104 protein-coding genes and 1 pseudogene (1 of these 105 cut by a window edge) are annotated in these 112,315 nt (G+C 71.2%); 39 read left to right on the forward strand and 66 right to left on the reverse strand.

Annotated features, from left to right (window positions below; translation table 11 throughout):
• The first annotated feature begins 13 nt into the window (after window positions 1–13).
• Both purB and mug read left to right on the forward strand, forming a co-directional pair.
• A complete protein-coding gene (gene purB / locus CW359_RS23340; protein WP_105972193.1) occupies window positions 14–1,456 on the forward strand; it encodes an adenylosuccinate lyase in 1,443 nt (480 codons plus the stop codon).
• Window positions 1,453–2,004 carry a G/U mismatch-specific DNA glycosylase gene (mug, locus tag CW359_RS23345; protein ID WP_105972194.1) on the forward strand — a complete coding sequence of 184 codons (552 nt, stop codon included), beginning with the start codon at window positions 1,453–1,455 and terminating at the stop codon, window positions 2,002–2,004. The genes purB and mug overlap by 4 nt, the downstream gene beginning before the upstream one ends.
• 45 nt (window positions 2,005–2,049) lie before the next feature.
• Here mug and CW359_RS23350 read toward each other — a convergent pair whose 3' ends face one another.
• Both CW359_RS23350 and CW359_RS23355 read right to left on the reverse strand, forming a co-directional pair.
• Window positions 2,050–2,778 carry an ABC transporter permease gene (locus tag CW359_RS23350; protein ID WP_105972048.1) on the reverse strand — a complete coding sequence of 243 codons (729 nt, stop codon included), beginning with the start codon at window positions 2,776–2,778 and terminating at the stop codon, window positions 2,050–2,052.
• A gap of 2 nt (window positions 2,779–2,780) precedes the next feature.
• Complete coding sequence (locus CW359_RS23355; protein ID WP_105972049.1) at window positions 2,781–3,716, reverse strand: ABC transporter ATP-binding protein; 936 nt, start codon at window positions 3,714–3,716, stop codon at window positions 2,781–2,783.
• A gap of 108 nt (window positions 3,717–3,824) precedes the next feature.
• Between CW359_RS23355 and CW359_RS23360 the strand changes: the two genes are divergently transcribed.
• From CW359_RS23360 to CW359_RS23370, 3 genes are all read left to right on the forward strand, one after another.
• A complete protein-coding gene (locus CW359_RS23360) occupies window positions 3,825–5,060 on the forward strand; it encodes a sensor histidine kinase (RefSeq protein WP_105972050.1) in 1,236 nt (411 codons plus the stop codon).
• 4 nt (window positions 5,061–5,064) lie between these two features.
• Complete coding sequence (locus tag CW359_RS23365; RefSeq protein WP_105972051.1) at window positions 5,065–5,730, forward strand: response regulator transcription factor; 666 nt, start codon at window positions 5,065–5,067, stop codon at window positions 5,728–5,730.
• A 240-nt stretch (window positions 5,731–5,970) separates the two neighbouring features.
• On the forward strand, window positions 5,971–7,128 hold the full coding sequence (locus CW359_RS23370; protein ID WP_105972052.1) for an ROK family transcriptional regulator: 1,158 nt from the start codon (window positions 5,971–5,973) through the stop codon (window positions 7,126–7,128).
• A 105-nt stretch (window positions 7,129–7,233) separates the two neighbouring features.
• Here the strand turns inward: CW359_RS23370 and CW359_RS23375 are convergent, their stop codons facing one another.
• Both CW359_RS23375 and CW359_RS23380 read right to left on the reverse strand, forming a co-directional pair.
• On the reverse strand, window positions 7,234–7,995 hold the full coding sequence (locus CW359_RS23375; protein ID WP_105972053.1) for a GntR family transcriptional regulator: 762 nt from the start codon (window positions 7,993–7,995) through the stop codon (window positions 7,234–7,236).
• A gap of 111 nt (window positions 7,996–8,106) precedes the next feature.
• On the reverse strand, window positions 8,107–9,009 hold the full coding sequence (locus tag CW359_RS23380; protein WP_105972054.1) for an RNA polymerase sigma-70 factor: 903 nt from the start codon (window positions 9,007–9,009) through the stop codon (window positions 8,107–8,109).
• A 165-nt stretch (window positions 9,010–9,174) separates the two neighbouring features.
• Here CW359_RS23380 and CW359_RS23385 point away from each other — a divergent pair, with 165 nt between their 5' ends.
• Window positions 9,175–10,017: an alpha/beta fold hydrolase gene (locus CW359_RS23385; RefSeq protein WP_105972055.1), complete on the forward strand. Its 843-nt coding sequence runs from the start codon at window positions 9,175–9,177 to the stop codon at window positions 10,015–10,017.
• 48 nt (window positions 10,018–10,065) lie between these two features.
• Here CW359_RS23385 and CW359_RS23390 read toward each other — a convergent pair.
• A pseudogene (locus CW359_RS23390) lies at window positions 10,066–10,980 on the reverse strand (DMT family transporter); the annotation flags it as partial.
• Between CW359_RS23390 and pdxR the strand changes: the two are divergent.
• The 4 genes from pdxR (at window position 10,971) to CW359_RS23410 (ending at window position 17,333) form a co-directional block, all read left to right on the forward strand.
• The gene (pdxR, locus tag CW359_RS23395) at window positions 10,971–12,401 is read left to right on the forward strand and encodes a MocR-like pyridoxine biosynthesis transcription factor PdxR (RefSeq protein WP_105972056.1); all 1,431 of its coding nucleotides are present in this window, start codon (window positions 10,971–10,973) and stop codon (window positions 12,399–12,401) included. The pseudogene CW359_RS23390 and the gene pdxR overlap by 10 nt on opposite strands.
• Window positions 12,402–12,542: 141 nt before the next feature.
• A complete protein-coding gene (locus CW359_RS23400) occupies window positions 12,543–14,135 on the forward strand; it encodes an alkaline phosphatase D family protein (protein WP_105972057.1) in 1,593 nt (530 codons plus the stop codon).
• A 111-nt stretch (window positions 14,136–14,246) separates the two neighbouring features.
• Complete coding sequence (locus CW359_RS23405; protein WP_105972058.1) at window positions 14,247–15,524, forward strand: GNAT family N-acetyltransferase; 1,278 nt, start codon at window positions 14,247–14,249, stop codon at window positions 15,522–15,524.
• 117 nt (window positions 15,525–15,641) lie between these two features.
• The gene (locus CW359_RS23410) at window positions 15,642–17,333 is read left to right on the forward strand and encodes a DUF885 domain-containing protein (protein ID WP_105972059.1); all 1,692 of its coding nucleotides are present in this window, start codon (window positions 15,642–15,644) and stop codon (window positions 17,331–17,333) included.
• A 122-nt stretch (window positions 17,334–17,455) separates the two neighbouring features.
• Here the strand turns inward: CW359_RS23410 and CW359_RS23415 are convergent, their stop codons facing one another.
• The gene (locus CW359_RS23415; protein WP_105972060.1) at window positions 17,456–17,950 is read right to left on the reverse strand and encodes an immunity 21 family protein; all 495 of its coding nucleotides are present in this window, start codon (window positions 17,948–17,950) and stop codon (window positions 17,456–17,458) included.
• Window positions 17,951–18,026: 76 nt separating this feature from the next.
• Between CW359_RS23415 and CW359_RS23420 the strand changes: the two genes are divergently transcribed.
• Window positions 18,027–18,821: an ATP-grasp domain-containing protein gene (locus CW359_RS23420; RefSeq protein ID WP_105972061.1), complete on the forward strand. Its 795-nt coding sequence runs from the start codon at window positions 18,027–18,029 to the stop codon at window positions 18,819–18,821.
• A gap of 79 nt (window positions 18,822–18,900) precedes the next feature.
• Here CW359_RS23420 and CW359_RS23425 read toward each other — a convergent pair whose 3' ends face one another.
• A complete protein-coding gene (locus tag CW359_RS23425; protein ID WP_105972062.1) occupies window positions 18,901–19,440 on the reverse strand; it encodes a rhodanese-like domain-containing protein in 540 nt (179 codons plus the stop codon).
• Between the two features lie 138 nt (window positions 19,441–19,578).
• Here CW359_RS23425 and CW359_RS23430 point away from each other — a divergent pair, with 138 nt between their 5' ends.
• Window positions 19,579–20,025, forward strand: coding sequence for an Lrp/AsnC family transcriptional regulator (locus tag CW359_RS23430; protein ID WP_105972063.1), 447 nt, complete (start codon window positions 19,579–19,581; stop codon window positions 20,023–20,025).
• A gap of 18 nt (window positions 20,026–20,043) precedes the next feature.
• On the opposite strand, the gene CW359_RS23435 is transcribed toward CW359_RS23430, so the two are convergent.
• The 3 genes from CW359_RS23435 to CW359_RS23445 form a co-directional block, all read right to left on the reverse strand.
• Complete coding sequence (locus tag CW359_RS23435; RefSeq protein ID WP_105972064.1) at window positions 20,044–23,028, reverse strand: AAA family ATPase; 2,985 nt, start codon at window positions 23,026–23,028, stop codon at window positions 20,044–20,046.
• A gap of 160 nt (window positions 23,029–23,188) precedes the next feature.
• Window positions 23,189–24,352 (reverse strand): exonuclease SbcCD subunit D, encoded by a 1,164-nt coding sequence (locus CW359_RS23440; RefSeq protein WP_105972065.1) that lies wholly within the window; start codon window positions 24,350–24,352, stop codon window positions 23,189–23,191.
• Between the two features lie 88 nt (window positions 24,353–24,440).
• On the reverse strand, window positions 24,441–25,067 hold the full coding sequence (locus CW359_RS23445) for a YigZ family protein (protein WP_105972066.1): 627 nt from the start codon (window positions 25,065–25,067) through the stop codon (window positions 24,441–24,443).
• An 89-nt stretch (window positions 25,068–25,156) separates the two neighbouring features.
• On the opposite strand from CW359_RS23445, the gene CW359_RS23450 reads away from it, so the two are divergent.
• Window positions 25,157–25,705, forward strand: coding sequence for a DUF4240 domain-containing protein (locus CW359_RS23450; RefSeq protein WP_105972067.1), 549 nt, complete (start codon window positions 25,157–25,159; stop codon window positions 25,703–25,705).
• 8 nt (window positions 25,706–25,713) lie between these two features.
• Here CW359_RS23450 and CW359_RS23455 read toward each other — a convergent pair whose 3' ends face one another.
• Window positions 25,714–26,271, reverse strand: a complete 558-nt coding sequence (locus CW359_RS23455) for a SixA phosphatase family protein (protein WP_105972068.1) — start codon at window positions 26,269–26,271, stop codon at window positions 25,714–25,716.
• The gene (locus CW359_RS23460; RefSeq protein ID WP_105972069.1) at window positions 26,268–26,996 is read right to left on the reverse strand and encodes a hypothetical protein; all 729 of its coding nucleotides are present in this window, start codon (window positions 26,994–26,996) and stop codon (window positions 26,268–26,270) included. The genes CW359_RS23455 and CW359_RS23460 overlap by 4 nt, the downstream gene beginning before the upstream one ends.
• A gap of 311 nt (window positions 26,997–27,307) precedes the next feature.
• Here CW359_RS23460 and CW359_RS23465 point away from each other — a divergent pair, with 311 nt between their 5' ends.
• Window positions 27,308–28,768: an MFS transporter gene (locus CW359_RS23465; RefSeq protein WP_105972070.1), complete on the forward strand. Its 1,461-nt coding sequence runs from the start codon at window positions 27,308–27,310 to the stop codon at window positions 28,766–28,768.
• Between the two features lie 163 nt (window positions 28,769–28,931).
• Here CW359_RS23465 and CW359_RS23470 read toward each other — a convergent pair whose 3' ends face one another.
• Complete coding sequence (locus tag CW359_RS23470; RefSeq protein WP_105972071.1) at window positions 28,932–29,504, reverse strand: ArsR/SmtB family transcription factor; 573 nt, start codon at window positions 29,502–29,504, stop codon at window positions 28,932–28,934.
• Window positions 29,505–29,602: 98 nt separating this feature from the next.
• Here CW359_RS23470 and CW359_RS23475 point away from each other — a divergent pair, with 98 nt between their 5' ends.
• Entirely contained in the window at window positions 29,603–30,313 is a 711-nt protein-coding gene (locus tag CW359_RS23475; protein ID WP_157968623.1) for a hypothetical protein, read from the forward strand.
• 240 nt (window positions 30,314–30,553) lie between these two features.
• Here CW359_RS23475 and CW359_RS23480 read toward each other — a convergent pair whose 3' ends face one another.
• The 6 genes from CW359_RS23480 to CW359_RS23505 form a co-directional block, all read right to left on the reverse strand.
• Window positions 30,554–31,495 carry an SDR family NAD(P)-dependent oxidoreductase gene (locus tag CW359_RS23480; protein WP_105972073.1) on the reverse strand — a complete coding sequence of 314 codons (942 nt, stop codon included), beginning with the start codon at window positions 31,493–31,495 and terminating at the stop codon, window positions 30,554–30,556.
• Between the two features lie 558 nt (window positions 31,496–32,053).
• On the reverse strand, window positions 32,054–33,292 hold the full coding sequence (locus CW359_RS23485) for a cytochrome P450 (RefSeq protein ID WP_105972074.1): 1,239 nt from the start codon (window positions 33,290–33,292) through the stop codon (window positions 32,054–32,056).
• 48 nt (window positions 33,293–33,340) lie between these two features.
• Window positions 33,341–33,535 carry a ferredoxin gene (locus CW359_RS23490; RefSeq protein ID WP_105972075.1) on the reverse strand — a complete coding sequence of 65 codons (195 nt, stop codon included), beginning with the start codon at window positions 33,533–33,535 and terminating at the stop codon, window positions 33,341–33,343.
• A gap of 18 nt (window positions 33,536–33,553) precedes the next feature.
• Window positions 33,554–34,789: an NAD(P)/FAD-dependent oxidoreductase gene (locus CW359_RS23495; RefSeq protein WP_105972076.1), complete on the reverse strand. Its 1,236-nt coding sequence runs from the start codon at window positions 34,787–34,789 to the stop codon at window positions 33,554–33,556.
• A gap of 203 nt (window positions 34,790–34,992) precedes the next feature.
• Window positions 34,993–35,733 carry an SDR family NAD(P)-dependent oxidoreductase gene (locus tag CW359_RS23500; RefSeq protein ID WP_105972077.1) on the reverse strand — a complete coding sequence of 247 codons (741 nt, stop codon included), beginning with the start codon at window positions 35,731–35,733 and terminating at the stop codon, window positions 34,993–34,995.
• Between the two features lie 44 nt (window positions 35,734–35,777).
• Window positions 35,778–36,170: a carboxymuconolactone decarboxylase family protein gene (locus tag CW359_RS23505; protein ID WP_105972078.1), complete on the reverse strand. Its 393-nt coding sequence runs from the start codon at window positions 36,168–36,170 to the stop codon at window positions 35,778–35,780.
• Between the two features lie 185 nt (window positions 36,171–36,355).
• On the opposite strand from CW359_RS23505, the gene CW359_RS23510 reads away from it, so the two are divergent.
• On the forward strand, window positions 36,356–38,032 hold the full coding sequence (locus tag CW359_RS23510) for a flavin-containing monooxygenase (RefSeq protein ID WP_105972079.1): 1,677 nt from the start codon (window positions 36,356–36,358) through the stop codon (window positions 38,030–38,032).
• An 83-nt stretch (window positions 38,033–38,115) separates the two neighbouring features.
• Here CW359_RS23510 and CW359_RS23515 read toward each other — a convergent pair whose 3' ends face one another.
• Window positions 38,116–38,523, reverse strand: a complete 408-nt coding sequence (locus tag CW359_RS23515) for a nuclear transport factor 2 family protein (protein ID WP_105972080.1) — start codon at window positions 38,521–38,523, stop codon at window positions 38,116–38,118.
• A gap of 130 nt (window positions 38,524–38,653) precedes the next feature.
• On the reverse strand, window positions 38,654–39,055 hold the full coding sequence (locus CW359_RS23520) for a nuclear transport factor 2 family protein (protein ID WP_232838550.1): 402 nt from the start codon (window positions 39,053–39,055) through the stop codon (window positions 38,654–38,656).
• Between the two features lie 159 nt (window positions 39,056–39,214).
• Between CW359_RS23520 and CW359_RS23525 the strand changes: the two genes are divergently transcribed.
• On the forward strand, window positions 39,215–40,261 hold the full coding sequence (locus tag CW359_RS23525; RefSeq protein ID WP_105972082.1) for a cyclase family protein: 1,047 nt from the start codon (window positions 39,215–39,217) through the stop codon (window positions 40,259–40,261).
• Window positions 40,262–40,321: 60 nt separating this feature from the next.
• Here CW359_RS23525 and CW359_RS23530 read toward each other — a convergent pair whose 3' ends face one another.
• A complete protein-coding gene (locus CW359_RS23530; RefSeq protein WP_105972083.1) occupies window positions 40,322–42,325 on the reverse strand; it encodes an alpha-ketoacid dehydrogenase subunit alpha/beta in 2,004 nt (667 codons plus the stop codon).
• A 215-nt stretch (window positions 42,326–42,540) separates the two neighbouring features.
• Between CW359_RS23530 and CW359_RS23535 the strand changes: the two genes are divergently transcribed.
• Window positions 42,541–43,251 carry a TetR/AcrR family transcriptional regulator gene (locus CW359_RS23535; RefSeq protein ID WP_105972084.1) on the forward strand — a complete coding sequence of 237 codons (711 nt, stop codon included), beginning with the start codon at window positions 42,541–42,543 and terminating at the stop codon, window positions 43,249–43,251.
• 75 nt (window positions 43,252–43,326) lie between these two features.
• Here CW359_RS23535 and CW359_RS23540 read toward each other — a convergent pair whose 3' ends face one another.
• From CW359_RS23540 to CW359_RS23550, 3 genes are all read right to left on the reverse strand, one after another.
• Window positions 43,327–44,481: an acyl-CoA dehydrogenase family protein gene (locus CW359_RS23540; protein WP_105972085.1), complete on the reverse strand. Its 1,155-nt coding sequence runs from the start codon at window positions 44,479–44,481 to the stop codon at window positions 43,327–43,329.
• Between the two features lies 1 nt (window position 44,482).
• Window positions 44,483–45,541: a 2,3-butanediol dehydrogenase gene (locus CW359_RS23545; protein ID WP_105972086.1), complete on the reverse strand. Its 1,059-nt coding sequence runs from the start codon at window positions 45,539–45,541 to the stop codon at window positions 44,483–44,485.
• Between the two features lie 79 nt (window positions 45,542–45,620).
• Complete coding sequence (locus CW359_RS23550; RefSeq protein WP_105972087.1) at window positions 45,621–46,412, reverse strand: enoyl-CoA hydratase/isomerase family protein; 792 nt, start codon at window positions 46,410–46,412, stop codon at window positions 45,621–45,623.
• A 198-nt stretch (window positions 46,413–46,610) separates the two neighbouring features.
• Here CW359_RS23550 and CW359_RS23555 point away from each other — a divergent pair, with 198 nt between their 5' ends.
• Both CW359_RS23555 and CW359_RS23560 read left to right on the forward strand, forming a co-directional pair.
• Window positions 46,611–48,143: an acyl-CoA synthetase gene (locus CW359_RS23555; protein WP_105972088.1), complete on the forward strand. Its 1,533-nt coding sequence runs from the start codon at window positions 46,611–46,613 to the stop codon at window positions 48,141–48,143.
• 2 nt (window positions 48,144–48,145) lie between these two features.
• Window positions 48,146–48,916: an SDR family NAD(P)-dependent oxidoreductase gene (locus CW359_RS23560; RefSeq protein ID WP_105972089.1), complete on the forward strand. Its 771-nt coding sequence runs from the start codon at window positions 48,146–48,148 to the stop codon at window positions 48,914–48,916.
• A gap of 106 nt (window positions 48,917–49,022) precedes the next feature.
• Here CW359_RS23560 and CW359_RS23565 read toward each other — a convergent pair whose 3' ends face one another.
• The 4 genes from CW359_RS23565 to CW359_RS23580 all read right to left on the reverse strand — a co-directional run bounded on the left by CW359_RS23565 (window position 49,023) and on the right by CW359_RS23580 (window position 52,840).
• Window positions 49,023–49,739: an IclR family transcriptional regulator gene (locus tag CW359_RS23565; RefSeq protein WP_198655359.1), complete on the reverse strand. Its 717-nt coding sequence runs from the start codon at window positions 49,737–49,739 to the stop codon at window positions 49,023–49,025.
• Between the two features lie 262 nt (window positions 49,740–50,001).
• Window positions 50,002–51,018, reverse strand: a complete 1,017-nt coding sequence (gene dmpG / locus CW359_RS23570; protein WP_105972091.1) for a 4-hydroxy-2-oxovalerate aldolase — start codon at window positions 51,016–51,018, stop codon at window positions 50,002–50,004.
• Entirely contained in the window at window positions 51,015–52,007 is a 993-nt protein-coding gene (locus tag CW359_RS23575; RefSeq protein WP_105972092.1) for an acetaldehyde dehydrogenase (acetylating), read from the reverse strand. The genes dmpG and CW359_RS23575 overlap by 4 nt, the downstream gene beginning before the upstream one ends.
• On the reverse strand, window positions 52,004–52,840 hold the full coding sequence (locus CW359_RS23580) for a 2-keto-4-pentenoate hydratase (protein WP_232838551.1): 837 nt from the start codon (window positions 52,838–52,840) through the stop codon (window positions 52,004–52,006). The genes CW359_RS23575 and CW359_RS23580 overlap by 4 nt, the downstream gene beginning before the upstream one ends.
• A gap of 290 nt (window positions 52,841–53,130) precedes the next feature.
• Between CW359_RS23580 and CW359_RS23585 the strand changes: the two genes are divergently transcribed.
• Window positions 53,131–54,732: an FAD-dependent oxidoreductase gene (locus tag CW359_RS23585; RefSeq protein WP_232838552.1), complete on the forward strand. Its 1,602-nt coding sequence runs from the start codon at window positions 53,131–53,133 to the stop codon at window positions 54,730–54,732.
• 66 nt (window positions 54,733–54,798) lie between these two features.
• Here the strand turns inward: CW359_RS23585 and CW359_RS23590 are convergent, their stop codons facing one another.
• Both CW359_RS23590 and CW359_RS23595 read right to left on the reverse strand, forming a co-directional pair.
• Complete coding sequence (locus tag CW359_RS23590) at window positions 54,799–55,410, reverse strand: TetR/AcrR family transcriptional regulator (protein ID WP_232838553.1); 612 nt, start codon at window positions 55,408–55,410, stop codon at window positions 54,799–54,801.
• 42 nt (window positions 55,411–55,452) lie between these two features.
• Window positions 55,453–56,325: an alpha/beta fold hydrolase gene (locus CW359_RS23595; protein WP_105972094.1), complete on the reverse strand. Its 873-nt coding sequence runs from the start codon at window positions 56,323–56,325 to the stop codon at window positions 55,453–55,455.
• A 159-nt stretch (window positions 56,326–56,484) separates the two neighbouring features.
• Between CW359_RS23595 and CW359_RS23600 the strand changes: the two genes are divergently transcribed.
• Window positions 56,485–57,363 (forward strand): VOC family protein, encoded by an 879-nt coding sequence (locus CW359_RS23600; protein WP_105972095.1) that lies wholly within the window; start codon window positions 56,485–56,487, stop codon window positions 57,361–57,363.
• Window positions 57,364–57,465: 102 nt separating this feature from the next.
• Here the strand turns inward: CW359_RS23600 and CW359_RS23605 are convergent, their stop codons facing one another.
• From CW359_RS23605 to CW359_RS23620, 4 genes are read right to left on the reverse strand one after another with little or no spacing between them, the layout of a single operon-like run.
• Window positions 57,466–57,654, reverse strand: a complete 189-nt coding sequence (locus tag CW359_RS23605; RefSeq protein WP_105972096.1) for a ferredoxin — start codon at window positions 57,652–57,654, stop codon at window positions 57,466–57,468.
• A 15-nt stretch (window positions 57,655–57,669) separates the two neighbouring features.
• Window positions 57,670–58,482: a mycofactocin-coupled SDR family oxidoreductase gene (locus CW359_RS23610; protein WP_105972097.1), complete on the reverse strand. Its 813-nt coding sequence runs from the start codon at window positions 58,480–58,482 to the stop codon at window positions 57,670–57,672.
• Between the two features lie 7 nt (window positions 58,483–58,489).
• Window positions 58,490–58,732 (reverse strand): hypothetical protein, encoded by a 243-nt coding sequence (locus CW359_RS23615; protein WP_105972098.1) that lies wholly within the window; start codon window positions 58,730–58,732, stop codon window positions 58,490–58,492.
• Window positions 58,729–59,874 (reverse strand): amidohydrolase family protein, encoded by a 1,146-nt coding sequence (locus tag CW359_RS23620; RefSeq protein WP_105972099.1) that lies wholly within the window; start codon window positions 59,872–59,874, stop codon window positions 58,729–58,731. Before CW359_RS23620 ends, CW359_RS23615 begins: the two co-directional genes overlap by 4 nt.
• A 133-nt stretch (window positions 59,875–60,007) precedes the next feature.
• Between CW359_RS23620 and CW359_RS23625 the strand changes: the two genes are divergently transcribed.
• The gene (locus tag CW359_RS23625) at window positions 60,008–60,871 is read left to right on the forward strand and encodes a mycofactocin-coupled SDR family oxidoreductase (RefSeq protein ID WP_105972100.1); all 864 of its coding nucleotides are present in this window, start codon (window positions 60,008–60,010) and stop codon (window positions 60,869–60,871) included.
• Window positions 60,872–60,878: 7 nt separating this feature from the next.
• Here CW359_RS23625 and CW359_RS23630 read toward each other — a convergent pair whose 3' ends face one another.
• The 5 genes from CW359_RS23630 to CW359_RS23650 all read right to left on the reverse strand — a co-directional run bounded on the left by CW359_RS23630 (window position 60,879) and on the right by CW359_RS23650 (window position 66,570).
• A complete protein-coding gene (locus CW359_RS23630) occupies window positions 60,879–61,862 on the reverse strand; it encodes an NADPH:quinone oxidoreductase family protein (RefSeq protein WP_105972101.1) in 984 nt (327 codons plus the stop codon).
• A complete protein-coding gene (locus CW359_RS23635; protein WP_105972102.1) occupies window positions 61,859–63,082 on the reverse strand; it encodes an acyl-CoA dehydrogenase family protein in 1,224 nt (407 codons plus the stop codon). Before CW359_RS23635 ends, CW359_RS23630 begins: the two co-directional genes overlap by 4 nt.
• Window positions 63,079–63,846: an SDR family NAD(P)-dependent oxidoreductase gene (locus CW359_RS23640; protein ID WP_105972103.1), complete on the reverse strand. Its 768-nt coding sequence runs from the start codon at window positions 63,844–63,846 to the stop codon at window positions 63,079–63,081. Before CW359_RS23640 ends, CW359_RS23635 begins: the two co-directional genes overlap by 4 nt.
• Before the next feature lie 10 nt (window positions 63,847–63,856).
• Window positions 63,857–65,005, reverse strand: a complete 1,149-nt coding sequence (locus tag CW359_RS23645; RefSeq protein WP_105972104.1) for an acyl-CoA dehydrogenase family protein — start codon at window positions 65,003–65,005, stop codon at window positions 63,857–63,859.
• Window positions 65,006–65,097: 92 nt separating this feature from the next.
• Window positions 65,098–66,570: a FadR/GntR family transcriptional regulator gene (locus CW359_RS23650; protein ID WP_105972105.1), complete on the reverse strand. Its 1,473-nt coding sequence runs from the start codon at window positions 66,568–66,570 to the stop codon at window positions 65,098–65,100.
• 187 nt (window positions 66,571–66,757) lie between these two features.
• Between CW359_RS23650 and CW359_RS23655 the strand changes: the two genes are divergently transcribed.
• Window positions 66,758–67,957: an acyl-CoA dehydrogenase family protein gene (locus CW359_RS23655; RefSeq protein ID WP_232838554.1), complete on the forward strand. Its 1,200-nt coding sequence runs from the start codon at window positions 66,758–66,760 to the stop codon at window positions 67,955–67,957.
• A gap of 107 nt (window positions 67,958–68,064) precedes the next feature.
• Here the strand turns inward: CW359_RS23655 and CW359_RS23660 are convergent, their stop codons facing one another.
• The 9 genes from CW359_RS23660 to CW359_RS23700 all read right to left on the reverse strand — a co-directional run bounded on the left by CW359_RS23660 (window position 68,065) and on the right by CW359_RS23700 (window position 78,199).
• Window positions 68,065–69,207, reverse strand: coding sequence for a thiolase family protein (locus CW359_RS23660; protein WP_105972107.1), 1,143 nt, complete (start codon window positions 69,205–69,207; stop codon window positions 68,065–68,067).
• Between the two features lie 52 nt (window positions 69,208–69,259).
• On the reverse strand, window positions 69,260–70,399 hold the full coding sequence (locus CW359_RS23665; protein ID WP_105972108.1) for a CaiB/BaiF CoA transferase family protein: 1,140 nt from the start codon (window positions 70,397–70,399) through the stop codon (window positions 69,260–69,262).
• A gap of 67 nt (window positions 70,400–70,466) precedes the next feature.
• The gene (locus tag CW359_RS23670; RefSeq protein ID WP_105972109.1) at window positions 70,467–71,231 is read right to left on the reverse strand and encodes a crotonase/enoyl-CoA hydratase family protein; all 765 of its coding nucleotides are present in this window, start codon (window positions 71,229–71,231) and stop codon (window positions 70,467–70,469) included.
• 2 nt (window positions 71,232–71,233) lie between these two features.
• Window positions 71,234–72,535, reverse strand: a complete 1,302-nt coding sequence (locus CW359_RS23675) for an FAS1-like dehydratase domain-containing protein (protein WP_105972110.1) — start codon at window positions 72,533–72,535, stop codon at window positions 71,234–71,236.
• A complete protein-coding gene (locus CW359_RS23680) occupies window positions 72,532–74,046 on the reverse strand; it encodes a class I adenylate-forming enzyme family protein (protein ID WP_105972111.1) in 1,515 nt (504 codons plus the stop codon). Before CW359_RS23680 ends, CW359_RS23675 begins: the two co-directional genes overlap by 4 nt.
• Before the next feature lie 24 nt (window positions 74,047–74,070).
• Window positions 74,071–75,216 carry an acyl-CoA dehydrogenase family protein gene (locus tag CW359_RS23685; protein WP_105972112.1) on the reverse strand — a complete coding sequence of 382 codons (1,146 nt, stop codon included), beginning with the start codon at window positions 75,214–75,216 and terminating at the stop codon, window positions 74,071–74,073.
• Window positions 75,217–75,223: 7 nt separating this feature from the next.
• Complete coding sequence (locus CW359_RS23690; protein ID WP_105972113.1) at window positions 75,224–75,712, reverse strand: VOC family protein; 489 nt, start codon at window positions 75,710–75,712, stop codon at window positions 75,224–75,226.
• Window positions 75,709–76,908, reverse strand: coding sequence for a cytochrome P450 (locus CW359_RS23695; protein ID WP_105972114.1), 1,200 nt, complete (start codon window positions 76,906–76,908; stop codon window positions 75,709–75,711). The genes CW359_RS23690 and CW359_RS23695 overlap by 4 nt, the downstream gene beginning before the upstream one ends.
• 58 nt (window positions 76,909–76,966) lie before the next feature.
• Window positions 76,967–78,199 carry a CaiB/BaiF CoA transferase family protein gene (locus CW359_RS23700; protein WP_198655355.1) on the reverse strand — a complete coding sequence of 411 codons (1,233 nt, stop codon included), beginning with the start codon at window positions 78,197–78,199 and terminating at the stop codon, window positions 76,967–76,969.
• 122 nt (window positions 78,200–78,321) lie between these two features.
• Between CW359_RS23700 and CW359_RS23705 the strand changes: the two genes are divergently transcribed.
• A complete protein-coding gene (locus tag CW359_RS23705) occupies window positions 78,322–79,641 on the forward strand; it encodes an acyl-CoA dehydrogenase family protein (RefSeq protein ID WP_105972116.1) in 1,320 nt (439 codons plus the stop codon).
• Window positions 79,638–80,384 carry an SDR family NAD(P)-dependent oxidoreductase gene (locus tag CW359_RS23710; RefSeq protein WP_105972117.1) on the forward strand — a complete coding sequence of 249 codons (747 nt, stop codon included), beginning with the start codon at window positions 79,638–79,640 and terminating at the stop codon, window positions 80,382–80,384. The genes CW359_RS23705 and CW359_RS23710 overlap by 4 nt, the downstream gene beginning before the upstream one ends.
• Window positions 80,385–80,428: 44 nt before the next feature.
• Here the strand turns inward: CW359_RS23710 and CW359_RS23715 are convergent, their stop codons facing one another.
• Genes CW359_RS23715 through CW359_RS23725 form a run of 3 tightly spaced genes read right to left on the reverse strand, consistent with a single transcriptional unit; the run spans window position 80,429 to window position 83,312 of the window.
• Window positions 80,429–81,454: a phosphotransferase family protein gene (locus CW359_RS23715; RefSeq protein WP_105972118.1), complete on the reverse strand. Its 1,026-nt coding sequence runs from the start codon at window positions 81,452–81,454 to the stop codon at window positions 80,429–80,431.
• An 11-nt stretch (window positions 81,455–81,465) separates the two neighbouring features.
• The gene (locus tag CW359_RS23720; protein WP_105972119.1) at window positions 81,466–82,980 is read right to left on the reverse strand and encodes a class I adenylate-forming enzyme family protein; all 1,515 of its coding nucleotides are present in this window, start codon (window positions 82,978–82,980) and stop codon (window positions 81,466–81,468) included.
• Window positions 82,981–83,000: 20 nt separating this feature from the next.
• Window positions 83,001–83,312, reverse strand: coding sequence for a hypothetical protein (locus tag CW359_RS23725; RefSeq protein WP_105972120.1), 312 nt, complete (start codon window positions 83,310–83,312; stop codon window positions 83,001–83,003).
• Between the two features lie 118 nt (window positions 83,313–83,430).
• Between CW359_RS23725 and CW359_RS23730 the strand changes: the two genes are divergently transcribed.
• Window positions 83,431–84,204, forward strand: a complete 774-nt coding sequence (locus CW359_RS23730) for an enoyl-CoA hydratase/isomerase family protein (RefSeq protein ID WP_105972121.1) — start codon at window positions 83,431–83,433, stop codon at window positions 84,202–84,204.
• Window positions 84,205–84,297: 93 nt separating this feature from the next.
• Complete coding sequence (locus tag CW359_RS23735; RefSeq protein ID WP_232838555.1) at window positions 84,298–85,302, forward strand: LLM class flavin-dependent oxidoreductase; 1,005 nt, start codon at window positions 84,298–84,300, stop codon at window positions 85,300–85,302.
• 71 nt (window positions 85,303–85,373) lie between these two features.
• Here CW359_RS23735 and CW359_RS23740 read toward each other — a convergent pair whose 3' ends face one another.
• On the reverse strand, window positions 85,374–86,651 hold the full coding sequence (locus CW359_RS23740; RefSeq protein WP_105972123.1) for an amidohydrolase family protein: 1,278 nt from the start codon (window positions 86,649–86,651) through the stop codon (window positions 85,374–85,376).
• Window positions 86,652–86,857: 206 nt separating this feature from the next.
• On the opposite strand from CW359_RS23740, the gene CW359_RS23745 reads away from it, so the two are divergent.
• The gene (locus CW359_RS23745; protein ID WP_105972124.1) at window positions 86,858–88,336 is read left to right on the forward strand and encodes an aldehyde dehydrogenase family protein; all 1,479 of its coding nucleotides are present in this window, start codon (window positions 86,858–86,860) and stop codon (window positions 88,334–88,336) included.
• 97 nt (window positions 88,337–88,433) lie between these two features.
• Here the strand turns inward: CW359_RS23745 and CW359_RS23750 are convergent, their stop codons facing one another.
• A complete protein-coding gene (locus CW359_RS23750) occupies window positions 88,434–89,687 on the reverse strand; it encodes an ABC transporter substrate-binding protein (RefSeq protein ID WP_105972125.1) in 1,254 nt (417 codons plus the stop codon).
• A 166-nt stretch (window positions 89,688–89,853) separates the two neighbouring features.
• On the opposite strand from CW359_RS23750, the gene CW359_RS23755 reads away from it, so the two are divergent.
• The 3 genes from CW359_RS23755 to CW359_RS23765 are packed head-to-tail and all read left to right on the forward strand — an operon-like array spanning window position 89,854 to window position 93,361.
• Window positions 89,854–91,797 (forward strand): ABC transporter permease, encoded by a 1,944-nt coding sequence (locus tag CW359_RS23755; protein ID WP_105972126.1) that lies wholly within the window; start codon window positions 89,854–89,856, stop codon window positions 91,795–91,797.
• Window positions 91,794–92,651, forward strand: a complete 858-nt coding sequence (locus tag CW359_RS23760) for an ABC transporter ATP-binding protein (RefSeq protein WP_105972127.1) — start codon at window positions 91,794–91,796, stop codon at window positions 92,649–92,651. The genes CW359_RS23755 and CW359_RS23760 overlap by 4 nt, the downstream gene beginning before the upstream one ends.
• Window positions 92,648–93,361, forward strand: coding sequence for an ABC transporter ATP-binding protein (locus CW359_RS23765; protein WP_105972128.1), 714 nt, complete (start codon window positions 92,648–92,650; stop codon window positions 93,359–93,361). The genes CW359_RS23760 and CW359_RS23765 overlap by 4 nt, the downstream gene beginning before the upstream one ends.
• Window positions 93,362–93,474: 113 nt before the next feature.
• On the opposite strand, the gene CW359_RS23770 is transcribed toward CW359_RS23765, so the two are convergent.
• Window positions 93,475–94,647 (reverse strand): thiolase family protein, encoded by a 1,173-nt coding sequence (locus CW359_RS23770; protein WP_105972129.1) that lies wholly within the window; start codon window positions 94,645–94,647, stop codon window positions 93,475–93,477.
• A 97-nt stretch (window positions 94,648–94,744) separates the two neighbouring features.
• On the opposite strand from CW359_RS23770, the gene CW359_RS23775 reads away from it, so the two are divergent.
• The 5 genes from CW359_RS23775 to CW359_RS23795 all read left to right on the forward strand — a co-directional run bounded on the left by CW359_RS23775 (window position 94,745) and on the right by CW359_RS23795 (window position 101,425).
• Window positions 94,745–95,917 carry an acyl-CoA dehydrogenase family protein gene (locus tag CW359_RS23775; RefSeq protein WP_105972130.1) on the forward strand — a complete coding sequence of 391 codons (1,173 nt, stop codon included), beginning with the start codon at window positions 94,745–94,747 and terminating at the stop codon, window positions 95,915–95,917.
• Between the two features lie 44 nt (window positions 95,918–95,961).
• Window positions 95,962–96,726: an SDR family NAD(P)-dependent oxidoreductase gene (locus CW359_RS23780; protein WP_105972131.1), complete on the forward strand. Its 765-nt coding sequence runs from the start codon at window positions 95,962–95,964 to the stop codon at window positions 96,724–96,726.
• A 7-nt stretch (window positions 96,727–96,733) separates the two neighbouring features.
• Complete coding sequence (locus tag CW359_RS23785; protein WP_105972132.1) at window positions 96,734–97,501, forward strand: SDR family NAD(P)-dependent oxidoreductase; 768 nt, start codon at window positions 96,734–96,736, stop codon at window positions 97,499–97,501.
• Between the two features lie 107 nt (window positions 97,502–97,608).
• Complete coding sequence (locus tag CW359_RS23790) at window positions 97,609–98,121, forward strand: hypothetical protein (protein WP_105972133.1); 513 nt, start codon at window positions 97,609–97,611, stop codon at window positions 98,119–98,121.
• Window position 98,122: 1 nt separating this feature from the next.
• Window positions 98,123–101,425 (forward strand): CHAT domain-containing protein, encoded by a 3,303-nt coding sequence (locus tag CW359_RS23795; protein WP_105972134.1) that lies wholly within the window; start codon window positions 98,123–98,125, stop codon window positions 101,423–101,425.
• A 9-nt stretch (window positions 101,426–101,434) separates the two neighbouring features.
• Here CW359_RS23795 and CW359_RS23800 read toward each other — a convergent pair whose 3' ends face one another.
• Together CW359_RS23800 and CW359_RS23805 are read right to left on the reverse strand one after the other, a co-directional pair.
• Window positions 101,435–102,379 (reverse strand): hypothetical protein, encoded by a 945-nt coding sequence (locus CW359_RS23800; RefSeq protein ID WP_105972135.1) that lies wholly within the window; start codon window positions 102,377–102,379, stop codon window positions 101,435–101,437.
• Window positions 102,376–102,771: a hypothetical protein gene (locus CW359_RS23805; RefSeq protein ID WP_105972136.1), complete on the reverse strand. Its 396-nt coding sequence runs from the start codon at window positions 102,769–102,771 to the stop codon at window positions 102,376–102,378. The genes CW359_RS23800 and CW359_RS23805 overlap by 4 nt, the downstream gene beginning before the upstream one ends.
• 152 nt (window positions 102,772–102,923) lie before the next feature.
• Here CW359_RS23805 and CW359_RS23810 point away from each other — a divergent pair, with 152 nt between their 5' ends.
• The gene (locus CW359_RS23810) at window positions 102,924–103,484 is read left to right on the forward strand and encodes a hypothetical protein (protein WP_105972137.1); all 561 of its coding nucleotides are present in this window, start codon (window positions 102,924–102,926) and stop codon (window positions 103,482–103,484) included.
• Window positions 103,485–103,555: 71 nt separating this feature from the next.
• On the opposite strand, the gene CW359_RS23815 is transcribed toward CW359_RS23810, so the two are convergent.
• The 9 genes from CW359_RS23815 to mftA all read right to left on the reverse strand — a co-directional run bounded on the left by CW359_RS23815 (window position 103,556) and on the right by mftA (window position 111,258).
• Window positions 103,556–104,233 (reverse strand): hypothetical protein, encoded by a 678-nt coding sequence (locus tag CW359_RS23815; RefSeq protein ID WP_232838556.1) that lies wholly within the window; start codon window positions 104,231–104,233, stop codon window positions 103,556–103,558.
• 95 nt (window positions 104,234–104,328) lie between these two features.
• On the reverse strand, window positions 104,329–104,871 hold the full coding sequence (locus CW359_RS23820) for a flavin reductase family protein (protein WP_105972139.1): 543 nt from the start codon (window positions 104,869–104,871) through the stop codon (window positions 104,329–104,331).
• 26 nt (window positions 104,872–104,897) lie between these two features.
• Window positions 104,898–106,079 (reverse strand): acyl-CoA dehydrogenase family protein, encoded by a 1,182-nt coding sequence (locus CW359_RS23825; protein ID WP_105972140.1) that lies wholly within the window; start codon window positions 106,077–106,079, stop codon window positions 104,898–104,900.
• Between the two features lie 124 nt (window positions 106,080–106,203).
• On the reverse strand, window positions 106,204–107,601 hold the full coding sequence (mftF, locus tag CW359_RS23830; RefSeq protein ID WP_105972141.1) for a mycofactocin biosynthesis glycosyltransferase MftF: 1,398 nt from the start codon (window positions 107,599–107,601) through the stop codon (window positions 106,204–106,206).
• On the reverse strand, window positions 107,598–108,329 hold the full coding sequence (gene mftE / locus CW359_RS23835) for a mycofactocin biosynthesis peptidyl-dipeptidase MftE (protein ID WP_105972142.1): 732 nt from the start codon (window positions 108,327–108,329) through the stop codon (window positions 107,598–107,600). Before mftE ends, mftF begins: the two co-directional genes overlap by 4 nt.
• Window positions 108,330–108,334: 5 nt before the next feature.
• The gene (gene mftD / locus CW359_RS23840) at window positions 108,335–109,546 is read right to left on the reverse strand and encodes a pre-mycofactocin synthase MftD (protein ID WP_105972143.1); all 1,212 of its coding nucleotides are present in this window, start codon (window positions 109,544–109,546) and stop codon (window positions 108,335–108,337) included.
• Window positions 109,539–110,795, reverse strand: a complete 1,257-nt coding sequence (mftC, locus tag CW359_RS23845) for a mycofactocin radical SAM maturase (RefSeq protein WP_105972144.1) — start codon at window positions 110,793–110,795, stop codon at window positions 109,539–109,541. Before mftC ends, mftD begins: the two co-directional genes overlap by 8 nt.
• Before the next feature lie 20 nt (window positions 110,796–110,815).
• Window positions 110,816–111,112 carry a mycofactocin biosynthesis chaperone MftB gene (gene mftB / locus CW359_RS23850; protein WP_232838557.1) on the reverse strand — a complete coding sequence of 99 codons (297 nt, stop codon included), beginning with the start codon at window positions 111,110–111,112 and terminating at the stop codon, window positions 110,816–110,818.
• A gap of 8 nt (window positions 111,113–111,120) precedes the next feature.
• Window positions 111,121–111,258, reverse strand: coding sequence for a mycofactocin precursor MftA (gene mftA / locus CW359_RS23855; RefSeq protein ID WP_105972145.1), 138 nt, complete (start codon window positions 111,256–111,258; stop codon window positions 111,121–111,123).
• Between the two features lie 43 nt (window positions 111,259–111,301).
• On the opposite strand from mftA, the gene mftG reads away from it, so the two are divergent.
• Window positions 111,302–112,315: the 5' portion of a mycofactocin dehydrogenase MftG gene (gene mftG, locus CW359_RS23860; RefSeq protein WP_105972146.1), read on the forward strand. The gene runs 600 nt beyond the window's last position; 1,014 of the gene's 1,614 nt are visible here — the first part of the coding sequence; the start codon lies at window positions 111,302–111,304; its stop codon lies off the right edge, out of view.

Here is a 112,315-nt window from a genome sequence, read left to right on the forward strand (position 1 = left end):
AGAATCCGTCCACGTGACCGCCGCACCCGCAAAGCCCCGCATCCCGAACGTTCTCGCCGGACGCTACGCCTCCGCCGAACTCGCCACCCTCTGGTCCCCCGAGCAGAAGGTGAGGCTTGAGCGCCAGCTCTGGCTCGCCGTGCTGCGGGCCCAGAAGGACCTCGGGATCGACGTCCCCGACGCCGCCCTCGCCGACTACGAGCGCGTCCTCGACACCGTGGACCTCGCCTCCATCGCCGAGCGCGAAAAGGTCACCCGGCACGACGTGAAGGCGCGTATCGAGGAGTTCAACGACCTCGCCGGCCACGAGCACGTCCACAAGGGCATGACCTCCCGCGACCTCACCGAGAACGTGGAGCAGCTCCAGATCCGGCTCTCCCTGGAGCTGATGCGCGACCGCACGGTCGCCGTCCTCGCCCGCCTCGGCAAGCTCGCCGGCGAGTACGCCGAGCTGGTCATGGCCGGCCGCTCGCACAACGTGGCCGCCCAGGCCACCACCCTCGGCAAGCGTTTCGCGACCGCCGCCGACGAGTTGCTCGTCGCGTACGCCCGGGTCGAGGAGCTGCTCAGCCGCTACCCGCTGCGCGGCATCAAGGGCCCCGTGGGCACGGCCCAGGACATGCTGGACCTGCTCGGCGGCGACGCGGCCAAGCTCGCGGAGCTGGAGCAGCGGATCGCCGGCCACCTCGGCTTCTCCACCGCCTTCACCTCGGTCGGCCAGGTCTACCCCCGCTCCCTCGACTACGAGGTCGTCACCGCGCTGGTCCAGCTGGCCGCCGCCCCCTCCTCCACCGCCAAGACGATCCGGCTGATGGCCGGGCACGAGCTGGTGACCGAGGGCTTCAAGCCCGGCCAGGTCGGCTCGTCGGCGATGCCGCACAAGATGAACACGCGGTCCTGCGAGCGCGTCAACGGCCTCATGGTGATCCTGCGCGGCTACGCCTCGATGACGGGCGAGCTGGCGGGCGACCAGTGGAACGAGGGCGACGTGTCCTGCTCGGTGGTGCGCCGGGTGGCCCTCCCGGACGCGTTCTTCGCGCTCGACGGCCTCCTGGAGACGTTCCTGACGGTCCTCGACGAGTTCGGCGCCTTCCCGGCCGTCGTGGCCCGCGAGCTGGACCGCTACCTCCCCTTCCTCGCCACCACGAAGGTGCTGATGGGCGCGGTGCGCGCGGGCGTCGGTCGCGAGGTCGCGCACGAGGCCATCAAGGAGAACGCCGTCGCCTCCGCGCTCGCCATGCGCGAGCAGGGCGCCGAGCGCAACGAACTCCTCGACAAGCTCGCCGCCGACGAACGCATCCCCCTGGACCGCGCCCAGCTCGACGCCCTGATGGCCGACAAGCTGTCCTTCACGGGCGCCGCCGCCGACCAGGTCGCCTCGGTCGTCGCCCGGATCGAGGAGATCGCCAAGCAGCACCCGGAGGCCGCGGCCTACACCCCCGGAGCGATCCTCTGACCCGCACACCCCGCTTCACCCAGGCAGACCTGGAGGCCGCCCGCGACCGTCTCGTACCGGACGTCGTCGCGGGCGGCCTCCAGGTCCTGTTCTGCGGCATCAACCCGGGCCTGATGACAGCGGCGACGGGCCACCACTTCGCCCGCCCGGGCAACCGTTTCTGGCCCGTCCTCCATCTCTCCGGCTTCACACCGAGGCTGCTCAGGCCCGCCGAACAGGCCGAGTTGCTGTCATACGGCCTCGGCATCACGAACGTCGTAGCTCGGGCGACCGCCCGAGCCGACGAACTCTCGGCCGAGGAGTACCGCGAGGGCGGACGCCTGCTGACCGAGAAGGTGACACGACTACGGCCCCGCTGGCTGGCCGTCGTGGGCGTGACGGCGTACCGGGTCGCCTTCGACGACCGCAGGGCGCAAGTGGGCCCTCAGGAGCGGCAGTTCGGCGACACGCGCGTGTGGGTGCTGCCCAACCCGAGCGGCCTGAACGCCCATTGGACAGCGGCGACCATGGCGGAGGAGTTCGGCCGCCTGCGGGAGGCGGCTTCCTAGCCCGTGTACGGGGCGGGCGGGGCGGCGCGTACGTCCGTCCCGCCTTCACGCATCCCGCTGCCGTACGCTCCACGCTCCCGCCAGCAGCGCGCCGCCCGCCCACAGCGCGGTCACGGCCAGCCCGGTCCAGGGGCCCAGTGACCCGTCCCAGCTCGCATGAAGCACCACCTGACCCGCCTTGTCGGGCAGGAAGTCGGCGACCGTACCCGAAACCCCGCCGACCACGAACGAGACGATCAGCAGGAACGGGACCAGGACGCTCAGCGTGGCGACTCCGCTGCGCAGCAGGGCGGTCAGGCCTGCCGCGAGCAGGCTCATCAGGGTGAGGTAGAGACCACAACCGATCACGCCCCGCAGCCCCTCCGCCCAGGACAAGCTGTTCGCGTCGGCGCCGAGGGCCGCCCTGCCGACCGCCAGGCTCACTCCCCCGGCGATCAGGCCGACACCCATGACGTGTACGGCGACTGCCACCACCATCGCCGCGAACCAGCGGCCCCGGCGCGGCACCGCCGCAAGCGTGACCCGGAGTCCACCGCCCTGGAACTCGGACGACACCGCCGTCGCGCCGAAGGCGACCGCCGCGATCTGGCCGAAGCTGACGCCGAAGAAGGACGCGAACAGTGGGTCGAAGTCCTTCTCGTCCGTGCCTGAGTCGAGTCCGGCGAGCGCCGAGAACAGGGCCGTGGCCAGTACGACCGCGCACAGTGCCCCGAGCAGCGACCGCAGGGTACGGATCTTGAACAGCTCGGCGTGCAGTACGGGTACGAAGGGCATGGTCAGGCCTCCTGGGGCTGCGGGGCGATGGTGGTCGTGAACTCCGTCGCCGAGGCGGTCAGGTCAAGGTAGGCCTGCTCCAAGGTGCCCTCGTCGGCGGCCAGTTCCAGGACCGTCAGGCCCGCCGCCGAGACCAGTCGGCCGATGTCGTCCACGCGCGCGTGCTCCACGGTCCAGTGGCCGTCGGCGTGCGCGGCGGCCTCGTATCCGTGCTTCGCCAGTACGCGGCGCAGGGCCGGGCCGCCGTCCGAGATGCGCACGCGCACGCGTGGCCTCACCCGGGCGTCGATGAACTCGCGCATCGGGGTGTCGGCCAACAGCCGTCCTCGCCCGAGGACGACCAGGTGATCGGCGAAGGACGCGGTCTCGTTCATGAGGTGGGACGAGACCAGGACCGTACGACCCTCCCCCGCAAGCCTGCGCAGCAACCCGCGGATCCAGACGATGCCTTCGGGGTCGAGGCCGTTCGAGGGCTCGTCGAGCAGCACCACCTCCGGGTCGCCGAGCAGCGCCGCCGCGATGCCGAGGCGCTGGCGCATGCCCAGGGAGTACGTCTTCACCCTGCGCCTCGCGACCGAGGTGAGCCCCGTCTCGGCCAGCACCTCGTCGACCCGGCGGTCCGGGATGCGGTTGCTCACCGCGAGGGCCCGGAGGTGGTCGTAGGCGGTGCGGGAGCCGTGGGCGGCCTGGGCGTCGAGGAGGGCGCCGACCCTGCGGAGGGGCTCGTCGAGGGTGGCGTAGGCCCGGCCGCCGACGGTGGCGGTGCCGTGGGTCGGGCGGTCCAGGCCGAGGACGAGCCGCATGGTCGTGGACTTCCCGGCGCCGTTGGGGCCGAGGAAGCCGGTGACCCGGCCGGGTTCGACGGTGAAGGTGAGCCGGTCGACGGCTCGTGCGGTGCCGTACTCCTTGGTGAGGTCCCTGACGTCGATGCTGGTCATGGCAGCAGCCTGGCCGGGCCGGCGGGGGTGGGGCCTCCCCCGTCCGTGGAGAGCCTCTCCCCCGCTCGGGGGAGGTCCGTTGTCAGTGGTGGCTGTCACGATGTCCGCATGGCCCGCTTTCTGCGCCCGTTGTCACGGGGGACGACGTACACGCGCTTGCTGCACCTGTGGGTGCCGATGCTCGTCGTGAGCGTGTGGATGTTCATCGACATGTCGACTCCGTGGGTGCCGGCCGCCGTTCTGCTGGTCGTCGGGCTGATTCCCGGCGTGCGGCTGGGTGAGGGGGTGCAGGCCCGGCTGCTGCTGACGCCAAGTGAGCCTGCCTCGGAGTCTGCGATCTCCGTCGCCCCTTCGGCGAGTTGGCGGGACCGGCTGCGAACCGTGCTGTGGCTGGAAGTGCGGATGGTCCTCGGGCCGGTGGCCATGGGGGCCTGTGTCTGGCTGCCGCTGACCTCCGTCGACCTCGTCCGGGCCGCTGTCGGGCACTTCTCCGCCGAGAATCCCTTCCTGCCCGCCTCGCAGCCGCCGTGGGCGTACGCCCTGCTCGCGCCGCTGCCCCTGCTCGCCCTCTACGGTGTCGTGGTCGGGCTCGGGGAGCTGATCACCGTCGCCGCGCGGAGCCTGCTGGGGCCGTCGGCGTCCGAGCGGCTGGCCGCGCTGGAGGAGCGTACCGAGCAACTGCTGGAGCGCGGTCGGATCGCGCGCGAGCTGCACGACTCCATAGGGCACGCGCTCACCGTGGCGGTGGTCCAGGCGGGGGCCGCCCAGGCGGCCGGTGACCCGGAGTTCACCGATCGGGCCCTGGGCGCCATCGAGGAGACCGGGCGGGCCGCCCTGCTCGATCTGGAGCGGGTGCTGGGGGTGCTGCGCGAGGCGGAGCGTCCGGCGGGCAGCCGTCCTGCCCTTGTCGAAGCCGATCGGCTGCTGGAGTCGGCGCGGGCCTCCGGGGCGAAGGTCGACGCCGAACTGACCGGGCCGCTGGGCGAGTTGCCGGGGCCCGTGTCCCGCGAGGGGTACCGCATCCTCCAGGAGTCGCTCACCAACGTGCTGCGGCACGCGGGGTCGGTTCCGGTGCGGGTCCGGGTGGCGGTCGCGGACGGCTCGCTGGTCCTCGACGTCCGCAATCCGCTCATCGCCCCGATATCCGGGCCGATACCCCGGCCCGGCCTCGGCGGCGGCGGTCTGCGCGGGATACGGGAGCGGGCCGCGCTGCTCGGCGGGCGGGCGTCGGCGGGGGTCGACGAGGAGGCCGGTGAGTGGCGGGTGCTTGTCCGACTGCCGGTCGGGGAGGGCGGGTTGGGGCCGGGAGCCCGGCGGCGGGTCGGTCTGCTTGATCTACGCTGACCGGATGCCCGTAACCGTGCTCCTGGTCGACGACGAGCCCCTCGTGCGGGCCGGTCTGCGGGCCGTGCTGGAGGCTCAGCCCGACATCGAGGTCGTCGGGGAGGCCGCCGACGGGGCCGCCGTCATTCCGCTGGTGCGGCGGTTGCGGCCCGATGTGGTCGCCATGGATGTGCGGATGCCGTTGATGGACGGGATCGAGGCCACGCGCGCGGTGCTGCGGACGGTGCCGGAGCCGCCGAAGATCCTGGTGATCACCACCTTCGAGAACGACGAGTACGTGTACGAGGCGCTTCGGGCCGGGGCCGACGGGTTCCTGCTCAAGCGGGCCCGGCCTGCCGAGATCGTGCACGCGGTGCGGCTGGTCGCCGAAGGGGAGTCGTTGCTGTTTCCGGCCTCGGTGCGGCGGTTGGCGGCCGAGTACGGGGGCGAGGGCGGTGGGAATCGGGCCGCCCGGGCCGTTCTGGAGCGGGCCCGGCTGACCGAGCGGGAGGCGGAGGTGCTGCGGCTGATGGCCCGGGGACTGTCCAACGCGGAGATCGCCGCCCGGCTGCTCGTCGGGACCGAGACCGTGAAGTCGCACGTCAGCGCGGTGCTGGCGAAACTCGGGGCCCGGGATCGTACGCAGGCGGTCATCGTGGCGTACGAGTCCGGGTTCGTGGCGCCCGGATGATCCCCACCGGTCCGACAGGTCGGGGACGTCCGGCTCTCGCCCGACCGCTCCGCGCCGAGTACGATCCGCCCCACACGCGCACGAGCGCTCCGCTGGAAGCGCGATGATGAACCCGCGGGCCGGTGGAGGCTTGTCGCGCCCCCGCAGCGGAGCCACAGATGGACGACAGCCCCGCGCCCCTTTTCGGGGCGCGGTCGCACACCCGCCTTCACCAGGTCGGCTTAGCTGGGAGGACGTACGTTGGGGCAGCTGACCGGCGGGGATCCCTCGCTGCTGCGAAGGATCAACTCCGCGGTGGTGCTGCACGCGCTGCGTGCCACGGACTGCGCGACGCTGACCGAGATCACCCGGGTGACCGGGCTGTCCCGGCCGACCGTCGAGGGCGTCGTCGAGGGGCTCATGGACGGCGGGCTCGTGGTCGAGAAGGCCGCCGACGAGAGCGTCGCCCGGCGGCAGGGGCGGCCCGCGCGGCGGTTCAGGTTCCGGGCCGAGGCCGGGCATCTGCTGGGGCTGGAGATCGGCTCCCACCGGGTCGCCGCGCTGCTGTCCGACCTCGACGGGCGGCTCCTGGGGTCGATCTCGAAGGACGTCGACGAGGCGGCCCCCGCCGACGAGCGGCTGGAGCGGCTGCGGTCGGCGGTCGCCGAGCTGCTGCGCCGGGCCGGGGTGGCCCGTGACTCGCTGCGGGCCGTGGGCGTGGCCACACCCGGGATCGTGGAGGCCGACGGGGTCGTACGGCTGTGCACCGCGCTGCCCGAGTGGACCGGGCTGCGGCTCGGCGAACGGCTCGGCCGGTCCTTCAAGTGCCCGGTGCTCGTCGAGAACGACGCCAACGCGGCGGCCGTCGCCGAGCACTGGAAGGGCGCCGCGATCGGCTCCGACGACATCGTGTTCGTCCTCGCCGGGCTCAGTCCCGGCGCCGGTTCGCTGATCGGCGGGCGGCTGCACCGGGGTTACGGCGGGGCGGCCGGGGAGATCGGCGCGCTGCATCTGCTGGGCCGGGAGGCGACCCCGGAGGCGCTGCTGTCGACCACGGGCGAGCCCCTGCACCCGCTCGACGAGGTGGCCGTCGCCTCGGTGTTCCGCCGCGCGCGCGAGGGCGACGAACAGGCCCGCGCGGCCGTCGACCGCTTCATCCAGCGGCTCGTCCATGACGTGGCCGCGCTCGTGCTGGCCCTCGACCCGGAGCTGGTCGTCGTCGGGGGGTGGGCGGCGGGGCTGGACGGGCTGCTGGAGCCGTTGCGCGACGAGTTGGCGCGGTACTGTCTGCGACCGCCGGGCGTGTCCCTGTCCCTCTTGGGGGAGGCCGCTGTGGCTACGGGTGCGCTGCGGCTCGCTCTCGATCATGTCGAGGAGCAGTTGTTCGCGGTGGAGGGGACTGTGACGGCCCGGCGGTAAGTGTTCCCCTGAAGGTGGTGTGAACACTGCGGGCGCGTCGTGGCTGGTCGCGCAGTTCCCCGCGCCCCCTTGGGGCGCGGGTGAACCTCGGATGTTGTACGGCCGTCAGGACGCCTGGCGCTCCGGGCCGTGGTGTATTTCCACTCCCCCGCTGTCGCCGAACGTCAGGCGGCACGTGTCAGCGCGATACGTGGCGACGGAGAGCGCCGCCGTACGGCCCCCCGCGAAGAAGCGGGTCGTGACGACCAGGACCGGCGCCCCGGGGAGGCGGTCCAGTTCCTTCGCGTCGTCCGCGCGGGCCGAGCCCAGTTCCACCGCGCGGTCCTGGCCCTCCAGCTCCAGGCGCTGGAGTTCACGCAGCACCGCACGCGCGCGTGCCGCGCCCGACGGAGCGTCGATCGCCGAGAGGTCGGGCACCGAGAGGGCCGGGACGTAGAGGAGTTCGGCGGCGACCGGCTGGCCGTGCGAGACGCGGGAGCGGCGCACGGTGTGGACGGGCTCGTCCCGGCCGGTCTCCAGGGCGGCGGCGACCGCCGCGGACGGGACGGCCGGCGCGCTGTCCACGGGCTGCCAGGCGTCGTCCGCCGCCCCCGGCCACGCGTGCCGGGCCGTGCCGACGGCGACGCCCATGCGCGGCGGCGCGACGGTCGTGCCGACGCCCCGGCGGCGCTGCAGCCGGCCTTCGAGTTCGAGCTGCTCCAGTGCCTGGCGGAGCGTGGCGCGGGCGACGCCGAAGCGGGCCGCGAGATCGCGCTCGTTGGGCAGGATCTCGCCCACGGTGAACTCGGAGTCCAGTGCCTCACTGAGCACGGTCTTCAGATGCCAGTACTTCGGCTCCGGCACCGTTTCCAACTGCGTGGTCCCCACCCTGTCCTCCGCAATCGCCGTGGTCCGGCGGCTTTTTAGTGCCCTTGTTTATTAAAGGTTGTTGCACTTTCCTGCGACCATAGGACGGCCCCGATGCTTGGTCAAGACCAATCAGCGTTCCTGAAGAGGGGTCAGAAAGCGCACCTTGTCCGGGTTCCGGATGATGTACATGCGCTGGATACGACCGTCCGCCACATCCAACTGGAAGACGGCGTCGGGCCTGCCCGCGGCCAGCACGAGCACGGCGAATCCGCCGTTGACCTCCAGGAAGCGGAACGACACGTCCGCGAGCCCCTTGGCCGCGATGCCGAGGGCGAAACGGCTCACGTGATCGGCCGACTCCAGGACGCGGCGCGGTGCCTGCGCGAGGCCGCCGCTGTCGGCGACGAGGCTGACGTCCGGGGCGAGGAGTTCCATGAGGCCCGCGAGGTCGCCCCGTTCGGCGGCGGCGAGAAAACGTTCGGTCAGATCCCGACGCCGGGCCGGGTCGACCTCGTACCGCGGACGCCGTTCGTCCACGTGCCGCCGGGCACGCCCGGCGAGCTGACGTACCGCCGGCTCCGCGCGGTCGAGCATGGCGGCGATCTCCGCGAAGGGGTAGCCGAAGGCCTCCCGGAGGACGAACACCGCGCGTTCCAGAGGCGAGAGGGACTCCAGGACGACCATGACGGCGAGGGACACGGTGTCGGCGAGGACGGCCCGCTCGGCCGCGTCCGGGACGGTGCCTGTCACGTCGGTGAGTTCGGTGACGTACGGCTCGGGCAGCCACGGGCCGACGTACGTCTCGCCGCGCGTGCTCAGCTGGCGCAACCGGTCGATGGCGAGCCGGGTCGTGACGCGCACGAGGTAGCCGCGCGGTTCGCGTACGCCGGTCCGGTCGGCGCCGGCCCAGCGCAGCCACGCGTCCTGGACGACGTCCTCGGCGTCGGCCACCCGGCCGAGCATGCGGTAGGCGACGCCCATGAGGACGGGCCGGTGCTCTTCGAAGACGTCGGTCGCGGTGTCGGCGGTCACGGCCCCATCCCAACCCGCCGCCGCGGACCGTGTCCAGCGAGTTCACTGCCGGCGGCCACCAGGGGCTACCGGTCGGTAGCAATTGCTGACAAGCTGTCTACGCGGTGCTCTGGACCGCCGCCCGGACACACCGATGTGTACATGTGTACGACGAGGAGCAGCCCCATGTCCGCCACCGTCTCCTTCGAGGTCCCCTCTCCGTACGGCCCGCCGGCCGAGACCAGGACCGTGACCCTGTCGTACGCGCGCGTGGGCGTCGGCGAGCCGCTTCTGCTGCTGCACGGCATCGGGCACCACCGGCAGGCCTGGGACCCGGTGATCGACATCCTGGCCACCGAGCGCGAGGTGATCGCCGTCGACCTGCCCGGGTTCGGCGCCTCCCCGGCGCTGGCGGACAGTTTCACGCACGACCTGCCGACCATGACCGCCGTCTTCGGCGGCCTGTGCGACGCGCTGGACCTGGACCGGCCGCATGTGGCGGGCAACTCGCTGGGCGGGCTGCTGGCCCTGGAACTCGGGCGCGAGAAGCGCGTACGGTCCGTCACCGCGCTCTCCCCGGCCGGGTTCTGGTCGCAGGCGGAGCGGCGGTACGCGTTCGGGGTGCTGCTGGCGATGCGACGGGCGGCGCGGAGCATGCCGGTGCCGCTGGTCGAGCGGCTGTCGCGGTCGGCGGCGGGCCGGAGCGTCCTGACGAGCACCATCTACGCCCGGCCCGGCCGCCGTTCACCCGAGGCCGTCGTCGCGGAGACGCTCGCCCTGGCGAACGCCCAGCGGTTCACCGAGACCCTCAGGTCCGGCCGCGACATCCGGTTCACCGACGACGTCCCCGGCATCCCGGTCACCGTCGCGTGGGGCACCCGCGACCTGCTGCTCGTGCGCCGCCAGGGCGTCCGCGCCAAGCAGGTCATCCCCAAGGCCCGGCTGATCCGGCTGCCCGGCTGCGGCCACGTCCCGATGAACGACGACCCGGCGCTGGTCGCCCGGGTGATCCTCGACGGCAGCCGCTGACCGGCGCAGCCGTACGAGGCTGAACGCGCCCGACCCCAGGGCGACCCCGGCGCCCACCAGGGCGCTTCCGGCGGCCTGGGCGGGGCCGTAGGAGCCCGTGCCGACGAGCGGGGCGGTGCAGGCGGCGGCGACCGGGATGAGGCCGGAGAAGAGCGTGGCGCGCTCCGCGCCGATCCGCCGCAGGCCGATGTACCAGCACACGAAGCCGACGACCGTGACGACCGCCGCCTGCCACAGCAGCGCGGCGGTCTCGGTGACGTCGGGCACGCGCAGCCAGCCCGCGCCGTCGAGGACCACCCCGGCGAGCGCGGACTCGGCGGCGGCGAGGCCGCACACGGTCGCGGACAGCAGCCGGGGCCCCAGGGGCCGCACCAGCGGTACGGCGAGGACCGCGAAGCCGACCTCACCGGCGAGCGCGCACCCGGAGAAGGCGATGCCCACGCCGTCCGTACGACCCCACCCCTGGACCGCGAACGCGCCCGCCGCGACCGTCAACGCCCCGTACAGCACCACCCGTTGGGGCCGCCGCCCGTCCAGCAGCGGCACCAGGACGGCCACGACCACCGGCGCGCAGCCCACGAACACCCCGGGCACCGCCGGTTCCGCGCTGCGTTCGGCGGCGATGACGGCCAGGTTGAAGCCGACCATGCCGACGGCGGCGAGCAGCGCGAGGCGGGTCCACTGACGGGCGGTCAGGGCGCGCAGCGGGGCGGCGGCGCCCCGGCCGACCAGGGGCAGGAGCAGGATGCATGCCAGGCCGTAGCGGAGGAACTGGCCGCCCGCGTACGGGTAGTCACCGAGGACGCTGTTGGCGGTGAAGGAGCAGCCGACGAGGACGGCGGCGAGGGCGGTGAGCAGGGCCCCGCGCGCGGGGGTGATGTCGGACGGGTCGGCGGTGGTGTTCATGGACGTCACGCTAGGGAGCGCGGTGGACCGGATTAAGGTCCACTTCCATGACGTCATCGGGGACCAGTCCGGGCGGCCTGCCGGGCTCCGCCGCCTGGGAGTTGCTGCTCCCGGCCGCTTCCGCACCGGCACGCGCGCGTGGGCGTTCGCTTCAGGAGGCGCTCAGGGCGGCGGTCCGGTCGGGGCGGCTCGTACCGGGGACGCGGCTGCCGTCCAGCCGGGACCTCGCGGCCGACCTCGGTGTGTCGCGGGGGCTGGTCACGGAGGCGTACGAGCAGCTGACCGCGGAGGGCTATCTGCGCAGCGGGCGCGGGGCCGGTACCTGGGTGGGCGGTGCCGTCCGAGCCGCGCACCCACGCGCGCGGGACCTCGCCCCGCGCTCCCCCGGCACCCTCGCGGACTTCCGCCCGGGCACCCCCGACCTGTCGCTGTTCCCGCGTGCCGTGTGGGCCGCCGCCCAGCGCGCGGTGCTCGCCGAGGTCCCGCATCACGCCCTCGGCTATCCGGATCCGCGCGGGCTCCCCCGGCTGCGGACGGCACTCGCGGAGCTGCTCGCGCGGCGGCGGGGCGTGGTCGCGGACCCGGAACGGCTGATCGTGGTCTCCGGGGTGGCGCAGGCGACGACGCTGCTCGGACACGTGCTCCACGCGCGCGGGATGCGCGATATCGGCGTGGAGGACCCCGGGAGCCCGGAACACGGCACCCTGTACATCGCCGCCGGGCTCGGCGCCGTACCGCTGCCCCTGGACGAAGAGGGGCTCCGCCTCGACGCGCTGCGGGCTTCGGGCGTACGCGTGGTGATGACCACGCCCGCCCACCAGTTCCCCTCCGGGATCGCCTACTCGGCGGGCCGCCGGACCGAACTCCTCGACTGGGCAAGGTCGGTGGACGGGCTGGTGATCGAGGACGACTACGACGGGGAGTTCCGCTACGACCGCGCCCCTGTGGGTGCCCTGCAGGGGCTCGATCCCGAGCGTGTCGCCTACACCGGGTCCGTCAGCAAGTCGCTCGCGCCCGGGCTGCGGCTCGGCTGGCTTCTCGTGCCGGAGTCGGTCGCCGAGGAGGTCGTCGAGCGGAAGCGGACCATGGACCTGGGGCATCCCGCCCTCGACCAGGAGCTGTTCGCGCGGTTCGTGGAACGCGGTGACTACGACCGGCATCTGCGCCGGTGCCAGCGCGCCTACCGGGAACGGCGCGACAGCCTCGTAACGGCGCTGGAGGAGCACTTTCCCGGGGCGGAGGTGTCGGGGATCGCGGCCGGGCTGCACGTCATCGCCGCGCTGCCGGAGCGGTACGGGCCGCAGGAGCGGTTCCTGGAGCGGACGGCGGCGGCCGGGGTGGCGGTACGGCCGCTGACGGACTTCGCGCACGCGCGCGTGCCCGGGGGCGGCGTGCGGCTGGTGCTGGGGTACGCGCAGTTGTCGCCCGCGCGGATCGCGGCCGGGGTGCGGCTGATGGCCGAGGCGGTCGGCGGCTGACCGGTCCCCGCCGGCTGCTCCTGTGCTCGCTTCCCTTGTCCGCGAGGGCAGTTGTTCACCCGTGGTTCGCGTGCGCGCTGCGGTGCCCGAGTAGTTGTGGCAGAGCACATTCGCCGGATCCTTTCCCCGGAGGCACCTCCCATGTCACCTGTTCCGTCGCCCGGTCGTCGCAGCGTGCTGCGCGGTTCGCTCGCCGCCTCGGCGGCCCTGACCCTGCCCGCCGCCGTCGGTGCGGCGGCTGCGCCCGCGTTCGCGCTGTCGGGGCGGCCGAAGGCCGGGTGGGGCGTCCAGACCGGCGATGTGACCGCCGACTCCGGGCTCGTGTGGGTGCGCTCCGACCGGCCGGCCCGGATGGTCGTCGAGACGTCCGCCACCGAGTCGTTCCGCAACGCCCGCCGCTGGCACGGGCCGCGGCTCGGCGCGGACAGCGACTTCACCGGTACGACGCGGCTGTGCGGGCTGCCGTCCGGCGAGCAGATCCACTACCGCGTGCTGCTCGCCGACCCGGACGACCCGCGCCGTACCGGCGAGCCGGTGACCGGCACCTTCCGTACGACGTCGGCGCGGCGGCGCGACGGGGTGCGGTTCCTGTGGTCGGGGGACCTGGCGGGGCAGGGCTGGGGCATCAACCCGGACCTCGGCGGCTACCGGATCTACGACGCCATGGGGAAACTCGACCCCGACTTCTTCCTGTGCAGCGGCGACAACATCTACGCCGACGGCCCGATCGCCGCGACGGCCGCGCTGCCCGACGGCTCCACCTGGCGGAACATCACGACCGAGGAGAAGTCGAAGGTCGCCGAGACGCTCGCCGAGTTCCGGGGCAACTTCCGCTACAACCTGCTCGACGAGAATCTGCGGCGGTTCAACGCGCAGGTTCCCTCGATCATCCAGTGGGACGACCACGAGGTGCGCAACAACTGGTACCCGGGGCAGACGATCCTCGACTCGGACACCCGTTACACCGAGAAGAGCGTCGACACCCTCGCCGTCCGGGCCCGGCGGGCCTTCTCCGAGTACTTCCCGATCTCCACGCTCCGGCCGGGCGCCAAGGACGGCCGCGTCTACCGGGTGATGCACCAGGGGCCGCTGCTCGACGTGTTCGTCCTCGACATGCGGACGTACCGCAACGCCAACTCCCCCGACGACCAGACCGTCGACCCGCAGGGCATCCTGGGCGCCGAGCAGCTGGCGTGGCTCAAGCGGGAACTGTCCCGCTCGCGTGCCGTGTGGAAGGTGATCGCCTCCGACATGCCGCTGGGCCTGGTCGTGCCGGACGCCACCGAGGGCAGGGCCAACATCGAGGCCGTCGCGCAGGGCGACCCGGGCGTGCCGCTCGGGCGTGAGCTGCAGATCGCCGAGCTGCTGCGGTACATCAAGCACCGGCGGATCACCGGCACGGTCTGGCTGACCGCCGACGTCCACCACACCTCCGCCCAGCACTACCAGCCCGCGCGGGCCGCCTTCACCGACTTCGAGCCGTTCTGGGAGTTCGTCTCCGGCCCGCTGAACGCCGGGGCGTTCCCCGCCAGCGCGCTCGACGGTACGTTCGGTCCGGAGCGGGTCTTCGTGAAGGCGCCGGAGGCGGCCAACGTGTCCCCGGCCGGCGGCTACCAGTTCTTCGGCGAGGTCGACATCGACGGCCACAGCGGGGAGCTGACCGTACGGCTGCGCGAGCAGGACGGGACCGTGCTGTTCACGAAGGTGCTGCGGCCGGGGCGGGTGGGGCAGTAACGGACGCCGCCGAAAATCGTGGAAAAGTTAACAAAAAGGGCGAAAGGCAACTTAACCCTTCGGTCACAGTCCGTTCGTGATCACGCAACACCGTTGGCGCATGGTGACTGCATGACTCGAAAAGTAGCTGAGCAGACCTGTGTGACGGATGGGCGCCCGGTACGCCGGTGGCGGCAGGACGTCGTCGAACTCGCCGCGCTGCTGCGCACATGGTGGACAAGCCGCCACGGTCACGCACCGCCGGACGGGACCGATACAGGCACCGGTCCCGATACCGGCACCGGCATGGCCGCCGGTGCGAGTGTGCTGTGGCGGATGCGGACGACGGTCAAGGACCAGCCGGGGTCGCTCGCCGCGCTGTGCATCGCTCTCGCCGAGCGGCGTATCGACATCCTGAGCCTGCAGACGCATCCGTTGGCCCGGGGCACGGTCGACGAGTTCCTGCTGCGCGCCCCCGCCGACCTCACCGCCACCGAGATCTCCGGGGCGGTGACCCGCGCGGGCGGCGCCGGGACCTGGATCGAGCGGGCCGACGCCCACGACCTCGTCGACGCGCCGACCCGGGTCCTCGGCCTGGCCACTCGTACGGCGCTCGACGCGGCCGAACTGCCGCTGGCGCTGCGCCAGTTGCTCGGGCGGTGCACGATCCGGTCGCTGCCCGGCGGCGACTCGGCGGCACGGGAGGGCGTACCGGTCGAGGGCGCCCTCGAAGAGACGGACACGGTGATGCGACTGCGCGCGCCGGAAGGCGGAGTGATCACCGTGGAGCGGCCGTACCTGCCGTTCACCCCGACCGAGTTCGCCCGCGCGCGGGCACTGGTGGAGCTGGACGCGCGGCTCGGTCCACGCGTCCCGAACGGCCAGGACGTACTGACGCTGCCCCGGGGCAACGCCATCACCGTACGGCGGGCCGACGCGGGTGACCTGGAGGCGGCGAAGGCGATGCACGAGCGCTGCTCGCCGCGCACGTTGTCGCTGCGCTACCACGGGCCGATGGGCGACGCCGATCGCTACCTCAACCATCTGTTGAGCCCGCGTTACGGCCGCACGCTCGCCGTCCAGACGGCGTCGGGGCGGGTCGTCGGCCTCGGTCATCTCCTCTGGGACGGTGACGAGACCGAGATCGCGCTGATCGTCGAGGACGAGTGGCAGCGGCATGGTATCGGCGGCGAGTTGCTTCGGCGTCTGGTGTCGATGGCGCGTGAGGCGAACTGCGAGCACGTGTACGCGGTGACGCAGTCGTCCAACACGGGGATGGTCGCTGCCATGCGGGGGCTTGGGTTGCCGTTGGATTATCAGATCGAGGAGGGGACCTTGGTCATCACTGCTCGGTTGGATGCGGCGCCTGTTGTTTCTCCGTTGCCGTATGACCACAGTTCACGCGACTGAGGGTGTGTTCTTGTCCTGCGGGTTCGTCGTGGCTGGTCGCGCAGTTCCCCGCGCCCCTACGGAGGCGCGGGGAAACCCTGCTTGGCAGTGTCCCGGGGCTCGTACGAGGATGAGTGCATGTCCGACACCAAGAACCCCCTGCCTCGTGAGGTCGCCGACGCCTACGTCGATGATCTCATCGCCCTTGACCCCGTCACCGGTACCTACCTCGGTGTGAAGGAGAGTTCCAGCAAGCTGCCGGACACCTCGCCCGCCGGTCAGGAGGCCCTGGCGGAGCTGGCTCGGACGACGTTGGCACGGCTGGACGAGGCCGAGCGGCGGCCTGGCGCGGACAGTGACATCGAGCGGCGCTGCGGGCGGCTGCTGCGCGAGCGGCTCGCCGCCGAACTCGCCGTGCACGACGCCGGCGAGGGGCTGCGTGCCGTCGGCAACATGCACACGGCCGCGCACTCGGTGCGCGAGGTGTTCACGGTGACGCCGACGGCCACAGAGGAGGACTGGGCGGCGATCGTGGAGCGGCTGCGCGCGGTCCCGGAGGCGTTCCGGGGCTACCGGGAGAGCCTGGCCCTCGGGCTGGAGCGCAAGCTGTACGCGGCTCCGCGCCCCACCGCCACCTTCGTCGGGCAGCTCGGCGAGTGGTCCGACCTGGACGGCAAGGGCGTCGGCTGGTTCGCGGACTTCGCGTCGACCGGCCCCGAGTCGCTGCGCGCCGAGCTGGACGAGGCGGCGCGGGTCGCGGACGCGGCCGTCGTCGAACTCCAGGGCTGGATGCGGGACGTGTACGCGCCGACCGTCGAGGGCGCCCCGAACACCGTGGGCCGGGAGCGGTACGCGCGCTGGTCGCGCTACTGGAACGGCACCGATCTGGACCTGGAGGAGGCGTACGCGTACGGCTGGGCCGAGTTCCACCGGCTCCTCAGCGAGATGAGGCTGGAGGCCGAGAAGATCCTGCCGGGCGCCGAGACTCCGTGGGTCGCGCTGGCCCATCTCGACGAGCACGGCACGCACATCGAGGGCGTCGACGAGGTCCGCGAGTGGCTCCAGGGTCTGATGGACCAGGCGATCGAGGCGCTGGACGGCACGCACTTCGAACTCGCCGAGCGGGTGAAGAAGGTCGAGTCGCGCATCGCCCCGGCCGGCAGCGCCGCGGCGCCGTACTACATGGCCCCCTCGGAGGACTTCTCCCGTCCCGGCACGACCTGGCTGCCGACGATGGGCCAGACCCGCTTCCCCGTGTACGACCTGGTCTCGACCTGGTACCACGAGGGCGTCCCCGGCCACCACCTCCAGCTCGCGCAGTGGGTGCACGTCGCCGAGAACCTCTCCCGCTACCAGGCCACCATCGGCGGGGTCAGCGCCAACTGCGAGGGCTGGGCGCTGTACGCGGAGCGCCTGATGGACGAGCTGGGCTTCCTCACGGACGCCGAGCAGCGTCTCGGCTACCTCGACGCGCAGATGATGCGGGCGGCCCGCGTCATCGTCGACATCGGTATGCACGCGGAGCTGGAGATCCCGGCGGACTCCCCCTTCCACCCCGGCGAGCGCTGGACGCCGGAGCTGGCCCAGGAGTTCTTCGGCGCCCACAGCAGCCGCCCCGCCGACTTCGTGGAGAGCGAGCTGACCCGCTATCTGACGATCCCCGGCCAGGCGATCGGCTACAAGCTGGGCGAACGCGCCTGGCTCCTGGGCCGCGAGAACGCCCGGCGCCGCCACGGCGACGCCTTCGACGCGAAGGCCTGGCACATGGCCGCGCTGTCGCAGGGGTCGCTCGGGCTGGACGACCTGGTGGACGAGCTGTCACAGCTCTGAGCCGACTGGGCGGCAGGGCAAGGTGGTTGTGGGGTGCGCAGGTGCACGCCCCACAGCCTCCTCCACTTCTCCCGCCACAACCCCCGCCGCTGTCCCGGCCGTTGTTCTCGCGCGTCAGCCGGTCAACCGGTGAGCCGCCGCAGTTGTACGAGTCCCACCCACGTCTCCGGTCCCGGCTCCACGTAGGCCGCCCGCACCGCGTACCGCCCCGGCGCCAGCTCGACCCGCAGATGGTCGGTCCGGTCCGTCTCCTTGCCCGGCCACGCCGAGTCGAATAGGAGTACGTTCCCCGGTGTCACCCACGCCCGGTCCGGCTCCCACTCCGCCGCCGCGAGCGCGGCCGGGACACTGGCGAGCAGCTCCTCCTCGGAGTCGGCGGCACACCACCGTACGAAGGTGTCGTGCTCCGGCAGGAACGCGGTCGCGGCCGGCTCGTCGCCGAGGACGAGGGCCGTGGTGTCGCCGACGGGCACGAACCCGATGAGACCATCCACCTCGCAGGCCCGGTCGTAGTCCGTCGACAACTCGTCGCCGTCCGCACCCGCCCAGAAGGGCAACACCGCTTCCGGTACCGCAATGAGCGGCCCACCGCCCGACTCCACCCACTCAACTGGCATGCGCAGCAACCTACACGCAATGCGCGCCCGTAAATTCGCTGTCCCCGGTCCCCGCAGGTGGGCCACCATCGTCTCCATGAACGCCCGAACTCTCTTTCTCTCCCCGCGCGTTACCGCCACCGGCCACGCACTGGCCGACGCGGCACGTCGGCGTGCGATGGGTGTCGAGGTGCTGCGCGAGTGGCGGGTGCCGGAGGAGTGCCGGGCGGCCGAGGGCGCGTCGCTGTACGCCGGTCCGCTGTTCGCGGACGCCGTGGCGGGCGAGTTGGGCCTCGGGCTCCTGGAGGCGGCGCCGGACTGGCTGGCCCGGCTGCCGTACGAACTCACGCACAGGGAGATCGAGTTCAGCACGGTCGCCGAGGCCCGGCAGCTGCGCCGACCGGCGTTCGTGAAGCCGCCGAACGACAAGAGCTTCCCGGCGCGCGTCTATCCGGACGGGAGCCGACTGCCGGGGCCAGACGCGGTCGACGACGGAACGCCGGTGCTGGTGAGCGACATAGTGACGTTCGCCGTGGAGTACCGGCTGTTCCTGCTCGACGGTGAAGTCCGCACCGGCAGCCGGTACTTGACCCACGGCGAGCTGGACGTCGCCGCGCTCGACGAGGACCCTCGGCGCGCGGAGGTGCTGGCCTTCGCCGAACGCCTGCTCTCGCAGGAACTGCCCGGCGCCGTCGTCGTGGACGTCGGTCTGCTGACGGAGTGCTCGGAGTGGGCCGTCGTCGAGGCCAACGCCGCCTGGGCGAGCGGGCATTACGCCTGCGATCCGGACGCCGCCCTGGACGTCGTCCTGCACGCGGCCCGCCCGGACGGGGAGTTCGGGGCGGCCGACCGCGCCTTCCTTCGCTCGCTGCCCGAAGTCGTGCGGGACTGAGGGTCGTTCGGGGGGGGAAGTGGCTCGTACAGGACGGCGTCCTGTACGAGCCCGAGGCCCGCGTTTGCTGCAGCAGTCTTCAGCAGCCGCAGTCCGTCGCGTCCACCGGGGCCGTCAACGCGTCGGTGTCGCGGCGGTCCCGGCCCTCCCAGGTCTCGAACTCGAAGCCCTCGCGCACCCAGTACTCGAAGCCGCCGAGCATCTCCTTGACCTGGTAGCCGAGTTGGGCGAGCGCGAGGGCGGCTCGGGTCGCCCCGTTGCAGCCCGGCCCCCAGCAGTACGTCACCACGGGCACCGCCTTGTCGAGCAGCCGGGCGGCCTGCTCGGGGATCAGGGCCGTCGGCAGGTGGACGGCGCCCGGGAGGTGGCCCTGGTCCCAGGACTCGGTGGAGCGCGAGTCGACGACGACGAAACCGGGGTCGCCGTCACCGGCCGCGAGGGCGGCGGCCACATCGGAGACGTCGGCGTGGAAGGCGAGGCTCACGGCGAAGTAGGCGGCAGCCTCGGCCGGGGCGGCGGGGGCGACGCGCAGGACGGGGTTGACGGCGCCGACGGAACTGACGGCGCTCGTGGCGTTCTCGACGGTCGTGGCGTTCTCGGCAGTCGTGGTGATGCTCATGGTCGGGCCCTCCCTTGACAGGGACTCGCGGCCGAGGTCCCTCACCGGAAAATCTACGGCCGGCGATCCGTTCACCTGAAGGTGTGATCCACGGCTGTTCTCTTGATCAGCCGGTGATTTCCCTGCTATTCCTCGGGCATGAGCACGTTTTCCCCGGACGCCACCGACTGGCGCATCCTCGATGTCCTCCAGCGCGACGGCCGCGCCAGTTTCGCCGAGCTGGCACGGGCCGTGGCAATGTCCCCGAGCGCGGTCACCGAGCGGGTGCGGCGGCTGGAGGAGGCCGGGGTCATCCAGGGGTACGCGGCGGTCGTCGACCCGGAGCGGCTCGGCCTGCCGATCGTCGCCTTCGTCCGGCTGAGGTATCCGAACGGCCACTACAAACCGTTCCACGACCTGGTCGCCGTGACGCCCGAGATCCTGGAGGCGCATCACGTGACCGGGGACGACTGCTTCGTCATCAAGGTCATCGCGCGTTCGATGCGGCATCTGGAGGAGGTGTCGGGCAGGATCGGCACGCTCGGCTCGGTGACGACCAGCGTCGTCTACTCCTCGCCGCTCCCCCGCCGCCCCGTCGGCCAGTGAACGCCGACGCCGCCGCCCTCAGCCACCGCCCCGCTGCCGCACCACCGACCCCGATCTCCCCTTCTCCACCTCCAGTTGGGCGTGGATCCGCCGCCGCAGATCCGGCACATGGCTGACGATGCCGACGCTGCGGTCCCGTTCGCGCAGTGAGTCGAGGACGTCGAGGACCTCGTCGAGCGTCTGGTCGTCGAGACTGCCGAAGCCCTCGTCGATGAAGAGGGTGTCGAGGCGGACCCCGCCGGCCTCGTCCGTGACGACGTCCGCGAGGCCCAGGGCGAGGGCGAGGGAGGCGAAGAAGGTCTCGCCGCCGGACAGGGTCGCCGTGTCCCGCTCGCGGCCGGTCCAGGCGTCGACGACATGCAGCCCGAGGCCGCTGCGGCCCCGCCCGGCCCGGTCGTCCGAGTGGACCAGGGTGTAGCGGCCGGACGACATGCGCAGCAGCCGTGCCGTCGCGGCGGCGGCCACCTGTTCGAGGCGGGCGGCGAGGACGTACGACTCCAGGCGCATCTTGCGTTCGTTGTCCGCCGAGGTGCCCGCGGTGAGGGTGGCAAGGCGGGCCACCCGGTCGTGGGCGGCGCGAAGCGGGGCGAGCCGTCGTACCGCCGACGCCGAGCGGGCGGACAGGCGGTCGAGTTCGCGGCAGCGGCCGGCGGCGGCGTCGCGCGCGGAGGCGGCCTCCCGCAGCCGCCGGGCGGCGGCCGAGGCGGCCTGTTCGGCGCCCGCGAGGTCGGCGGGCGGCTGCTGGGCGGCGGCCACCGTGTCGGGCTCGGCGAGGGCGGCCCGTACGGCGGCCTCCTCCGACTGCCAGGCGTCCAGGCGCCGTTGGAGTTCCCGGTGGGCCGCGTCGTCCAGCAGGGCGTCGGCCGCCGCGCGCGGGGTGTCGAACCCGGCGCGGTAGGCGGCGTCGGCGAGACGGGCGTCGGCGTCCTTGAGTCGCTGGGCGGTGTCCTCGGCGGCGCGGGCGGCCTCGGCCGTGTCGGTGAGCAGCGCGACCTGCCGCTCCAGCTGCCCGGCCCGCACGGCGACGCTCTCGGCGGTGCCCCGGGCCTGCGTCAACTCCTCCTCCAGCGCGGCCCGTTCACGGTCGAGCGTGTCCCGGCGGGCGACCCGGGACGCGGTCCGGACCGCCGCCTCCTGCTGGGCGGCGGTGCGCCGCTCGCGCTCCTGCTCGGCCCGGCGGAGCTGCTCGTGCGCGGAGTGCAGCCCGGAGGCACCCCGCCGCGCCTCCTCGTACCGCCGCTCCAACTCCTCCGCCTGCTCCGCGAGTTGGGCGGTGGGCGCGTCCCCGGCCTCGGCGGTGGCGGCGGCCAGCGCCTCGCGTACGAGGCCCAGTCGGCGTTCGTCGTCGGCACGGCGCTCGTCGGCCCGCTGGTAGGCGGCGAGCGCCCGCTCCTCCGCCTCCCGGTCGACGTGCCCGGCGATCTTCCGCGCGGGCGCGGGGTGTTCGGTGGCCCCGCAGACGGCGCAGGCTTCGCCGTCGCTGAGGTTGGCGGCGAGTTCGGCGGCGATGCCGGTCAGCCGCTGTTCCTTGAGGTCGAGCCAGTGCGCCTTGGCGTCCGTGGCTCGTTCACGCGAGGCGAGTACGTGGGTCTGCGTCTCGTCCGTGTCCCGGGCGAGCGTGTCGCGCTGGCGGGCGGCCCGGAGCCGGTTCTGGGCGGGTTCCCGCTGGACGGCGAGCTGTTCGGCCCGGGTGGCGGCCTCCTGCGCGGACTCGATACGGATCTGGAGGCCCGCCCGGGTGGATTCCCATCCCCCGAGCCAGCTCTCGGCGTCGTGCAGAACGTCCTCGTCGGCGCGCTCCTGGCGGTCCAGGCCGGTGCGCTCGGCGACGAGCTGGGCCAGCCGCTGTTCGGCACGGCGGGCTGATTCGAGCCCGCCCAGTTCCTCGGCGGCCCGGCGTGCTGCGGCGGCCAGTCCTCCGGCGCCGGCGTCCGTGAAGGTGTCCGGCAGCAGGGCACGCGTGCGTGCCTCGGTGTCGGCAGCGCGCCGGTGCTCGGTCTCGGCCGCCTCGCGCAGCTCCAGCGCGGGTGCCACCGCCTCGGCCTTGCGGGCCCGCTCCATCCGCGCCCGCGCCTCCCGGTGCGCGTCCGCCCGCTCCTCCAGCCGCCCGGCCCGCTCCCGTGCCTCGGCGAACCGCCGCTGCAGCAGGGCCACTTCGCGTACGTCGGCCAGCACGATGTCGGCCGCGACCTGTGCGGACTCGGCGGCGGAGCGAGCGCAGTGGGCGATGGTGAGCCGCTCCCGCGCGGTGGATCGGGCGACTGCGGCGGCGCCCATGATGGCCTCGGCCAGCCCCGGCTCCCCCGGTGCGAGGGCCGGCAGCTCCATGGCGTCACCGGCGGCCTGCTGCATCCGGTGGGCGTCGGCCAGCAACTCCGTGTCCCCGTCCCGCACTTCGGCCTCGGCGGCGCGGCGACGGTCGGCGAGGCGCTTCTCGACCTCGGCGAAACGATGGGTGTCGAAGAGGCGGCCGAGAAGCTTGCCCCGGGCCTCGGCGTCGGCGCGCAGGAAGCGCGCGAAGTCGCCCTGGGGCAACAGCACGACCTGGCAGAACTGTTCGCGGCTCATGCCGAGCAGCTGGGTGATCTCCTCGCCGATCTCCTGGTGGGAGCGGCTGAGGTCCTTCCAGGACCCGGCCGAGGAGTCGTACTCCCGCAGCCAGCTCTGCGCCTTGTCGAGGGTCGTGCCCTCGCCGCGCTTCTTGGGCCGCGCCCAGGGCGGCTGCCGGGTCAGCTCCAACCGGCGTCCGGAGACGGTGAGTTCGAGGGTGACCTCGGTACGGGTACCGGGCGCGGCGTGATCGCTGCGCAGGGATCCGCCCTGGCGGGCGCCGGGCACGGAGCCGTACAACGCGTAGCAGACGGCGTCGAGGATCGAGGTCTTGCCCGCACCGGTCGCACCGTGCAGGAGGAAGAGCCCGGCGGCGGACAACTCCCCGAAGTCGACCTGCTGGGCACCGCCGAAGGGCCCGAAGGCGGTGATGTCGAGCCGATGCAGCCTCACCGGGCGCCCTCCGTGTGCAGGTCGCTGTGCGAATCAATGCGGCGAGGGGCGCGGCCCCCGCCTTTCAGGGGCTCGGGGAACTGCGCGAGAAGCCCCACCGGCCCGCACCCGACGTGGTGTCCCGCACTGTTCCGCCCAACCCCCACAGCCCACACCCCGTTCACCGCGCCACCTCCCGTACCGTCTCGTCCGTCCGCACCGCGTCGAACGCGTCCCGCAGGACGCCCCGTTCGTGCTCGTCCGCGCCCGCGCCCCGCACATGCAGGACGAAGTCCTCCGCGATCTCCTGGTCGTCGCGTCCCGCGAGGCGCCGCGCGTAGGTCACGTCCGGGTCGTCCGGTGACCGTTCGGGGTCGAAGGCCAGGTTCAGCGTGTGCGGGAACCGTTCCATCAGCCGGGCCATGGGGTCGGCCGGGCGTACCGCGTCCGTCAGTGTCGCCTCGATCCAGGCGTCCTCGTGGCGGGCGAGGTCCGGATCGGCGAGCAGGTCCTCCAGGTGCCCCCTGATCCGGGCGAGCGCGCGGGGCACCGGGCAGTCGACGCGTTCGGCGGTGACCGAGCCGTCGCCCGCCAGGTCGATCAGCCACATGCTCTTGCGGTGGTCGGCCTCGGAGAAGGAGTACGGCAGCGGGGAGCCGGAGTAGCGCACGCGCGCGGTGATGGTCTGGCAGCCGTGCAGATGGCCCAGAGCCACGTAGTCGACGCCGTCGAACACGCCCGAGGGCACGGCGGCGACCCCGCCGACGGTGATGTCCCGCTCGCTGTCGCTGGCCTCGCCGCCGGTGACGAAGGCGTGGGCGAGGACGACGGCACGGGTGCCCTCCGCGCGCGTGGCGAGGTCGGCGCGGACCCGGTCCATCGCGGCGGCCAGGACGCTCTCGTGGCCCGCCTTCTCCACGCCGAACTCGTCCTTCACCAGCGCCGGTTCGAGATAGGGCAGGCCGTAGAACGCCACGTCCCCGGCGGCGTCCTTGAGGACCACCGGTGTCCCGGCCGCCGACGGGTCGGTGCGCAGATGGATGCCCGCGCGGCCGATGAGCCCGGCGCCGACACCGAGGCGGCGGGCCGAGTCGTGGTTCCCGGAGATCATCACCGTCGGCACCCCGAGGTCCGCGAGCCGGTGCAGGGCGTCGTCGAACAGCTCGACGGCGGCCAGCGGGGGCACCGCCCGGTCGTACACATCACCCGACACGACCACCGCGTCGACCTCGCGTTCGCGCGCGACGGTGACGAGGTGGCCGATGAACTCGGCCTGCGCCCCGAGCATGTTCACCCGGTGGAAGGCGCGGCCGAGATGCCAGTCGGACGTGTGCAGCAGTCTCATGATCCCCGAAACTAACAGCCGGGTCTGACATCACGGGCGGTTACTCCCGTATCGGCCCGATCTGCGGCCCCCGAGGCCGTCGTGCCGCTCACGCGTCCCCGTACGCCTCTCCGCCCAGCGCGAACCCCGCCGTACCCGCCGTCGCGTCCGCCAGCCATCCCTCGAACGCCGCCACCTCGGCGTCCGGCAGCCCGATCTCGATCGTGACCGCCTCCCCGTACCGCACCTCGCGCACCTCGCGCCCGGTCGACCGCAGGTCGTTCTGGACCTTTCCGGCCCGCTGGTGGTCGACGGTCACCGTGGCCAGCCGGAACCGGCGGCGGGTGCGGGTGCCGAGCACGTCCAGGGCCTCGCCGACCGCTCCCCCGTACGCCCTGATCAGACCGCCCGCGCCCAGTTTGACCCCGCCGTAGTAGCGGGTGACGACGGCGACGACGTACCGCATGTCGCGGCGCAGCAGCATCTGGAGCATGGGGACGCCCGCGGTGCCGCCCGGTTCGCCGTCGTCGCTCGCCCGCTGGACGGCGGCGTCGGCGCCGATGACGTACGCGTAGCAGTTGTGGGTGGCGTCGGCGTGCTCCTTGCGGACGGCCGCGATGAACTCCTGGGCCTCCCGCTCGGTGGCCGCGGGGGCGAGGGCGCACAGGAAGCGGGAGCGGTTGACCTCGGTCTCGTGCGTCCCCGCGTGGGCCACTGTGCGGTACTCGTCCGGCATCCGGCCACCCTAGTCCGTGGTCGAGGAGACGTTGTCGGGGGTCGCTGCGGAGGGGCCGTTGTCAGTGGTGGGTGGCATGCTCTGGCGGCATGGACAAAGTGGAGTTCTGGCAGCTCATCGAGGTGGCACGCGAGCGGGCGGCCGACCCGGACGCCAGCGGGGCGGTCGCCGGGGAGGCGTCGGCCCTGCTCGCCGCGCGCCCGGCCGAGGAGATCGTCGCCGCTCAGCAGGTGCTGTGGGACCTGATGGCCGACTCCTACACGAACCCCTTGTGGGCTGCCGCCTATCTCGTCAACGGCGGCTGCTCGGACGACGGTTTCGACTACTTCCGCGGATGGCTGATAGCCCAGGGGCGCGAGGTCTTCGAGCGCGTGGTCGCCGACCCCGACACCCTCGCGGAACTGCCCGTCGTGCGGTCAGCGGCGGCCGACGGCCCGGAGCCGGAATTGGATCTGGAGGGCGAGGACGTACTGAGCATCGCCTGGAACGCGCACATCGCGGCGACCGGTGAGCAGCTTCCCGCCGGCGCGTTCACGATCCGGTATCCGGAGCTGGACCCCGCCTGGGACTTCGACTTCGACGACCGGGAGGAGACGACTCGCCGGCTGCCGCGGCTGGCCGGGCTCCTCCTGGGGTAGCCGAGGGGTCAGTGGGGCGGTTTCCCGCGCGGCACGATCAGGTCCGTGAGCAGGGCGGTGCCGGGTGCGAGGTCGTGCCAGCCGGTGCCGCGCCAGGCCAGGACCGCGATCGCGGAGGTCGGGAACTTCTCCCGTACGACGTCCAGCGCGTCGTCGGTCCCGTCCCCGGCCAGTTCCAGCACCAGTTCCTCCAGGCCGGGGTTGTGCCCGACCAGCAGCAACGTCTCGACGGTGGACGGGACTTCGCGTACGACGGCCAGCAACTCCGGTACGTCCGCCCCGTACAGCCTCGGGTCGTGCCGGACCGGCGGTGGGGTGTCCCATTCGGCCGCCGCCAACTCCCAGGTGCGGCGGGCGCGTTCGGCGGTGGAGCACAGGGCGAGGTCGGGGAGGCGGTCGGCCTCGGCGAGGGCCCGTCCTGCGGCGGGGGCGTCGCGCAGGCCGCGGGGGCCGAGGGGGCGGTCGTGGTCTTCGACGCCCGGCGGCCAGGCCGACTTGGCGTGCCGCAGGACAACCAGCCGGCGGAGCGGGTTCCGGCCCTGACCCTGGCCCTGGTGGTCGGTCATGTCAACGTCCCGATGTCGCGGGTGAGTTCGAGGCCGAGGATGCGGTCGGCGTAGGCGTACGTCTCGAAACGGGCGCCGTCCGGCAGCCGGTCGAGGGTCTCCACGCGGCGCAGGACGTCCAGTACGGCGGGTACGTCCAGGTCGTTCTCCCAGGCGGCGCGCAGGTCGCGGCGCAGGGTGTCGGGCACCGGCCGGGACGGCTGCTGCGCCCAGACGGCGACCGAGCCGCGCCAGTGCGCGAGCGTGCGGTCCACGTCGGACAGGGCGGCCGGGGTGAGACGTACGGGCTCGGAGCGGGGGTGGGCGAGCAGGGCGAGACGGAGGACGGTGGGGTCGGTGTCCCCCGGGAGGTTCATGGGGACCGAGGAGTCGGCCCGGGCCACGTCGAGGTGGATGCCCTCCGCCGCCCGGTCGCCCCGGCTCACCACATGGAGCTGCTGGCTTCCCGCCGGTTCCGGCCCGACGTCGCGGCGGTCCTCGAAGGGGCGGATGCCGAGGGCCGCGGCGGCCACCCGGAGTTCAGCCATCTGCTCCTCACCGGCCACCACGGCCCACGCGGGGGTGCCGCCCACCTCCAGGGCGCGGACGAGGACGTCGGCGACCAGGAGCACGCGGAGGGTGGTGGCGTCGAAGCGCTGGGTGTGCGCCTCGACGCGGGTCAGGGCCCTGCGGGCCGGGGCGGCGACGACGGGGTCGCCGGTTCGGGCGTCGATGATGCGGAGCACGCTGCCGAGCGTAACGCTCCGCTGGTTCGGCGGGGTGTGTGGGCGGGGGTTGTCGTTGTTCGTCGGGTGCGGGTTCGTGGGGGCTGGGCGCGCAGTTCCCCGCACCCCTGGGAGGCGCCCCTTCGGGGCTGCCTCCCAGGGTCCCGGCGGTTTGGGTCCCGGTCAGCGGGACCTGGGGAGGTCGCTCGGGGGCTTTACGCGCAACTTATTGATTGTACCGACCGTTAGGTCTACTTTACCGGCACCAACCTCCCCACATCCCCAGAGTCGGAGCCGTGCTCTGGATGTCCCGCTCACCTCGGAAGGCCGCCATGTCCCAGACACAGACCGCCGCCCCACAGGAACACGAGAGATCCCTCTCCACCAGGCGCAACGTCCTCGTCGTCGTCGCGCTCGTGTGGACCGTCCAGCTGGTCGCGCTGATGGCCGCGCTGTCCGGCATCTCGCAGGCCGAGATCGCGATCCATTTCAGGACCACCGAGATCGCCTGGTTCACCCTGATGACCCTCCTGACGGGGACCTTCTTCCTGCCCTTCGCGGTCAAGGCCGCGGCGCTCTTCGGCAAGAAGAAGGTGCTGCTCGTCGCCACCGGGCTGGGCTTCGTCGGTGACCTGATCGCCGCCGTCGCCACCGACTACCGCACCCTGCTGATCGGGCGCGGCATCGCGGGCGTCTACGCGGCCACCGCCCCGCTCGCCTACGCGATCACCCGCGACGTGTTCCCGCGCCGCTGGGTCGGCCTCGCGAGCGGCATCCTGGCCGGCGGTGTCGGTCTCGTCGCCTTCGGCGGGCCGTTCCTGTCCGGCTGGCTCCTGGACGACTACGGCTTCCGCGGGGTGCTGTGGTTCATGGCGATCAGCACCGCCGTGAGCTTCGTGCTGGTGGCGTCCTTCGTGCCGGAGAGCCCGATCCGCGAGGCGGGCGGCCGGATGGACTGGCTCGGCGGCATCCTCCTCGGCGGTGGCATCACGGCGCTCGTCTACGCGGTCGGCCAGGGCTCGCACTGGGGCTGGGACAGCGGGAAGTTCGCCGCCTGGGTCGTCGGGGCGCTGATCGCGCTGTTCGTCTTCGTCCTCGTCGAACGCCGCGTCGCCGAACCGCTGTTCCCGCCGGCCATGACCCGGCGCCGCTCGGTGTGGACCGTGCTGCTGGCGACCTCCATCGCGGCCGGTTCGCTCAGCGCGGTCGGCGTCGTGATCCAGATGCTGATCCTGATGCCGAAGATCCCCAACGTCTCCGAGGGCCTGGGCTGGTCCGGCACCCACAACGCCATCGTCACCAGCCCGATCAGCGCCATGATCATCGTGGCGGCCGTCGGCACGGGCTTCGCCGCCCGCCGGATGGACGCCCGGATCATCCTGGGCGTCGGCTCCGCGCTCACCGTCCTCGGCTACGGCATCGGCACCCAGCTGCACCACAGCGCTCCCCAGATCGTGGGCATGGGTGTGATCGCGGGCTTCGGCACGGGTGTGGTGATGGCCATCGTGCCCATCATGATCATCGAGGTCGTCACCCCCGAGGAGCAGGCCCTGGCCAACGGCGCCCAGACCCTCGGTCAGGGTGTCGCCCAGATCATCGTGTCCCAGCTGGCCTTCGTGGTGATGGCCCAGCACGGGGCGATCCTGCACGGCACCCAGTTCTACCTCGACACCGGCTTCACCAACGGCCTCTGGCTGGTCGTCGGCTGCTGTGCGGTGGGCACGGCGCTGGTCTCCCTGATCCCCAAGAGCAAGCGCCTCGACGAGGTCCAGGCGGGGCAGGCGGTCGCCTGACCGAACGGCTTCGACACAGGACACCGGCCCGGCCGCTTCCCCGAAGCGGTCAGGCCGGTCCCGCGTTTCCTGGCGCGTCCGATGCACTTCGGTTCCGTCAGCCGAGCGCCGCGACCTGCGCGAAGGGCCGGCCTCAAGGGCCGGCCTCGACCGAGCCCGGCGGTCAGTCAGCGGGCAGGCCGAACCAGCGGAGGAGTACGGGTCGTGCGTCGTCGGGGGCGTCCTCGCGTCCGCGGGCGTAGCGCGCGAGCAGGGCGATGTAGTCGTCGTGGAAGGCGTCCAGTTCAGCCTTCGTGAGGTGGGCGAGGCTGCGTGAACCCCGCATCCAGCCTTCGGAGTCCGCCTGTGCGGCAGTGAACTGCCGGGCCAGCTCGACGTCCTCCTCCATCCTCATCCGGTCCAGCTCGGCCGACATGGCGCGCTCGGCCTCCGTCAGCTCACCCTGCGGCGGCCTGCGGATGTCGAGGCCACGCACCCCACGCCACCAGCGCTCACGCCCGGTGGAACGCTCGGGGATGTCCTCGATCAGGCCGCTGCGCTCCAGCATGCGCAGGTGGTAGCTGAGCGTCCCGGTGTTCTCGCCGAGGGCGGCGGCGAGGGTGGTCGAGGTGGCCGGACCAGCCGTGCCGAGGTGGCGCAGGATACGCAGGCGCAGGGGGTGCGAGAGCGCCTTGAGCACCTCGGGACTGTCGACCGTGCGCCGCGCTGCGGCTTCCTCTCTCCGCTCTTCCTTCATGGCGGCAGTGTACCCAGATGGCAGCGAATTCTCTGCAGACCTTCCTCTGCAGACAAATCTCTGCAATGCTGTGACGCATGACGCCGAACCGATTGACCTTGAACCGTGCTGTCCGCCGCCTGACCAGCGCCGCCGTGGGCGCCCTGCTGGTCGGCCTCGCGCTGGGAGCCGCACCTGCCCATGGAGCCGAACAGGCCGCGGATCCGCCCGGGTTCGACTTCTCCGCCTGTCCGACCGTCGACGAGTTGCCCCCGGGTGCGGTCCTCGGGGCCTGGCGCTGCGAGGTCATGCACGCCACAGGGCATCTCCGCATTGGCGCCGTCGACGAGGCGCTCACCGAGCCCATGAAGATCACCTTTGCCGAAGGCCGGGTCGACGGTGAGTTCCGCCAGGTCTTCGGGGAGATGAGCGCCGCGCCGATCCGGGTGACAGGCACCCCGTTGACCCTGACGCCGAGGTACGGCGGCTACTCGGACTTCCTGTCCGACGACACGCGGCGCGGCGAGTTCGACATCAGGTTCGCCATAGGCACGGTGCACGGGCCGGCCCGGCCGTCGTCGGGCTGCTCGGTGGGCAGCGACAAGGACCCGGTGCACCTGGTACTCAAGGACACCGATCCCACCAGGGTCATATCCAAGGACCCCTTGGTCGTCGCCTTCGGCGCCCAGGACGTGGAGTTCGCCGCCCCGGGCACCAGCGGCTGCGGCCCTCTGCGCCGCGCGCTCGACCGGACCCTGGCCCTGCCGTCCGCAGCGGGAACGAACGCCTTCGATCTGGATGTCACGGTGGCCATCCGGCCCTACGCCTAGCCAGTGCTGTACGTCTGGCCAGTGCCGTGACCGAGCCCGCCGGCCGCCTACCCGCGCAATGCGCGCGGCCTGCTGTGGGGGCAGCCAACTGCGGACTCAGGGTGAGCCGAAGGGCGTTCTCGGCCTAAGAAGAAGGGTGCCGAAATCCGTCGCTGGGAACTCCCCCAGCGACGGTCCGGCTCACCTGTGGATCGGGCCCGCGGTCACCCGCTGACCGCACCCGCCGCCCGGCGCTCGCCCCTACTCTGCCCCGGGCACCGAGAGGTGTCGGAACTGGTGCTTGAGGAAGGAGCCGGACCACGCCATCAGGTCGGTCGGGACGTAGTAGTCCTTCTCGTCGTTGATGGTGTCCCAGTTCGCCGCGACGTCCTCGACCGTCGCCGGGCCGTCCTCGTGGACGTACCCTTCCGTCGACCCGATGAACAGACGGGCGAAGCGGCCCGCGCCCGCCGTGTAGATCTCCCCGTTGACCGGGCAGCTCTCGTGCGCGAGGTACGCCACCATCGGTGCCGCCGCGCCCGACGGCATGTACGGCTGGCCGGGGACCGGCTGTACGTCGTCCGGCTGCTCGCCCCCGCCCATGCGGGTCATCGCCGCCGGTGCGATCAGGTTGACCTTGATGTTGTGCGGCTCGCCCGCCAGCTTCGCGCTGCGGGCCAGGCCGACCGTGCCGGCCTTCGCCGCCGCGTACGACAGGTTGTTGTCGAGCCCGAACATGCCGCTGGAGGTGGTCAGTACGACCCTGCCGTACCCCTGTTCCACGAAGTGCGGCCACGCGGCTCGCAAGGTGTTGAACGAGCCGACGAGGTGGACGTCGAGATGACGCTCCAGGTTCTCCGCCTCGATCTCCGGCAGCCCGGCGTACCGGATGATCCCGGCGTTGTTGACGAGGACGTCGATCCGGCCGAAGGCGTCGATCGCCGTGTCGATGATCGCCTGGCCGCCGGCCGGCGTCGACACGTCGTTGGTGTCGGCGACGGCCGTGCCGCCCGCTGCCGTGATCTCCTCGACGACCTTCTGCGCGGGACCGATGTCCGCGCCGTCGCCCTCGATCGACCCGCCAAGGTCGTTGACGACGACCTTGGCGCCCCGCTCGGCCAGCAGCCGGGCGTAGGCCCGGCCGAGGCCCCGACCCGCACCGGTGACGACGGCGACGCGTCCTTCGAAGCTGAACTCGCTCATAGGTGACTCCTGTTGTACTGCGGTTGAAAGACGTTCGCCGTCTGCGGGGCGCTACCGAAACCACCGGCCCCGCCAGGCCCCCCGGGCCCCGGGCCCGGGCAGAGCGCAGGGTCCTGCCAGGACCAGCAGGTCCGGGCAGAACCACCGGGTCCGGGCAGACCACCAGGTGCTTCCGCGGCCACCACGCCCGGCCAGGACCACCAGGTCAGTCCCGCCGGGACCACCAAGTCGTGCCAGAACCACCGGGTCCGAACAGAACCAGCGGGTCCTGCCAAGACCACCGGGCACCGCCAGTGCCACCAAGCCCTGCCAGAACCACCAAGCCCCGCCGGAATCCCGGGTGCTACCAGAACTCCCGGGTGCTACCAGAACTCCCGGGTGCTACCAGAACTCCCGGGTGCTACCAGAACCACGAGTTGCTGTCCGAACCACGAGTGCTGTCCGAACCACCCGGCACTGCCAGAACGACCCGATATCACCCGGCACCACCCGGTACTACTCGGCACCACCCAGTGCCACCCGGCAGTAACCGGTGGTGCTACCACCCCCGACCACCCACTACCAGGTGACCGGCAGCTCGCTGATGCCGAAGGCGAGTGCGTCCGCCGGGCGGAAGTCCAGTTCGTCGCGGTCTACCGCGAGGCGCAGGGTCGGGACTCGGCGGTAGAGCGTGCCGTAGACGACCTGGAGTTCGATGCGGGCCAGCTGCTGGCCGAGGCACTGGTGGATGCCCCAGCCGAAGGCGACGTGGTGGCTCGCCTTGCGGGTGAGGTCCAGTTTTTCGGGGTCCGGGAACGCCTCCGGGTCCCAGTTGCCGGCGGGCAGCGCGGCGATGATGCCGTCGCCCGCCTTGATCTCGACGCCCTCGAACTCGAAGTCCTCGGCGGCGATCCGGCGCTGTCCGAGCTGCGGGACGGTCAGATAGCGCAGGATCTCCTCGACCGCGTTGGCGACGGCCTTCGTGTCGTCGATCTCGCGCAGGTTCGCCAGCTGCCCGGGGTTGTCCAGCAGCAGCGCGGTGCCCAGCGTGATCATGCTGGAGCTGGTCTCGTGACCGGCGATCAGCAGGATCATCGACAGCATGACGGCCTCGGGAAGGTTGAGGTCACCGTCCTTGATCCGCGCGGCGAAGTCGGAGAGCACGTCCTCGGCCGGCTCCTCCATCTTCTTCTGGAGCAGGTTGGCCAGGTAGCCGCCGAGCGCCGCGTTCGCCGCGTTCTGCTGCTCGACCGTCTTGTCGCTCCTGGTGGCCCACTGCGCGTGTTCCTGGAAGAAGTCGTGGTCCGCGTACGGCACTCCGAGCAGCGCGCAGATCATCAGCGAGGGCAGCGGCAGCGACACGGCGGTCACCAGGTCCGCAGGCTTCGGGCCCGCGAGCATCTGGTCGATGAGTTCGTCGGTGAACTGCTGGATCTGCGGGCGCAGCGCCTCCATCCGGGGGCGCGTGAACGGACGGGTCATCATGCGCCGGATCCGCGTGTGGTCCGCGCCGTCGGCGTTGAAGATCGTCAGCGGGTGGTGGGGAGCGCCCTCCGCCATGACGTGGTTCGGATACGGGAACCCGGCCTGCTTGTCGTTCGAGCTGACCCGGGGGTCGGACAGGATCGCCCGCTGGGCCGCGTGGCCGGTGACCAGCCAGGGGGTGCTGCCGTCCCAGATGCGGGCCCGGGAGACCGGTGCCTTGTCGTGCAGGGCGCGCAGTCCGGGCGGCGGGGCGAAGGGGCACTCGGCGTCCCGGTCGTCCTGGTAGAAGTACACCTGCTCGTCGGGGGCGAGCCCGGTCTCTGCCTCAGCCATGGATTCTCCTCAAGTGGTAAGGGCGGTACTCACTGGGAACGGGGCGTTCTATTCCTCGATGCGGATGGCCAGCGCCGGGCAGATCGCGGCGGCGTTGCGCACGTCGTCGGCCAGTTCGGCGGGCGGGTGCTCGTCCAGGACGACGACGATGCCGTCCTCGTCACGCTGGTCGAACACGTCCATGGCGGCGTTCACGCACTGTCCGGCGGCGACGCACTTCTCCTCGTCTACGACAACCTTCATGGGATCTCTCCTGAGCGTTCAGTGGGTGGGAGCGGGCGTGATGACAGGGGTGGGGACGGGGACGGTCGTGGGCGTGGGGACGGCGGGCTCCTGGAGCGCGTCCACCACCTCCTGGCGGCGCAGCCGGGTCTGCTTGGGCATGTTCCAGCCCAGGACCCCGGTGACTCGGCCGCCGACCCGGTACCGGGCGACGAAGCGCCGGGCGGCCAGGTCGCCCTCCACGACGTCCACCTCGGCGTCGGCCGGCAGGAAGCCGTGGACCTGGAGCTTGGCGTCGTACTGATCTGTCCAGAAGTACGGCACGGGCGCGTAGGGCCGGTCCTCGCCGAGGATCACCCCCGCGACCGCCATCGCCTGCTCCGTCGCGTTGGTCCGGTTCTCCAGGCGGACCGACCGGCCCAGGCCCTCGTGGTGCCAGCGGGCCACGTCGCCGACGGCGTAGACGCCCTCGGCGGCCCGGCACCACGCGTCGCACACCACGCCGTTGTCCAGGGCGAGGCCGCTGTCGGCCAGCCACTCCGTCGCCGGGACGGCACCGATCGCGACGACGACCACGTCCGCGGGGAGCACCTCGTCCGAGGCCAGCCGCACCCCCGACACCCGGCCGCCCTCCTCCCCGGTCAGCCCGACGACTCCCTCGCCGAGCCGGAGCGTCACCCCGCGCTCGGTGTGCAGTCCGGCCAGCACCCCCGACACCACCGGGCCCACCTGGAGAGCCATCGGCGCGGCCAGCGGTCCCGCCAGCGTCACCTCCAGGCCCAGCGTCCGTGCCGTCGCCGCGATCTCCGAACCCAGCACGCCCTCACCGACGACCACCAGCCGCCGTCCGGCGACCAGCTCGCCGCGCAGGGCCAGTGCGTCTTCGAGCGAGCGCAGCACATGCACCCCGGTCAGGTCCGGCGCCCCGGGGAACCGCCGCGCCCGTACACCGGTGGCGATGACCACGGCATCGGCGGTGACCTCCCGCCCTGAGGCGGTACGCACGGTCCGCTTCTCGGCGTCCAGCGCGACGGCGGTCTCGCCGAGCAGGAACTCGGCGTCCAGCGACGTCAGTTGCTCCTCGGCGCGCAGTGCGGCGCGCTCCGGCTCCCAGGCGCCGGACAGCACCTGCTTCGACAGCGGCGGACGGTCGTACGGAGCGTGCGGCTCGTCGCCGAGCACCGTGATCCCGCCCGCGTACCCCTTGCGCCGCAGCGCCTCCACCGTGGACAGTCCGGACGCCGAGGCGCCCACCACCAGGACGCGGGCCGTCACGCGGTCACCCCGCGGGGGCCGTTTCTGACGTCGTCGTCGATGCTCATGCGTGCTCCATTGCAGCCTTGGCCCGATGTCTCGCTGAAAATTATACCTGCCGGTCGGTATAACGAACACCCGAACAGAGTTTCCGGCGGCGGCACCCTCGCCCGGCACCGCCGAGGCAGCGCAGGGATTCCGCCTGGGCGCCGCCGGGACACCGCTCACGCCAGGTAACGGCCACCGTTCGCGCTGAGCGTCTGGCCGGTGACGTAACTCGCCTCTTCGGAGGCCAGGTAGGCCACCGCGTAGGCGATGTCCTCGGGGGTACCGGCCCGCTTCATCGGCATCATCGCGGCGACCGCGTCGACGTCCACGGGCCCCTGGCGTACCAGCGGGGTGTCGATGAACCCGGGCGGTACGTGGTTGACGGTGATCCCCTTCTCGATGTACTCGACCGCCAGTGCCCTGGTCAGGCCGATGACACCGCCCTTGGAGGCCGCGTAGTGCGCCATGGAGGGCGCGCCGGTCTGCGCGGAGGACGAGGAGATGTTGATGATCCGGCCCCAGCCCGCCTCGACCATGTCCGGCACCAGTTCCTTGGTGACCAGGAACGGGCCCTTGAGGTTGATCCCGATCATGCGGTCCCAGGCGGCCTCGGTGATGCTCGTGAAGGGCTCGTAGGCGGTGGTCCCGGCGTTGTTGACCAGGATCGTGACCGGGCCGAGTTCCGCCCGGGTCCGGGCGGCGGAGGCCGCCACGCCCGCCTCGTCGGCCGCGTCACCGCCCACCGCGATGGCCGTACCGCCCTCCTTGGCGATCAGGGCGACGGTCTCCTCGGCGCCCTCGACGTTCAGGTCCCAGACGGCGACGGCGGCCCCCTTGGCCGCGAGCACGGTCGCGATTCCACGGCCGATCCCCCGGGCGCCGCCGGTGACGACCGCGACCTTTCCTTGCAGTGTCATGCCTACTCCTCGTGTGATGTGAAGTGCCGACGGTCGGAGGGCCTTCAGCCCTCCAGGGCCTCGCGCGCCGCCGTGCGGGCGGCCACGGCCCGGGGGAAGCCGGTGTAGCCGCTGGAGTGGTAGATGACCTCGGCGATCTCGGCCTCGGTCAGTCCGTTCGTCAGGGCGATACGGACATGGGTCTTCAGCTCGGTCTCCGCGCCGAGGGCGATGAGGATGCCCAGCGTCACCAGGCTGCGGTCGCGCGGCGCGAGCCCCTCGCGGCCCCACAGTCCGCCCCAGACGCTGACGAGGCCGATGTCGACGAGATCCTCGCCGAGCCGCCCGTCCTTCAGATCGATGTCACCCTCGGGGAACACACCCGGCAGGGCGGCCCGCATGGCCTTCCAGCCCGCGGCCCGCAGATCGGCGGTCTCTTCGACACCCTTGTCGCTCATGCCTGTACTCCCGTTGCGCGGTTTCACGTCCTTGAGCGAAAGTTAGATCAGACGGTCGGTACAATCAATGTCCCCGGCGAGATTCACATCCATTGCCCGGACCCGCCGCCTCATCTAGTCTCACTTCTCACCGAGTATTCGACCGACCGGTCGACAAAACGAATCAGGCTCACGCGGGAGAGCACATGAGCGACACGACGAAGCCGGGCCAGGACCAGGTCGGAGCGGGCGGTACAGGCAGTACGGGCGACACCGGCGGCACGGTCGACGTGCTGGTCATCGGCGCCGGTGTCACCGGCATCTACCAGCTGTACCTGGCCCGGGAGGCCGGGTTCTCGGTGAAGCTGCTGGAGGCGGGCACCGGGGTGGGCGGCACCTGGTACTGGAACCGCTATCCCGAGGCGCGTTTCGACTCCGAGAGCTACACCTACGGCTACCTCTTCTCGAAGGAGCTGTGGGAGGAGTGGGAGTGGTCGGAGAAGTTCGCCGGCCAGCCGGAGATCGAGCGGTACTTCAACCATGTCGTCGACCGGTTCGACCTGCGGCGCGACATCGCCTTCGGCGTCAAGGTGACCGCGGCCGTCTTCGACGAGGCGTCCGGGACCTGGACCGTGCGGGGCAGTGACGGCACCGAGGTCAGGGCCCGCTTCGTCGTCGCGGCGACCGGCAACCTGTCGGTGCCGTTCATCCCGGCGATCCCGGGCCGCGAGGACTTCCGGGGCGCGCAGCACCACACCAGCCGCTGGCCGAAGAACCCCATCGACTTCACCGGCAAGCGGGTGGCGCAGATCGGCACCGGCTCCAGCGGGGTGCAGATCATCTCCGCGATCGCGGACGACGTGGCACAGCTGACGGTGTTCCAGAAGGACGCCGACTGGCTCACGCCGCTCAACAACGGGCCGATCACGCCCGAGGAGCAGGCGGAGCTGAAGGCCAACTTCGAGTCCATCCGCGAGACGCTGAACACCTCGCCGAGCGGGTTCCTGCACCAGATCGTCATGCGGTCCGGTCTGGAGGACAGCCCGGAGGACCGCCAGGCGTTCTACGAGGAGCGGTGGAACGGCCCCGGCTTCACCAAGCTGACCGAGCACTACTACGACATGCTCTCGAACGAGACCGTGAACGCGGAGTGGTGCGCGTTCCTGGCCGACAAGATCCGCTCCATCGTCAAGGACCCGGCGACGGCAGACAAGCTGATCCCCAAGGCCCACGGCTACGGCGGCCGGCGACCCCCCTTCGGCACCGGCTACTACGAGACGTACAACAAGCCGAACGTCTCGCTCGTCGACATCAACGAGACGCCGATCACCCGTATCACGGAGGACGGCATCGAGACCGCCGCCGGTGTCGAGGAGTTCGACATCATCATCTGGGCGACGGGCTACGACTTCGGCACCGGCGCCCTCAACAGGCTTGGCGTGCAGGGCCGTCAGGGGCTCCCGCTGAAGGAGTACTGGTCGGACGGCCCGCGCACCTACCTCGGGGTCGCTACGGCCGGCTTCCCGAACTTCTTCTTCCCCGGCGGACCGCACGGCGCCACGGGCAACAACCCGCGGTACGCCGGTGACCAGGTGGAGATCATCACCGACGCGATCATCCACGCGCGTGACTACGGCCACGACGTCATCGAGGCGACCGAGGCCGCCGAGGAGGAGTGGACGGACAGCGTGAACTCCAGCACGATGTCGTCCTTCCTGGAGAGCAGCTACTTCTCCGGGGGCAACATCCCCGGCAAGCCGATCAAGCAGTTGCTGAACCCGACCGGGCGGTGGAACCTCCAGGAACTGATCCGCGACCTGGTCCAGAACGACTTCCCGGCCTTCACCTTCTCCAAGGCGGCGGATCCGGAGACCAAGGCCTGACCGACCAGCCGGAAAGCCGATGCTCGTGCCGCCCGATCCGTCGGGTGGCACGAGCATCGGCTTTCCGTGTCGTGCGGCGCGCGCTACTGCAGGAAGGTCGTGACCCTCCGCTGGAACTTCCACGCGCCCTCGTGGTGGCGGAGCGTGTCGTCGTAGCGGCCGACCATCTGGACCGCCCAGCCCGCCTCGCCGCGCTGGAAGAAGGCGAGGTTGCTGACCGCGGTGGCCTCCTCCTCGGTGTACGAGGTGACGACCGTGTTGGCCACGAGGTGCAGCTGCGGCTGGGTCGGCGCGAAGGCCGCGAAGCCTTCGCGGATGGCGTCGCGGCCCTCGAAGGTGGCTATGCCGGCGATCTCGGCGACGCCGTCGGGGGTGAAGAGGGCGGCTACGTCGTCGTTTCGGCCGGTGTCCAGGGCCTGGGCGTAGGCGGCGATGGCCGCCTGTACGCCTGCGGCGACCTGTGCTTCGGTGTCAGGGGAAGTGGTGGGCATCTTTCTCCAAGGTCCGGGTGTACGGGGGGACAGGTCGTGGGCGAGCTGCGGGTCCGTTGTGGCTGGTCGCGCCCGCGCGGCGGAGCCGCAAATTGGCACAGCCCCGCGCCCCTTATGGGGGCGCTCCTCGCTAGACCTGGTAGGTCGTCTTCCTGCGACTCAGCAGCCAGGTGCCGTCGGCCCGGGTGAACTCGTCCTCGTAGTGGCCGACCACCTGGACCGCCCAACCCGCCTCGCCGCGCTGGAGGAAGGCCACGTCGCTCGTGGCCGTCGCCTCGTCGGCGGTGGAGGAGGTGACGACCGTGTTGGTGACCAGGTGGAGCTGCGGCAGCTCCGGCTCCCAGCCCTTGAAAGCCGCGCGGAGGGCGTCGTGGCCCTGGAGGGGGTCCGTGCCCGGGAGTTCGAGGACCCCGTCGGGTGTGTACAGCGCGACGATGTCGTCGGTGCGGCCGGCGTCCTGGGCCTGCGTGTGCGTCCCGATCACGGCACGTACTCCGGCAGCCACCCACGCCTGTGTGGATTCGCTCATCATCTCCCCAACAGTCGATGTTTCGACCACTGAGTCTATTGCCGACTGCAAGACAATATAAAGGGCTGAACGGAAGCAGTTCTGATTGTTGACCGACCGGTATAATCCCAAATAGCATGCCGCTGATCGTCAACGGGGACGTCGCCTGAGGAGGCATTTGTCATGACGAAGCGTTGGAAGCAGCGTCCGCCGGGTTCGACCTGGGGCGACTGGGGCGAGGACGACGAGCTGGGCCGGATCAACCTGGTCACGAAGGAGAAGGTCCTCCAGGGCGTGCGCGAGGTCGAGCACGGCATCGCCTTCAGCCTCAGCCTTCCCCTGGACTATCCGGGCGGCTCGGCCATGAACCAGCGCCGCTACCCGCCGATCCTGCGCCCCACCGAGGACCTCCAGCACAACCAGGACGTCTTCTACAACATCAAGGCGAGCGAGCACTTCTCGCCCGACCTGATCGACGTCTGGTCCGACGACGTGGTCACCCTCTGGCTGCAGTACTCCACCCAGTGGGACGCCCTCGCCCACCAGGGCGCCGAGTTCGACGCGGATGCCGACGGCGCCAACGAGGCCGTCTACTACAACGGCTACCGCGCCGGTACGGACCTGGTCGGACCCCAGGACGACGCCAAGGGCGACGGCAGCGGCAGCCTCGGCTTCGCCCGCCACCTCGGCCTCGAACACATGGCCGAACACGGCGTGCAGGGCCGCGGCGTCCTCATCGACATCGCCCACCACCTCGGCACCGGCTACCAGGCCGTCAACTACCGCCAGCTCCGCGAGATCATGGACGCCGACAACGTCACCGTGGAGCCCGGCGACATCGTCCTGCTCCACACCGGCTTCGCCACCCAGATCCTCAACTGGAACAAGAACCCCGACCCCGTCGCCATCCACCAGACCGCCGCCTACCTCGACGCCCACGACCCCGAGATCCTCCAATGGATCACCGAGTCGCAGCTCGCGGGCCTGGTCGCGGACAACTACGCGGTCGAAGGGGTGGCCGTCGGCAACGAGACCGGACCCCACTCACTCCTCCCCATCCACCACCTCTGCCTGTTCAAGCTGGGCGTCCCCCTCGGCGAACTGTGGAACCTCGGCCCGCTCGCCAGCTGGCTCCGCGAACACAACCGCAGCCGTTTTCTGCTCACCGCTCCCCCGCTGAACCTCCCGGGGACGCAGGGCAGCCCGCTGACTCCGGTGGCCACCGTCTGACACGGGCCGCACAAGGGAGGGGCCCCGGGGCGACAACCCCGGGGCCCCTCCCTTGTGCGGTCAGACCGCCGCGATCCGGCGCAGTGTGTCCGCGATCGTGTCCCGGGACGGCAGCCACGCCCGCTCCAGCGAGGGCGCGTACGGGGCCGGTACGTGCGGCGGGGCCACGCGGGTCACCGGGGCGTCCAGGTGCCAGAAGCCCTCGTCTACAGCGAGGGCCGACAACTCGGCGCCGACGCCGAAGTCCCGTACCGCCTCGTGGGCGATGACCAGGCGGTTCGTCTTGGCGAGGGAGGCGAGGACGGTCTCGCGGTCCAGTGGGGCGATCGTGCGCAGGTCGATCACCTCCACGCTCAGCCCCTCTTCGGCCAGCAACTCGGCTGCGGCCAGGCCGTCCTGGACCATCCGGGACCAGGAGACCAGGGTGATGTCGGTGCCCTCGCGGACCACCTTGGCCTTGCCCAGCGGGATCAGGTGGTCGGCCGGCGGGCGCGGGCCCTTGAGGCCGTACTGGAGCCGGTTCTCGACGAAGACCACCGGGTTCGGGTCCTGGATGGCGGCGCGCAGGAGGCCGTACGTGTCGGCCGGGTTGGACGGCATGACCACGGTCAGGCCGGGGATGTGGGCGAGCAGGGCCTCCAGGCTCTGCGAGTGCTGGCTGCCCGAGGAGCGGCCCGCGCCGAACTGGGTGCGGACGACGAGGGGCATCGAGGCCCGGCCGCCGGTCATGAAGCGCAGTTTGGCCGCCTGGTTGAGGAGCATGTCCAGGCAGACGCCGATGAAGTCCATGTACATGATCTCGACGACCGGCTTCATCCCGGCCATGGCCGCCCCCACCGCCGTACCGATGATGGCGCTCTCGCTGATCGGCGTGTCGCGGACCCGGCCGGGGAAGGCGTCCGCCAGGCCTCGGGTGAGGCCGAAGACGTTGCCGCCCGCGCCGACGTCGATACCGGCGATGAACACGCTGGGGTCGGTGGTGAGTTCGTGTTCCAGGGCGAGGCGTACGGCGTCCATGGAGCGGAAGACCTCGCCGGTGGCGGGGGCCGGTTCGGGGACCGTCGAGCGCGGTGCCGAGACGAAGTCGTGCAGGGTCTCGGGGGCCGGTTCGGGCAGGCTCCTGGCCCATTCCACCGCCGCCTCGATCTCCTTGTCGATCTCCTCGTCGATCGCGTCGGCCAGTACGGCCGGGACGCCGGCCGCCGCCAGGTGCTTGCGGGCGACGAGCAGCGGGTCGCGTTCCTTGGCGGCGGCGACCTCCTCGGCGGGGCGGTAGCGCTCGGGGTCGCCCTCGTAGTGGCCGTGCCAGCGGTAGGTCTCGGCCTCGACGAGGACGGGTCCTGCGCCGCCGCGCAGGCGTTCCACCACGTCGTTCATCAGCCCGGCCACCGCGAGGACGTCGTTGCCGTCGACGTGCGCGTAGTCGATGCCGTAGCCGGCGGCGCGGGCGGAGAGGGTGGCGCGGTGCTGTTCGGAGGCGGGCGAGAACTCGGAGTAGTGGTTGTTCTCGCAGAGGAAGACGACGGGCAGGTCCCATACGGCGGCCAGGTTGACGGCCTCGTGGAACATGCCCTGGGCGACCGCGCCGTCGCCGAAGAAGGCCACCACCACGTCTCCGGCGGCGCGCAGCTTGGCCGCGGTGGCCACCCCGGTGGCGATCGGCAGGCCGGCGCCGACGATGCCGTTGGCACCGTAGATGCCCAGGCGCGGGTCGGCGATGTGCATCGAGCCGCCGCGGCCGTGGTTGGTCCCGGCGTCCTTGCCCATCAGCTCGGCCATCATGGACGCCGTGTCCAGGCCCTTGGCCAGGACGTGGCCGTGGCCGCGGTGGGTGGAGGTGATCCCGTCGCGGGCGGTCAGGGGCCAGCAGGCGCCCACCGCGCTGGCCTCCTGGCCGATCGAGAGGTGCAGGAAGCCGGGGATCTCCGTCGCCTTGTAGAGCACGGAGGCCCGTTCCTCGAAGCGCCGGATTCGGCGCATCCGGCGGTACATTTCCAGCAGCTGTTCCGCGTGCGCGGAAACGGCGGAACCGGTCGTGATGTGCTGGGGTGCCTCGGTCGTCATGCGCGTCCTCGCAATGCTCGCGCGGGCGGTACAAGGCCGCGCCGCCGGAGTCCATCTTTTAATGTACCGTCTGGTCTAGCAAACTGGTCAAGCACAATGGAACGAGGTCCCGGGCCCGCTTCCCCCCGGACGCGCCGTCGGCCGTCCGGACGCGGGCCCGAGGTCATGTCTCATCGGTACGTCGAAATGTCGACACATCAGGCGGGGAGAACCACATGCCACGACCACCGGGCCACGGGCCGGACTACGAGGTCCGACGCCAGAAGATCATCGACACCGCGGCCACCCTGTTCGCCCGTCACGGCTACGCGGCGACCTCGATCAACGAACTGGGCCGCGCGGTCGGGCTCGCCAAGGGCGCCCTGTACTACTACATCGGGTCCAAGGAGAACCTGCTGATCGAGATCCAGTCGCGGGTGATGGACCCGCTGCTGTCCCGCGCCCGGCAGATCGCGGGCCTCGACGCGGACCCGCTGGTACGGCTGCGGCTGCTGTCCGAGTCGCTGCTGACGATCATCTTCCGCCGCCTGGACCACATCTGGGTCTACGAGCACGACTACCGCAGCCTCACCGGCGACTACCTCGACACGCTGCTGGGCCAGCGCGCGGAGTTCGAGCAGCTGGTCCGGGGGCTGCTCACGGAGGCCGTGGAGGCGGGCACCTTCCGTGCGGTCGAACCGCACCTGGCCACCCTGCAGTTCCTGAATCTGCACAACCACACCTATCAATGGGTGAAGCCGGACGGCCAGTGGGACGCCTCGTACCTGTCCGGCGAGTACTGCGACACCCTGCTGCGAGGGTTCGGAGCGCCCGGCGCCGCGCTGCCGGACGTGGAGGGGGAGGCCGCCGCCTTCAAGCGCGACCGGCCCGACCTGCCGCTCGACCCCGAGGCCGCGTGGCAGCCGGCCGCGCTGGCGGCGAGCTGATCCCGGTACCGGGTTCCCGGGGCCCGCGGCGTGTGCCGCGGGCCCCTTCGCGTCCCCCACGCCCACTTGCTCGTGTCACGCCTGCTTGAGCAACGCCCGGGCGATGACGTCGCGTTGGATCTCGTTCGTGCCCTCGCCGATCTCCAGGATCTTGGCGTCGGCGTAGAAGCGGGAGATCTCCGACTCCCGCACATAGCCGTACCCGCCGTGGATCTGGACCGCCTGGGAGGCGGCACGGTTGGCGACCTCGGAGGCGTACAGCTTGGCCATCGCGGCCTCCGTGCCGTACGGGCGGCCCTGGTCGGCCAGCCAGGCGGCGCGGTAGACCATCCAGCGGGCGGCCTGGTACTCCGTCCCGATGTCGGCGATCTTGTGCGCGACCGCCTGGAAGGCGGAGAGCGGGCGGCCGAACTGGTGGCGTTCCGTGGCGTGTCTGACGGCCAGGGTGAGCGCCGCCTTCGCCAGCGAGAGGCCCAGCGCGGCGACGCTGATCCGGCCCTTGTCGAGGACGTTGAGGAACTGGCGCAGGCCGTTGCCCTCCTCGCCGATCAGATGGTCGTCGGCGATCCAGCAGTCCTCGAAGACCAGTTCCCGGGTGTCCATGGCGTGCCAGCCGAGCTTCTTCAGCTTGGCGCCGCAGCTGTAGCCGGGGGTGCCGGTGGGGACGTAGAAGGTGGCGAAGCGTTTCCGCCCGTCCTCGTTCTTGCCGGTGGTGGCCAGGAGCGTGACGCCCTGGCTGATGTCGGTGCCGGCGTTGGTGATGAACATCTTGGTGCCGTTGATCACCCAACCGCCGTCCGCCCGGCGGGCGGTGGTGGTGATGCCGGCCGCGTCGGACCCGGCGCCGGGCTCGGTCAGACCGAAGGCCCCGATGGCCTCGCCCTTGGCGAGCGGGGCGAGCCAGCGCTGCTTCTGGGCCTCGGTGCCGTACGTCAGGAGCGGCAGCGTCGCGATGGTCGAGTGGGCGTTCCAGGAGGAGGCCACCGACTGGTCGGCGGCGCCGAGTTCCTCCATGACCGCGACGTAGGAGACCGTGTCGGAGCCCGCGCCGCCGTACTCCTCGGGCACCAGCATGCCCATCAGGCCGAGTTCGCCGAGCTTGGTGAAGATCTTGGTGGGGAAGGTCTCGGTCTCGGACCACTCCGCCGCGTTCGGGGCGATCTCCCTCGCCGCGAACTCCCGGACCATGTCCTGGAGATCACGGGTCTCCTCCGGCAGGTCGAAATCCATGTCACAGTCCCTTCGGAGTCAGCAGCACCTTGAGGTGCTTGGCCCGGTCGGCGGCCAGGTCCGCGAAGACCTCGGCTCCTTCCGTGAGCGGGAAACGTCCGGTGACCAGAGCGGAGGCGTCCAGGCGCCCGGTGCTCATCAGGTCGATCACCCGGGGGATGTCGAAGTTGTAGCCGAGCGTGCCGACCACCGAGCGCTCGTAGAAGACGAGTTGGCCCATGTCGAACTCGACACTGCCGTGCCCGACGCCGGCGAGCACGACCCGGCCGCCGCGCCGGACCGTGCTGACGGCCTGCCCGGCGAGCGCGGGTACGCCCGTCGCGTCGATGACGACGTCCGGGCCTATGCGGCCGGTTCGTACGAACACCTCTTTGCGTACGTCCGTCTCGCGCGGGTCGAACGCCTCGGTGACGCCGAGTTTCAGCAGCAACTCGCGGCGTCCTGCGAGGGGTTCGCTCACATAGAGACCGGCGGCGCCCGCGATGCGGGCCGCGAGGACGACGGCGACGCCGATCGGGCCGCCGCCGACGACCAGGACGTTGTCGCCCGGCCGGACTCCGGCGCGGGTGACGGCGTGCAGGCCCACCGCGAGGGGTTCGGCAACGGCCGCCATCTCGTCGGTGACGTTGTCGGGGAGGCGGGTGAGGCCGGATATCGGCACGGTGACGCGGTCCGCGAAGGAACCGGGTGAGGCGAGGCCGACGGAGCCGCTCCTGGGGCAGATGTGGTACTCGCCCCGGGCGCACCAGAAGCAGGTGCCGCAGTGCCAGACGGGGTCCGCGGTGACTCGGTCGCCGATCGCTATGCCGGGTGTCTCCGAGCCCAACGCCAGGACTGTACCGCTGAGTTCGTGGCCGAGGGCGAGAGGTGGGCTGGCGCCGGTGAGGGGGTGGGGGCTGGCGCGGATCATGTGGGGGCCTTCCAGGAACTCATGGAGGTCCGTGCCGCAGATTCCGGACCAGGCGACCTCCACGACGGCCTCGTGGGGGGCGGGGGTGGGGGGGTCCGGGACCTCTTCCAGACGTAGGTCCCGGGCGGCGTGCCAGCGGAGTGCTTTCATGTCCTGTCGTCCTCTTGTTGTGATCTGCGGGCCGGTGGGGGCTGGGCGCGCAGTTCCCCGCGCCCCTGAAAGGCGGCCCCTACGGGGCGCCTCTCCCAGGGCCTTCGAAGCGGGCCTTGCCCGGGCCCTCCGTCAGGAACGACTCGATACCCGTCGTCGCGTCTCTGGTGCCGAACACCCCGGTGAACAGGGAGCGTTCGAGGGCGAGGCCGGTCGACAGGGAGGTGTCGGTGCCGTGGTTCACGGCCTCCTTGATGGCCTCCAGGGCTGCCGCCGGGCCCTCGGCGAGCTTGCGGGCGTAGTGGAAGGCCGCCGTGTGGACCTCGGGGGCGGGGACCACCTGGTCCACCAGGCCCAGTCTCAGGGCCTCGGCGGCGTCCACCCTGCGGCCGGTCATCAGGAGGTTCTTGGCGCGGGACGGGCCGATCAGCCGGGTCAGGCGCTGGGTGCCGCCCGCGCCGGGGATGATGCCCAGCTGGATCTCCGGCTGGCCGAGGAGGGCGTCGTCGGCCGCGACGCGGTAGTCGGCGGCCAGGGCCAGTTCGAGGCCGCCGCCGAGTGCGTAGCCGGTGATCGCGGCGATCACCGGCATGGGCAGTTGGGCCACCTCGTCGAAGGTGCGCTGCAGGGCGCGGTTCCAGCCCCGTATCTCCTCGATGTCCATCGCGGCGAGCGCCTTGACGTCCGCGCCGGCGGCGAAGAGGCGCTCGCCGCCGTAGAGCACGACGGCCCGTACGTGGGGCGAGTCGGCCAGCTCGCGTACGCGCGCGGCCAGTTCGTCGCGCTGGGTGGTGTCGAAGGCGTTCAGCGGGGGGTGGTCGAGGCGGACCGTGACAACGGGTCCGTCGGTGTCCAGACGGATGCGCGGCACCAAAGCCTCCTGATCGAGGTCATCCAGTTCAGCGGGGGGAAACGACTCGAACTCATCGGCGCGCGGATGGTTGTCGATGTGTTCGCGTCGTCGTACAGTTCGGCGACAAGTTTTATAGACCAAGAGGTACACTAAATCATGGGAGCGGGCAACCAACCGGCCGGAACCCGCCTTTCCGACACAGAGCGAGAGAGAGCCGTGCACAATTTCGCGAGCATCCTCGATTACCACCTGACCCAGCGGCCCGATGCCGTGGCCGTCACCCAGGAGGAGCGCCGTCTGACGGTGCGCGACCTCCATGACCGGGTCAACCGGCTGGCCGCGGGCCTGACGGAGCTGGGCGTCCGGCGCGGTGACGTCGTCGGGCTGCTGCTCTACAACCGGCCGGAGTTCCTGGAACTGGTCTACGCGGCGAACCGCGTCGGGGCGGTCTTTCTCCCGCTGAACTACCGCCTGTCCGAAGAGGAATGGGCGTACATCCTCGGCCACTCCCAGGCAAAGGTGATCGTCACCGAACCGGAGTTCGTCCGGGCGGCCGACCGTATCGCCGGGAAACTGACCGATCTGGAGCACCGCGTCCTGGTGGACGGCGAGCCGGAGTCCGGTGAGTGGACCGGTTACGAGGCGCTGCTCGGGTGGCACGAGGGCGCCCGCGTCGACCCCGTGGAGGTCGGGCCTGAGGATCTCCAGCGGCTGATGTACACCTCGGGCACCACCTCACGCCCCAAGGGCGTGCGCATCACGTACGGCAATCTGCACGCGAAGAACGTCTCCCAGATCGTCCACTTCGGGCTCACCGCGGCGGACACCACGCTCGTGGCCGGGCCGCTCTACCACGTCGGCGGCCTGGACATGCCCGCCCTCGCGGTGCTGTACGCGGGCGGCGGAGTCGTCCTCCAGCGGAAGTTCGACGCGCCGGGTGTCCTGCGGGCGATCCAGGAGCACCGGGTCACCAACGCCTGGCTGGCGCCGGTGATGGTCAACGCCGTGCTGGAGGTGCCGGACCGGGAGTCGTACGACACGACGTCGATGCGGTTCATCGTGGGCGGCGGCGAGAAGACCCCGGAACCGGTGCTGCGGCGCATCATGAACGCGTTCCCGAACGCCTGGTTCGCCGACGCCTACGGTCTGACCGAGACCGTCTCGGGCGACACCTTCCTCGACCGCGAGCACTGCCTGTCCAAGCTGGGCTCGGTCGGCCGGCCCGTGCCGCACACCCGGATCCGGATCGTCGACGACACCGGCGCGGAGGCCCCGGCGGGCGAGCTGGGCGAGATCACGCTGCGCGGCCCGAAGGTCTTCGCGGGCTACTGGCGCGACGAGAAGGCGACGGCCGCCGCCCTGCGCGACGGCTGGTTCCACACCGGCGACATCGGCCATGTCGACGAGGAGGGCTTCCTCTACATCGACGACCGGAAGAAGGACATGATCGTCTCCGGCGGCGAGAACATCGCCACCCCCGAGGTGGAGCGGGTGCTGTACGAGCACCCGGCCGTCCTGGAGGCGGCGGTCGTCGGGCTGACCCATCCGCGCTGGGGCGAGGTCCCGCGCGCCTTCGTGGTGTTCCGGCCGGGGACCGAGGCGGGCGCGGAGGAACTGCGCGGGTTCTGCCAGGAGCGGCTCGCCAAGTTCAAGGTGCCGGCCCGTTTCGACATCGTCGACGAACTCCCCCGTACCCCCTCGGGCAAGGTCCTCAAGCGGACCCTGCGCGACATTCCCACCGGGAGCTGACCATGGCCGATGTGAACACCGACCTGCGCCTCGACGGCCGTACGGCCTGGGTGACCGGGGCGGGGAAGGGCCTTGGCCGGGCGATCGCGGTCGCGCTCGCCCAGGCCGGGGCGAACGTCGCGGTGACCGCCCGCACGGCGGCCGACCTCGACAGTCTCGAAGCGGAGCTGGCCGGGTACGGCGGCAAGGCGCTGGTGCTGCCCGGCTCGGTCGCCGACTCCGATGCCGTACGGGGCATGGTGGAGGGGGTCGTCGAGTGGGCCGGGCGGCTGGATGTGGCCGTCAACTGCGCCGGGGTCAGTCCGCACTTCAACCGGAGCGAGTGGGTCACCGACGAGGACTGGGGGCGGGTGCTCGCCGTCAATCTCCAGGGGACCTTCTACTGCTGCCGGGAGGCGGGGCGGGTGATGCTGGAGCAGGGGGCCGGCTCGATCGTCAACATCTCGTCCGTGCACGCGAGTACGGGGTTCGAGCGGATCGCCGCCTATGCGGCCAGCAAGGGTGGGGTCGAGGCACTCACCAAGTCGCTGGCTGTGGAGTGGGCGGATCGGGGGGTGCGGGTGAACGCGCTGGCGCCCGGTTACTTCCGTACGGATCTCAGTTCCGGGTTGCTGGACAGCCGGTGGGGGGAGCGGATTGTCCGGGGGACGCCTTTGGGGAGGGTGGGGTCTGTGGAGGAACTCGGGGGTGCGGCGGTGTTTCTCGCGTCGGAGGCGTCTCGGTTTGTGACGGGGACGACTGTGACTGTGGATGGGGGGTGGACTGCCTGGTAGGGGTGGTTCTTCGGGTGCGGGACGGTGGGGGCTGGTCGCGCCCCGCGGCGGAGCCGCTGATCGATACAGTCCCGCGCCCCCAAAAGAGGGGCGCGTTGCCGCAGGGCTAGTTGAACAGGTCCTCCGCTACCGCCTTCACCGTGTTCACCACCAGGGGTGCCACCAACTCCAGGCTCGAACTGCCGTCCCCCACCACCGAGATCGCGGCTATCGGGCCCTCGGGGCCGCGCAGGGCCAGGCCCACGCAGCCGAGGTCGGGGAAACACTCGCCGCGGTCGATGGCCAGGCCGTTGCGGCGGCGGACCGCGCGGAGTTCGTGGTGGAGGTGGTCGAGGTGGCCGATGCTGTGGTCCGTTCGGCGTTCGATCAGGTGGGCGTAGCGGGCGTCGATCTCCTCCGGACTCAGCCAGGCCAGCATCGCCTTGCCCAGGCCGGTGCAGTGCGCGACCGCCCGGCCGCCCACCTTGGAGGGGATGTCGACGGCCGCCCGGCCGCCCACCTTGTCCAGGTAGTAGATCTCCGGGCCGTCCAGCACCGCCAGGTGGACGACCATCCGGGTGCGGACGGCGAGGTCCAGGAGGTGGGGTGCGGCGGCCGAGCGCAGGGCGCTGTGGCCGATCTCCCGGCCGCCGAGGCCCAGCGCTCGGCGGCCCAGGGTGTAGCCGGCGACCGTGTGGTTCAGCCAGTCCAGGCGGACCAGTTGGTCGAGTATGCGGTGGGTGGTCGAGCGTGGGAGATGGGTACGGCGGGAGACCGTCTCCAGGGTCAGGTGGGTCTGCGGACGCTCGAAGAGGTCCATGATCAGCGTGACGCGCTCCATCATCGACGGAGGCAGTACCTGCCCGACGACCTCGGAGGGTCGCGAGTCCAGGCGCAGGGCAGACGTCATCGTCGGTGCCTCTCTGCTCAAACTGAAATCAATTCTAGTTCGGCTTCGGCGTCAAGGTACCAATGCCTCGGGCGGTAGAGAAAGAGTCGTGCACCGATTAATTGGGGTGGTCGGTCTAATCTATAGCGGACGCAAAAAAGTGCCGCTCCCCGGAAGGAATCTTCCGAGGAGCGGTAGGGCGGGTCGGAGGTGGGCGTCAGGCCCGGGCGGTGAGGTCCAGCGCGATGTCGACGATCATGTCCTCCTGGCCGCCGACCAGTCCGCGCCTGCCGACCTCCTGGAGGATCGTGCGGGCGTCGAGGCCGTAGCGGTCCGCGGCCGCTTCCGCGTGGCGCAGAAAGCTGGAGTAGGCGCCCGCGTAGCCGAGGGTGAGGGTCTCGCGGTCCACGCGGACCGGGCGGTCCTGGAGCGGGCGTACCAGGTCCTCGGCGGCGTCCTGGAGGGCGAACAGGTCGCAGTCGTGCTTCCAGCCCTGGAGGTTGGCGACGGCGACGAACGGCTCGATCGGGCAGTTGCCCGCGCCGGCGCCCTGTCCGGCGAGCGAGGCGTCGACCCGGGTCACGCCCTCCTCCACCGCCACCACGGAGTTCGCCACCGAGAGGGAGAGGTTCTCGTGGGCGTGGATGCCGATCTGGGTCTCCGGGTCGAGGACATCCCGGTAGGCGCGGATGCGGTCGCGTACGCCGTCCATGGTGAGCCGGCCGCCGGAGTCGGTGACGTACACGCAGTGCGCGCCGTACGTCTCCATCAACTTGGCCTGCTGGGCGAGGACTTCCGGGGTCGCCATGTGGGCCATCATCAGGAACCCGGAGACGTCCATGCCGAGTTCGCGGGCCGTGGTGATGTGCTGGGCGGCGACGTCCGCCTCCGTGCAGTGCGTGGCGATGCGTACCGAGCGCACGCCCATGGCGTAGGCCCGCTTGAGTTCGACGATCGTGCCGATGCCGGGGAGCAGGAGGGAGGTGAGGGTGGCGCGTTCGATGGCGTCGGCCGCCGCCTCGATCCACTCCCAGTCGGTGTTGCTGCCCGGCCCGTAGTTGAGGCTGCCGCCGGCCAGACCGTCGCCGTGCGCGACCTCGATCGCGTCCACGCCGGCCTCGTCGAGGGCCTTGGAGATCTTGCCCACGAACTCGGGGGTGATCCGGTGCCGGATGGCGTGCATGCCGTCCCGGAGGGTGACGTCCTGGACGTAGAGCCTTGGGGTGGCGGTCACTTGGTCACCTCGTCGATCGCTTCGGTGGTCGCCTTGGTGGAGAATCGCTCGGCCAGGCGTTCGGCCACGCGCAGGGCCGCCGAGGTCATGATGTCGAGATTCCCCGCGTAGGCGGGCAGGTAGTGGGCGGCGCCCTCCACTTCGAGGAACACGGAGACCTTCGTGGTCGCCTCGGAGCGGTCGCCGGTGAAGAGCGTGTGCACCGGGTCCTCGTCGGGGACCGGCGTGAACTGGACCTGCTGCTTCAGGCGGTAGCCGGGCACGTACTCGGCGACGGCCGCGACCATCTCCTCGACGGAGGCGCGGATCGCTTCGTGGTCGGCGTCGCCGATCAGGCAGTACACCGTGTCCCGCATGATCAGCGGCGGTTCGGCCGGGTTCAGGACGATGATCGCCTTGCCGCGCCGGGCGCCGCCCACCTTCTCGATCGCCCCGGAGGTCGTCTCGGTGAACTCGTCGATGTTGGCCCGGGTGCCGGGGCCCGCCGACTTCGAGGCGATCGAGGCGACGATCTCCGCGTAGGGCACGGGAGTCACGCGGCTGACCGCGTGCACGATCGGGATCGTGGCCTGGCCGCCGCAGGTGACCATGTTCAGGTTGTCGACACCGTTGTCGCCGTCGCCGGCGTTCGCGAGGTGCTCGTCGAGGTTCACCGGCGGTACGACGTACGGGCCGATCGCGGCCGGGGTGAGGTCCACGAGGCGTTTGCCGTACGGGGCCAGCTTCTTGGCGTTCTCGACGTGGGCCTTCGCCGACGTGGCGTCGAAGACGATGTCGATCTCGTCGAAGTCGGGCATGCGGATCAGTCCGTCGACGCCCTCGTGGGTGGTGGGGACTTTGAGGCGGGCGGCGCGGGCCAGGCCGTCCGAGTCCGGGTCGATGCCCACCATCGCGGCCATCTCCAGGGTGTCGGAGAGGCGCAGCACCTTGATCATCAGGTCGGTGCCGATGTTGCCGGAGCCGATAACGGCCACCTTGGTCTTGGTCATCCGTGCTCCTTGGCTTCCGTGCGGTCCTGGCGTTCTGTGGTGGAGAAGGTCGCCGTCACCGTGCCGAGGCCCGACATCTCCGCTCGTACGGTGCTGCCAGGCGGGGTGGGGACGAGTGGGCCCAGGGCGCCCGAGAGGACGATCTGGCCGGCGCGCAGGGGGTCGCCGAACTCGCGTGCGGTCCGGGCCAGCCAGAGCAGTGCCGCCAGGGGGTCGCCCAGGCAGGCGGCGCCGGTGCCCTCGGAGGCGAGGACGCCGTCGGCGTACAACTTCATGGTCACGTCGCGGGGTTCGAACTCCTTCAGGTCGACCCGCTGGTCGCCGAGGACGAACAGGCCGCTGGAGGCGTTGTCGGCGATCGTGTCCGTGATCGCGATGTCCCAGTCGGCGACCCGGCTGTCCACGATCTCCAGTGCGGCGACGGCGTGTCCGACGGCCGCGCGGACCCGGTCGACGTCGAGGTCGTCGTCGTCCAGGTCGGCGGCGAGTACGAACGCGATCTCGGCCTCGACCTTGGGCTGGAGCAGGCGTTCGCTGGGCACTCGCGGCAGCGCGGAGACGTCCATGTCGTCGAGCAGGACGCCGAAGTCGGGCCGGTCGACGCCCACTTGGCGTTGCACGGATTCGGAGGTGAGACCGATCTTCCGGCCTACGACCCTGCCTCCGGCGGCCAGGCGGGTGGCGATGACCTGTTGCTGGACGGCGTAGGCGAGGGCTATGTCTGTGCTGCCCAGGAGGTCCCGTACGGGGGCACAGGGTTTTCCGGCGTGGGCCGCGTCGGTCAGTCGCGCGGCTGCCTCGGCGACGGGCGTCGGTTTCCCGGTGTCTGTCATTCGCATCCTCAACTCGTGCACGGCGCTCCGCTGTTGGGGCGGTTCTTCGGGTGCGGGTTCGGTGGGGCTTGTCGCGCAGTTCCTCGCGCCCCTGAAAGCGCGCCCCCTGTTCGTCCGGACCGTTCGTGCACCCAGCCTGAGCGGGGTCGGTGTACGGCAGGCTCGTGTGTTCCGCTCAGCGGGACTGGGGTGCTGGTCCGGGGGTCTCGGTGAGCGAGATGGCCGAACTGTGGGGGCGGGGCGGCTCGTTACCGTCGGCGGCTAGCTGCTGAACGGCTGGAGGAGGGTCCATGGTGAGCATCAACGAAGATGTCTACGACGTGGTGGTCGTAGGGTCCGGCGGAGGGCTGGTCGGGGCGTATGCGGCGGCCTCGCGTGGGCTGCGGACGCTTGTCGTCGAGAAGACCGACCGGGTGGGCGGGACCACCGCCTACTCCGGGGCCGGGCTCTGGTTTCCGGGGTCCGCGCCGATCGAGCGGGCCGGTGTCGAGAACGACGTCGAGAAGTCGCGGACGTATCTGCGCAGTGTGGTCGACGACAGTTCCCGGGAGCGGCTCCAGGACGCCTATCTGCGGGCCGGCGTACAGGTGATCGACGAGTTGGAGCGCAACCCGCGGTTCGGGTCCTTCGTGTACGGGCCCGTGCCGGAGTACTACGCGGCGGCCCCCGGCGCCTCCCCCGCGGGGCACACCATCTTCCCGGCGGAGGTGCCCGCCGCCGAACTCGGCGAGCACGCCCAACTGGTGCGCGAGCCGCTCCCGATGGAACGGTGGGGCCGTGACCAGGGTCCGGTGCTCAACGGTGGGCGTGCGCTGATCGGCCGGACGCTGGCGGCGTTCCTGGAGACCGGCCACGGCACGATCCGGCTGAACACCGCGCTGGAGAGTCTCGTCGTCGAGGACGGCAGGGTCGTCGGAATCGATGCCGTGAGTGAGGGTGAGCGGGTCCGGATCCGGGCCACGCGAGGGGTGATCCTCGCCGCCGGCGGGTTCGAACGCGATCCCGACCTGCGCGCGAAACACCAGCCGCCCCTCACCGGCGAGTGGTCCAACGGCGCCCCGCAGAACACCGGCGACGCCCTGCTCGCGGGGATGGCGGTCGGTGCCGCCACCGAACTGCTCGACCAGGCCTGGTGCATACCGGGGCTGGTGTGGCCGGACGGACTTCCGCTCTTCCACACCGGTACCCGGGGCGGTATCTGGGTCAACGCCGCCGGTGAGCGCTTCATGAACGAGAACCTTCCCTACGACCAGGCGGGGCGCGAGATCCTCCGGCTGCACAGGACCACGGGTGTCTCGCACATCCCCGCCCACTGGGTGTTCGACCAGCGGCAGCTGGACCGGGACGGCTTCGGTGGGCCTGCCGACCAGCCCGTGAGCCCCGAGTGGTTCGAGTCCGGCTCGCTCAGGAAGGCCGACACCCTTGAGGAGTTGGCCGAGCTGATCGACGTACCGGTCGAGTCGCTGCGGAAGACCATCGAGGAGTTCAACACCTACGCGCCCACCGGGGTCGACGAGCGGTTCCATCGCGGTGAGACGCCCTGGGACCAGATCGCCAACTACGTGCTGGGCTTCCCCGCCCATCCCGAGCTGAGCTTCCCGGCGCCGCCCACGACCGAGTGGCCGAACGCGCTGCTGCCGCCGCTCGACACCCCGCCGTACTACGTCGCGACCATTCTTCCGGCCGACATCGGCACCAAGGGCGGGCTCAAGACCGACGAGCACGCGCGCGTGCTGCGGCCCGACGGGAGCGTGATCGACGGGCTGTACGCGAGCGGGAACACCATGGCCGCGATGTCCGGGCGGGTGTACCCGGGTGCGGGGACACCGATCGGTTCCAGTGTCGCCTTCTCCTATCTGGCGGTGCAGGACATCGTCGGCGCGAAGGACTGACCGGTCGGGCTTCATATCTCATGGCTGTGCCCGGGACACCCTTTCGTGTCCCGGGCACCAGCTCGTTCAGGGGGCGGCGATCAGTCGCGCGGCCAGGTGCAGGTCCGCCGCCGCCTGTTCGGTGGTGATCTCCTCGGTCAGCAGCGCCACGAACAGGCCCCACCAGCTGTAGACGAGCAGTCGTACCCTGCTGCGGGCGGTCTCCGGGTCCGTACGGCGGCCCAGCAGGTGCAGGAGCCGGCGGCCCAGGGCGCGCTCGACGATGTCGAAGCGGCTCGGGACCGCGTTCGCGTACTCCGTGAAGGAGGAGAGGGCCACCGCCGACGCCAGCAGCGGGCTGGCCAGGAGCTTTCCGCTCAGCGCGATGAGTGTCTCGGCCACTTCCGTCGCCGGGTCGTCCCCGGCTCCGGGAGAGCGGGCGGTGGTGTCACGGCCGCCCAGGAACTGCTCGATGTGCCACTCCAGGACGGACAGGAACAGGTAGGGCTTGGACGGGAAGTAGCGGTACAGCGTGGCGATGGCGACGCCGGCCTCCTTGGCCACGTCGTGCATCTGCACCCTGGCCAGGCCCTCGCGCGCGCCCAGGTCGGAGGCGGCGCGCAGGATGCGGACCTGGCGGGCGGCCTGGCGGCTCGACATCGGGGCGGCGGGTTGCCGTACCGCTGCGGGTCTCGCCACGTCGTCGCCCCCCATGTGGTCGGGTTCCCCCGGCGGTGTCGCTCAGGAGGAGCCGTCCGGGCGGGTCAGGAAGGCCAGTACCGCGCTCTCCCAGGCCGCCTTCTGCTCGATCATCGCCCAGTGCCCGCAGTCAGGGAGAACATGCAGCTCGGCCTTGGGGATGGTGCGCATCGGCAGCAGCGCGTTGTCCAGCGGGGTGACCCGGTCGTCGCGGCCCCAGGTCAGCAGCGTGGGTGCGGTGACCTTGTGGAGGGCGGCCCAGATCGGCTGGTCGGAGTGGGCCTGGGCGGCGATCATCGCGGCCATGGCCTGGCGGCCGTAGATACGGCGGGAGGCCTCCAGGGTCGCCGGGTCGGTGGCGCTCGCCCAGCGTTCCTCGATCAGTTCGTCGGTGAGGAGCGCGGGGTCGTAGACCATCGAGCGCAGCCACTGGACGAGGTTCTCGCGGGTGGGGTTCTCGGTGAACTCGACGAGGAGGTTGAGGCCTTCGCTGGGCGCCGGGGAGAGGATGTTGCGGCCCACCCCGCCGATGGTGACGACCCGGCGGAACAGGTCCTTGTGGGCGACCGCGAGGCCGACGGCCACGAAGCCGCCCATGGAGTTCCCGACCACGTCGACCTGGCTGAGCCCGAGGCCTTCGAGGAAGCGCAGTACGGCCTTGGGGGCCGCCAGCATCGGGTTCTCGTCGGTCGGGTCGCTCACGCCGAAGCCGGGGAACTCCAGGGCGAGGGTGCGGAAGTGCTTCGCGAACACCGGCAGGTTGCCCCGGTAGTTGCGCCAGCCGGTCACCCCGGGCCCCGACCCGTGCAGCAGGAGCAGCGGCGGACCGTCGCCGGCCTCGTGGTAGCGCAACACGCCCTCGTCCGTGGGGAGTTCGCGCAGGGTGTCCTCGTACGTCAGGGAGGTGAGTGTCATGGCAGCACGGTGGCACCGGGGCGGTGGCGCCCGCCGGTGGGCTCCCGATCAGTGGGACGGTCCCGGCGGGGTGCGGCGCGGGCTGTCTAGCGTCGGGAGGGTAGCCGTACCGGGGGCTCTCGGGCCACCCGGACCTGATCAATGCGAGGGGAGGACCTGATGGGTGTTCGCTCACTCGGGTACCTGCGTCTGGAGTCCAACGACATCGACAAGTGGAAGGCCTTCGGGGGCGACTTCCTCGGTCTGATGCCCGTCGAGGGCGCTGATCCCGAGTCGCTCACCTTCCGGATGGACGACCATCCGGCCCGCATCGTGGTCTCTCCGGGGGCGCAGCCCGGGATGACGGCGCTGGGCTTCGAGGTGCTCGACGAGCGGGAGTGGGCGGCCCTGGTCGCCGATGTCGAGAAGGCCGGGATCAAGGTGACGGCCGGTACGGAGGCGGAGGCCGCGGCGCGCAAGGTCACCGGCTTCGCCAAGTTCAACGACCCGGGCGGCAACCCGGTGGAGTTGTACTACGGCACGACCCTCGACCATGTGCCGGTGCAGACGCCGCTGGTGTCGAAGTTCGTCACCGGTGACATGGGCTTCGGGCACGCCATCATCTCGGCCGAGGACGCCCGGACGACGTTCGAGTTCTATGTCAACGTCCTGGGCTTCATCGAGCGCAACACGATGCGCTCACCGGGCGGCACGACCTGGTTCATGGGCTGCAACCCGCGCCACCACACGCTCGGTGTGACGCCGATGCCCGGTCCCGGGCGGCTGCTGCACTTCATGGTCGAGGGCGCGACGCTGGACGACGTGGGGCGCGCGCTGGACCGGGCAGGCAAGTACGAGGTCCCGATGATGCACACGCTGGGCAAGCACACCAACGACCACATGGTGTCGTTCTACGTCTGGTCGCCGGAGAACTACGCGGTCGAGTTCGGCTGGAACGGGCTGCAGGTGCCCGAGCCGGTGCCCGTCTACGAGATCACCGACGGCGCCTTCTGGGGCCACCACTTCACTCCGCCGCCGATGCCGCCGAACGCCGGCTGAGCGCGAGAAGCCCTGAGCCCCACGCCCCCTGGAGACCGGTCCGGGGCGTGGGGCTCAGTCATGTCACCTGGTGTCATGTCACCTGGTCAGGTCACCGCCGTCTCACTCGACGGTGATCGCCCGTTCCGGGCAGGCCCGTTCGCCGTCGTGGGCCGCCGCCGCGAGGCCCTCCGGCACCTCTCCGTCGAAGGGCAGCGCGTAGCCGTCGTCGTCGAGGCGGAAGACCTCGGGTGCCGCCGCCGCGCACCGGGCGTGGCCGGAGCACGACGACCTGTCGATGGTGATCTTCACTGAACTGCTCCGTTCTTACGGCTTGTTGGTCGACCCCGCGTCCACGGTGAACTGCAGGCCGGTGACGTACCTCGCCTCGTCCGACGCGAGGAACAGCACCGCGTTGGAGACGTCCCGCGGTTCGACGTACGGGGCATGGGTGTTCATCGCGGCGAGGGCGAACATCGGTTCCCGCTCGGCGAGTTCCTCGATCGGTACGCCGACCGTGATGCCGGTGTCGCTGACGCCGGTCGGGTGGACGGTGTTCACCCGGATGCGGTGGGTGCCGAGTTCGTTGGAGAGGGCCTTCATCAGGCCGACCACTCCGTGTTTCGCGGCCACGTAATGGGCGTACGGCACATGGCCGCGGATTCCGGCGGCCGAGCTGGTCATGATGATCGACCCGCCCGCTCCCGCCTCGATCATCCTCGGGAGCGCCGCCCGTGCGGTGTTCCAGGCGCCCTTGAGGCAGACGTCGACGACGACGTCCCAGGCCTCGTCGGTCAGCTGCCAGGCCGAACCGGAGCTCATGACGCCCGCGTTGGCGACGACGATGTCGAGCCGCCCGAACTCCTCGTAGGTCGCGTCGACGGAGGCCCGCATCTCGGCGATCGAGCGGACGTCGGCCTGTACGGCGACGCAACGGCGGCCGGTCGCGCGCACCAACTCGGCGGTCTCCTCCAGCTGTTCCTTCGCCGCGAGGGAGTAGGGCAGCGCGTCGCTGATGTCCCGGCAGACATCGGTGACGACGATGTCCGCGCCCTCCTCCGCCAGCCGCACGGCGTGGGAGCGGCCCTGGCCGCGCGCCCCTCCGGTGATGAGTGCGACCTTGTTCTCGACTCGCCCCATGGCAGCCTCAGTTCCTCGAATGGTCGGTCGGGTCGGACGGGTTCAGCAGGTCGTCGGCTGCTTCGCGCAGCGCCCGCAACCGGCGTTCCAGGAGGTCGCGTTCGGCTTCGGCCCGGTCGTCGGTGCCGAGTTCGGCGAGGCGTACGTCCGTGTCCGCGATCTCCGCCACGAGCCGGCCGTGGGCCTCCTCACGGGTGAGCAGGTCCAGGTCGGTCCAGTCGGAGCGCTCGGACTCCGGGAGCCTGCTCATGCGGGGAGGTTGTAGAGGCGGCGGGTGTTCAGCTCGACGATCTTGTGGACCTCGTCGTCGGGTACGTCGGCGAGCACCTCGGCGGCGTAGGCACGGCTCTTGGGCCAGTAGGAGTCGGAGTGCGGGTAGTCGCACTCCCAGGTGATGCGGTCGATGCCGACGTGGTGGCGGACCTCGACGCCGAAGCGGTCGTCGATGAAACAGCCGTGGAAGTGCTTGTTGAACAGCTCGGAGGGCCGCACGCTCTGGTTGACGTTCTGGTAGAAGCGGTGCCGCTCCCAGGTGCCGTCGGCGCGCTCCAGCAGATACGGGATCCAGCCGATGCCGCCCTCGGACAGGCCGATCTTCAGCTTGGGGTGCTTGTGCAGCACCGGGGAGAAGAGCAGGTCGGCGGTGGCGAACATGGCGTTGCAGCCGAACAGGGTGATGGTCACCGCGAAGGGGGCCTCCTCGGCGGTCTTCGGCGGCTTGCCCGAGGTGCCGAAGTGCAGGCACAGGGGCATGTCGGTCTCCTCGGCCGCGGAGAACATCGGGTCCCAGTAGTCGGTGTGGAAGGAGGGCAGGCCGCGCGGGGCGGGGTTCTCCGGGAAGGAGATCGCCTTGGCGCCCTTGGCGGCGGTGCGGTGGATCTCCGCGACGCAGAGATCGACGTCCCACATCGGCATGATGACCAGCGGGATGAGCCGGCCGGGCGCGGTCGCGCACCACTCGTCGAGGACGAAGTCGTTCCACGCCTGCACGCACAGCAGGGCGAGTTCACGGTCCTTGCCGTCCAGGAAGACATGGCCGGAGAAGCCCGGGAAGGACGGGAAGCAGAGGGCGCCCCAGACGCCGTCCAGGTCCATGTCGCGGATACGGGCCTTCGGGTCGTAGCAGCCCGGGATCATCTCGTCGTAGCGCGTCGGTTCGAGGCCGAACTCCTCGGGGCTCTTGCCCGCGACCGCGTTGAGGCCGATGTAGGGGTAGATCCGGTCCTCGTAGACCCACACCTCGGCCGGTGACTGGCCCTCCCCGCGCGGCTGTTCGACGCTGCGCGGGCCCGCCTCGCGGTACCTGGCGGGCAGGCGGTCGGTCCACAGTCGTGGGGGCTCGATCAGGTGGTCGTCGGTCGACAGCAACTTCATCCATGGCTGCAGCGGCATCCTTGCGCTCCCTCGGTCACGGAACTCTCTAACACTGGGGGGATTGCGTGCACTGTTCAGGTCTCACTGACCGGGATCTTCACCCCCAGGCCCACCATTCAGGCTACTCTTTTATTCGACGGAAGGAGACCCCATGGGTCGAGTGCAGGACAAGGTCGTCTTCATCACGGGTGCGGCACGCGGCCAGGGCCGGGCCCAGGCGATCCGGCTCGCGACGGAGGGCGCGGACATCATCGCCGTGGACCTCTGCGCGGACATCGCCACCAACGGCTACGCGCTGGCCACCGAGGCCGACCTGGACGAGACCGTGCGTCAGGTGGAGAAGCTCGGGCGGCGGATCGTGGCCCGCAAGGCCGACGTACGCGATCCGGCGGCGCTCAAGGCGGCCGTGGCCGACGGGGTGGCCGAACTCGGGCGGCTCGACGCGGTGGTGGCGCAGGCCGGGATCTGCCCGCTGGGCCCGGGGCAGACCGCGCAGGCCTTCCTGGACGCGGTGACCGTCGACTTCAACGGGGTGGTGCACGCCGTGGACGCGGCGCTGCCGCATCTGCGCGACGGTGCCTCGATCGTGGCGACGGGGTCGATCGCCGGGCTGATCCCGGCGACCGTCGACAACCCCGCCAACGGGCCCGGGGGACTTGGCTATTCGTTCGCGAAGCGCCAAGTGGCCGCGTTCGTCCATGACTTGGCGACGGTGCTGGTGTCCAGGAAGATCCGGGTCAACGCGCTGCATCCGACGAACGTCAACACGGACATGCTCAACAGCGACCTCATGTACCGGTCGTTCCGCCCCGACCTGGAGGCGCCGACCCGCGAGGACGCGCTGCCCAGCTTCCCGGCGACGACCGGGTTCGGGGTGCCGTACGTGGAGCCCGAGGACATCGCCGACATGGTCCTTTTCCTAGTCTCCGACGAGTCCCGTTACGTCACCGGGATGCAGATGCGGGTCGACGCCGGCGGGTATGTGAAGCGGCGACCCCAACTGCCCACCTTCTGACCACGGTTCACGCGCCGCCCGTCATGTCGATGACCACCTTCCCGGTGGTCCGGCGTTCGGCGACATCGGTCAGGGCGGCTGCCACCTCGGCGAGGGGGTGCACGCGGGAGACGAGCGGGCGCATCCCCTCGCGGACCAGGTCGGCGAGCGCCCGGTCGCCCGCGGCCACCGCGTCCGGGGCGTACTGGCGCAGCATGCGGATCTCGAAGCCCCGTACGACCGCGTCCTTGAGCAGCACCAGGTTGAGCGGGATGCGCGGGATCTTCCCGTCGGCGTAGCCCACCGTGACGAACCGGCCGCCCCGCCGCAGTGCGCGCAGGGCGGCCTCCGCGTGGTCGCCGCCCACCGGGTCGATCACGAGGTGGGCGCCCTCGCCGTCGGTGAGTGCGCGGAGCCGGGTCTTCAGGTCCTCGCGGAGGTAGTCGACGCCCGCCTCCGCGCCGAGTTCGCGGGCGACCGCCAGCCGTTGTGGGCTCGACGCCGCCGCGACCACGCGCATCCCGAGCCGGGTGGCGACGTCGACGGCCGCGGATCCGACCCCGCCCGCCGCCCCGAGCACGGTCACCCACTCCCCCTCCGCGCCGTGCCCGACGGTGGTCAGCGCGTGGTAGGCGGTCGCGTAGGTCACGTGGAACGCGGCGGCGTGGACCATGTCGAGTCCCTCGGGGACCGGCCGCAGCCCCGCCACCGGCACCACGACCTGCTCGGCGAAGGCGCCGGTCAGCACCGCCCCGGCGACCGGTGTACCCACCGGCGGGCCGGACACCCCGGGTCCCAGTGCGGCCACGACCCCGGCGAACTCGCTGCCGGGCGTGAACGGCAGGGGCGCGGGGACCTGGTAGCGGTCGGCCACGAGCAGGACGTCGGGGAAGTTGACGGCCGCCGCGTGGACGCGGACCAGAACCTCGCCCGGGCCGGGTTCGAGGTCGGCGAGTTCGACGACGGACAGGCCCTTGGGCGGCCCGTACTCCGTGCAACGTGCGGCTCTCATCGGGGCCTCTCGGCTCGGGTTCGGTCGGCTCGGGTGCGGTCGGGTCCGGATCTGTCGGCGGTGGGCATCGCCGGGTCGCGGGGCAGGCCCAGTACCTGTTCGGCGATGGTGTTGCGCTGGATCTCGGCGGTGCCCGCGCCGATCGTGGAGGCCCGGGTGCGCAGGAAGCCCCACACCCAGCGGCCCCGCTGGACGGCGTGCGGATCGCGGCGGTCGAGGATGCCGTACGCGCCGAGCAACTCCATGGCGAACTCGTGCAGTTCCTGCTCGAAGGTCACGATGAAGAGCCGTGACGTCGAGGACGCCGGCCCCGGCTCGCCCTTCGCCATGATGTCGGCGATGGTCCGCATCCCGGTCAGCCGCATGATCCGTACCCGGATCTCGAAGTCGGCCAGCCGGTCGCGGACCAGGGGGTCCGCCGTCGCGCCGCGCTCCCGCGCCAGCTCGATCAGCTCGTCGAGGACGCGCCGGTACAGGGCCGCCTGGTTCATCGCGCCGGCCGCGCGCTCATGGCCGAGGCTGGTGCGTACGAGGGGCCAGCCGCCGTTCTCCTCGCCGATCCGGTCGGCCACCGGGACGCGGACGTCGTCGAGGAAGATCTCGCAGAAGTGCGCGTCGCCGGTGAGGTCCCGCAGCGGTCTGACGGTCACGCCCGGGGCGTGCGCGTCGATCAGGAGGTAACTGATGCCGTCCTGGCGGGAGTCGGGCGGTCCGGTGCGGACCAGGGTGAAGAGGATGTCGGCGATGTCGGCCGAACTGTTCCACACCTTCTGCCCGTTGACGACGTACACGGCCTCGGGGCCGTCTCCCTCGCGGCGGGCGGTGGTACGCAGCGCGGGCAGGTCCGAACCCGCCTCCGGCTCCGAGTAGCCCTGCGCCCAGACGGAGTCGCCACGCAGCATGGGGCGCAGGAAGCGCTCCCGCTGTTCAGGGGTGCCGTACTTGACGAGGGTCGGGGCCGCGATGCCGAGGCCGGTGCCGAGCGGGCCGGGGACCCGGGCGCGGGCGTACTCCTCCTGGTAGACGACCTGTCGGTCGAAGGGCAGGTCCATGCCGCCGTACTCGCGCGGCCAGCCCGGGCCGGCGTACCCGGCGTCGTACAGGGTGGCCAGCCACTTCTTCTGCCAAGTGAGGCGTTCTGCGCGGTCCTTGGGGCGGCGGCCGGGATGATGGTCCGTCAGGAAGGCGCGCAGTTCGGTGCGGAAGCGCGCGTCGGTCATCGCGGGGCCATGCGGATGGCGCCGTCGAGGCGGACGGTCTGGCCGTTGAGGTAGGGGTTCTCCAGCATCTCGATGGCCAGGCGGGCGTAGTCGTCCGGGGTGCCCAGGCGCTTGGGGTGCGGGACGGAGGCGGCGAGGCCGTCGCGGATGTCCTCGCGGAGCCGGCCGAGCATGGGGGTGTCCATGACGCCGGGCGCGATGGTGTTCACCCGGATCTGCCAGCTGGCCAGGTCACGGGCGGCGACCAGGGTGATGCCGTGCACGCCGGCCTTGGAGGCGGTGTAGGAGGTCTGGCCGATCTGCCCGTCGAACGCGGCGACCGACGCGGTCAGGACCACCGCGCCCCGGTCGCCGTCGACGACCTCGTTGCCGGAGAGACGGGCGGCGGCCAGCCGCAGCACGTTGTAGGTGCCGATCAGGTTGACCCGTACGACCTCGGCGAAGGTGTCGATGTCACCGGGCTTGCGGTCGCGGTCGATGATCCGGAGCCGGTCGCCGCCGCGGCCCGCGCAGTGCACGACGAAGCGCAGCGGGCCGAGTTCGGCGGCGGCGTCGAGGGCCGCCGTGACGGCGGCCTCGTCGGTGACGTCGGCGCGGACGAAGCGGGCGGCGTCACCGAGGTCGGCGACCGCCTTGACGCCCTGCTCCTCGGAGATGTCGGCGAGGACGACCGTGCCGCCGCGCTCGATGATCCGGCGGGCGGTGGCCAGGCCGAGACCGGAGGCACCTCCGGTGACCAGCGCCGACGATCCGTCGATGTTCACATCAATCTCCTTACAGCCCCAGGGACTTGCTGATGATGGTCTTGAGGACCTCGCTGGTGCCGCCGTAGATCCGGGTCACCCTGGCGTCCGTGTAGAGCCGGGCGATCGGCGATTCGAGGATGTAGCCGTAGCCGCCGTGCAGTTGGAGGCAGCGGTCGACGACCCGGCCCTGTGTCTCGGTGCAGAAGAGCTTGGTCCTGGCCGCGTCGACCGGGCTCAGCTCGCCCGCGACGAGCGCGGTGACCGCCGCGTCCAGGAGTGCCTGAGCGGCCGTCAGTTCAGTTTCCAGGGCGGCGAGTTCGAATTTTGTGTTCTGGAAGTGGGCGACCGGCTTTCCGAACACGGTCCGGTCGCGTACGTAGGTGACGGTGAGGTCGATAGCGGCGCGGGCCTGGGCGACGGCGCCGACCGCGATGGCCAGCCGTTCCTGGGCGAGGTTGCGGCCGAGGAGGGAGAAGGCGGCGCCCTCCTCGCCGAGCAGGTTGGCGGCGGGGACGCGGACGCCGTCGAAGGACAGCTCCACGGTGTCCTGGACCTGGAGGCCGATCTTCTCCAGCTTGCGCCCGACGGTGAACCCGGGCATGCCCTTCTCGACCACCAGCAGGGACAGCCCGGCACGCCGGTTGTCCGGATCGGTGCCGGTGCGGGCGACGACGATCACCAGGTCGGCGTGGTGACCGCCGGTGATGAAGGTCTTCGCTCCGTCCAGGACGTAGTGGTCGCCGTCCCGGACGGCCCTCGTCGTGACACCGGCGAGGTCGGAGCCGGTGCCGGGTTCGCTCATCGCGACGGCGGTGTACAGCTCGCCCGAGGCCAGCCCCGGGAACCAGCGGGCCCGCTGCTCCGCATTGGCCAGCCCGGTGAAGTACGGGACGACGACGTCGAGATGGGTGCGCAGACCGCCCAGGGTCACCCCGGCACGCGCGCACTCCTCCTGGATGACGACGTTGAAGCGGTAGTCGTCCTGACCGCCGCCGCCGTACTCCTCGGGGATCGCCGTGCCGATGATGCCGAGCTTGCCCAGTGCGGTGAACAGTTCACGGGGGACGAGGCCGGCGCGGCGCCAGTCCTCGTACACCGGGAGCACTTCGCGAGCGAGGAAGTCACGGACCAGGAGACGGAAGTCCTCGTGATCCTGTTCGAACAGGGTCCGGCGCATCGAAGCTCCTTCAGTGGACCCTATTAAGTATACGTAATTGCCTTCCTCGGTCCAGAGCGATCAGGAAAGTGGCAGCTCCGCCTCGGCACTTCTCAGTGCCACCAGGGAATGAGTGCATCCAAATGGCGTCCCATACGGTGGCGGGCGACCCCGGCGTCGCCCTGCACGATCGCGTCGAGGATGCGCTGGTGCACATGCTGGACCTCTTCCGCCGCCGTGTCGCCGGGGAGTGGGCGGTCGTGGCCGGCGGCATGGCGGCGGAACAGCTCGGTGATGATCGAGAGGAAGAGCGACAGCACCGGGTTGTCGGCCATGGCGGCCAGTTCGGTGTGGAACAGGTCGGCCTTGCGGGGGTCGTCGGCGGGGCCCTCGGTGGTCCAGCGGACGGCCTTCGCGAGGCGTTCGGCGACCTCGGTGTCGCCCGAGGCGTGCCGGGCGGTCACCCTGGCGACGATGCCGAGTTCGATGGCGTTGCGCACGATCCGCAGGTCGTCGGCGGTGACGCCCTGGTATTCGAGGAAGAGGGCCATCGTGTCGATGCTGGCCTGCGGTTCCGGCGCGGTGACGACCAGGCCGCCGCCGGGGCCGCGCCGCATCCGGGCCACCGAGTGGTACTCCAGGAGCCGGACGGCCTCCCGCAGCACGGCCCGGCTGATGCCGTACCGGGCCAGCAGATCGGCCTCCGAGCCGAGCACCATGCCGACCTGCCAGCCGCGCGCGGCGATGTCGTCGTGGATGCGCGAGGCCACGACCTCGGCGAGCTTGGCCCGCAGGCCCTCGACCAGCTCCGGCTCGATCACGTTGCCCGCGATGCGCTGGCCGCGCCGGACCCGGTGCTTCTCGATCCAGGCGGCGACCGACTCCAGATGGGCGGTGAGTTCGGTCTGCGCGCGGGCGCCGTCGTCGGCGATCACGGCCTCGACGACCGCGCGGTGGGCCTGGTGCGAGACCTCCTTCGCCGCGTGCATCTCGGCCTTGGAGACCCGGCGGGAGGTGTGCGCGTACCGGGCGGTGAGGCGCGTGAGGACGTCGACGAACAGGTGCAGCACCGGGTTGCCTGACAGCCGGCCGAGCACCGGGTGCAGGGGGTCCTGGGAGTGGACCGACGGGTCGTCCCAGTGGGCGAGTTCCGCTTCGAGCGTGGCCCGGAGGGTGGCGATGCCCTCCTCGGTGATGCGGTCGGCGGCGAGGCCGGCGGCGATCGGTTCGAGCAGCTGGCGGGCCTGGAGGAGGTCCGTGACGCTGGTCCCGACGTATTCGAGGTAGATCACCATGGCCCGGGTCGCCGGTCCCGCGTCCGGGGCGCAGACGATCAGACCGCCGTTCGGGCCGCGCCGCATCCGGGCGACCTGGTGGTGCTCGACCAGTCGTACGGCCTCGCGCAGCACCGCGCGGCTCACCCCGAGGCGCTCGCGCAGGTCGACCTCGGAGCCCAGGGACTCGCCGACGGGCCAGCCCTGGCGGATCACGGTCGCCTCGATGCGCTGCGCGGTCTGCGCGGCCAGCTTGCCGACCGGGACACCGGCCTCGCCGTCGGCGGGTTCGCGATCGACGGCAGTCGCCATGGGGCCAACTCCTCAGAGGGGGTATTGCGGATCCCCAGTCTATTCGCGGGTGGCGCGGGTGATGTCCGGGTCAGGCACCTGCTGCCGAGATCGGGTCGGTGTTGCCCGGTCCCGCTGCTGCTTCGTCCTGGGCTCTGGTGGGAGCCGGTAGACGCCGTTAGAGTACCCTCATTTCTAGATCGTGCGCATGACGACGACGTTAAGGGGCTGGGCAGCGATGCGACTGGAGTCCACACCCGAACTCGAAGCGTTCCGGCGAGAGGTACGGGCCTTCGTCGCGGAGCACTCCCCCGGCGTCAAGACCCACTCCGGCGTACGCGCCCCCGAGCCCGCCCTGATGCCGGCCATCCGGGAGTGGACCGCGAAGCTGTACGAGGCCGGTCTCCTCGGCATCGACTGGCCCGCCGAGTACGGGGGCCGGCCCGACGCGCATCCCCTCGAACCGTTCGTCGTCGCCGAGGAGATCGCCCGCGCCCGCACCTGGCCACCGGTCGGCGCGGCCTCACTGGCCTCGGGTGCGCTGCTGGACTTCGGGACGGATGAACAGCGGGCGCGGTTCCTGCCGCGTATCCGGGGGTGCGTGGATGTGTGGTGCCAACTGTTCAGCGAGCCCGAGGCCGGGAGCGATCTGGCCTCGCTGCGGACGCGGGCACGGCTCGAAGGGGAGGGCGACGACGCGGTGTTCGTCGTCGACGGGCAGAAGGTGTGGACGACCAACGGGCAGCATGCCGACATGGGGTACCTGCTCGCCCGAACCGACGGTGACGCGCCCAAGCACAAGGGGATCACCGCGTTCGCGCTGGACATGCGCAGTCCGGGAGTCGACATCCGGCCCTTGCGGGAGATCACCGGGACCACCGACTTCAACGAGGTGTTCCTCGACGGGGTTCGGATTCCGGCCTCGAACGTCATCGGGCGGGTGAACGACGGATGGCGGGTCGCGATGAGCAGCCTCGGGCGCGAGCGGTCGGGGGTGGCCGCTCGGGGCGCCGAGTTGTTCGCCGTACTGGATGATCTGGTGCGGCTCGCGGGGGACGCGTTGGAGGACTCCGCGACGCGGCAGGTCGTCGGGGAGTTGGCTGCGCGGGTGCAGGTGAATGCGGCGATGGTTTCGCTTGCTCAGTCCCGGGTGCTGCACGGGACCGAGGGGGGTGTGGATGCGCTGCTCGGGAAGATCTTCTTCAGCGAGCTGAATCATGATCTGGCGGATTTCGGGGTTCGGTTGCAGGGGGTTGACGGGTTGCTTGTCGAGGGGGATGCGGGGGTTTTGGCGGGTGGGTGGTGGCAGGACGCGCATCTTTATTCGCGGGCGTTCACCATTGCTGGTGGGGCGAATGAGGTTTTGCGTACGCAGGTTGCCGAGCGGGGGTTGGGGTTGCCCCGCTAGACGCTCCGCGGGGGGACAAAAGGTCGTTTGGCGTCTGCTGCGCCGTCGTGGCTTGTCGCGCAGTTCCCCGCGCCCCTAAAAGCAAATGCCTCGCACCGCCCGCTGGGTCAGATCAGCTCGATGATCGTTGCGTTTGCTGTGCCGCCGCCTTCGCACATCGTCTGGAGGCCGTACCGCAGGTTCTGCTGGCGCATCCTTGCCAGGAGCCTCGTCATCAGGATGGCGCCCGAGCCGCCCAGCGGGTGGCCTACGCCTATCGCTCCGCCCAGGGGGTTCAGGCGGTCGGGGTCTGCGCCCGTTTCTGCCAGCCAGGCCAACGGGACTGGGGCGAAGGCCTCGTTGACCTCGTAGACGCCCATGTCCTCGATGGTCAGGCCGGATCGGCGCAGCACCTTTTCCGTCGCCGGGATCGGGCCCAGGAGCATGGTGATCGGGTCAGCGCCGCTCACCGCTCCCGTGTGGTAGCGGGCGATCGGGGTCAGGCCGAGGTCGCGGGCTCGTTCGGGGGTGGTGATCAGGAGGGCGGCGGCGCCGTCGGAGATCTGGGAGGCGTTGCCCGCGTGGATCACTCCGTCCTCCTTGAAGGACGGCTTGAGCTTGGCCAGGGTGTCGGGGGTCGTGCCGCGTCGTAGGCCCTCGTCCGTCGTGAACTTGGTGCCGTCCACCTCGATCGGCACGATGTGGTCGTCGAAGACACCCGCGTCGATCGCCGCCGCCGCCTTCGCGTGCGACTCCGAGGCGAACTCGTCCAGCCGGTGGCGGCTCAACTTCCAGCGTTCGGAGATGAGTTCGGCCCCTACGCCCTGGCTGAACTCGAAGCCGTCGTAGCGGGCGATGGCGGCGGGGCCGTACGGCTGTCCCGTGGTCCGGTGCGAGCCGAGCGGCACCCTGCTCATGGTCTCGACGCCGCCCGCGACCACCATGTCGTACTGGCCCGACATGACGGCGTGTGCGGCCTGGTCGACCGCCTGCTGGCTTGAGCCGCAGGCCCGGTTGACCGTGACGGCCGGGACGTGTTCGGGCCAACCGGCCGCGAGTACGGCGAAGCGGCCGACGTTGCTGGACTGGTCGCCGATCTGGGTGACACAGCCCCAGACCACGTCGTCCACCGTGCCGGGGTCGATGCCGGTGCGTTCGGCGAGGGCCTTGAGCACCTCGGCCGAGAGATCCGCCGCGTGCACCGAGGCCAGCGAGCCGTTGCGCTTGCCGATCGGGGTGCGTACGGCGTCCACGATGACGGCGTCTCGCATGACAACTCCCTTGTCAGTCGGTTTGGTTGAGTGGGTGGGTGGGTGCGGTCGGTTACCGCGTTCGCCCCGGTTGTTCCGGGAAGCTCACTCCCCAGTCCCGGAACACCTCTTGGGTGTCCGCGCCCACTGCCGGTGCCACCCGGCCCGCGCTCGAAGGCGTCGCCGAGAAGCGCGGCGCGGCGGCCGGCTGGACCACCCCGTCGCGGGTGAACAGGCTTGCGCGGGCGGCCAGATGGGGGTGGGCCGCCGCCTCGGTGAGGCTCAGTACGGGGGCCACGCACGCGTCGGTCCCCTCGAACAGTGCCGCCCACTCGTCCCGGGTGCGTTCCGCGAACCGCTTCTCCAGCAGTTGCCGCAGCTGTGGCCAGGTCGAGCGGTCGTGCTGGCGTTCCGGGTCGACGCCCAGGTCGAGCAGCTCGACCAGGCTGCGGTAGAACTTGCGCTCCAGGGCGCCGACGGCGACATGGCGGCCGTCCCGGGTCTCGTACACGGCGTAGAAGGGCCAGCCCCCGTCGAAACGGTTGACCCCGCGCTCGTCGGTCCACTCGTCGCGCGCGAGCTTGGCGAAGGTGCTGGCGAGGAGGTGGGCGGTGCCGTCGACGATCGCCGCGTCCACCACCTGGCCCCGGCCGGTGCGCTCGGCGGCGTGCAGGGCGGCCAGGACGCCGATCACCAGGTAGGCGCCGCCGCCCCCGAAGTCGCCGACGAGGTTGAGCGGGATCTGCGGCGGGCCGCCCGCCGCCCCCATCGCGCCGAGCGCGCCCGTCAGCGCGATGTAGGTGATGTCGTGTCCGGCGGCTGCCGCCAGCGGGCCCTCCTGGCCCCAGCCCGTCATCCGGCCGTAGACCAGACGGGGGTTGCGGGCCAGGCAGTCGTGCGGTCCGATGCCGAGCCGTTCGGTGACTCCGGGACGGAAGCCCTCGATCAACACGTCGGCACGTTCGATGAGTTGGAGGAGCCCGGCGGCCTCCGCCGGGTTCTTCAGGTCGAGTACCACCGACCGTTTTCCCCGGTTCAGGACGTCCGCCGGTCCGCCCGCGTCCGGTTCGGCCGCCCGTCCGGGGCGGTCCACCCGGACTACCTCCGCGCCCAGGTCGGCCAGCAGCATCCCGGCGAACGGGCCAGGTCCGATGCCGCCCAGTTCGACCACCCGGCAGCCGACCAGAGGCCCGGTTCCCGTTCCCGTCGTCATGGTCACACCCTCCCGACCCATGGCCAGATTACGGATACTTAATTCCCTGACCCTGCGTAGGTCGTGGTCAGCGGCCCTTCCAGACCGCCGCCCGCTTCTCCGCGAACGCGGCGGCCCCTTCCCGGGCGTCCTCCGACCGGAAGACGGGAGCGGCGATCTCGAACTGCCGCGTCCAGCCCTCCTCCAGCGTCCAGTCCGTCGCGTGGCTCGCGATCTCCTTCGTGGCCGCCACGGCGAGCGGTCCGTTGGCCGCGATCGTCGTGGCGAGGGCCAGGGCTCCTTCGAGCGAACCGCCCTCGTCCGTCAGCCGGTTGACGAGGCCGACCTCGGCCGCCCGTACGGCGGTGATCGGTTCGCCGGTCAGGAGGAGTTCCAGGGCGATGGCGTACGGGATGCGGCGCGGGAGCTGGAGGGCGGCGCCGGCGCGGGCGACCAGGGAGCGTCGTACCTCGGGAACGCCGAGTCGTGCCGTGCGGGAGGCGACCACCAGGTCGCAGGCCAGCAGGAGTTCGAAGCCGCCCGCCAGCGCCCAGCCCTCGACCGCCGCGACCAGCGGCTTGCGCGGCGGGGTGAGGGTGATGCCGCACAGGCCCCGGCCCTCGATCGCCGGTGACTCGCCCCGCAGCCACGCCTTGAGGTCCATCCCGGCCGAGAACGTGCCGCCGGCGCCCGTGAGCACGCCCGCCCGCAGGTCGTCCGACTCGTCCAACTCGTCGACCGCCGCCGCCACTCCGGCGGCCACCCCGGCGTCCAGGGCGTTCTTCACCGCCGGGCGGTTGATCGTGATGACCTGGACCGCGCCCCGGCGCTCCACCAACACCTCGTCCGACACGCCTACCTCCTCGAATCGTTCAACTGATCGCCGGTGACGGCGAATTGGGCCAGTTCATGGGCGACCATGCCGTCCAGGTCCGCGGCGGGCGGCGCCGGGAGTTCGACGGCGCGGTCGCGGGTCGGCAGCAGGACGACCGCCGTACCGGGCGTGGTCACCTCACCGCGCTGGTTCTCGCACCGCACCTCGATGTGCACCTCGGCCCGCCCGTCCACCCGCCGCTTGTCGACGACCGTGCCGCGCACCCAGGTGGTGTCGCCGAGGTAGTTGAACTTGCGGTGCTCGCACCGGAGTCGCCACAGCCAGCCGTCGTCGCCGATCCAGTCGGTGAGCAGATGGCACAGCCAGGTCTCGCGCATCCCGCCGTAGTCGTACGGGTTCGGCAGTCCGAGTTCCTTCGCCCGTGCGGGTTCCCAGTGCAGGCGTTGCACGGTGTCCGGGATGTTCATGGGGTTCGGCGGATACAGTCCCGGGGCCTTGCGGCGGACGCGGGCGGCGATCCCGAAGGCGCCGGGCGGGGTGAGCTGCATCCCCCAGCCCAGATGCCAGACGACCACGTCCGTGGTGGTGAGCGGTCCCTTCACCCGGGGCTGGAGTTCGTCGCCGATCTCGACGTCCTCCCAGTGGCGGGGTTCGGCACCGCGCCGGGTCTCGGCCGCGTAGGCGGCGTCGATCTCCGCCAACTGGTCTGCTGTGTACGGCTCTTGGGCGAGGTGTTCCTTGGCGCGCTTCTTCGACGTGTGCCGTTCGGCGTTGATCCAGGTGCCCCGGCGCAGGGCGTGCATCTCGCCGCGCCCGTTGGCGTAGAGGTAGTCCTTGACGACGTGTGCCGTGCGTCCGCCGAAGCGGCTGGGCTTGAGGTTGACGCCCACCTGGGTCTGCAACACCCGGCAGCGGTCGCCGAGTTGCAGCGGGCGCCACCACTCGAACTCCATCACCGCCTGGTAGGAGCCGAGCCCGGCGAAGGGGTCGCCCCTGAGCAGTGCCTTGGTCTCCGGGTCCGGCTTCGGGGCCGCGTCCTCGCCCATCGTGTAGAGGAAGGTGGGCGGCGCGACGAGCGCGCCCCAGCGGGTGCGGGCCGCGTGGTCCGGGTCGCAGTACAGGGGGTTGTCGTCGCCGTAGCCGTACGCGAAGTGGCGTACGCCGTCCCAGGTCACCTCGTAGTTGTGCGGGGGGTTGTGCTGGGGCTGCGGGACGCCGAGGCGGCGCCGGGAGCGCTCGACCGCCTCGTCGGTGAGTACGCCGAACCGCTCGGCGGGCTTGTCCGCGGTGTCCGCCGTGTCCGTGACTCCCGTACCCGTCATCGCTGTTCCTCCTTGACGCGCTGCTGCTGTGCGAGCCGGGCGCGGACCAGTTCCAGCAGGTCCACGCGGCTGACCTTGCTCGACGGGGTCCGGGGCAGGTCGTCGACGACGACGATGTGCGCCGGGACCTCGTACGGGGTGAGCCGGGAGCGGCAGAGGGCGACGAGGTCCTCGATGTCCGGGGCGGCCAGGCCCGGTTCGGGCTCGACCGCCGCGACCGGTATCTCGCCGAGCCTCGGGTCCGGCAGCCCGGCGACGGCCGCCTCGCGGACGGCGGGGTGGGACTCCAGGACGCGCCGCACGGTCTCCGGCTGGACCTTGAAGCCGCCGCGGATGATGGCGTCGTCCGCGCGGCCCTCGATCCACACGAACCGGTCGGCGTCGATCCGGGCGAGGTCGCTGGTCCGGGTCCAGGCCCGGCCGCCCCGGGTGCTCTGCTCGGTACGGACCTCAAGGCGTCCCGGCCTGCCGAGGGGCAGTTCGGCGCCGTCCTCGCCGGTCACCCTCAACTCGACGCCGTCGAAGGCGCGTCCGGCGCTGCCCGCCTTCCGCCGCCACCAGTGCTCGTGCAACGGGAGCGTCCAGCCGACCACCGCTCCGGCGAACTCCGTCGCCCCGTAGGTCATCAGGACGGGGATGCCGTAGGTGCGGAAGAACGCGTCGGCGAGTTCCGCCGGGCAGGGCGCGGTGCCTGAGGTGACGACCTGGAGGCTCGCCAGCCGTTCCTTCGGGACACCGGAGTCGAGTACGGAGCGGATGGCGGCCGGTACGAGGCTCGCCGCCCGCAGTCCGTGCCGTTCGACCGCGCTCACCCAGGGTTCGACGGCGAACTTGGGCATCAGCAGCATCCGGCGGCCGGTCGCGAGGCAGGCGAGCGCCCGCCACAGGCCGCTGATGTGCACGAGCGGGGTGGCCACCAGCGCCGCCGAACGGGACAGCAGGCGGGCGTCCTTCGGGGTCTGGCCGCCGGAGACGAGGGCCTGGTCGAGCTGGCCGATGCGCAGGTGTACGCGTTTCGGGGGGCCGGTGGTGCCCGAGGTGAGCATCTCGACGGCGACGTCGGGGCCGGCCGGGGGTGCCTCGGTGTCCGCAGCGCCGCCCGCGAGCTTGACGATGCCGTCGGGGCCGGCCTGCAGAGCGGCGCCCCGGGCGGTCACCGTGCTCAACACGCCCTCGCGGGCCAGGACTTCGGCCCCGGCGACGACGACGGGCGGCGCGCAGCGCGCGATGTCGGCGGCGAGCCGGGCCGCGGGCTGCAGGGGGCTCAGCATCACCAGGCACCGGCCGGAGCCGATCACCGCGGCGACCACGGCCACTTGCTCGGGCCGGTTCTCCAGAACGACACCGACGCGGGCGCCGACGGGCAGCCCGAGCGCGTCGAGCGCGTCGACCACGCCGCGCGCGGTGTCCTGGAGTTGGCCCCAGGTCCACCAGTCGCCCTCGTACTCGATCGCCTCGGCGTCGGCGGGTGCCTCGGTCAGCAGCCGGGACAGGCGGTCGCGAATTCCCACGGAGCAGCCTTTCCTGAAGGGGGGTCAGATGCCGGCCAGGTCGGCCAGCCGGGCCCGGTGCTCGGCCGGGCTGCCGAAGAGCTGCTCCGACGACTTCGCGCGCTTCAGATACAGATGCGCGTCGTGCTCCCACGTGTAGCCGATGCCGCCGTGGAGCTGGATGTTCTCCTTGGCCGCATGAGTGAAGGCGTTGGCGCAGTAGGCGGCGGCGAGCGCGGCGGACACCGGCAGTTCGGCCGGTTCCCCGGCGGCCACGGCCAGCGCGCGGTAGGCGGCCGAGCGGGCGGCCTCGACCTGGAGCAGTGTGTCGGCGCACTTGTGCTTGACCGCCTGGAACGACCCGATGGGACGCCCGAACTGGATCCGGACCTTGGCGTACTCCACCGAGGCGTCCAGGCAGGCCTGCGCCCCGCCGACCTGTTCGGCGGCCAGCGCGACGACCACGCGGTCGACGACCGTACGGAGGTACTCGGTGGCGTCGCCCGGTGGGCCCACCCGCACGGCGAGCGCGCCGTCGAGGTCGATCCGGGCCAGGCGTCGGGTCGGGTCGAGCGTCTCCAGCCGGGTGCGGGTGACCCCGGGCGCGGTGCCGTCGACGGCGAACAGACCGGGGCCGGTGTCCGCGCGGGCCACGATCAGGAGCAGGTCGGCGCTGTGGCCGTCGATCACGAACATCTTGGTGCCCGACACCCGCCAGTGCGCCGCGTCGGCGGTCGCCGAGGCCGCGACGTCCTCGACGCGCCACGACCCGCCCGCCTCGGCGAGCGCGAGGGTGCCGGTCAGCGAGCCGTCGGCGATGCCGGGCAGCCAGCGGGCCTTCGCCGAGTCGTCGCCGGACGCGGCGAGGGCCTGGCCCGCGAGGGCGACGGTGGCGAAGTACGGGGAGGGCAGCAGGGTCCGCCCCAGTTCCTCCATGACGATGCCCAACTCGACCGGGCCGCCGCCCGATCCGCCGTACTCCTCCGGCAACGCGAGGCCGTGCAGGCCGAGTTGGTCCGCCATCTGCCGCCAGAGCGCCGGATCGTGACCCTGCTCGGACTCCATCGAGCGGCGTACCGCCTCGCTCGGCGCCTTGTCCGCGAGGAAGCGGCGCAGCGTCGAACGAAGCTCCTCCTGCTCCTCGTCGAAAGTGGCGAAGGTGGTGTCGGTGGTGGTGAACGTCGGTGCCACGGGTGGTTCATCCGTCCCTGTGGGGTGTCTTCGACCGCAGGTACTCGGCGAAGTCCGGCATCCGGGCGCGGTCTACGATCTCGATGCGCAGGCCCGACGGCGCCAGGTGGTACGCAAAGATCGAGAGCGTACCGTCGGGGACCGCGCAGGCCTCCAGCTCGAAGCCCGCTTCCGTCAGCCGCTTGGACGTCGTCGGGAGGTCGTCGCAGAAGTAGCCGAGATGGTGGGTCGCCATGTGCCCGGTCGCCGTCCAGGGTGTGCCCGGGATCTCCTGGGCGAGTTCGATGTGCGGGGCGTCGAGCGAGTAGGTCCAGCGGAGGCTGAGCACCCTTTCGCCATCGGCCATGCGCACCGGCAGTTCGGCGGTCATGGTCTCGGTCCAGCGGTAGCCCGCGACCTCGGTCAGCCGGGCCTTCCACCCGTCGACGTCCCGGACCACGATCCCCGTGTGGTAGAGGTCGGCCGCGGCGAGCGGGCTGTCCGTCGCGCCGCTCACCAGGTGAGCCGCAACTGCTTGACGCCGTACATGTTGCCGTGCGCTTCGAGGCTCTGGCCGGGCTCGATCTCGTAGTCGGGGATGCGCCGGTGCCACTCCTCGATCGCCACGTTGAGTTCGAGGCGGGCGAGGTGCGAGCCGAGGCAGCGGTGCGGGCCGGAGCCGAAGGCGATGTGGTTGGTGGTCTCGCGGTGCAGGTCGACCTCCAGCGGGTTGTCGTACCGTCCGGGGTCGCGGTTGGTGACGGCGACCGGGAGCATCACCATGTCGCCGGACCGGACCGGGCAGCCGCCGATCTCGACGTCCCGGGTGGCCTTGCGGGCGGGCACGACGGGCGAGTACACGCGCAGGATCTCCTCGACGGCCGTGGAGATGAGCGCGGGGTTGGCGACGATCGCCTTGCGCTGCTCGGGGTGGGTGGCGAAGTGGTAGAACGACCAGCCGACCGAGATCGGCACGGTGTCGAAGCCGGCCTGGAAGAACAGGACGCAGAACGCGTGCATGTCCCGGTCGCTGATCTTCTCGCCGTCGATCGTCCAGGTCATCGCCTGTGACAGCAGGTCGTCGCGGGGGGCCTCGCGGCGCAGGGCGATCTGCTCCTCGAAGTACTGCGACACGGCGGTCATGGCCGCCAACTGCCGCTGTCCTTGGGGGTCTTCGCTGTAGGTGAGATGCAGCAGATCGTGGGTCCAGTGGAGGAACTGGCCGAGGTCCTCCTCGGGCAGACCCATCAGGTCCATGAAGATCCGGGTCGGGTACTGGCGGGCGAAGGCGTCGAGGACATCGGCGCTTCCGGCGTCCTTCAGACCGTCGATGAGTTCGCCGGCGATCCTGCGGAACTTGGGCTCGTCGGCGGCGGCGGCCTTCGGCGAGAAGTGCTTGCCCAGCAGCCGCCGCCACTCGGTGTGGTGGGGCGGGTCCAGCATCTCCGGAATCCACAGGAACTTCGGATTCGGGTTGAGGACCGTCACCGACTCACTGGAGAACGTCCGCCAGTCCTGGAGCGCCCGCTGGATCGCCTCGCTCTCGGTGACGACCCAGTACCCCTGCGCGATGGTGCTGCGAAACCCCGAGTGGGTGCCGGCCAGTTCGTCCCAGCGCCGCTGATGGCTGAGGACCGGCCCGCTGAGCCGGTTGTCGAAGTGGTAGGCGGGCACTCCGTCGTGGGTTCCGTCGGGTTCGAGCGTCGTACTCATCACGGCTCCTCTCGTCGTACGTTCGTCACGTCGTCCATCGGTCGCGCGGTACGGGCGTTCAGGTCGCCGCGCCCTCGATCTTGAGCTGGATCAGCTCCTCCTCGCCGAGGCCGAGCGAGCGCAGGACGTCGTCGGTGTGCTCCGCGAACTGGGGCGCCCGGGTCAGCACGGCCGGCGTCTCGTCGAACTGGACGGGATTGGCGATGAGTTCACGCTCGACCCCGTCGGCGTCCACGACCGGCGCGATCAGACCGTTGGCGCGCAGCGCGGGGTCCTGGCCGACCTCCCAGGCACTCTGCACGGCCGCCCACTGCCCCTCTCCCCGGGAGAGGATCTCGACCCACTCCTCGTACGGGCGGGACGCGATGAGCCCGGCGACGATCTCGGCGGCGTCGGCGGCGTTCGCCATCAACTTCTCGGTGCTGTCGAAGCGTTCGTCACGGGCGAGTTCCTCGCGCCCGGCCAGCTTGCAGAACTCGGCCCAGTAGCGGCCGGGTTGGAGCATCGACAGCTCGATCCAGCGGCCGTCCGAGGTGCGGTAGGCGCCGATGAGAGGGTTGGTGGCCGAGCCGTACCGGGGCGGGGTGTTCACCGGCAGCGGACCGTTGTTCATCAGCGCCATGTTGACCGTGAACTGCGTCGCCCAGGCGCCGACACCGATCAACGACACGTCCACGACGGAGGGTTCACCGGTGGTGGCGCGGGAGTAGAGAGCGGCGGCGATGCCTCCGGCGATGGTCATGCCGCCCATCGAGTCGCCGTACGCACCGGCGGGCATCCGGCTCATCCGGTCCGCGCCGGGCGGGGTGACACCGGCGGCGCTGCCACCGCGCGCCCAGAAGGCGGTGCTGTCGTAGCCGCCCTTGCCCGCCTCCTCGCCACGGGCGCCGAAGCCGCTGCCCCGGACGTAGATGATGTCGGGGTTGACGGCCCGGACGTCCTCGACGTCGATGCGCAGCTTGGCCCGCGCGCCGGGCAGGAAGTTCGTCAGGAACACGTCGCTCGTGCGGATCAGTTCGTCCAGCACCCGGCGCGCGGACGGCTTCTCCAGGGCGAGGCCGACGCTGCGTTTGCCGCGGTTGGGCCCCTCCATGATCGGGAAGAACGACGAACCCTTGCTGACGGCCTCGTACCCGAGAACACGCACCAGACCGCGCTGGCCGTCACCCCGTTCGGCGTGCTCGACCTTGATCACGTCGGCGCCCCAGTCCGCGAGCACGGCGCCCGCCGCCGGGACGAAGGTGAACTGTGCGACCTCAAGGACCCGCACACCTTCCATGGGCCTCTGCATCGGACCAACTCCTCCGAGCCTGAACGCTCCTTGACACCCAAGAACCCTATTGCGCATACCCAATCAGCGAAGAACGGGCTTCAGTATGGACCGAGGGCCGTAAAAAGTATACTGTTTTCGTCATGCTGGATTTCTCGATCGAACCCGATTTCCAGGCCAAGCTGGACTGGGCGACGACCTTCGTACGCGAGGAGGTCGAGCCGCTCGACCTCCTGTTCCCCCATGGGGGCGACCCGTACGACACCCGCAACGAGAAGGCCCGCGCGATCCTGCGGCCTCTCCAGGACCAGGTCCGCGAGCAGGGCCTGTGGGCCTGCCATCTCGGCCCCGAGCTGGGCGGCGCGGGGTATGGCCAGGTCAAACTCGCGTACCTCAACGAGATCCTGGGCCGCTCCTACTGGGCCCCGACCGTCTTCGGCACCGCCGCCCCGGACACCGGGAACGCCGAGATCCTCGCCATGTTCGGCACGGAGGAGCAGAAGGCCCGCTATCTGCGCCCCCTGCTCGACGGCGACATCGTCTCCACGTTCTCGATGACCGAGCCGCAGGCCGGCGCCGACCCCAAGGAGTTCGTCTGCCGCGCCCGGCGCGACGGCGACGAGTGGGTCATCGACGGGGAGAAGTGGTTCTCGTCCAACGCCCGGTACGCGGCCTTCCTCATCGTCATGGCCGTCACCGACCCGGACGCGCCGCCGCACGCCCGGATGTCGATGTTCATCGTGCCCGCCGAGACCCCGGGCATCGAGATCAGGCGCAACGTCGGCACGATGGACGAGCGCGACAACCTCGACGAGGGCATCCACGCCTACATCCGCTACGACCAGGTCCGCGTCCCCCTCGACGCCATGCTCGGCGGCCCGGGCGAAGGCTTCAAGGTCGCGCAGGCGCGACTCGGCGGGGGCCGGGTGCATCACGCGATGCGTACGGTCGGCAAGTGCACACGTGCCTTCGACATGATGTGCGAGCGGGCGCTGTCCCGGCGTACGCAGGGCGCGCTGCTCGCGGAGAAGCAGGCGGTGCAGCAGTTCATCGCGGACTCCTGGGTGGAGTTGCAGCAGTTCCGGCTGCTCGTGCTGCACACCGCGTGGATCATCGACACGCAGCCGCACGGCGCAGCCCGTACGCAGATCGCGATGTGCAAGGTCCAGACGGCGAAGGTGCTGCACGACGTCATCCAACGGGCCCTGCATGTGCACGGCTCGCTCGGCACGACGAACGAACTGCCGCTCGCCAAGTGGTGGATGGCCGCACCGAACCTGGCCCTCGCGGACGGGCCCACCGAGGTGCACCGGACGACGATCGCCAAGGGACTGCTGAGGAACTACCGGCCGGCGGAGGGGCTGTTCCCGAGCGAGCACATTCCGCCGAAGCGGGAGGCCGCGCGTAAGCGGTACGCGCACATCGTGGAGGACGAGAACCTGGCGGGGCGGGCGGACATATGAGCGATGGTCTGTTCGACCTGACCGGCAAGGTCGCGCTCGTCACCGGCGGCAGCCGGGGGCTGGGGCGCGAGATGGTGCTGGCCTTCGCCGCCGCCGGGGCCGATGTGGTGATCGCCAGCCGGAAGATGGACGCGTGCGAGGCGGTGGCCTCGGAGGTACGTGAGTTGGGGCGGCGCGCTTTCCCGGTCGCCGCGCATGTGGGGCACTGGGGGGACCTCGGGCTGCTGGTCGACGCGGCGTACGGGGAGTTCGGGAAGGTCGACGTCCTCGTCAACAACGCGGGGATGTCGCCTCTGGCGCCGTCTTCCGCCGGGACCAGTGAGGAACTGTTCGACAAGGTCATCGGGGTCAACTTCAAAGGGCCTTTTCGGCTTGCCTCGTTGGTCGGGGAGCGGATGGCCGAGGGGGGTGGGGGGTCGATCATCAACGTCTCGTCGTCGGGGGCGTTGTTCCCTCAGCCTCGGTTCGGGCCGTATGCGGGGGCGAAGGCCGCGTTGAACGCGCTGACCACTGTGTTCGCCTTGGAGTACGGGCCTACGGTGCGCGTCAATACGATCTCGGCGGGGCCGTTTCTGACGGATGTCTCCAAGGCGTGGTCCGAGGAGAAGCGGCAGGTCACTCGTAGTGCGGTGGGGCGGCCTGGGCGGCCGGAGGAGATCGTCGGGACGGCGCTCTATCTTGCGAGTGACGCTTCCAGCTATACGACCGGCGCCTTGATTCGGGTCGATGGTGGGTTGTATTGAGTCCTGCGGTCGGTGGGGGCCGGTCGCGCAGTTCCCCCGCGCCCCTAGGCGAGCAGGTGTGAAGCCTCGTTCAGAAGTACCGGGAGTGCTGGGAGCATTCGCTGGTGCATGTCGGTCAAGTGGGCTGCTTTTCTGCCCCGCTTGATCAACAGGGCCGTTGCCGCCGACTCCTTGTACTTCGTCAGGGCCTCGAACCACCGCAGGTCCGGGAGGCGTTCGCCTCGGGTCTCCTCGTACACGTCGATGAGTTCGGCCTTGGTGGGCATTCCCGTCGGTTCGTTCGACGGGGATGCCGGGTGGTGGGCCTCGTCCGTGAAGAAGGTCAGCCAGGTGATGTCGACCCGGGGGTCGCCCAGTGCCCAGATCTCCCAGTCGATCACCGCGTTGACCGAGTCCGTGTCGCACAGGGTGTTCCCCAGGCGGTAGTCGCCGTGGGTGAACGCCGGCATCATCGCCGGTGGCATCGTCTCGCGCAGACGTTCCGCCACCTTCTCGTAGCCGGTGCGGAGGTCCTCGGGGACCGTCGTGAACGCCCTTGTCCAGCGGTCTATTTCGGCGCCCGGGGTGACAACCGGCTCCACCGCCAGGGGAGTTCGCTTGGGGTCGGCCCGGTGCAGGTGGGCCAGCATGCGGGCCGCGTCGAGGGCGCGGGCCCGTACCTGGGCCGGGGGCAGGGTGCCGCGCGGGACCAGTATCGGCTCCACACAGTCCCCGGGCACCAACTCCATGGCCACGAACGGCTGATGGACCGGCGGGGTGCCCTTCTCCCAGAACAGCACCTGCGGTACCCGTACGCCGGGTACGCCCGCCAGTACCTGCATCAGCCGCGCCTGGCGCAGTACGTCGCGGTTGCGGACCGGTTCCAGGCCGGGCGGGGCCACCTTGAGGACCACGCGCTCGTGTTCGGCGGGGACGCCGGACAGTTCGGCCACGTAGGTGAGGCTCGACGTGCCGCCGGTGAGCGGCTCGACCGACCTCACCGTGCCCTCGGGGGCCCAGGAGCGCAGCGCGGCGGCCGTGCGCCGCGTCAACTCCGGTATGGGGTCAGTGCTGTTGGCGACGGTGCTCATGGACCGGTCTCTCATCCCTGTCGGCCGACGGTCTCGGCGGTCAGCGCCGCCACGATGTCCCGGCGGACGAGCTTGCCTGTCGGGGTACGGGGCAGTTCGGGCCAGCGGGTGATGCGCTCAGGCGTCTTCGAGCCGCGCAGCGTGCCGCGTACCTGCGCGCGCAACTCCCCGGCGTCGATCTCGGCGCCGTCGCGGACCACGACCACGGCCTCGATCCGCTGGCCCCACTCCTCGTCCGGGACGCCGACGACGACCGCGTCCAGCACGTCCGGGTGGCACAGCAGGACGTCCTCGATCTCGGCGGGCGCGATGTTCTCGGCGCCCCGGATGATCGTGTCGTCGGCCCTGCCCTCGATGTGGAGATAGCCGTCGGCGTCGACCCTGCCCTGGTCGCGGGTGTGGAAGAAGCCGCGCTCGTCGACCGCCGAGCCCTGACCGGCGTACTCCCCCGAGACCTGCTCGCCGCGCACCCAGATCTGCCCGGTCTCGCCGGGCGCCGCCACCGCGCCGTACGCGTCCCGGACCTCCAACTCGACGCCCGGCACCGGCAGTCCGGCCGACCCGAGCCGGGCCCGTACGGCGGGATCGTCGCTCGCGACGGCCGTACGGTGCTCCTGCGGGCCCAGGATGGTGATCGTGGACGAGGTCTCCGTCAGCCCGTAGGCGTTCACGAAGTCGATGTGCGGCCAGGTGCGCAGCGCGGTCTCGATCACCCGTACGGGCATCCGGGCGCCGCCGTACGCGAGCGCGCGAAGCGAGGGCACCGACCGGTCGAGGCCGTCCGTGTCCATGATCCGGGCGAGCATCGTGGGCACCACCATCGCGTTGGTGATGCCCTGTCGGCGTACGAGGTCCAGCCAGGACTCCGGGGTGAACTGGTCGAGGCACAGGGCGCGGCGCCCGGCGTAGAGGTTGGTGAGGATGTTGGAGACGGCGGCGATGTGGTAGGGCGGCACGCTCACGAGGGCCGCTTCCTCCGGGCCCGCGCCGGCGAACTCCACCGTGCCGAGTACGTACGACACGAGGTTGTGGTGGCGCAGGACGACGCCCTTCGGGGTCGACGTCGTGCCGCTCGTGTAGATGAGGACCGCCGGGGAGCCGGGCGGCGACGCCGGGTCCTCGTCCTCCGGGGAGGCGGTCGCCTCCGCTGCCTCCTTGAGCCACTCGGCCGGGCTCCGTACCGCCAGTCCCGCCCTGCGCAGTGCCTCGCCGTGTTCCTCGTCGGCGATGCCCAGGGCGCGGGGGTGGTTGGACAGCAGGGCGGCCAACTGGGCTTCGCCGAGGCGGTAGTTGACCGGGATCAGTGGGACTCCGGCGCGGGCTGCGGCGAACAGGGCGACCGGGAGGGCCGGGCCGTTCACCGCCAGGTAGACGATCGCGTCGGCCTCGGCCGCGCGCACCGACCCGGCTCCGCCGGCGGCCAGTTCGCGCAGACGTGGGGCGGTCAGGCCGTCGTCCGTGCGGCCGATCACGATCCGGTCGCCGAAGCCCTCGGCGGCCATGTCCAGCAGCATCGATATGTTCATGGGTTCCGCTTCCCCGCCCGTCAGTCCGAGGCCGGGAGCGGCTTGGGACTCTTCAGTGGCAGCGGTACGCCGTTCAGTGCCAGCGTGCCCTGTCCCGGTTTCGTGCAGAGCAGTTCCAGGCCGAGTTCGTCGTCGGCGTACCGCTTGCCCAGCAGGGAACCGCCCATCTGGTCGGGGTCGGCGGTGCCGGTGGCGGCGGGTCCCGGCCCGTTCGCCTCGGCCATGGCCGCACCGCCGCAGGTGATGTCCAACTCGCTGTCCGGGCATCGAACGACGATCACCGCCGTCGTGTCGACCGAACTGGCGAGCATCTGCCCCACACGTGGCCTCATCGCAGCTTCCTCCGCGGATCTTGTTCCGTTCCGGCGCCCGAAGACCATAAAAAAGTATACTACTTACCTCGATCACGTCGAGATGACGGACCAAGCAGCGTCACGAGCGGAGTGCCGGATGGAACTCAAGACCGTCCTGTTCGAGGTGGCCGACCATGTCGCCACGATCACCCTGAACCGGCCCGAGGTCATGAACGGCTTCAACCAGGAGATGCTGGAGGAGTTCGCGACCGTCTGGCAGACCGTGAAAACGGACGACGACGTGCACGTCGTCGTGTTGCGGGGCGCGGGCGAGCGGGCCTTCTGCACGGGCATGGACGTCAAGGAGGGCATCGACCGCCACCCCAACGTCTGGTCGCAGACCGACCCCGGCGAGTACCTCTCGCCGAAGCTCAACCAGGTGTGGAAACCCCTGGTCTGCGCGGTGCACGGGATGGCGGCCGGCGGCGCCTTCTACTGGCTGAACGAGGCCGACATCCTGATCTGCTCCGAGGACGCCACCTTCTTCGATCCGCATGTCAGCTACGGCCTCACCGCCGCCCTGGAGCCGATCGGCCTGGCCCGCCGCATCCCCCTGGGCGAGGCCCTGCGCATCGCCCTGCTCGGCCTGGACGAGCGGGTGTCGGCCGCCCGCGCCCTGCAGATCGGCCTGGTCAGCGAGGTGCTGCCGCGCGAGGAGCTGTGGGCCCGCGCCGACGACATCGCGCGCATCATCGCCGCCAAGCCGCCCGCCGCCATCCAGGGCACGGTCCGGGCGATCTGGGAGTCCCTCGACTCGACGCGCACCCAGGCCCTGCGCACCGGACTGGCGTACACGCAGATCGGCAATCCGATCGGGAAGGCCGAGGTCGACCGCGCGGAAGTGCCCCGGAGGCAGTGGACACTGCGCTGACACTCCCCTAGCCTGCTTTAAAAGAGTGCACTTTATAGACCGCTCTTGAGGTTCATCGGCACTACGAGGGGGAGGCTCCCTATGCTGTTCGGCATGCCCTGGCCCGGCCGGGACGTCGCACGGGAGGCCGAGCAGGCCGGGGTCGGCGCCTTCTGCGCCGGGGAGTTCGTCGACCACGACGCCTACCTCACCGTGGCCGACATCGTGGCGAACACCGAGCACGCCCTCGCGGGCCCCGCCATCGCCTACGCCTTCGCCCGCACCCCCTACGCCCACGCCACAGCGCTGCGCCAGTTGCACGCCCAGGCGCCGGGCCGGCTGTTCCTGGGGCTGGGCAGCGCGGCGTTCAAGATCAACCGGGACTGGCTGGGCGTACCCGGCGAGCGTCCCGTGGCCCGGATCGCCGAGACCGTCGGCGCGGTACGGGCCTGGCTGCACGCGGAGAACGGCGAGCGGGTCCGCTACTCCGGCGAGTTCTACGGCATCGACGCCGACGTCCGGGCCCCGGTGCTCGGCCGACTCGACATCCCCGTCCTGCTCGCCGCGTTCAACTCCGGGATGGCGGCCACGGCGGGGCGGGTCGCCGACGGTGTGGTGGGGCACGGACTGTTCACCGCCTCCTGGTGGAACGACGTCGTACGGCCCTCGGTGGCGCGCGGCGCGAGCGGCGGCGATCCGGAGGCCCGTTTCCTCGAACACGGCTGGATCATCACGGCGGTCGACGACGCCGCGCCCGAGCGGGCCGTCGCCGACGCCCGCCGGATGATCGCCTTCTACCTCACGGTGAAGACGTACGACCCCTATGTGGCCCACCACGGCTGGGAGGGGCCGGTCGCCGAGCTGCGTACCGCGTTCCGGGCGGGCGACACCGATGCCATGGCGCGGGCGGTCACCGACGAGATGGTCGCCGAGATCGCCGTCTGCGGGACGACCGCCGAGGCCAAGGACACCCTCGCCCGCCGGGCCGGCTCGCTCCCCCGCGACGTCGGCTATTTCGCGCCGCCGAGTTTCCTGGTCGGGCACAAGCGGCGGGCGGCGTACGGCCGGGCCGCCCTCGCCCTGATCGGCGCGGTGCCGGACGTGACGGAACCCGCCTGACCCGGGCGGTACGGAAGCGACCGGCCCCGGAGCGTGGCTGCTCCGGGGCCGGTCCGTCGCGCGGTCGTGGCTCAGGCGTCCTGGGGCAGCGGCGCGAGCTTCTTGCTCTTGTCGAAGTGGACGACGTCGGCGAGCGTGCCGCCGAGGATGGCTGCGCGGTCCTCGTCGTTGACGTCCTCGAAGTTCTCCGCGATGCACTCGGCGCTGTCGCGGAAGGTGCCCTCGGCGTGGGGGTAGTCGTTGCCCCAGATGACCGTGGAGAGGCCGGTGATGTGGCGGGCCTTGACGGCGGTCGGGTCGTCCGCGAACTGCACGTGGATCTGGCGGCGGACGTAGTCGGTGGGCTTGAGCGGGTAGGGCCACTTGTCGTTGATCGCGAAGAGGCGGCCCATGGAGGACTGCTCGGTCGGGGGGCGGTTGTCGTCCCAGAAGCCGAGCCACCAGTCGGGGTCCTGGCCGGTGCCGGTCTTCCACGCCTTGTCCATGTAGCCCATGAAGGAGACCAGCCAGCCGGCCGTGTACTCGATCAGGTTGAAGTGCAGGTCGGGGAAGCGCTCGCACACCCCGCCGCCGACGAGGCTGGCGATGATGCCCTGCGGGCCGGCGACGGCCGAGCCGACCGCGAAGCCCATGGTCCGGCCGGTCACCATCTCGTCGGTCAGGTTGCCCTTGCCCATGTTCATGGCGTTCATCAGGCCCCGCACGGTGACCGCCGTCTCGGACACCTCTTCCTTGACCTTCACCCCGCCCGTGGCGACGTGGATGAAGACCGGCAGCCCGTGCGCCTGCGCGGCTGCCCAGACCGGGTCGTACTCCCGGGCGTAGTACGGCAGCGGCGGGATCTCCGGAATGAGGATCGCGCCGAGTCCCAGCCGCGCGATCCGCTCGATCTCCGCGACGGCCTCGGGCACGTTCGTCAGCGGGATCGCGGCCGTCGGGCGCAGCCGGTCCTTGTAGGGGAGGTAGCGCTCGACCAGGTAGTCGTTCCAGACGCGGGCGTGCGCCATGGACAGTTCGTGGTCGTCGGTGAACAGGACGAACAGCGAGAGGTTCGGGAACATCACCGAGGCGTCGACGCCGTCGATGTTCATGTCCCGGAGGATGTGCTCGGGGTCGCCGTCCGGGGTCTCCCCGCCGGTCTGGCGGTACTTGGAGATCGTCCAGCCGTCGAAGCCGATGGTGTGCAGTTTCTTGAACTCCGTGTGCCCGCCCGGCACGATCGGCTCGTCGAGCGTGAACTCCTCTTCCCAGAGGGCCCGTTCACGCAGATTCTTGGGGAGCCGGGTCTTGAAGAGATCGACCGGCTCGATGATGTGCGAGTCACCGGAGACGACAAATTCCTTGAACACAGGCGGTACCTCTTTCGAACCTCGTCGTTCGCGCAGAATCCACCCCGCGGATGAGGCCGAAGTTACCTGTACCGATCGGTCTAGTCAACGATTCAGCGCACCGATTAGCGGGGTGCATCACGTCAAGAACGCCTGACATTTGACTGACCCAGGGACGATCAACGCACCCCCTTCCCTCCCGCATCCAATTAAGTACACTCAACTCCATGACGACGGCCTACTCGTTCTCCTCGCAGCTCTACGTCGACGGGCGCCGCACGGACGGCGACTCGGAGACCTCCCTCGTCGTACGCAATCCGGCGACGGAGGAACCGATCGCCGAGGTCCCCCAGTCCTCCCCCGCCGACGTGCGCCGTGCCGTCGAGGCGGCCCGCCGGGCCTTCGACGAGGGTCCGTGGCCCCGACTGAAGCCCGCCGAGCGGGCTGCGGTACTGCTGCGGATGGCCGAGGAGATGGAGCGCCGGCTCCCGGACCTCGTCGCCGTCAACATCGCCGAGGCGGGGTCGGTCAGGGCGCTCGCGGAGAGTCTGCAGACCCGGGTGCCGGTGACGCATCTGCGCGACATGGCGGAGCGGGTGATGCCGGCCTTCGCCTGGGAGCGCCCGCTGGAACCGACGGTCGCGCCGGGCGTCGGCATCTCCCAAGGGGTGCTGCGCCGCGAGCCGTTCGGCGTGTGCGCCCTGATCTCCGCCTACAACTTCCCCTTCTTCCTCAGCATGATGAAGGTGATCCCGGCCCTCGCGGCGGGCTGCACCGCCGTACTCAAACCGGCGCCCGCGACCCCCCTGGAGTCCCTCCTCATCGGCGACTTCGCCGACGCGGCCGGACTGCCCCCGGGCGTACTGAACATCGTGACCGGCGACGTCGAGGCGGGCCGCGAGCTGACCACCCACCCGATGGTGGACCTGGTCAGCTTCACCGGCTCGGACACGGTCGGCCGCACGGTGTACGTCCAGGCAGCCGCCTCCCTCAAGAAGGTCGTCCTCGAACTCGGCGGCAAGTCGGCCAACATCGTCCGCGCCGACGGCGACCTCGACGGCGCGGTACGCTCCGCGCTGATCGGCATGACCACCCACGCGGGCCAGGGCTGCTCGCTCCTGACCCGCACCCTCGTGCACGAGTCCGTCCACGACGAGTTCGTCGCGCGGCTGAGCGCGGCCCTCGCCGCAGTGAAGGTCGGCGACCCCGCCGAAGCGGCCACCACCATGGGCCCGTTGATCAGCGAGGCCCAGCGGGACAAAGTGGAGAAGCTGATCCGGATCGGCGAGGAGGAGGGGGCCCTGCTCGTCCTCGGCGGCAGGCGCCCTGCGGGCCTCGACCGTGGCTGGTACGTGGAACCCACCCTCTTCACCGGCGTCGACAACTCGATGACCATCGCGCGTACGGAGTTCTTCGGGCCGGTCGGTGTCGTCATCCCGTTCACGGACGACGAGGAGGCGGTGCGGATCGCGAACGACAGTCCGTACGGGCTCGCTGCGGCTGTGTGGAGCGGGGATCCTGTGGCCGCGCTTGCGATCGCGGCGCGGGTTCGGGCGGGTGGCGTGGCTGTCAACGGGGGTAGTGCGGGGGTCAATCCGCGGGTCGCCTTTGGTGGGTACAAGCAGAGTGGGCTGGGGCGGGAGTGGGGGGAGTTCGGGTTGGAGGAGTATCTGCAGACGAAGGCGGTTTGCTGGGCGGCTCGGTAGGGGTTCGGGGGGTGCGGTTGTGTTTTGACCGCGGGTTGGTGGGGGCTGGTCGCGCAGTTCCCCGCGCCCCTTTCGGGGCGCTCCCCTCAGGGCGGTTCTAGCTGACCGTTACCTTCACGCCGGGGATCTGCTCTCCGCACGCCGGTGAGCCCTGCGGGTCCGGGACGAACTTCTCGTCGCGCAGGATGGAGATGAAGGTGCAGTCGCCGGGGCCCCCTACCGAGTACGTCCCCTTGTTGGCGAAGTCGGTGGGCTTCGGGAAGAGGCCTCCCGCCGTCCAGCTCTTGTCGGCGCGCAGGGCGGTCATCAGTTTCTCCTGGCTCGCGGTGCAACCCGCCTTCTCCAGGCCGTAGATGAGCAGGTCGGCGCTGATCCAGCCGACGGCCTGGGAGAACGACGGTATGCCGGACTCCGACTTGGCGTACTTCTTCAGGGCGGCGGACCAGGTGCGGGTGGCCTCGGTGTTCATCTCGACAGGTGAGTACGACGTCATGAAGCCGACGCCCTGCGCGACCTTCAGCGTGGGCGGCGACTTGAGCAGGTCGGCGCCGTAACCGGTGGCCAGGAGCACCGACTTCATCTGTACGCCGGCCCGGCGCAGCCCGGTGGCGAGCGCGAAGCCGGTCTCGGGGATCACCGGGGCGTACAGCACGTCGGCGCCGGACTTCTTGATGCCGAGGACGATCGCGCCTACGTCGCTGCTCCCGAAGGGGACGCGTTCGTTGACGTAGCCACGGGCGAGTCCCGCGTGTTCCGCCGACAGCGCGGCTCCCTCGGCGGCCTTGGCGGCGCTCGGGGTGTTGGAGGAGACGACGGCGACCTTGGTGCCGCCGAGCTTCTTCCAGTACGCGCCCAGGGTGGTCGCGGTCCGGTCGTAGTCGGTGCCGGACATCGCCGGGAAGAGGTTGTCGTACTTCGGGTTGAACCACTGCTCGCCGCCGTCGAACGCGCCCCCGAGGAACGGCGTCCCGCCGGCCCCCGTACCGGCGTACTGCCCGGCGCCGTAGAAGTAGGTGCTCACGGGCAGTACGGCGTACACGTGTTCCTGCTGCACCAGGCGCTGGGCGGCGGTGAGCGCGCCCTGCGGGGTGGACTGGTCGTCGGCCATGACCACGTCGAAGCCGCGCGAGGCGCACTTGCCGCCGGCCGCCTTGTAGGCCGCGAAGCGGGCCTCGACGCCGCTCTCCGTACCGGCGTAGTGGGCACCGGCCGCGCCGCTCAGCGCGGTCAGGACGCCGACCTTGACCGGCCCGCTCGTGTTGTCCACCCCGCTGGAACCGCCGCTGCCGCACCCGGCGAGCAGGAGTACCGCGGCGCCGGTCCAGGTGGCGATGGCACTGACTCTTCTCATGTGCACTCCTCAGGCAGGGGTCCGCGAGGCACAGTGCAGCATATTAAGTATCCTTTGTCACCGGTTGAAGCGGCGATATCGCCCTTCAGGGTTGACGAGAACGCTATATGAGCGCACTTTAATCGATGTCCGCTCTCCCGGGCATCACCCTTCCAGGAGGCCGTCGTTGCTCTCCTACGTCGTCGCGGGCCTCGCCCTCGGGGCCATCTACGCCATCGCCGCCGCCTCGCTCGTCGTCACCCATGTGTCGTCGGGCGTCTTCAACTTCGCGTTCGGCGCCATGGCGTTCGCCGTCGCCCGCTTCTACTACTTCCTCCACATCGAGCAGGGCTGGCCGCTGCCGCTGGCGGCCGTCGTGGCGATCGGCCTGTTCGGCCCGGCGCTGGGCGTGCTGCTGTACGCGGTGCTCTTCCGCCATCTGCGGCAGCGCTCGCCACTCGTGAAGATCGCCGCCACGATCGGCCTGTCGGTCGCGCTGCCGCCCCTCGTCAACCTGGCCCTAGGGCAGCTGGTGAACGTCACCGCTCCGGGCCTCGCGCCCCAACCGGTCGCGGTGTACCGGCCGTTCGGCACGGTCGTCGACGCGAACCAGCTGATCACGTACGCCGGACTGGCCCTGGTCCTGCTCGTCGGCACCGCGCTGCTGCGGTTCACCGACACCGGGCTGAGGGTCCGCGCGCTGGTCGACTCCCCCGCCCTCACCGCGATGTCGGGGGTGAGCCCGGCGCGGGTGTCCCTCGGCGTGTGGGCGTTCAGCGCGCTCCTTGCGGGACTGGCCGGCGTACTGGTGGCACCGACCGCCGGACTCTCGGTGGAGGGCATGACCTTCCTGATGGCGGCGGCCTTCGCGGCGGTGGTCGCGGCCCGGTTGCGCAGTCTGCCGACGGCGGTCGGGGTGGCCCTGGCGATGGGCGTCGTCACGAGCGTGATCCAGCGCTATCTCGATCCGGAGAGCGCGCTGTCGGCGCAGATCGTGCCCAGCGTGCCGTTCCTGTTCATGCTGGCCTTCCTGCTCGCGCACGCCCTGCGCGGCCGGGCGGGCGACGCGCCCACGGGCGGTGTCCTGGACCGCGCGATCCGCACGGAGAGCGGTACGGCGCCCACCGCCACCACCGGCTCGGGATACGTCGCCCCGTTGCTGACCATCGCCGTAGTCGCCTGCCTGCCCCTGATCCTCGACGACTTCTGGACCGGCCTCGTGGCGACGGGCATCGCCCTGGCGACGGCGCTCCTGTCCTGCACGCTCGTCACCGGTGAGGGCGGCATGATCTGGCTGTGCCAGATCACCTTCGCGGGACTCGGCGCCCTGTTCGCGGCGGACCTCGCCACGAACTCCGGCTGGCCCCCGCTGGCGGCGGTGCTGGTGAGCGCGGTGTGCGTGGTCCCGGTGGGCGTGGTCCTCGGCCTGCTGACGATCCGGCTGGGCAATCTGTACGTCGCCCTGGTGACCCTGACCTTCGGTCTGCTCGCCCAGAACCTGATCTTCATGCGGGACCGCTTCTACAACTCGGGCCAGGGCATCTACATGCCCCGCCCCGAATGGGCCCTGGACAACAGGACGTTCGCGTTCCTCTCCCTCGCGGTCTTCTGCGCACTTGGCGTCTTCGCCGTGAACCTGCGGCGCTCGACGGCAGGCCTGGCCGTGACGGCGGTCCGCTGGAGCGAGACGGGCTCCCGCACCCTCGGTCTGGGCGTCGTACCGGTCAAGGTGCTCGTGTCCGCCGTCGCGACCTTCGTCGCCGCGGTCGGCGGCGGTTTCCTCGCACTCGCCTACCAGTCGGCGCTGCCCGACTCGTTCAGCCCGTTCACCGGCCTGGTCTGGCTTGCGGTCCTGGTCACCGTGGGGGCACGGCCGGTGGTGGGCGCGCTCGTCGCCGGTCTGGCGTTCGCCGTGCTGCCGAGTGTGTTCCAGACGTATCTGCCGACGCGCTGGGCGGAGGTCCCGGTCATCATGTTCGGCTTCGGCGCGGTCATGCTGGCCCGCGACCCCGAGGGCGTACTCGCCATGCACGCCCGCCAACTGCGCACGGTGAGCGGCTGGTTGCGCACCCGACGCACACCGGCCGCCGACAAGCCCTCGGCTCCGACTCCCCAGGGAGAACTCGTATGACCGCCCTCGCCGGTACGACGCCACCACGCATCGAGGCCCGGGGCGTGACCGTCCGCTTCGGCGGGCTCGTCGCCCTCGACTCGGTGGACCTGGCGGTGCCGCCGGGTGCGGTGGTGGGGCTGGTCGGGCCCAACGGGGCGGGCAAGAGCACCCTGTTCGCCGTACTGTCGGGGCTGTTGCGACCCAGCTCGGGCGCGGTGCTGATGGACGGCCGCGATGTCACCTCGGTGAGCGCGCAGGCGCGGGCGAGACACGGGCTGGCCCGGACCTTTCAACACCCCGAGCTGTTCCCGGGGTTGACGGTACGTCAGCATGTGGTGCTGGCGTACCGGTTGCGGCACGCGCGCCGACGTATCTGGACCGACCTCGTCACCGCGGGCGGCTTCCGGCGGGCGGGCGCAGAGGAGGACCGCCGGGTCGACGGGATCCTCGCGGCGCTGCGGCTGACTCCGTATGTCCATCTCCCGGTGGCGGGGCTGCCGTTGGGCACCGGCCGGCTGTTGGAGATCGCCCGCGCGCTGGCCGTCGACCCGAACGTCCTCCTGCTGGACGAGCCGTCGTCGGGGCTGGACGCACGGGAGACGGACGAGTTGGCGGCCACGCTCACCGGCCTGGTGGCCGAACACGGGGTGTCCCTGCTGCTGGTCGAGCACGACGTCGAACTCGTCCTGGGCATCAGCGACTTCGTCCATGTCCTCGACTTCGGCGTCGGCATCAGCGCGGGCACTCCGGCGGAGGTGCGGGCGGATCCGGCGGTTCGGGCGGCGTACCTGGGCACGGAAGAGGACGAGCACGACGGACCCGACGAAAACGTCGAGCACGACAGGCAGGACGAGGAGAGGGCCACGGCATGACGGTTACGACGTCACCCTTGCTGACCGTCCAGGACCTGACCGTCCGGTACGGCACCGCCCAGGCGCTGAGCGACGTGACCTTCAGCGTGGCCCCGAACACCGCACTGGCGGTACTCGGCGCGAACGGCGCGGGCAAGAGCACCCTGGCCAGAGCCCTCTCGGGACTGGTACCGCCGGTCAGCGGCTCCGTCGTACTCGACGGCGACGACCTGACCGGCAGGCCTCCCGAGTCGATCCGCAGGGCGGGCGTCCTCCATCTCCCGGAGGGCCGGGGCGTGTTCCCGTCCCTGACGGTCATGGAAAACCTGCGGATGGCGACGACCGGCGACCGACGCGGCAGACCGGCGGCAGTGGACAGGGCCTTCACCGTCTTCCCCGCACTGCGGGACCGCCAGCGCCAGCAGGCGGGCACACTCTCCGGCGGCGAACAACAGATGCTGTCCCTCGCCCGAGCCCTGATGATCGACCCCCGACTCGTCATCGCCGACGAACTCTCCCTGGGCCTCGCCCCGAAGATGGTCGACGTCGTCTTCGAAAGCCTGCGCCGGGCCCGCGCGGCAGGCGTGGCGGTCATCATGATCGAGCAGTTCGCCACCAGGGCCCTGAACTTCGCCGACGACTGCCTGATCCTCCAACGAGGCCGAGCAGCTTGGTCGGGCCCGGCAACAGAGGCGGGCCCGGAGCTACTACACCGCTACCTGGGCTCCTGAAAGAGGCGGCGCAGCCGCCTACTTTCAGGGGCGCGGGGAACTGCGCGACAAGCCACGACGAACCCGCACCCGCCCACGGCGAAATCCCACCACCCCCTCCCGCGCCCGCGCTGTCACACCGTCAGAACCACAGCCGACCCCATCCCCCCACCCGCACACATCGCCGCCACAGCGATCCCCCCACCCCGCCGACGCAACTCATACGCCAACGTCACCACCATCCGCGTACCGGTCATGGCAATCGGATGCCCCAAACTGCACCCACTCCCGAAGGGATTGACCCGCTCCGGATCAAGCCCCAGCTCCCGAGTCGTAGCGACAGCCACCGCGGCGAACGCCTCGTTCACCTCGAACAGATCAACCTCCCCCACTCCGATCCCCGCCCGCCCGAGCGCCTTGCGGATCGCGGCGATCGGCGCCAACCCCGTCTCCACCGGATCGACTCCGACGCTCGCCCAGGCCCGGACGGTCGCCAGCGGCACAATCCCGTGTTCGGCGGCGACGTCCGACCCGGCGACGACGACCGCAGCCGCGCCGTCGTTGACCCCGCTGGAGTTCCCGGCGGTGATGGAGAAGCCCGGGATCTCGGGGTGCAGCACCTTCAGCGCCGCCAGCCGCTCCGCACTGGTGTCCCGCCGAGGGTGCTCGTCGGTGTCGAAGACGGACGTCACCCCGTCCCGCCCGGTGACCTTCACCGGCACGATCTCCTCGGTGAACCGCCCCTCGTCGATGGCCCGCACCGCCCGCGCGTGCGAGCGCAGCGCCCACGCGTCCATCTCCTCGCGGGTGAGGCCGGCCAGCCGGGCGGTGTTCCAGCCGACGAGGACGCCCATGTCGTCGTTGGGGGCCTCGGGCGTCGGCACATGGGTCGGCGCCATCCAGGGGTCCTGCCAGTCGTCGGTGCCGGGAGTGCGCCACCGGGACACGGGCGCCGTGGACGACGAGTGCGTCCCGCCCGCGACGACGACCCGGTCCATCCCGGCCCGTACGCTCCCGGCGGCGGTCGCCACGCTCGCCAGCCCGGAGGCGCAGTGCCGGTTGTGCGCGAGACCCGGTACGTGGGTCAGCCCGGCCCGGAGTGCCGCGTACCGGGCGATGTCACCGCCCCCGGCGAGTGACTCACCGAGGACGACGTCGTCGATCGTCTCCGGCGGCAGCCCGCTGCGGAGCACGGCCTCACGGACGACGACGGTGGCGAGATCGAAGGCGCTGGTGTCCCGCAGGGTTCCCCGTCGGGCGGTTCCGATCGCGGTGCGGCACGCGGAGAGAAGTACGGCATCAACCATGCAATTAAGAGTACTCAAATAAGCCTGAGGCCAACAAGGCTCTGCGAATCCCGCCGGTGATCTCGCCCAAATCGAGAATAGAGGATACCTTGTTCGGGTGAACTTCGAGCTCAGCGAAGAGCAGCGCATGCTGCGCGAGGCCTCGCGCGACCTGCTGTCGGACCGGGCCCCGATCGAGCACGTCCGGGCCTGGATGGACCGCGACAAGGACGACGACGCCGATGTCGACCCCGAGGTCTGGCAGCTGACCGCCGACCTCGGCTGGCCGGGGCTCGGGCTGCCCGAGGAGTTCGGCGGCAGCGGCCAGGGCCTGGTCGAACTCGCCCTCGTGGCCGAGGAGATGGGCCGCGCTCTCGGGCGGGGCCCCTTCGCGCCTACAGCGATCGTCGGCAGGGCGCTCACCGACTCGGGTTCGCCCGAACTGCGTTCCGAGGTGCTGCCCGCCCTGGCCGCCGGATCGTCGTACGCCACCTGGGCGTTCGCCGAACCGAGGTCCCCCTGGTCCCTGGACGGAGTGAACACCACCGCACACACCCACGACGGAAACGGATCCGGGGCCGAATTCGTCCTCGACGGCGTCAAGACCGCCGTACAGGACGCGGGCGGCGCCCGGTGGCTCCTGGTCAGCGCACAACACGACGGCGTGCCCGCCTCGTTCCTCGTCGACCGCGCCGCCCCGGGCGTCACCGTCCGACGCCAACGCACCCTCGATCCGACGCGCGCGTTCCACGAGGTCCGCCTGGACGGCGTACGTGTGCCGCACGGCCGTCGGCTCGGCGCCGGGTCCGTCGAGATCCAGCGGCTGCTCGACGAGGCGTCGGTGCTGCGGTGCGCCGACGCGCTCGGGGTGATGCGGCGCATGCTGGAGCTGACCGTCGAACACACCACGTCCCGCGTGCAGTTCGGGCAGCCGATCGGCGCGTTCCAGGCCGTCAAGCACGCCGCCGCCGACATGGCGCTCCTCGTGCACGGGGCCCAGGCCGCCACCCATTACGCGGCGATGGCCGCCGACGCGGGCACCGACGACGCGGCCCGCGCGGCCTGTGCGGCGGCCTCGTACGTCTCGGCGGGCGCGGGCGAAGTCGCGGCGAGGGCGCTCCAGTTGCACGGTGGGATCGGCTTCACCTGGGAGCACGACCTGCATCTGTATCTGCGCCGCGCCAGGGCCGACAGCGTGCTGTACGGCGACGCGGCCGTCCACCGCGACCGTCTGTGCACGCTCCTGCGGCCGTCCACCGGCGTCAACTCCCCCACAACCGCCGCTTCCTGACAACCACCGCGTCCTGAACCGGCGAACAGACCCGAAAGGTTCCGATGGAGATCAAGGGCAAGAAGGCCGTGGTGTTCGGCGGCGCTTCCGGCATGGGCCGGGCGACCGCCGAGCTGCTCGCGGCCCGGGGCGCCGAGGTCGCCGTGCTCGACCGTCCGGCGTCGGCCGGTGCGGAGGTCGCCGCCGCGTTCGGCGGGAGCTTCCACCCCGTGGACGTGACCGACTTCGCGGCGACGGAGGACGTGCTCGGTGCCGCCGTCGAGGCCCTGGGCGGGCTGCATGTGTCGGTCACGACGGCGGGCGGCGGCAGTGTGAAGCGCACGCTCGGCAAGGAGGGGCCGCACGACCTGGAGACCTTCCGCCGGGTGCTCGATCTGAACGCCGTGGCCACCTTCAACATCAGCCGGCTCGCCGCCGCGCACATGAGCCGCAACGAGCCCGAGGAGCCGGACGGCGAGCGGGGCGTCATCGTCAACACGTCGTCGATCGCGGCGTTCGAGGGGCAGATCGGGCAGGTCGCGTACTCGGCGGCGAAGGCGGCGATCGCCGGTATGAGCCTCACCATGGCCCGCGATCTCGGCTCGCTGGGCATCCGGGTCGTGGCCATCGCGCCCAGCCTGTTCGAGACGGGCGCCACCGAGAAGATCCCCGCCGAGGTGCGGGCGGCGCTGGTCAAGGACGCCGCGTTCCCGCGTCGCCTGGGCCGCCCCGAGGAGTACGCGAAGCTCGCGCTCGCCGTCGTCGACAACCCGATGCTGAACGGCCAGTGCCTGCGTCTCGACGCCGGCCAGCGGTTCGGCCCGAAGTGAGGTCCTGATGCCGGAAATCTCCCAACTCGCGGAACACCAGGGCAAGGTGGCCCTCATCACCGGCGGCGGCCGGGGCTTCGGCAAGGCGTTCGGGGAGGCCCTGTCGGCCCTCGGCGCGCATGTCGTGCTGGCCGACATCGACGGCGCCGCCGCGACCGAGGCCGCCGCCGAACTCACCGCGAAGGGCCTCGGCGCGACCGGCGTCACCTGCGACGTCGCCGACGAGGACGAGGTCGGCGCGGTCGTGGACGGGATCGTCGAACGCCACGGCGGGCTCGACATCCTGGTCAACAACGCGGGCCTGCACGCCGCCTACAACAAACCCTTCACCGAACTGGGCCTGGCCAAGGTGCGTCGCGTCCTCGACGTCAACGTCATGGGCACCGTCATCTGCACCCTCGCGGCCCAACAGGCCATGCGGGGCCGCCCCGGAGCCTCCGTCGTCAACATCTCCTCCTCGGCCGCCTACGCGAACCGCAGCATCTACGGCGTCTCCAAACTGGCCGTACGCGGCCTGACCGTGGCGTTCGCAAGGGAGTTCGCCGCCGACGGCATCCGTGTCAACGCCATCGCCCCGGGCCTGATCTTCACGGACGCCGTACGGGCCCAGCTGTCCCCGGCGGAGGCGGACCGCGTCCGCGGCGAACAGATCCTGCCCCAGGAGGGGTTGGAGCAGGACATCGTGGAGGCGCTGCTGTATCTGGTGTCGCCGAGGGCGTCCTTCATCACGGGCGAGACGCTGCGCGTGACGGGCGGATTCGCGCTCTCGGTGTAGGACATGCCGGACGTGGAACCGGCCGGAGTTCTCAGGCATATCCCTACACTTGCGGCCCAACTGTCCGTCATAGTGAGCGAAGGAGGCTGCCTGAAGGGGGACTTGGCATGTCGTTCTTCATCGTGCTCGTGGTGCTCGGCATCGTGGGTTTCGGCGTCGTCTCGCTCCGCGCGTCCCGCGAGAACGACGACTCGCCCGCACCGGGCCGGACCGGGGCCGACCCCTCGGGGGAACCGCGTGACATTCCGCCGCTCTTCCCTGACTTCTTCCACGGGGTGCTCTTCTCGGTGGGCAAGGAGCCCACTCCGCAGAACCTGCTGGCGCTGTCCGAGTACATCTCCCAGATGATCAGCGCCAACGCCTACGGCTGGTTCCACCAGTTCGGCGACGCGGCGGCCGAGGCGCGCTTCAGCCGCCGCTTCCGTGGCGGGGGCCCCGAGGATCAGGCGCTGGAGAAAGTGCCCGACGACATGATCGACTTCCTGTGGGCCTGGAACCCCCGGGCGCGTGACGCGCTGCGTGAGTGGATCCCCCGTCTCGAAAGCGATCTCGCCGCGCCGAGCAGCAGACTGTGGCTCTACGGCGACGAGTTGCCGTTCGGGATGTGGGAGGACACCTGACGTGCACGGTTCCCCTCTGGACGCGGTACGGGCCCGGCTGGACGGATTCCGCACCGGCGACGCGTGGGCGGTGCTCGCCCCGGAGGCCGAGCAGGACGCGGCACGCGCTGTGGAGCACCCCACCGCCGAGTCGGTGGCCGCCGTCGCCTGGCTCTACCAGTACCGCGCGGTGGCGACGGACGAACTCGGCGGCGCCGACGCCCGGTTGGCGTTCCAGCTGTTCACCAAGGTCGCGAAGGCGCTGCCCGACGAACTGCCCGCGCATGTGGAGGCGTTGCTGCGGGCCGCCGCCGGGCCCGAGGACGCCCCCGCCGGGCGGCTGCAACAACTGCTGACCGACGCGGAGAACGCCCTGGACGACCCGGCGACAGCGACGGATCCGGTCGCCCTCGACCAGTGGATCGACGTACTGCGCGCCTTCGACCGGACGGCCGTGGAGGAAGGCAGGCAGTATTCCCTCCTGGTCCTCCTCGGCATGTTCCTGCGCCGCCGGTTCCCCTGCGATCCGCAGGAGATCTGGCGGCTGGAGCAGGCCGCGGACTGTCTGCGGACCGCCGCCGGTGCCGTCCCGCCGCGTGATGTCCTGGCCCATCTGCCCGCCTACAACCTCTGCGTCACACTCCTCGACCACTTCGAGGCGACCGGCGACACGGGCAAACTGAGTGCCGCGACCGACGCCTCCGAGCTGGCATTACGGAGCATCAGCCCCGCCCACGCCCACTACCCCCGGCTCGTCGTCCAGCGGGCGGACCTCCTGTGCACCCGGGCCCGCGTCGACGCCACCGAGGGACTGCTGAGCGAGGCAACTGAGCTGTGCAGGGCGGCCGTTCGGCAACTGCGTCCGGACAGCCCCATGGCACCGTTCGTCCACGCGACGGCCGCCCGCGTCCTGGGCGACCAGTACGTGGTCGGCCAGGACCTCACGCTGCTCCAGGAGGCTCTGGTGTCGGCGGAGGCGGCGGTGACCGGCCTGTCCGACGACGGCGAGGCCCACCTCGCGTACGCGCGCCACGGCCGGCTGCTGTTCCTGCTGGGCCAGCGCACGGGTGACGTCGACGCCCTCGTGCGCGCGGTCGCGGCGCTCACCCTCGCGGCGGAGTCGTTGCCGCCCGGCCACGCCATGCGCGCCGTACACCTCAGCGACCTCGCGGACGCACGGTTCGAGCACCATCTCCGCACCGGCGACGAGGAGTTGCTGCGCGCGGCCCGGGAGAGCGCACTGGCGTCCGTGGAGGTTCTGCAGCCCGGGGACACGGCCAACCCGCCGATGCTGGACACCCTCGCCCGCGTCCTGATCCGGTGCTACGAGGTGCAGGGCGACCCGCGTGAACTGGACACCGCCGTCGAACGGTTCAGGCACGCCGAGGAGTTGTGCCCGCCCGGCAGCCGCTCCCGCGCGCTGGCACTGCTGCACCTCGGCCACGCGCTGATGCTGCGTGCGGCGATCCTCACGGACGTGGGGGCGCGGAACGCCGCGTTCGACGAGGCGGAGGAGGTAGCCGAACTGGCCGTGGACGCCTGTCCGCCCGCCGGTCCGGATCAGCTGACCGCGCTCAACAACGCCGCCGCGGTGGCGCGTCGTCGCAGCGAGGGCGACCCCGTGGTCATCCGCCGTGCGGCGGACAGGTACCGGGACATCCTGCGGATGGGGGAACCCGGCACCGACCCGGTCCGGCTCGCGACGTTCAACCTGGGAGCCACGCTGCTCGACCTGTTCGAGACCGAGCGGGACCCCGGTCTCCGCGACGGCGCTCTCCTCGACGAGGCCGAACGCCTCCTGCGCGCCGCGGTGGCTGCGGCGCCACCGGGCCAACGCCACCACGCCACGGCTACGGCGACGCTCGCCCGCTGCCTCGTCCTGCGGGCCGGAGCGCCCACGGCCGAGAGCGTGGGCCTGCTGCGGGCCCACATCGCCGAGGGCGACGGGACGACGAGCGCGGAGCGGGTCTCCGCGGCCGTCGCGCTCGGCCGCATGCACGCCGACGCGGGACAGTGGCGGCCGGCCCGCGACGCCTTCGCCGACGCGATCGACCTGCTGGCCGCCCGGCTCGCCGACCGGGACGACGCCGTACGGGAACACGGGGTCGCCTCGTTCTTCGGTCTCGCCTCGCAGGCCGCCGCGTGCGCGCTGGCGGCCGGGGACCCGGTGGCGGCCGTCACCCTGCTGGAACGGGGCCGCGGACTTCTCCTCCCCGTCGCCGCCCAGCCGCGTGACGAGGTGCTGGACACCGCCGGACGGACCGTCGCGATACTCAACGTGAGCCGTTACCGCTGCGACGCCCTGCTCGTCCGCGACGGACAGGTCACCGTCGTCCCTCTGCCCAAGGTGACGTACGACGCCGTCAACCGGCAGGCGGGCACGTTCCTTTGGGGCGTACAGCGGGGAGTCGAGCCGTTGCGCTCGGCCGAGGACCGCGACAAGGGCACGCGCGTCGCGGTGAACGGCGCGCTGCGCTGGCTGTGGCACACCACGGTCCGCCCCGTGCTCGACGCGGTAGGCCAGACCGGCCCGCACGGGCTGCCGCGCATCTGGTGGTGCCCGACCGGCATGCTGTCCTTCGTCCCACTGCACGCGGCCGGCGAGTACGCCTCCCTGTACGGCGGCAGCGGCGGGGAGTCCGCCGCGGACCACGTCATCTCGTCGTACACGACCACACTCCGCGCGCTGCGAGTGGCGGCGCACAGGGGATCAGTCGTCCTCGCCCCGCCGCCCGGCAACCCCCTCGTGGTCGTGCCCGAAACCCCGGACACGCGCCAACTCACCGCAGCCATGGCCGAGTTGCAGGCTCTACGACGGCTCTACCCGGGCTGTACGGAGCTGACCGGCCCGCAAGCCACGAAGGCCCGCATCCTGACGGAGCTGCCACGCCACACCTGGTTCCACTTCGCCGGACACGGCTCGCAGAACGTCCAGGTCGCCGGAAGCGCGCACCTCGTACCCCACGACCACGCGCTGCACGGAGGCATCGACGCGGACACCCTGGGCGCCCTGAACCTCGACCACGCGGAACTGGCGTTCCTCTCCGCGTGCAGCACCGCCACCGGTCAACTCACCCTCGCCGACGACCAGGTCCATGTGGCGGGCATGCTCCTGGGCTCGGGGTTCCGCCATGTCGTCGCCGCCCAGTGGCCCGTACGGGACTCGGTGGCGGCGGAGGTCGCCACGGCGTTCCACCGCCGGGTCGCCGCAGCACCGGCGGGAGGCGTCGAGCCGGGGGTCGTACTGCACGAGGCTGTACGGGAGGTGCGCCGCTCGCATCCGGACCCGTACACGTGGGCTCCGTTCACGCACTACGGCCCGTGAGCGAACCGGTCAGGGATCGGGGACGTACAGCAGTGCCCGGTCGTCGGACCCCCGGAGCACGGCTGCGGTCAGGCGCTCTCCGGCAGGTATCTCGGCGGCGGCATCGGCGGGGAGCGGGTGCCGCAGGGCCCGGTACAGATCCCCGCGATGGAGATCGAACGCGGCGCCCATCAGCACGCCGAACTCCCGGCACGCGCCGGGCAGTACGCCGCACCACATCACGTACACGAAGGGGAGCGCGAGCAGCGCCCAGGGCGTGCGGAACGCGGCCGGCAGCAGCAGAAGTCCCCACACCCCGGCCGCCACCGCGCTGTCCACCTGCCGTCTGGCCGCCGCGAGGTCCTGACGCAGCAGGTCCGGCAGAAGTGTCCACAGATGCGGCCACAGGACCGTCGCGTCGAGGCCGTACTTGTCGAGGGGTTCCGTCTCGGCGGCGCGCAGCGTGTTCCCCAGGGGCGTGGCAAGTGTGCGTTCGGGGCGGGGCGTCCAGCGCAGCCTCTCCTCCAGCCGACCGAGCCGAACCAACTCGCGGACATCGAGCGGCGGTCCTCCGCCCTGGGCGGCGGGCAGTCCCAGGCGCCGCCGCAACAACGCCTCCACCTCGGCCTCGTAGGCGGCGGCCCGGCGGATGTACCGCTCCCGCAGCCTGCGGCTCAGGGGCTCCGCCCAGCGGGGCCAGTACCCTTCGAGCAGCCGAAGCGCGGGCAGGGTCAACTGCTGCATGAGCAGGCTGGACGCGGCCAAGACCACCAGGCCGATCAGCAGCAGCGCCACCTGCTCCCCGGCTCCCAGCCCACCGAAGTCCCGCAGCCGCAGGGCGGCCTCCGCCCGGGGACGCCCGGTGCCGAGCAGCCACAGCACGGACAGCACCAGCCAGTAGACCGAGGCGGCGAACCCGGTGGCGAGCCAGCGCTCGACAAGCTTGCCGGCCGCCGCGTTCCAGAAGACCGTCACGAGGGAGCCCGGCTGAGCAGGCGGTTGCAGGACGCGCAGTAGGGAACCTGTTGCCGGAGGTTCCTACGGAGGAAGCTGTCGGGCGCCGCACAACCGTCCGTCCGACAAACGAACAGGGTGGCCCCGGACAAACCTGCGGCCGACGCTCGACCGATCGGCGCCGAGTACCCGCTGGGCAGCGCCCGGTACTCGTCCTCGCCGCCCGGCCGCACCCGTATCCATGCCACCAGCCGGTCATCGGCGACGAGCACCCGCCGCAGCGCCTCGTCCCCCGGCACGGCCAACGCCTGCCGGATCTCGTGATCGACCCGCCCGGCGTCCGCACCCACGATCCGCGGCAGCGCCGCCAGCAACTCCCGGGCCAGAACCCGCAGCCTGGTGCTCTCCGTCACGTGTCCCCCAGCACTGGTACGAACGGGTCACGAGTGTGGCACGCGACGCCACCACCGGGCGACGGAAATCGCCAACTCCCGTTCAGAACCGTGCAATCGCCTTCATACTCTCCCTCATCGACCCCGTGCACCTGTGAGGAGCGGCCGAGTCCATGGCTTCCCGCAAACCCGGAGACAACGGCACCGACCTGTACGTGAAGCTCTACGGCCGCCCCAAGCCGAGCCCGCCGGCCGCGCCCTCACCCCGAGCCGGGCTCGGTGAGGCCACGTCGCCCTCCGCGCCGGTGTCGTCCTACTGGGCCGACGGGGACCGCGACCCCACGAAGAAGCGGGACGTCCCGCATCTTTTCCCGTACTTCTACCACTCGGTTCTCGCCCGCAACGGGAAGCCCCTGAGCGGGCAGAACATTCTGGCGCTGATCGAGTACGTCGACGCGATGCTGATCTTCCAGGGCAACATGTGGATCGCCGAGATCGACGATCCCCGCACGGGCGAGGTCTTCAAACAGCGACTCTGCGGTCCGCTGGACGAATACGAGTTCCTCGAACACCGACCCGACCACGTGATCGACTTCCTCTGGGCCTTCCGCACGACGGTCCGTCCCGGACTGCGGCAGTTCGTCGACCAGACCTACACCGCCCTCACAAGCCCCGACAGCAGGCTGCTCAAATACGGCAGCACACTGCCCTTCGACATCTGGCACCTCGACTGACGTACCCGGTCGCGCCGGTGGCCCCACGACCGTCGTCGCGGGGCCACGAAGTCACTTCTGTGACCGGCTTCCTACACGGTCACCGGTTCGTTCGCCGGTTTGCTCGCCAGTTCCTTCTCCTCGTCCGTGATCGCCTTCAGCAGTACGTACGGTGTGGCGATCTTCCACAGGGCGTACGCGATCGACGGGACGATGTTCGCGAGCAGGCCGTTCCAGGCCAGGGGGCCGTCCTGGTTGAGGAAGACGAAGGCGCCCGGGATGAGGGTGACTCCCAGCACGATGCTCAGCCAGCCGTACCAGCGGGGGAAGAGCGGCTTCTCCCTGGTGTGGTCGATAAAGGCCGCGTAGCCGATCGACCAGACCTGGAGGACGAAGATGCAGGCGTTGCCCACGAACATGAGCCAGAAGGTGTCGACCATCGCGGTCAGGACGTCGACCGAATGGGCCTCGGGGCGGTAGGCCGCGGCGGCGAGGATGGCGAGCGGGAAGAAGAAGCCGATCGGGGCCACCACTCCCGTGGTGAGCTGGATCATCGAGAGCAGGCCCCAGCCGCCCTCGACCCGGCGCAACTGCATGCTCGTCACGACGACGTACGGATACTCGAACGGGACGAGCAGCACCATCAGGGCGACACAGGTGAGAATTCCCGTGCGGTTGTCCTTGAGAAAGGCGACCACGTCGTCGGGGCTCTCGGTCGGGCTCATCGGCGGCGTGAGATGGCCCACCGCGAACGCGACGATAAATCCCACGAAGAGGATGACGCCACACCACGCCGAAATTCTCTGCAGTCTTATGTGCAGGTCCTTCTTCATCTACGGCTCCCCTTTGAGCTCGTTGGCATTCGTTACCAGCCGACCAGTCTGTCCAGCACGAGCGTCGCGCTCGCGAGATAGTCGCCGTATCCGCCCCGGAAGAAAAGCAACGGGGTTTTCAGGGATTCGACGCGGAGGTCGCGGACCCGTCCCACGACCAGCCAGTGATCGCCGATCTCGACGAACTGCTCCACCGTGCAGTCGACCCACGCGACGACCCCGTCGAGCACGGGGTTTCCCAGTGCGGAGGCGCTCCACTCGGTTCCCTCGAACCGCCGCGCCGCCGCGCCCGCCAACTGCCGTGACAGGCGTTCCTGGTTGCCCGCGAGGGTGTTGGCGCAGAAACGGCCGGCGGTGCGGATCGTCGGCAGGGTCGACGAGGAACGGTCGACGAGGAAGGACACCAGCGGTGGGTCCAGGGAAACGGAGGTGAAAGTCCCGACCACCATTCCGTACGGGCGCTGTTCGGCGTCCGTGGTGGTGATCGCGACCACGCTCGTGGGGAAGTTTCCCAGGACGTCACGGAATTGACGTCCGTCGATCGAGTCCGCCGGGCGGCCGGAGCTGTCGCTCATCCGGTCTCCTCAGAAAAGAAGGCGCATCAGATGAGAATGCGCATCGGCTCGGGCAGTTCGAGTCCCATCTGGGCCAGCGCGTTCGCGTGGTACGCCGATCCGGGCACATGGATCATGTGCTGGAGCCCGACGTGCGCGTCCCGCCAGAACCGCTGCATCGGATTGCCCCGCCGGATCGCGTTGCCGCCGGACCGGGCGAAGATCTCGTCCAGCGCGGCGACGGCCCGCCAGGCGCAGCGCACCTGGTTGCGTCGTACGTCGGCCCGGTCCTCGATGCTGATCGGCTTGCCGGCCTCGACCTGGTCGTACAACCGGCTGATGCCGTCGATCAGTTGGACCCGGGAGGCGGCGATCTCGGCGGCGGCCTCACCGGCGGCGTAGAGGACGTACGGGTCGTCGCGCACCTGGACGCCGGTCACGGCGACCCGGTCGCGCTGCTGGGCGAGGTGCACCGCGAGGGCGCCCTCGCAGATGCCGATGACGGCGGCGGTGATGCCGAGCGGGAACATCGAGCTGAACGGCAGTTTGTACAGGGTGTCGGTGAGCCCGATCGCCTCGGCGGCGGTGCCCTCCTGGACCGCTTCCTGCCGGATGGCTCGGTAGGCGGGGATGAACGCCTTGTCGACGACGACGTCCTTGCTGCCGGTGCCCGCCAGTCCTACGACGTCCCAGGTGCCGTCGATGATCTCGTAGTCGGAGCGAGGCAGCACGACATGGAGGACGGTGATGGGTCCTGCGGGTTTGCCCTTGCCGTCGCCGAGGAGCGCGCCGAGGAAGTCCCACTGGCAGTGGTCGCTGCCCGAGGAGAACGGCCAGCGTCCGCTGAGGACATAGCCGCCTTCCACGGGTTCGGCGATGCCGTTGGGCATGTAGGGGGAGGCGATCCAGGTGTCGGGGTTCTCGTCCCACACCTCGTGGGCGAGCCTGGGGTCCAGCTGGGCCAGCTCCCAGGGGTGCACCCCGACGACCCCGCACACCCAGCCGGCGGCGCCGTCGTGCCGGGCGACCTCCATCACCGCTTCCGCGAAGTCCCTTGGGTGGGCGCCGAATCCGCCGTACTCCTTGGGCTGCAGCAACCGGATCACCCCGGCCGACTTGAGCAACTCGACGGTCCGGTCGCTCAGTTTGCCGAGTGACTCGTTCTCGTCGGCGAGTGCGGCCAGTTCGGAACCCAGCTCCTCGACACGACCGACCACTTCATGCGTCACGCCGCACACCTCCTGGTGACTGATCCATCGCATGCGCCGCGCGTCCCGGCGGCGGGATGTCCTCAGTGTCGTGACGTGGTCCGGGGCCCGCTGAGCGCTTTCCGGTGACCGGGACAGGGCCGGTTCAGCGGGTGACGCGAGGCCGCAGCGCGGCGGTGGAACGGCCCTTGAGCGCGGAGAACCACACACCGGCGCCGTACGCGAGGTCGTCGAGCCGACGGGCGACGCCGTACCGGAACGGGTCCAGTGAGCCGTCCCCGCCCCGATACTCAAGTGCGATGTCGGCCAAAGCGGCGACCGCGGTGGCCCGCCGCATCCGCCGGGACACCAGGCACCCGACGGCGGTGAGCGGCCACCAGTGCCGGGTGAGCAGCGCGGAGGTCTGGGCGAGGGTGGCGAGAGCGCCGTTGCCGACGAGCGGCACGGCAAGCCGGTACGGATGCCGGGTGCCGTCGAACTTGCGCCCGATGCGCAGTACGACGCCTGCGAGGACGGCTCCCGCGACGGGCACCGCCCAACACCGCTGGACGAGCAGCGTGACGGCGAACGCCGCGCTCCAGGGGGCGAACACGGCGGGCGCGATGTGCGCCGGGTGCCGTAGGGCGAGGGGATGCGCCCCGCTCCCGTACACGGCCTTGCGCAGGAACCAGTCCCCGAGCCGCGCCCGGTGCTCGTGCGAGGCGCGGACGGCAGGCTCGTACCGCACGCTCGCCCCCGCCGCGACGAGCCGCCAGCACAGGTCCACGTCCTCGCCGACCCGCATGCTCCCGTCGAACCCGCCGACGTCCCGCAGGGCGTCGACTCGGGCCACCGCACAGGCAGTTGGCGCCCAGGAGACGGAGGTACCGGGGCGTACCGGGGCCGGATGGGCGCCGAGGTCGAGCGAGGAGCGGGTGTTCTCGTACCGCTCGATCCAGGTGGTGGTGGCGCCGGTCAGCCCGGTGACGCGGGGTACGGCCATGGCGACCCGCGGATCGGTGAAGTGCCGGAGCAGGGTGGGCACCGTATCGGGGTCGAGCACGATGTCGGAGTCGGCGAAGACGACGTACGGCGTCGTGACGAGGCGCAGTCCGGCGTTGCGCGCACCGCCGGGTCCGGCGTTGGCGCGGAGGGCGACCAGCCGGGCCCCGTGGCGGGCGGCGACGGCGGCGACGGGCGCGGGGCGGTGGGAGGCGTCGTCGACGACGATCACGGGCGGGCCGGCCCCGATGCTGCTGAGCAGCCTGTCGAGTTGACGGGGCCGGTCGCGGACCGGGATCACGACGGTGTACCGGGGATCGGGCGGCGCGGGCAGCGATCCGACGACGGGATGGGCGAGGCCGCGGTCGACGAGCCGCTCGGCGAGCAGCGCACTCGCCCGGTCCCGCACGGGGACGGTCCGGCCGACGAGGAGCTTGCGGGCGCGTGGGGTCAGCCGCAGCAGCCGCGTCGGGAACCCGCCGACGAGGGCACGCCCTCCGTCGACGACCCGGGTGTGCCGATCGAACGCGACGACGACACCCGCGCCGACGGGGAGGGTCATCGGCGCGCCTCCCCCGACTGCCGCCCCGGATCGACAAGCCGCCCCCGCCCGTCGATCGCCCACCCGCCGATCCGTCGAAGCGTGGCCGCCACCATCGCGTCCAGCGTCCTGCCCCCCTCCTCGGCCGAGGCCCCGGTCGGGTCGCCGAGGACGCCGGAGGGCGAGACCGCGCGGACTCCGTCGGCCATCAGGGCGGGCAAAAGGGCGGCCAGCGGGCGGGTGTTGCCCGCGACGGCCGCGTCCAGGCGTACGCGGTCCGGGTCCAGGTGCAGCATCAGGGACGTCTCCGTGCGGCCGGCGTGGGCGTCGCCGTTGGGGGTTTCGCAGGCGGTCCACGCCACGGTGTGGCCCTCGGCGCGGAGTTGGGCGAGGGCCGTGTCGAGGGTCGCCGTGTTGCCGCCGTGGCCGTTGACGAACACCACGCGGCCCGCCCACAGGGCGAGGGAGCGCGTCAGCTCCACGACCACCGCGCGCAACGCCTCGTGCCCGATCGAGACCGTGCCCGGGAAGTGCGCGTGCTCGCCGCTCGCGCCGTAGGCGATCGGCGGCGCCACCCATGCCTCGGGCAGCACCTCCGCCGTGCGCTCCACGACGGCACGCGCGACGAACGTGTCCGTGTCCAGCGGCAGATGGGGCCCGTGCTGCTCGGTGGATCCCACCGGGACGAGGACCAGTGCGCCGGAGGACGGTACGGCGGGCCAGACGGCGTCCGCCAGGACGTGCGCCACCGTCCTCAGCCGACTTGGGCGGGCGGGGCCGCCGGTGCTTCACCGGCGCCCAGCGTCAGCGGAAAACCGGGCGGGATCACCAGGTCCTCGGGCGACAGCTCGTGGACGGAGGAGTGACCGAGGCCCAGTACCGCCGAGTCGAGGCCGCCGCGCAGGATGTCCAGCACATTCTCCACGCCCGCCTGGCCGTTGGCCGCCAGGCCCCACAGATAGGCGCGGCCGATCAGGACGGCCCGGGCGCCGAGGGCGAGGGCCTTCGCGACGTCGCTGCCGCGCCGGATGCCGCCGTCCAGGAGGACTTCGACCTGGTCGCCGACCGCCGCCGCGACCGAGGGGAGTACGCGGATGGTGGCCGGGGTGGTGTCCAGGTTGTTGCCGCCGTGGTTGGACACGGACAGGGCGGTCACCCCGGCGTCGACCGCGCGTCTGGCGTCGTCGACCCTGGTCACGCCCTTGAGCAGGAAGGGGCCGCCCCACTCGGCACGCAGCCACTTGACGTCGTCCCAGGTCGGCGGCGTCGTCTGCATCCACTCGCCGTAGGCGCCGAAGAAGGTGGGCGAACCGCCGCCGGGGGCACGCAGGTTGGGCACGCTGAGGTCGGGGAGGCGGCCGGAGCGGGCGTACTGCCAGAGCCAGCCGGGCCGGGGCAGCACATCGGGGGCGAACCGCAGCGCGGTACGGAGATCGAGCCGCTCCGGGATCGACGGGCTCCCCCAGTCGCGGCCGTGCGAGAACGACCAGTCCAGGGTGACGATGAGCGCCTTGGCACCGGCCGCCCGGGCCCGGTCCATGCGCTGGACCATCGTGTCGCGGCTGCCGCTCCAGTACAGCTGGAAGAACAGGTCCGGCTGGGCCTCGGCGACCTCCTCCACCGGCTTGCTGGCGAACGAACTGAGGCTCATGACGACACCCCGGCTCGCGGCGGCCCGGGCGACGGCGACCTCGCCCTCCGGATGGACGGCCTGCACCCCCGTCGGCGAGATGAGCACGGGCAGCGCGGTGGGTACGCCCAGCACGGTCGTCGACAGATCGCGCTCGGCGTGATGCCCCACGACCCTTGGGGCGAGGCCGAGTTCGCCGAAGGCAGCGAGGTTGGCGTCGATCGTGCGCCCACGCTCGGACCCGGCGACGAGCGCGCCGTAGACCGAACGCGGCAGCCGCTTCTTGGCCCGGCGCTGCGCCTCGGCGACCGTCTCGAACCAGGGGTTCCTAGGCATGGGCCGTGTCCTTTCCTACGGTCGTCAAGTCCAGCCCGGCCAACGGGTGTTCGGCACATTCACTCACCGGCGGCCTGGCCGGTGACGTGACGGCTTCCCGGCGGGTGAGGACGAGATCCACCGTCGTCCTCTTCCTGCTGCCGGTCCCGCGCGAGTGGTCCCCGGACGGCTTGGGCACCCGGGTCCCGTCATCCCGCCGGGCCAGCAACTCCTCGCCGTACCCCTGCACACACTCGGGATCGGGCCCGTCGAGCGGCAGCCCGGTGAAGAACTTGGCCGCCATGCAGCCGCCCTTGCAGGTGTCGTAGAAGGCGCAGGAGGCGCAGGCCCCGCCGTGCTGCGGGGTCCGCAGCCGCCGGAACAGCTCGGAGTCACGCCAGACCCCCGAAAAGCCGTCCGCCGTACGGACGTTGCCCGCGAGGAACTCGTCGTGGATGGCGAACGGGCAGGCGTACACGTCGCCGACCGGGTCGATCAGGCAGACGACGCGTCCGGCACCGCACAGGTTGAGACCGGGCAACGCCTGGCCGTAGGCGGAGAGATGGAAGAAGGAGTCCCCGGTGAGCACGTTCTCACCGTTGGCCAACAGCCAGTCGTACAGCTCGCGTTGCTGCGCGGCCGTCGGATGCAGCTCGTCCCATACGTCGGCGCCGCGCCCGGAGGGCCGCAGCCGGGTCAGGCGCAGTTGGGCGCCGTAGCGGTCGGCGAGAGCCTTGAAGGCGTCCAGTTGGGGGATGTTGTGCCGGGTGCAGACCACGGAGATCTTGAAGTTGCGCATTCCGGCGGCGGCGAGGTTCTCCAGCGCCCGCAGGGCCGTCGCGTACGAACCGGCCCCGCGCACCGCGTCGTTGACGTCGGCGGTGGCGCCGTCGAGGGAGATCTGGACGTCCACGTAGTCGTTGCGGGCGAGGCGGGCGGCGGCGTCGGGGGTGATGCGGACGCCGTTGGTGGAGAACTTGACGCCCACGTGGTGGGCGGTGGCGTAGTCCAGGAGTTCCCAGAAGTCGGCGCGGACGGTGGGCTCGCCGCCGCCGATGTTGACGTAGAAGACCTGCATGGCCTCCAGTTCGTCGATGACGGCCTTGGCCTCGGCCGTGCTCAGCTCGCGCGGGTCACGTCGGCCGGAACTGGACAGGCAGTGGGAGCAGGCCAGGTTGCAGGCGTAGGTCAGCTCCCAGGTGAGGCAGATCGGCGCGTCGAGCCCGCGCTCGAACAGGTCGACGAGCGGCGGTGGCGCGGGCGCGGTCATGGGAGCAGTCACAGGGGCAGTCATGGGGTCCTTCCGACGACCATCGACGACTGGACGAGAACGGCCAACGCACGCCCGTAGCGCGGGAGTTCGTCCTCGCCGAGGCCCGCGCCCAGACAGGCGGCGCGGGCCGTGGGCGCGTCCGCGAGGGCCTGTACGACGGCCAGCAGACGCCGGTCCTTGAGGAACGAGAGCTTGCGGGTCCCGAAGTGGTAGAGCAGCGCGCCGAAGGGTTCCGGGCGCACGGAGACCTGTGGATGCAGGTCCCAGGCACGGTCGAGGTCCATGGCGATCGTCGCGGAGTCCGTCGTGGTCATGGCGGGGCCTAGTAGACGCCGCACATGCCGTCGATGGAGACCTCTTCGATCAGGTCGTCCGCCTCGATCAGCGACTGTTCGTCCGTGTTCTCCTCGTCCTGGATCTCGGTGGCCGGGACGGGCGAGGTGGCGTGAAGCTGGCTCATGCGACTCTCCTTGACGACGCTCCCATCGGACCCCTGGAGACTAATGGCACCAAGTGCCGAAAGTGAAGAGCCCGTACCGGCGCACCCCGATGTCATCGTGATAGGGGCCGGCGGCAGCGGAGCGGCACTCGCGGCCCGGCTGTCCGAGGACCCCGATCGCACGGTGCTGGTACTGGAGTCGGGACCAGTTCCGCAGCAACTCTCGGCGTTCCCGGCGGAGTTGCTGGACGCCCGCCTCGTCCCCGGCGCCCGGCCCGGCCATCCGGCGGTCCAGCGCTACCCGGCGCACCTCACACCGGACCGGCCGTACACGGTCGTCCGAGGCCGCTTCCTCGGCGGCTCGACCACCGTCAACGGCGGCTACTTCGTCCGGGCCCGACGCGAGGACTTCGACCGGTGGTCGGCGGCGGGCGGTACGGCCTGGTCGTACGAGGGCGCACTGCCGTTCCTGCGGGCGCTGGAGACCGATCTCGACCTGGGCGCAGACGAGTTGCACGGATCGGAAGGACCGGTCCGGATCCGCCGTACGGACCTGCGACACCCGGCGGCCGACGCGTTCCGGGCAGCGGCCCTCCAACTGGGCTTCCCGTCGGAACCCGACAAGAACGCCCAGCAGCCACCGGGTTTCGGCCCGGTCCCGTCCAACGCGGTGGACGGAGTACGCCTCAACACCGGGATCAGTTACCTGCTGCCGGTGCTCGACCGCCCCAACTTGACGGTGCGGGGCGGCAGTACAGTCCAGCGGATCGTCATCGAGCACGGCCGCGCGACGGGCGTGATCGTCGAACGAGCCGAACGCGACGGGCACCCCCGGATCGATGGGCGCGATGGGCGCGATGGGCACCGCGAGATCCTGCGGTGCGGCGAAGTCGTCCTGTGCGCGGGGGCGTTGCGCTCCCCCCAACTGCTGCACCTCTCGGGCATCGGCCCGCGCGACGAACTGGCCCGCCTGGGCATCCCCGTAGTCCGGGACGCCCCGGCCGTCGGGGTCAGCTTCGGCGATCACCCCCAGATCGCACTGGAGTGGACTCCCCGCCCCCCGCTCCCCCACCCCGAA

It is taken from the genome of Streptomyces geranii (assembly GCF_002954775.1).
Classification (GTDB): Bacteria; Actinomycetota; Actinomycetes; order Streptomycetales; family Streptomycetaceae; genus Streptomyces; species Streptomyces geranii.

Bases quoted from the DNA above. Each gene is read 5' to 3' on its own strand.
- CW359_RS23450 (WP_105972067.1), top strand. From the start codon at position 25,157: ATGGACAAAGTGGAGTTCTGGCAGCTCATCGAGGTGGCACGCGAGCGG.
- CW359_RS23595 (WP_105972094.1), bottom strand. From the start codon at position 56,325: ATGACACTCACCTCCCTGACGTACGAGGACACCCTGCGCGAACTCCCC.
- CW359_RS23485 (WP_105972074.1), bottom strand. From the start codon at position 33,292: ATGGCTGAGGCAGAGACCGGGCTCGCCCCCGACGAGCAGGTGTACTTC.
- CW359_RS23350 (WP_105972048.1), bottom strand. From the start codon at position 2,778: ATGCCCTTCGTACCCGTACTGCACGCCGAGCTGTTCAAGATCCGTACC.
- CW359_RS23780 (WP_105972131.1), top strand. From the start codon at position 95,962: ATGGAGATCAAGGGCAAGAAGGCCGTGGTGTTCGGCGGCGCTTCCGGC.
- pdxR (WP_105972056.1), top strand. From the start codon at position 10,971: ATGACGTCATCGGGGACCAGTCCGGGCGGCCTGCCGGGCTCCGCCGCC.
- mftB (WP_232838557.1), bottom strand. From the start codon at position 111,112: ATGACCACGACGGACTCCGCGACGATCGCCATGGACCTCGACCGTGCC.
- CW359_RS23810 (WP_105972137.1), top strand. From the start codon at position 102,924: ATGGCTTCCCGCAAACCCGGAGACAACGGCACCGACCTGTACGTGAAG.
- CW359_RS23505 (WP_105972078.1), bottom strand. From the start codon at position 36,170: ATGAGCGACAAGGGTGTCGAAGAGACCGCCGATCTGCGGGCCGCGGGC.
- CW359_RS23490 (WP_105972075.1), bottom strand. From the start codon at position 33,535: ATGAAGGTTGTCGTAGACGAGGAGAAGTGCGTCGCCGCCGGACAGTGC.
- CW359_RS23535 (WP_105972084.1), top strand. From the start codon at position 42,541: ATGCCACGACCACCGGGCCACGGGCCGGACTACGAGGTCCGACGCCAG.
- CW359_RS23520 (WP_232838550.1), bottom strand. From the start codon at position 39,055: ATGATGAGCGAATCCACACAGGCGTGGGTGGCTGCCGGAGTACGTGCC.
- CW359_RS23415 (WP_105972060.1), bottom strand. From the start codon at position 17,950: ATGCCAGTTGAGTGGGTGGAGTCGGGCGGTGGGCCGCTCATTGCGGTA.
- CW359_RS23735 (WP_232838555.1), top strand. From the start codon at position 84,298: ATGCCCTGGCCCGGCCGGGACGTCGCACGGGAGGCCGAGCAGGCCGGG.
- CW359_RS23720 (WP_105972119.1), bottom strand. From the start codon at position 82,980: ATGAACATATCGATGCTGCTGGACATGGCCGCCGAGGGCTTCGGCGAC.
- mftC (WP_105972144.1), bottom strand. From the start codon at position 110,795: ATGACCGCGCCCGCGCCACCGCCGCTCGTCGACCTGTTCGAGCGCGGG.
- CW359_RS23440 (WP_105972065.1), bottom strand. From the start codon at position 24,352: ATGAGACTGCTGCACACGTCCGACTGGCATCTCGGCCGCGCCTTCCAC.
- CW359_RS23515 (WP_105972080.1), bottom strand. From the start codon at position 38,523: ATGCCCACCACTTCCCCTGACACCGAAGCACAGGTCGCCGCAGGCGTA.
- CW359_RS23540 (WP_105972085.1), bottom strand. From the start codon at position 44,481: ATGGATTTCGACCTGCCGGAGGAGACCCGTGATCTCCAGGACATGGTC.
- CW359_RS23405 (WP_105972058.1), top strand. From the start codon at position 14,247: ATGACTCGAAAAGTAGCTGAGCAGACCTGTGTGACGGATGGGCGCCCG.
- CW359_RS23645 (WP_105972104.1), bottom strand. From the start codon at position 65,005: ATGCGCCGGACCCTGTTCGAACAGGATCACGAGGACTTCCGTCTCCTG.
- CW359_RS23565 (WP_198655359.1), bottom strand. From the start codon at position 49,739: ATGATGGAGCGCGTCACGCTGATCATGGACCTCTTCGAGCGTCCGCAG.
- CW359_RS23625 (WP_105972100.1), top strand. From the start codon at position 60,008: ATGGGTCGAGTGCAGGACAAGGTCGTCTTCATCACGGGTGCGGCACGC.
- CW359_RS23665 (WP_105972108.1), bottom strand. From the start codon at position 70,399: ATGACGACGGGAACGGGAACCGGGCCTCTGGTCGGCTGCCGGGTGGTC.
- CW359_RS23770 (WP_105972129.1), bottom strand. From the start codon at position 94,647: ATGGTTGATGCCGTACTTCTCTCCGCGTGCCGCACCGCGATCGGAACC.
- mftD (WP_105972143.1), bottom strand. From the start codon at position 109,546: ATGCCTAGGAACCCCTGGTTCGAGACGGTCGCCGAGGCGCAGCGCCGG.
- CW359_RS23725 (WP_105972120.1), bottom strand. From the start codon at position 83,312: ATGAGGCCACGTGTGGGGCAGATGCTCGCCAGTTCGGTCGACACGACG.
- CW359_RS23745 (WP_105972124.1), top strand. From the start codon at position 86,858: ATGACGACGGCCTACTCGTTCTCCTCGCAGCTCTACGTCGACGGGCGC.
- CW359_RS23705 (WP_105972116.1), top strand. From the start codon at position 78,322: ATGCTGGATTTCTCGATCGAACCCGATTTCCAGGCCAAGCTGGACTGG.
- CW359_RS23385 (WP_105972055.1), top strand. From the start codon at position 9,175: ATGTCCGCCACCGTCTCCTTCGAGGTCCCCTCTCCGTACGGCCCGCCG.
- CW359_RS23700 (WP_198655355.1), bottom strand. From the start codon at position 78,199: ATGCAGAGGCCCATGGAAGGTGTGCGGGTCCTTGAGGTCGCACAGTTC.
- CW359_RS23525 (WP_105972082.1), top strand. From the start codon at position 39,215: ATGACGAAGCGTTGGAAGCAGCGTCCGCCGGGTTCGACCTGGGGCGAC.
- CW359_RS23765 (WP_105972128.1), top strand. From the start codon at position 92,648: ATGACGGTTACGACGTCACCCTTGCTGACCGTCCAGGACCTGACCGTC.
- CW359_RS23750 (WP_105972125.1), bottom strand. From the start codon at position 89,687: ATGAGAAGAGTCAGTGCCATCGCCACCTGGACCGGCGCCGCGGTACTC.
- CW359_RS23675 (WP_105972110.1), bottom strand. From the start codon at position 72,535: ATGACGGGTACGGGAGTCACGGACACGGCGGACACCGCGGACAAGCCC.
- CW359_RS23600 (WP_105972095.1), top strand. From the start codon at position 56,485: ATGGGTGTTCGCTCACTCGGGTACCTGCGTCTGGAGTCCAACGACATC.
- CW359_RS23760 (WP_105972127.1), top strand. From the start codon at position 91,794: ATGACCGCCCTCGCCGGTACGACGCCACCACGCATCGAGGCCCGGGGC.
- CW359_RS23465 (WP_105972070.1), top strand. From the start codon at position 27,308: ATGTCCCAGACACAGACCGCCGCCCCACAGGAACACGAGAGATCCCTC.
- CW359_RS23545 (WP_105972086.1), bottom strand. From the start codon at position 45,541: ATGAAAGCACTCCGCTGGCACGCCGCCCGGGACCTACGTCTGGAAGAG.
- CW359_RS23355 (WP_105972049.1), bottom strand. From the start codon at position 3,716: ATGACCAGCATCGACGTCAGGGACCTCACCAAGGAGTACGGCACCGCA.
- CW359_RS23785 (WP_105972132.1), top strand. From the start codon at position 96,734: ATGCCGGAAATCTCCCAACTCGCGGAACACCAGGGCAAGGTGGCCCTC.
- CW359_RS23455 (WP_105972068.1), bottom strand. From the start codon at position 26,271: ATGACCGACCACCAGGGCCAGGGTCAGGGCCGGAACCCGCTCCGCCGG.
- CW359_RS23430 (WP_105972063.1), top strand. From the start codon at position 19,579: ATGAGCACGTTTTCCCCGGACGCCACCGACTGGCGCATCCTCGATGTC.
- CW359_RS23615 (WP_105972098.1), bottom strand. From the start codon at position 58,732: ATGAGCAGGCTCCCGGAGTCCGAGCGCTCCGACTGGACCGACCTGGAC.
- CW359_RS23695 (WP_105972114.1), bottom strand. From the start codon at position 76,908: ATGAGTACGACGCTCGAACCCGACGGAACCCACGACGGAGTGCCCGCC.
- CW359_RS23425 (WP_105972062.1), bottom strand. From the start codon at position 19,440: ATGAGCATCACCACGACTGCCGAGAACGCCACGACCGTCGAGAACGCC.
- CW359_RS23510 (WP_105972079.1), top strand. From the start codon at position 36,356: ATGAGCGACACGACGAAGCCGGGCCAGGACCAGGTCGGAGCGGGCGGT.
- mftA (WP_105972145.1), bottom strand. From the start codon at position 111,258: ATGAGCCAGCTTCACGCCACCTCGCCCGTCCCGGCCACCGAGATCCAG.
- CW359_RS23400 (WP_105972057.1), top strand. From the start codon at position 12,543: ATGTCACCTGTTCCGTCGCCCGGTCGTCGCAGCGTGCTGCGCGGTTCG.
- CW359_RS23575 (WP_105972092.1), bottom strand. From the start codon at position 52,007: ATGACCAAGACCAAGGTGGCCGTTATCGGCTCCGGCAACATCGGCACC.
- CW359_RS23730 (WP_105972121.1), top strand. From the start codon at position 83,431: ATGGAACTCAAGACCGTCCTGTTCGAGGTGGCCGACCATGTCGCCACG.
- CW359_RS23470 (WP_105972071.1), bottom strand. From the start codon at position 29,504: ATGAAGGAAGAGCGGAGAGAGGAAGCCGCAGCGCGGCGCACGGTCGAC.
- mftF (WP_105972141.1), bottom strand. From the start codon at position 107,601: ATGACCCTCCCCGTCGGCGCGGGTGTCGTCGTCGCGTTCGATCGGCAC.
- CW359_RS23635 (WP_105972102.1), bottom strand. From the start codon at position 63,082: ATGACCGACGCGCGCTTCCGCACCGAACTGCGCGCCTTCCTGACGGAC.
- CW359_RS23360 (WP_105972050.1), top strand. From the start codon at position 3,825: ATGGCCCGCTTTCTGCGCCCGTTGTCACGGGGGACGACGTACACGCGC.
- CW359_RS23480 (WP_105972073.1), bottom strand. From the start codon at position 31,495: ATGAGCGAGTTCAGCTTCGAAGGACGCGTCGCCGTCGTCACCGGTGCG.
- CW359_RS23420 (WP_105972061.1), top strand. From the start codon at position 18,027: ATGAACGCCCGAACTCTCTTTCTCTCCCCGCGCGTTACCGCCACCGGC.
- CW359_RS23650 (WP_105972105.1), bottom strand. From the start codon at position 66,570: ATGGCGACTGCCGTCGATCGCGAACCCGCCGACGGCGAGGCCGGTGTC.
- CW359_RS23715 (WP_105972118.1), bottom strand. From the start codon at position 81,454: ATGAGCACCGTCGCCAACAGCACTGACCCCATACCGGAGTTGACGCGG.
- CW359_RS23580 (WP_232838551.1), bottom strand. From the start codon at position 52,840: ATGACAGACACCGGGAAACCGACGCCCGTCGCCGAGGCAGCCGCGCGA.
- CW359_RS23620 (WP_105972099.1), bottom strand. From the start codon at position 59,874: ATGCCGCTGCAGCCATGGATGAAGTTGCTGTCGACCGACGACCACCTG.
- CW359_RS23610 (WP_105972097.1), bottom strand. From the start codon at position 58,482: ATGGGGCGAGTCGAGAACAAGGTCGCACTCATCACCGGAGGGGCGCGC.
- CW359_RS23530 (WP_105972083.1), bottom strand. From the start codon at position 42,325: ATGACGACCGAGGCACCCCAGCACATCACGACCGGTTCCGCCGTTTCC.
- CW359_RS23655 (WP_232838554.1), top strand. From the start codon at position 66,758: ATGACGACGACGTTAAGGGGCTGGGCAGCGATGCGACTGGAGTCCACA.
- CW359_RS23790 (WP_105972133.1), top strand. From the start codon at position 97,609: ATGTCGTTCTTCATCGTGCTCGTGGTGCTCGGCATCGTGGGTTTCGGC.
- CW359_RS23365 (WP_105972051.1), top strand. From the start codon at position 5,065: ATGCCCGTAACCGTGCTCCTGGTCGACGACGAGCCCCTCGTGCGGGCC.
- CW359_RS23710 (WP_105972117.1), top strand. From the start codon at position 79,638: ATGAGCGATGGTCTGTTCGACCTGACCGGCAAGGTCGCGCTCGTCACC.
- CW359_RS23500 (WP_105972077.1), bottom strand. From the start codon at position 35,733: ATGACACTGCAAGGAAAGGTCGCGGTCGTCACCGGCGGCGCCCGGGGG.
- CW359_RS23820 (WP_105972139.1), bottom strand. From the start codon at position 104,871: ATGAGCGACAGCTCCGGCCGCCCGGCGGACTCGATCGACGGACGTCAA.
- CW359_RS23560 (WP_105972089.1), top strand. From the start codon at position 48,146: ATGGCCGATGTGAACACCGACCTGCGCCTCGACGGCCGTACGGCCTGG.
- CW359_RS23445 (WP_105972066.1), bottom strand. From the start codon at position 25,067: ATGCCGGACGAGTACCGCACAGTGGCCCACGCGGGGACGCACGAGACC.
- CW359_RS23410 (WP_105972059.1), top strand. From the start codon at position 15,642: ATGTCCGACACCAAGAACCCCCTGCCTCGTGAGGTCGCCGACGCCTAC.
- CW359_RS23585 (WP_232838552.1), top strand. From the start codon at position 53,131: ATGGTGAGCATCAACGAAGATGTCTACGACGTGGTGGTCGTAGGGTCC.
- CW359_RS23630 (WP_105972101.1), bottom strand. From the start codon at position 61,862: ATGAGAGCCGCACGTTGCACGGAGTACGGGCCGCCCAAGGGCCTGTCC.
- CW359_RS23660 (WP_105972107.1), bottom strand. From the start codon at position 69,207: ATGCGAGACGCCGTCATCGTGGACGCCGTACGCACCCCGATCGGCAAG.